Below are 112951 nucleotides of genomic sequence, written 5' to 3'. Positions count from 1 at the left end.
ACCTCCACGTCGTCCATGCCTCCATGCTTGCACGCGGATTCGCGCGGTGCACCCGGCACCCGGGTTGATCGCCGGTTTAGCAATCCGAAACTATCCACAGTTTCCACAGGTCTATCCACAGGCCGACAGCTGCGCCGGGCCCGCACAACCTGGTTTAGCTGTGCACATGCTGATCAACAATGTGGATAACCCTGTGTTCGTGTGGCGGTCAATCAACAGCCGCCTGGCGTTCGAGCGAATGAATTGTCGGGCCGCCCGGGTGGTTGCGAAGCAGCGCGTGATCGAGCGCCTCGGCCGGGCTCGCGCGGGCGGTTGGAATCAGCCTGATTCATCGCCGAACTGCCGTCGCCACAGCCGCGCCGGCGGCCGCGGTGTCACAGCGCCCGGCTCCGTCGCGATTGGTGGGTTGACCTGGCATACCTCACGAACCGGGCCGTGACCCGGGTTTGCCGTCGGCATCGGTCGATTTTTGCCTGACAGTTCCAGGGTCTATGATCGGCGTCACACCAGCTCTTGTGACAGAACTCACTGGGGGCAAACATTGATCGTGCAGGTCAGGAGCGTCTGATGGCGTCACATCCGATGGGGCCCGGGGGGCCGTACCGCATTCCGAGTGGCACACATCCGGCTATCTGCATACGCGCAATCAGCTGGTCGCCTTCGTCCGCGCGGGTGCCATCGCGCTGATCCTGCTCGGCATCCTGGCACTGATCGTCTGGATCTGACTTCCGAGGCATCAGGTATAGGTGTGGGGGGCACCACACGTCGTTGCGATGAACCTTGTGATGAAGCAAGGTGGACGGCGATCTTGTGGACGCCTTACTTGATCGATCAACCTGAGGAAGGAATCACGTGGCTGAATACACTCTGCCCGACCTGGATTACGACTACGGCGCGCTCGAGCCGCACATCTCCGGACAGATCAATGAGCTACACCACAGCAAACATCACGCGGCCTACGTCAAGGGTGTCAACGACGCAGTGGCCAAGCTTGAGGAAGCCCGCGCCAACGGCGATCACGCCGCCATCTTCCTCAACGAGAAGAACCTGGCTTTCCACCTCGGTGGCCACGTCAACCACTCGATCTGGTGGAAGAACCTGTCGCCGAACGGTGGCGACAAGCCGACCGGCGACCTCGCGGCGGCCATCGACGACCAGTTCGGATCGTTCGACAAGTTCCAGGCTCAGTTCACCGCGGCGGCCAACGGCCTGCAGGGCTCGGGCTGGGCGGTGCTGGGCTACGACAGCCTCGGCGACCGGCTGCTGACCTTCCAGCTCTACGACCAGCAGGCCAACGTGCCGCTCGGCATCATCCCGCTGCTGCAGGTGGACATGTGGGAGCACGCCTTCTACCTCCAGTACAAGAACGTCAAGGCCGACTACGTGAAGGCGTTCTGGAACGTCGTCAACTGGGAGGACGTCCAGAACCGGTACGCAGCCGCGACCTCGAAGTCCAACGGTCTGATCTTCGGCTGATCCGGCCGGCCCGAGGATCGATCCGATCTGCTAGAACGGGGCGTCGCGCAGTTTGCGCGACGCCCCGTTCTCGTATTGAGACCTGGCCGGCTCCGTTTCCCCTTGCACGACCCACGTACCTGTCGCATGCTGAAATGACCGCGTAGCGAACAGAAAGGTGCCGGCGCCCAACTCCTATGTCCGGGAGGCGAAATGGATTCGGGATCTTCTCGGGCGATCGAGATCGCCCCGTTTCATTCCGGTGGGTCACTCAAGGGATTCGTGGTGTCCGGCCGTTGGCCTGACACGACCAAGGAGTGGGCACAGCTGCTCATCGTCACGGTGCGCATCGCGTCGGTGCCCGGGTTACTCTCCACCACAACGATTTTCGGGGTTCGCGAGGAACTTCCCGACCAGCCTCAGCCCGGCACGGTCGGGCTGGTGATCGCCGAGGGACCCGTCGTGGGCGAGTCCGCGCTGCCGCCAGGCTATTTCGCCGAGCATCAACCGCCGGCACTGCTGATGCTGCATCCCCCTTCGGAGACCACGCCGTCGCTGCCCGAGTGCACGGGTGCCGCCTCAGGCTGCGTACTGCTGCCCGGGCTGCCGTACCTGGGCCTCGATCACCGCGCCGCATGGGTCGAGGCGGAGGCCGACGGCACAGTCACGTCGATGGTGAGCCGCGTCGGCGTCGACCCGATCAGCCATCCGGATACCGCGATCTTGGCGATGCTGCTCGCTGCATGATCGGGACACCCGTCCCAGTATCCGGAAGGGTGGTTCTCACTTGCGCAGAATCCGAAGGATCAATATCGATAGCAGGTCTAGCGAACCACGCATTGCAACGCTAGGGTATTGACGTCAGCGAAGAGAGTAGCCCTCAATCGCCGGGTCGCCCGCCGACCGACCGCGATGACACAGCCCGGTCGTCCGGTTCAGCAACGCGGGTCGCCCAGCGCTTCGAGCGGATGCCAGCGCCACCCGAATCGTCGCCGGAATCCACCCGAGCCGCTCGTGGCTATCGAATGACGCCTCCCCGAGAGGCTCTCGAGAGCGCCGCCGGCCGCGTGCATCACGTGCTGCCCGCCAGCACTGCCGCGCGGCCGTACAGTGGTTGGCGCCCACATTCCAGCAAATGCGTGTTTCCGCGGTTTACACGAAGCCCCTAGTTGCCCACAGGAAACTTGGAGGAGCCGGTACGGAACCGTGCCAGCAGCTCACCCCCGGCAATACAACGCAACCGTCACTATTTGCCTTGTCACGCGGTGCAATCCCGCCGTTCACCCGTGGCGAAGGCTCCGGTTTGCGCGGCCAAGGTGGTAAAAACGGTAAGCTGGGTTAACTTTTACGCGGTTTGCACTTGGTAGTTGACACAGATCTCGCTACGATGGTCAGCAAATACGCCGCCTTTTCGTTACCGCTCAAGATGCATGTGGAGGTCAATTCGATGAGCAAGACGTTCGCCGCCCGTCTCAACCGGCTGTTCGACACGGTTTATCCCCCAGGGCGCGGACCCCACACATCGGCCGAGGTGATTGCTGCGCTGAAGTCCGAAGGCGTCACCATGTCGGCTCCGTACCTCTCGCAGCTTCGGTCGGGCAACCGCACCAACCCGTCGGTGGCCACCATGGCCGCCCTTGCCAACTTCTTCCGCATCAAGCCGGCGTACTTCACCGACGACGAGTACTACGAGAAGCTCGACAAGGAACTGACCTGGCTCGCGAGCATGCGCGATGAAGGGGTTCGCCGTATCGCCGCCCGTACCGTCGGGCTCTCGGCGGAGGCTCAGCAGGACCTCGTCCAGAAGGTCGATGAGCTGCGCCGCCTCGAGCGCCTCGACGACTGATCTGGCGGCCTCCGGCCGATCTTCGCAAGACAGCACCCAGACAAGCACCGGCGCTGCCGGTGTTTGTCTGGGTTTTTTCGTTCCGGGCCGGTCTGATCGCGTTCAGCGACCGGACCGCTGCAGGTCGCGGTACTCCCGCGCGAGCGCCAGAATCCATTCGCGGTCGGAGTAGGACTCCGGCTGGCGCAGCCAGGTCAGCCCAGGGAAGGCCGACGCGGCACCGGCAGCGCTGTCGCGGGTCTCGTAGATCCACTGCGCCACGGCACGCGCCTGTTCGTCGGGCGTCACCGCATCTGGGCCGGATGAGCGGTCGCCGCCGCCTGCCGTTCCCTGCGGTCCGACGGCCTCGCGCTGATGTGCTGCGGCAGTCGCCTCCAGGTACAACGAGTCCGATATCAGCGACATGCGCTCGGCCACCCGGAACACCAGCGGGCCGCGCGGACGCACGCCGATACCGACGTCAGGATGCCTGCGACCGAGTTCGGTGAGCAGCGGACCGATGACCCGCAGTTCCTGCCGGGCCCCGAACCAGTCCTCGACGCTCGGCAGCAGCGAGCCGGCAGCAACGACCACCATGGCGCAGCCCAGCAGGGTGGCGGCCGACCCGACGCCGACCAGTTGTGTGTGCCCGACTGCCCGCAGGAGGAAGAACGCGCTGGCCGCGACGATCAACGCGATCCCGAGGCTGAAGACGAACAGGGCCCGGCCACGGCGGCTTCGGTTCGAGTACCGCAGGCCGGCCCAGACCACGAGCGTGAGCGCGAGCAGCACGTACAGCAACGGCAGCAGCCAGGTGGTGGCACTGCTGACGAGGTCCCGCCTGAGGTATTCCTCAGGGGCCATCTCGGGTTGCCGGGGCGACCGGAAGAACAGCACCAGGCTGACCACTGCGACGACCGCCGCCACGCCGTATTGCGCCAGGGCAAGGCGACGGGTGATTGCCGGTGAATGGTCCGACGCCGCAGTGGTGATCATGACGCAACTGCCTGCGGCGCAAGCGATCAGGGCGACCTGACTGAGCGCCACGGCCACATTGGGGAGCCGCACGACGGTGTCGATGAGCAGTGCCAGCGGCTGCCAGTTAAGCGCCGCCACGACGCCGAGACTGCCGAGCGCGACGATCATCGCCGCGCTCACCAGAGATTGCTTGTTGACCAGTGCCCACCCGATGCGCAGCCCAGTGGCCATGCCCAGCAAGCCGGCGATCACCCAGATGATCAACCAAACGCCTCTCCGAGGCGAACCTGCACGATCGACGATCGGTCGGACGGCAACCGGCCCAGCCGGTAGAGGAGCAATGCCGCGAAGTCCTCGGCCTCCTGCTCGATGTCCTCACCGTTGGGGCCCATGCATCCGGTCCGCTGGTTGAGCATGTAGGCGATCAGATCGGAGCTGGCCAGCTCGACCGATTCCTCGGCGGCTTCGACGATCGATATGCCCTCGTGCCCGAGCACCAGGTGGCCAAGCTCGTGGGCCAGGGTCCGGTCCCAGGTCGGCAGCCCCTGCTGGATCAGGAACACGTCCCGATCGCTGTACTGCCGCCATTGACCGCACACCCCCGGCGGAAGCTCTTCCATCGTCAGCTCGATCGGTCTGCCCCGATCCTCGCTGACCGCCGCGACCAGGCGGGTCAGTGTCACTTCACCGCGCCGCGGCGCGAGATCGAGCACCGCGTTGACAGCGCGTGTGACGGTGCGACTGGCTGACATACCTCCCCCTTTCGACCGTTCGCCTCGTCAGTCGACGAACCGTGCGACGTTGGTCCGCACCGTGTGCCCGGCTCTGGCCTGCCGGTAGCCCACGATGCCCCCTGCCCCCGTCAGCGCCATGATCCCGACCGTGCCCGGCACGGCCAGCGCGGCCAGCTCCGTCGTCCCCGCCGTCCGCAGATAGTCGGCGTAGCCCACGCGGTAGGACGCGGGGACCGCCGCGTGGTCGTGGCCTGCGGCCGGAGGTGTCCGCACCGATGGTTGCACTTGCTTGAGCGTGGGCTGCGTCGACGGGTGCCGATCCGACGGCGCGCCGGACCCGTCGCCACCGCCCGGGGCGCCGAGCGGCGCGACGACGGGGGGAACGACGAGCGGCGGCACCACGACCGGGATCAGGACCGGCACTGCGGCAGCGGCCGCCAGACCGGGCGGCGGCGCCACGACCGGCTCTGCCACAGCGGCCGGGGACAACTCTTGTGGCGGCAGCTGCATCTCCGGTGGCACGGGACGGCTGAACGCCTGCGGCAGGCCGCCGCTGCCACCGCCGCCTCCGCTGCCGATACCGATCGACGGGATGCTGCCGCCCACCGAACTCGACGTGGTGGTGGTTTCCGATGACGATGTGGTCTTCGACGTGGAAGACGGTGTGGTTTCGGTCGTCGGCGACGAAGTGGTGGTCGTCCGGGTCGTCGTTTGAGTCGTCGATGCAGTCGTCGTCGCGGTCGTCGTCGCGGTCGTCGGCGGCGAGGATTCCGTCGTCACGGTCGAAGGTCCCGTCGTCTCGGTTTCCGTCTGGGTCTCGGTCTTCGTCGGCGGAGTCTTCGTCGGCGGCTGCTCACCGGAACTCGGGTCTTGCGTCCCCGACGAACCACTCGGATCGCTCGAGTCGGATGGTTTGCCGGTGTCCACCGGTTTGACGGTCCCGGCGGTCGCGCGGGTCTTGGTCGGGCTACCGGTCTTGGTGGGTTTGTCGGTGTTGGTGGCACCGGTGGCCGGCTTGGTGTTGCCGCCGGAATCGGTCCCGCCCTGGCTGTCGTCGTCGCCGCGGGACCCGCCGCTCGGCCCACGCGGCTTGCCACCGTTGTCGTTTCCCTGCGCGTTGCCGCCCTGGTTCTGGCCGCCACCGGCGGTGCCGGAATTGCCCGATCCGCCGCCGGAATCGCTCCCGCTGTGGTTGGGATCGGCAAATGCCAGTGCACCGCCGAGACCAGCGATGAACAGGCCGGACGTCACCATGACGGTCGAGGCGGCGACGCGCACCCGCGAACGCACTGTGTCACCACCCTTCCGCGCATCGCCCGACGAGTTTATGAAGCAGTGATAATTGTCGCACAGCAGAGCTAGCCGGTTTGCTAGCTGTGATGATTCCCCCACCCGTTCCCGGGGCGTGACGGCAGAGCAAATCCGCTGGACGATACTGTGGGGCAGCAGCAGTGCAGCGGTGACCGCTAATACTCGACGAGATGACCCGGAGGCAGCCGGAATGGGCCTGTTCACGCCACGCAAAAGCAGAGCAACCCGCCGCGCCGAAGCTCGCGCGATCAAGGCCAAGGCCAAGCTGGAGGCGCGGCTCACCGCAAAGAACGAGGCCCGACGTGTCAAAGGGGACCGCAAGGCCGAGAGCAAGGCGCTCAAAGCCCAGCTCAAGGCTCAGCGTGACAGTGACCGCAACGCGCTCAAGGTGGCCGAGGCCCAGCTGCAGGCAGCCCGCGAGGGCAAGCTTCTCTCTCCCACTCGAATCCGCCGACTGCTGACGGTCACGCGTTTGCTGGCACCGGTTCTGGTGCCTCTGGTCTACCGCGGCGCCATGGCTGCGCGCGGCGCCATCGACGAACGCCGGGCCGATCAGCTCGGTGTGCCGCTGAGCCAGCTCGGCCAGTTCTCCGGTCACGGCGCCCAGCTGTCGGCGCGCATTGCCGGTGCCGAGCAGTCCCTGCGCCAGGTCGCCGACAAGGCTCCCAAGGACGCCGAGACCAAACAGTTCGTCGCGGCCATCACCGATCGGCTCAGCGATCTCAGTGCCGCGGTGGCCGCCGCCGAGCACATGCCGACCGCGCGCCGCCGGGGTGCCCATGCGGCCATCGCCGCGCAGCTCGACGGCATCGACGCCGATCTGCTGGCCCGGCTCGGTCTGGTCTGACCCGTGCGATGACCGACGCCCGTACCGATCCCGCGGCCCGGCTGCGCGGTACGTCCGTCGGGGTGCTCACCGCCGCGTTGGCGGTGGCCGCGCACGGTGCAGCGGGCGGCGGATGGCCTGCCGGCGCTGTCACCGCGCAACTCGCACTGCTGGCGGTCACGCTCGGCGCGGTGGCCTCGATCCTGCGTGCCGCGAACCGCGCCACGGTGCTGGTCGGCCTGCTCGGCGCGGGCCAGTTGATCGCCCACGCGCTACTCGCGATCGACGGTCACACCCACGGATCGCATCCGCTGCAGCCCGGGGCACTCATGCTTGCGGCGCACCTGGTGGCCGTCACAGTCGGAGCCCTCCTGATCGCCGGCGGAACCCGGTTCTGCACCGCGCTGTCCCGGGTCCTGCGGGCCGTCGCGCGACGCGTGCCTGCGATCCCGGCGGCGACGGCACAGGTCGCCGGCCGCAGCGCCGATCAGCCGTTGCAGTCCGCACGGTTGTTGGCCACATCGGTGTCCCATCGGGGTCCGCCGGTCAGCACCCTTCGCTGATCCGCCCATCCCGACACCCACGAAAGACACTGATTCACAATGAAATCCCCTCACGGGGCGCGTTGGCGCGCCCTGCCCGCCGCCGCTGCGGCGACCCTTGCGGTCGGGCTGCTGACCGCAGCCCCGGCGTCCGCCCACGTGCACGCCAACGCCGACAACCCCACCCCCGGCAGCACATCGCTGGTCACCTTCCAGGTGCCAGGAGAATCCGACACCGGTGCTCTCACAACACAATTGAGCGTCGCCCTACCCAACGTCGCCTCAGCGCGCGCCGAGGTGATGCCGGGCTGGACGGCCAGGCTCGACCGGGACGCCGCGGCAGGCACCGTCCGCTCGGTCACCTGGACCGCAGCACCTGGCGTCGGCATCTCGCCCGATCAGTTCGCCCTGTTCCGGATCTCGGTGAAGCTGCCCGACACGCCCACGGTGAGTTTCCCTGCCACCCAGACGTATTCGGATGGCAAGGTGGTGCACTGGGATCAGGCTCCGCTGCCCGGTGGCGGTGAGCCCGAATACCCGGCACCGGAACTGAAGCTGTCCGGCACCCCTGCCGGCGACGACCACGACGACGACCACGGGGCCGCACCGAGCGTGACGGCATCACCGCAGCCCGCCGCCGCACCCGCGGCAACCTCGGCCGACAACACGGCGCGCTGGCTGGCCGGCGGAGCATTGACGGTCGCAGCCGTCGCGGTGGTGGCAGCGCTGGCGGCGCGGCGCCGGTCATGAGACGGGTGCTCGCGGCCGTCGTGGCCGGATTCGCCTTGGCGGCATTGTCGTTGGCTGCCGCGGGTACCGCGTCGGCGCATGCGACCAGGATCGCCACCGACCCGGCCGATCATGCCGCGCTCACCGCATCGCCACAGCGGGTCAGTGCCACGTTCAACGAGGCCCTGCAGCGGACCTTCGCCGACATGACGGTCGTCGGTCCCGACGGCAATCTGTGGTCGACCGGCGAAGCCCAGGTGCAGGGCGCGGTCATCGGGATCGACGTGCGGCCACTGGGCCCGGCGGGCACCTACACGGTGAACTACCGGGTCACCTCCGCAGACGGGCACGTGGTGTCCGGATCGTGGTCGTTCGACTTGACCGTCGCGGGTTCGGGAACACCGGGCCCGCCGGTCGGGTCGGCGAGCGGCTCTGACGGCAGCCTGCCGGTGTGGCCGTTCATCGCGGCCGCCGCGGTCATCGTGGGCGGCGGAGCTTGGTGGGCGCTGCGCCGGCGGGCGTGACGGGCAGGGTGGTGGCCGGCGGCGCGCTCATCGTCGCGGCGTCGGCGGCCACCGCCTGGGCGCTCGGGTTTCCGCAGAGCCCGTTGGGCGGCGCCTTGGCGCGCGCCGCGGCCGACAGTGCCGCCGTGGTCGCGGTGGGGCTGGCCGTGGTGCCGATGCTCGACGTGGCGCGCTACCGCGCCGAATTGATCCGGTCCGCAACCGGACCGTTGGTGTGGGCCAGTGTGGTGTGGCTGCTGGCCGAGTTGGTGCGGCTGATCGTCGAAACGGCCCGCGCGGCCGATGTCAGCGTGCTGCACCTCGGCGTGCAGACCAGCGCCGAGTTCGCTTTTTCGACGACGGCAGGCCGGTCCAGCCTGGCCGGGCTCGTCGCGGCACTGGCCCTCGGCGTTGGCACGCTCGCGGTGCCGCGGACCGCGGCGGTCGTGGCCGCGTCGACCGGGATCGCCGCGGCCGGACTCGTCGCGCGAACCTTGTCCGGGCATCTCGCCGAGAGTCCGGTCGGTGGGCTCGCGGTGGCCGCGCATGCGCTGGCCGCGGCACTGTGGTGCGGCACGCTGGCCGCGTTGGTGCTCACGGTGACGCACCGGGGGCAGTGGGCCCGGGTGCTGCCCAGGTTCTCCCAGCTGTCGCTGATCTGTGTGGCAGCGCTCCTGGTCTTCGGCGTGCTCGGCGCGGTCATCCGGCTGGACACTCCGGCTGAACTGTGGGCGACCGGCTACGGCCGGCTGCTGTCGGCCAAGGTCGTGCTGACGGCCGACCTGCTGGCACTGGCCTGGCGGAACAGGGCTGGGTGGCTGCCTGCGGCGCGCTCGCACCGGGCCAGCGCGAGCCTGTCTCGATCCCGTTCGCTGATCGAGCTGGCCGTCATGACCGTCACCATCACCTTTGCCGCGGCGTTGGCCGTGGCGGGTTGACCTCGCGGCCGCCTGGCATGATGGGGACGACTGCCGGCCACCCCGCCCCCGCGTCGGCGCGGAGCACAGACACTGCAAAGGAGCAGCCAGATGGCAGAGCAGCAGGATCCATCCGAGGACAAGCCGGACACTGGTTCCGGATCTCCCGCGGCCGGCCCGTCCGATGCGGCCGCCGATCCTGGTGCTGTGACTCCGCCTGCGAAGAAGGCCCCCGCCAAGAAGGCGCCCGCGAAGAAGGCTCCGGCGAAGAAAGCACCGGCCAAGGCCGCCGCGAAGGCTCCGGCGAAGAAAGCTCCCGCCAAGAAAGCCCCCGCGAAGAAGGCGCCCGCCAAGGCCGCCGAACCCGCCGAACCGGCCAAGAAGGCGGCTCCGCCACCACCCGAGCCGACGGCGGATCTCGCCTCCGCAGCCAAAGAGACTGCAGCACAGGCAAAGTCGGCGGTGGCCGCAGCAGCCAACCCGACGTTGCCCGTCAAGACCGAGCCGTCACGGATGCCTCTGGTGGCGGCGATCGTCGTCGGCGTGCTGGCGGTTGTGCTGGTGTTGCTGACCAGGCGCCGCTCGGGCGGCCAGTGAGTTTTCTGCCTTGACCCTCCCCCGACGTCAGGGTCGATAGTTGGTTTCGTGGACGCCAACACCGACGCCAGGACCGTCGGCGCCGTAGCCACCCTCACCGGGGTTTCCGTACGGACGCTGCATCACTACGACCACATCGGCCTGGTGGTGCCGAGTGTGCGGACCCCCGCCGGGTACCGCGGCTATCTCGATGCCGACATCGAGCGACTGCACATGGTGCTGGTGTACCGAGCGGCCGGGCTGGCCCTCGATGACATCCGTGTGCTGCTCGACGATGCCGAGGCCGACGTGCTCGCCCACCTGCGACGCCAGCATGTGTTGCTGTGCGAGCAGGCCGAACACCTGGAGCAGACGATCAAGGCAGTGGAGGAACTCATGAACGCACATCGCAGCGGGATCCAATTGACCGCCGAGGAGCAGGTGGAGATCTTCGGGACCACCGCGTTCGGCGAGGAGTACGCCCTCGAGTCCGAGGAACGCTGGGGTGACACCGAGGAGTGGCGTCAGTCCCGGCAGCGGGCGGCACAGCTGACCAAGCAGGACTGGATCGAGATCAAGGCCGAGGGTGACGCCCTGGTGCAGGACCTCGCCGCTGCCAAGCGCGCCGGCGTCGCACCGGGTTCGCCGGAAGCCGATGCGCTTGCCGCACGGCATCGCGCATCGATCGAACGCTTCTACGAGTGCGGCGGCGAACTGCACCGCTGCCTGGTGGAGATGTATCTGGCCGACGCCCGATTCACGGCCTACTACGACGATGTGGAGCCCGGCTTGGCCCAGTTCGTCCACGATGTGGTGATCGCTAGCATCATGGCGTGATCATCCAGCCCCGCGCCACCGCCGATCTGGTCGACGAGATCTACCCCGATGTCCGTAGCTGCGATCTGCAGTTGCAGAACTACGGGGCCAAGACGATGTTCGCCGGCCGGATCACCACGGTGCGCTGCTTCCAGGACAACGCTCTGCTCAAGTCGATCCTCTCCACGCCGGGCGACGGCGGGGTGCTGGTGGTCGATGGGGCGGGCTCCCTGCACACGGCGCTGGTCGGCGACATCATCGCCGGGCTGGCCCACGACAACGGCTGGTCCGGGGTGATCGCGCACGGCGCGGTGCGTGACGCGGCGACGCTGCGCACCATCGATGTCGGGATCAAGGCGCTGGGCACAAACCCCCGCAAAGGCACCAAGACCGGTGAGGGTGAACGCGACGTCGAGGTGAGCTTCGGCGGTGTGACGTTCGTGCCGGGCGAGATCGCCTACTGCGACGACGACGGCATCGTGGTCGTTTCCTAGCGCGAGCAGACGCGTAGGCCCCACGCCGGTGTCGAGGGGCCTACGCGTCTGCTCGGCGGAAAACCAAGCGGAAAAACTAGGCCGGCACTGCCACGCGGTGCTTGGTGAAGTGCAGTGACTGCTCGTCGACCTTGCCGTACCGGATGGTCCGCATGTCGAAGAAGTAGTTCTGCTTGAGCTTCCACGGCGCCTCGGAGCCCGACTTGGGCAGGCTGTCCATGGCCCTCCGGAAGTACCCGGGGGTGAAGTCCATGAACGGCAGCTCGTCGACGCTGTCGCCGGGGTGCTGCGCCTCGACGCGGTCAAACCCGTTGGCGTCCATGTAGTTCAGCAGGCGGCAGATGAACTCGGACACCAGGTCGGCCTTGAGGGTCCACGACGCGTTGGTGTAACCGAACGTGATCGCCATGTTCGGCACGCCGGAGAGCATCAGGCCCTTGTAGGTCATGCACTTGGGCAGGTCGATCGGCTCGCCGTTGCGGTAGGCCACCGCGCCGCCGAACAGCTGCATGTTCAAACCCGTTGCGGTGACGATGATGTCGGCCTGCAGCTCCTCACCGGACGTGAGCTTGATGCCGTTCTCGGTGAAGGTCTCGATGGTGTCGGTGACGACGCCCGCCTTGCCCGAGCGGATCGCCTTGAACAGATCGCCGTTGGGCGCCAGGCAGACTCGCTCGTCCCACGGGTTGTAGCGCGGGCTGAAGTGCTTGTCGTAGTCGAAGCCCTCGGGCAACCGGCGCTCGGCCATCTGGCGCAGCGCCTTCTTGAACACGGCCGGGAACTTCCGGGCGAGCTGGTACTGCCCGGTGCTGTAGCCGATCTGCTTCCAGCGGTTGACGAAGTGGGCCAGGTTCTTCGGCAGGTACTTGTTGGCCTTCGCGGCGACCGGATCGACCAGCGGCAGCGCGCCGATGTAGGTGGGCGAGCGCTGCAGCATGGTGACGTGGCCGACACCGCCGTCGACCAGTGACGGGATCAGCGTGACAGCCGTTGCGCCGGAACCGATCACGACGACGTTCTTGCCGGCGTAGTCGAGATTCTCCGGCCAGTGCTGCGGGTGGATGATCTGGCCCTTGAAGTCGGCCGCGCCCGGGAACTCGGGCGAGTAGCCCTCGTCGTAGTTGTAGTAGCCACTGCACACCGACAGGAAGGATGCGGTGATCTGCTTGGTCTCGCCGCCCGTCTCGACCTCGACCGTCCAGCGGTTCTCGGCGTCCGACCAGTCCACTGACAGCACGCGGTGGCCCGTGCGGATGTGCTTGTCGATGCCGTTCTCGACGGCGGCCTCGTTGATGTAGTTCCAGATCGACTGGCCGTCGGCGATCGACTTCGCCGACTCCCATGGCTTGAACCGGAAGCCCAGGGTGAACATGTCGGAGTCGGAGCGGATGCCGGGGTACTTGAACAGGTCCCAGGTGCCACCGATGTTCTCGCGGCGTTCCAGGATCACGTAGCTCTTGCCTGGGCAACGGTCCTGCAGATGCCAGGCCGTGCTGATGCCGGAGATTCCGGCGCCGACGATCACGACGTCGAAGTGTTCATTCATGGGACCGACGGTATCAACATAGTGTTGAGTGGGTCAACACCCTGTCGAAAATTTCGACGCGCTGTTAAACTCCTCATCGTGACCACCGCCCAGACCCGCGCACCACGCGGCCGCCGCGCGACAAGACCGTCGGGCGACGACCGTGAAGCGGCGATCCTGGCGACGGCATCGCGGCTGCTGGAGACCAAGAAGTTCGCCGACGTCTCGGTCGACGATCTGGCCAAAGGCGCCGGCATCTCACGGCCCACCTTCTACTTCTATTTCTCGTCCAAGGAAGCCGTCCTGCTGTCACTGCTCGACCCGCTCATCAAGCGCGCCGACACCGGCTTCGACGGCGCGTTGGAGGACATGCCCGCCGATCCGAGGCGGGCCATCCGCCGCGGTATCGAGATCTTCTTCAGCTCATTCGGGTCACACCCGGCCACCGCGAAGGCCGGCGCCGAGGCCGTCGGGACCATCCCCGAGTTCCGCGAGTTCTGGGCGGGGTTGATGCAGAAGTGGATCAACCTGACCGCCGCGCTGATCGGCGCCGAACGCCAGCGTGGCGCCGCCCCGGACACCATTCCGGCGATGGACCTCGCCACCTCGCTGAACCTGATGAACGAGCGCACCATGATGGCGGCGCTCGGCGGTGAAGAGCCGGGCATCGCCGACGACCGGGTGGTCGACACGTTGGCCCACATCTGGCTGACCAGCATTTACGGCACCGCCGCCTGACGCTTGTCGCCCCAGCGTGCGAACATATGTTCGTGTCGGGCATCCCGAGCGAGGCGGCCATCCTCCACGCCGACCTCGACTCGTTCTACGCGTCGGTGGAGCAACGGGACGACCCTGCGCTGCGCGGCCGGCCGGTGATCGTGGGCGCCGGGGTGGTGTTGGCGGCCAGTTACGAGGCGAAGGCCTTCGGCGTACGGACGGCGATGGGTGGCCATCAGGCCCGTGCGCTCTGCCCGCGGGCCGTCGTCGTGCCACCGCGGATGGCCGCGTACACGCAGGCGAGTCGAGAGGTCTTCAGAGTCTTTGAAGACACCACTCCCCTGGTCGAACCGCTGTCGGTGGACGAGGCGTTTCTCGATGTCTCCGGGCTGGGCCGGGTGTCGGGCACACCGGTGCAGATCGCCGGGCGGCTGCGGGAGCAGGTACGCGACCGGGTCGGTCTCCCGATCACCGTCGGCATCGCCCGCACCAAGTTCCTCGCCAAGGTCGCCAGCCAGGAAGGCAAGCCCGACGGGCTGCTGCTGGTCCCGCCGGACCGCGAACTGGCGTTCCTGCACCCACTCCCGGTGCAGCGGCTGTGGGGTGTCGGAGCCAAGACGGCGGAGAAGCTGCGCGCGCACGGCATCGAGACGGTGGCCGATGTCGCCGAGTTGCCCGAGTCCGCGCTCTCGGCGATGGTCGGCGGAGCCATGGGACGCCAGCTGTTCGCGTTGTCCCGCAACATCGATCGGCGCCGGGTCACCACGGGGGTGCACCGGCATTCGGTCGGGGCCCAGCGTGCGCTGGGTCGCCGCGGCAACACCATGTCGGCGGCCGAGGTCGATGCCGTGGTGATCAACCTCGTCGACCGCATCACCCGCCGGATGCGTGCCTCCGGACGCACCGGCCGCACGGTGGTGCTGCGCCTGCGGTTCGATGACTTCGGTCGCGCCACCCGGTCGCACACCTTGCCCCGCGCCACCGCGTCCACCGAGGAAGTCCTCTGTGCCGCGCGCGCATTGGTCGACGGCGCAGCGCCACTGATCGCGCAGCGGGGACTGACCCTGATCGGGTTCGCGGTGTCCAACATCGACCGCGACGGCAACGAGCAGTTGGAGCTCCCGTTCGACAGCGTTCCGGATCTCGGCGCCGTCGACTCGGCCGTCGACCAGATCCGGGAGCGTTTCGGCACCGCACTGCTCACCCGTGGCGTGCTGGTCGGCCGCGATCCCGGGTGGGAGATGCCTATGCTGCCCGATTAAAAGAATTGCGCCACAACAAAACCCGTCAGCAGCACCGCGAACCCGCCGATCTCCCCGACGATCAGGGCCACCATGCCCGTGTGCAACCCGGGAGCGGGCCGCTCGAACTGGTTGGTGGTGTCGCGTCGCGCACCGTGTCCGATATAGCTGGCGATGGCGACGACAAAGAAGAACACCAGCACCATTGCGGCGGTCAGGTTCAGCCACGTCGGCCACGCGCTGAGTTCGACGAACACCGCCACCAGCAGCGTCGCGAACGAGTACAACAGGGCCGCGCGATGGGCGATGTCGACATAGGGATGGGCGAGATGACTCTCGCTGGTGGCCATCTGCTGGTACTTCCACACCCCGAGAACGAGCGCGAGCAGGAAGATCAGTCCGGCGGCCAGCAGGGTGATGACGGTGTCGATACCCAGATCCACGCGGTGAGTGTACGAAACCTGAGTAATCTCACGGATCTGCGGACGCCGCTGGCTGCGGCAAACTACGAATCATGAACGCAATCAACGACTTGTCGAAGATCACCGCCGCCTTCTTCATCCAGGCCGCGATTGCCTTCGGCGTGAGTTTTCTCGGCGTGCTCGGTGGAATCTATTTCCTGCCACTGGATACCTGGCAGCGTCTGTTCCTGGCGATGTCGGTGCTGTTTCTCGTCACCAGCGCCTTCACGCTGGCGAAAGTGGTCCGCGACCAGCAGGAGGCTGCGACCATCCGGGTGCGGCTGGACGAGGCGCGGCTGGAAAAGCTGCTCGCCGAACATAATCCGTTCAGCTCAGCGTCCTGAGGTCCACTCCAGCAGGTCGTCGGCGGGCCAGGTGTTGACGATGCGCTGCACCGGAACCTCGGAGTCGAGTGCCCGCTGGGCGCCGTAGCCGAGAAAGTCGAGCTGGCCGGGAGCGTGTGAATCGGTGTCGATACTGAACAGGCAGCCGATCTCCAGCGCTTGCTTGAGTAGCCGGGTCGGCGGGTCGCGGCGCTCAGGCCGGGAGTTGATCTCGACGGCCGTACCGTGGTCGCGGCACGCGGTGAACACCTTCTCGGCGTCGAACTTCGACTCCGGCCGGGTGCCGCGGCCGCCGGTGACCAGGCGCCCGGTGCAGTGTCCGAGCACATCGGTGTGCGGATTCGACACGGCCTTGAGCATCCGGCGGGTCATCGCCGCGGCGTCCATCGCGAGCTTGGAGTGCACGCTGGCCACCACCACGTCGAGCCGCTCCAGCAGCTCGGGTTCCTGGTCCAGCGAACCGTCTTCGAGGATGTCGACCTCTATGCCGGTGAGGATCCGCATGGGTGCGACGGTGTCGCGGAGTTCGTCGATCACGTCGAGCTGTTTTCGCAGGCGCTCGGGCGAGAGACCGTTGGCGACTTTCAGCCGCGGTGAGTGATCGGTCAGCGCACAGTATTCGTGGCCCAATTCCTTTGCGGCGAGCATCATCTCCTCGATCGGCGCGGAGCCGTCCGACCAGTTGGAGTGCACGTGCAGGTCGCCGCGCAGTGCAGCACGGATGTCGCCGCCGCCGAGATCGGCCGCAGTCGAGCGCAATTCGACCAGGGCATCCGGCGCACGGCCGGCCCACGCCTGGGCGATCACCGTTGCGGTCTTCGGGCCGACACCCGGCAGCGACTGCCACCCGTTGGACGCGCCCAGGCGTTGCCGCTGTTCGTCGCTCAGCGCCTCGACCACATCGGCGGCCTTGCGGTAGGCCATCACCCGCCGCGGGTCTTCGCGGGCCCGGTCCTTGTAGTACGCGATCTGGCGTAGTGCGGTCACCGGATCCATGGGCTCCAGTGTGCCCGTTTGCACCCCGTCGGGGCACCCGACTATTCTTGATTGCGATTTTCTTCAATCCATCAAGTCATCAGGTCGTATCGTGCCTCATCGCTTCAGCCGGCTGCTGCCCCATCGCGACGATTACGCGGATCTGCCGCGCTCGTGGCGTCGCGACATCCTCGCCGGCGTGACGGTCGGCGTCGTCGCGCTGCCGCTGGCGTTGGCCTTCGGGATCAGCTCCGGTGTCGGGGCCGCGGCGGGCCTGATCACGGCGGTGGTCGCCGGACTGGTCGCGGCCGTGTTCGGCGGTTCGCACGTGCAGGTCTCCGGGCCGACGGGAGCGATGGCGGTGGTCCTCGCACCGATCGTCGCGCAACACGGACTCGGCAGCATCGCCTTGGTCACGGTGGCGGCGGGCCTGCTGGTGTTGGCGGCCGGCGTCACCGGACTGGGCCGGGCCGTGACGTTCATCCCGTGGCCGGTGATCGAGGGCTTTACGCTCGGCATCGCCACCATCATCTTTCTGCAACAGGTCCCCGCGGCGTTCGCGCAGCAGCCCCCTGCCGGTGAACGCACGCTGCCCGCCGCGATCACCGTGGTGGCCCAGGCCGACTGGACGGCGGCGGCGAAAACGCTCGGTGTGGTCACCGTGGTGGCGCTCCTGATGGTCACGCTCCCCCGGTTGCACCGGGCCATCCCCGAATCGCTGACCGCGGTGATCGTTGCCACGGTGCTGGTGAGCGTGCTGCACATCCCGGTCGCGGCCATCGGCGAGTTGCCGTCCCATCTGCCCGCGCCGGTGCTGCCGCACGCCGATCTCGGGGCGATGCGCACGCTGCTCGGTGCCGCGCTGGCCATCGCCGCCCTGGCGGCCATCGAATCGCTGCTCTCGGCTCGGGTCGCGGCAACCATGTCGCCGACCGGACCGTACGCCCCCGACCGGGAACTGGTGGGCCAGGGGCTGGCCTCGGTGGCCTCCGGTGTGTTCGGCGGGATGCCCGCGACCGGTGCGATCGCCCGCACCGCGGTCAACGTGCGGTCCGGCGCCAGGACGCGGGTCGCGGCGATCGTGCACTCCCTGGTTCTGCTCGCGGTGGTCTACCTGGCGACCGGGCCGGTGTCGACCATCCCGCTCGCCGCACTGGCCGGGGTGCTGATGGTGACGTCGTTCCGGATGATCTCGGCTGCGACGGTTCGAAAGATCCTGCGCTCCACCCGATCCGACGCCCTGACCTTCGTGCTGACGGCCGTGGTGACGGTGTGTTTCGATCTGATCGAGGCCGTCGAGATCGGGATTGTGGTTGCGGCGTTCTTCGCGTTGCGGTCGATCGCGCGGCGCAGCAGCGTGGTTCGCGAAGAGCTGCCCGGCCCAGCGCTGCCCGGCGATGACGAGATCGCGCTGCTACGCCTCGACGGCGCGATGTTCTTCGGTGCGGCCGAGCGCATTTCGCAGGCGATCGTCGACGGCGAGCACCCGCACACATCCGTCGTCATCATCCGGATGTCGCAACTGGGCATGCTCGACGCCACGGGCGCGCACACGCTCGCGGAGATCGCCACCGAACTGGAGGCCCGCGGTGTCACGGTGATCATTAAGGGAGTCCGGCCCGAACACGCCGAGTTGCTCGCCAACGTCGGCGTGTTCGAGTCGCTCCGACACGAGAACCACTTGCTCGATTCGCTCGACGACGCGATCGACCACGCGCGCACGCATGTCGCGCATCGCCCGCATTGAGCAGTTCCCGCAAGCGGATCCGTCCGCTAGACGGTGCGGATCAGCTTCTTGTTCACGAACTCGTCGATGCCGTACTTGCCAAGCTCGCGCCCGTACCCGGAACGCTTGATCCCGCCGAACGGCAGCTCGACACCTTCGGCGCCGACGGCGTTGACGAACACCATGCCGGCATCGATCCGGTCGGCGACGCGCTTGGCTTGGTCCGCATCGGTGGTGAAGACGTAGGAGCCCAGGCCGAACGGGGTGTCGTTGGCGACAGCCACCGCCTCGTCCTCCGAACCGACCTTGTACACCACAGCCACCGGGCCGAACAGCTCCTGGCCGTAGATCGGGTTGTCCTCGGTGACCCCGGTGAGCACACCGGGCGGGAAGAACGCGCCATTGCGCTCACCTGCCGAAGTCAGCTTCGCACCGCCCGCGACCGCGGTTTTGACCTGCTGTTCCAGCGTCTCTGCCGCCCGCAGTGAGGACAACGGGGCGACACCGTCGGCTGCGGCGAGGATCTTTTCGGTGAACTTCGTCAGGAAGTCGTCGTAGATGCCCTCGGCGACGATGAACCGCTTGGCCGCGTTACAGGCCTGTCCGGTGTTCTCCATCCGGCCGGCCACGGCGGCTTCGACCGTCGCGTCGAGATCGTCGGTCGAGAGCACCACGAACGGGTCGGAACCGCCGAGCTCCAGGACGCACTTCTTGAGGTGGCGCCCGGCGATCTCGGCGACCGCGGCGCCGGCACGCTCGGAGCCCGTCAGCGACACCGCTGCCACTCGCGGGTCGGCGATGATCTCGGCGACCTGGTCATTGGTGGCCCGGATGTCGATGTAGGCACCCTGCGGGAAGCCGGCTTCCAGGAAGATCAGCTGCAGCAGTTCGGCCGACTCGGGGCACTGCGGTGCATGCTTGAGCAGAATGGTGTTGCCCACCACCAGGTTTGGGCCGGCGAACCGCGCCACCTGGTAGTACGGGTAGTTCCACGGCATGATGCCGAGCAGCACGCCGACGGGCCCGCGCTTGACCACCGCGCTGCCTTCGCCGTCGAGCAGCGTGATCTCCTCGTCGGCGAGGAACTTCTCGGCATTGTCGGCGTAGTACTGGTAGATCGCGGCGCAGAAGTCGACCTCGCCCAGGGATTGGTCCATGGGCTTGCCCATCTCGCGGTTGATGACCGTCGCCAATTGTTCGCGACGCTCTTCGTGCAGCTTGGCGACCTTCCCGAGAAGGGCTGCCCGTTCGGCTACCGTGCTGGTCCGCGACCAGGTGCGAGAGGTCTTGGCTGCCGCGTCGATCGCGGCTTCGATCTCGGCTTGGGTTGCAGTCGGATAAGTGGCGACGACCTCCGCGGTCGCCGGGTTGGTGACTGCATACTCGCTCATGGTTTCACTCCCGGTTTGTTGGGCGCATTTAACGCACCCGCGACACTACCCAGCGGGGCGAGGACTTCGCGGCGAGATGCGCAATCAATTCACAGGTTTCCGGGGGAATGAATCTGTGCGAAGCCAAAGTTGGCATGGGCGTGCGATTCGCCTTCAAAACTTCCCCGCAGAACACAACCTGGGCCGACATGCTCACCGTCTGGCGTGCGGCCGATGCGATCGACGTCTACGAGTCCGGCTGGACCTTCGATCACTTCTATCCGATCTTCTCCGACTCCGCGGGTCCGTGCCTGGAGGGCTGGACCACGCTGACGGCGCTGGCGCAGGCGACCGAACGGTTGCGCGTCGGTGTGCTCGTCACCGGCATCCACTACCGCCATCCCGCGGTCCTGGCCAACATGGCCGCCGCGCTCGACATCATTTCCAACGGACGCCTCGAGCTCGGCATCGGCGCAGGCTGGAACGAGGAAGAGTCCGGTGCGTACGGCATCGAACTGGGCAGCATCAAGGAGCGCTTCGACCGGTTCGAGGAAGCTTGTCAGGTGATCACCGGCCTGCTGACCCAGGAGACGACGACGTTCGACGGCTCCTACTACCAGCTCAAAGATGCCCGCAACGAGCCGAAGGGTCCGCAGCAGCCGCATCCGCCGATCTGTATCGGTGGCAGCGGCGAGAAGCGCACGTTGCGGATCACCGCGAAGTACGCCGACCACTGGAACTTCGTCGGCGGTCCGCCGGAGGAGTTCGCGCGCAAGCGTGACGTGTTGGCCGCGCACTGCGCCGATCTCGGTCGCGATCCGAAAGCGATCACGCTGTCGGCCCACGTCCGGCTGGGCGAAGACCGCGACTACGCCAAGGTGGTCGACGAGGCGGCCGCACTCGGCGCCGAGGGACTAGACCTGGCGATCGTCTACCTGCCGCCGCCGCTCGACAGCGCGGTGCTCGAACCGCTCGCCGAGGCGATCCGGGATTCGGGTCAGCTCACCGCTTGACGCACCGCTTCACGACGACGGCGCCCGGCCGCGCGACCAGCGCGCCGGGCGCCGGTGGTTTCCGAGCACTTTTGCTGGGCAACGCCGATGGAACTCGTTATAACAGGTCAGACACTGACAGATTCAGCGAAGCAAATGCGGCCAGTGGGCCGCGACAACCCGCGGCACAGCGGCGCGTGGACGGCCTAGACTCCGAAGCGAAGTAGCTCGTCGGGGGTCACCAGGCGTTCGTTCTTAGCCGGAAATTCACGGCTCTTCACGGGGTGGCGGAACCATGACCAGGCGATTCGACCCATCCGCGACCGGCTAAGCGGGATGTTGTACACGGTGATCACTCCTGCGACGTCTTGATAGCTGTACCCGTAGCTCTACGTTACCGCAGCTCTCTCATGAAGTCATTAGATACCCGTTCATTGGCAAACAGTGCGAGCCACGCCGCACAAAAAGCCGATGTTTCTGGTGATACTGGTGTGATAGTTGTGGCGTCAAATAACGCACTCCGCGTGGCCTGCATCACGTTGTCGGAGCGATCTCACCCCAACATCACGATGACATAACAAAGCGGGCAAAGATTAAGAAAACTCCGTCAACGCCCCGTCAGCACGGGGCGCGACGACCGGCCCCGGCGGTCAGAACGGCTTGGTCGGCAGGTACTTCCCGTCGAGCGTGATCACCGCGCGCTCCCCGCCTTCGGGGTCGGCGACCTTCTGCACGTCGAGGCGGAAGTTGATGGCGCTGATGATGCCGTCGCCGAACTGTTCGTGGACGAGCGCCTTCAGAGTGGTGCCGTACACCTGCAGCATCTCGTAGAAGCGGTAGATGGTCGGATCGGTGGGAATGCCTCCGGGAATCGATCCGCGGGTCGGAATGGTCTGCAACAGTTGGGCGGCGCTGCTGTCCAATCCGAGGAGATCGGCGACGGCCACCGCAGCCTCCTGCGGCAGCGCGTGCTGGCCGAGCACTGCGGCGGTGACGAAGGCGACCGAGAACCCGGCCGCGTCGGCAATCTGCTGCCAGGTCAGATCTTTGGCGGTCTTGGCAGCGACGGCTTCGGCCGCCAGGATCTCGCGGGCTGTGGGATCGAATTGTGCGTGCACCATGTGACGTCCTCGCGCTTTCGGGTTGTAGTGACCCGTCGAGCGTGCGCGACCGACCTACATAGCGTCCAATACGTGAAATCCATCAGCACGATCGATTCAGCCAATAGTTGAGTCAGCCCGGTTGAACCTCGGCCCTGGCCATCGCCGCGAACGCGTGCGCGGCCGCCGAGTGATAGGCGGCCCCACGCCGGAGCATCTCGACAGTTCGCGTGGGTAGTTCGGGATACAGTGCCACGGCGTGCAGGTCAGGATGGGCCCGAGTGATCGCGTCCGGCAAGACGGTCGCGATGGACCCGCGGCGCACCACTTCGACCAGCGCGCTGATCGAGTTGGCTTCGATCGCGATCTGCGGGGCCACCTCGCACGCGGCGAAATGGGCATCGATGTGCGTGCGGGTGGCGAAGTCGCGGCTGAGCAATGCGAGTGGCTGAGCCGCCAGCCGGCTCACCGTGACCGAGCCGGATTCGGCGGCGAGAGGGTGCGACGATCCGACCACCAGGCCGAGGTATTCGATGAACAACGGCGAATTGTCGATGCCGGCCGCATGGCTGCCACTGAAGGCCAGCCCCAGGTCAAGACGGTCGGCCAGCAGATCGGCCTCGATGCGGTCCTGAGTGGTCTCGGTGATCGTCAGCGTGATCCCCGGGTATGCGGTGCGGTACCGGTGCACCAGGGGCCCGATCAGGTAGGCGGTGAGGCTGGGCGTCATCGCGATGCGCAGATGGCCCCGGGACAGATCCCGGACGTCGTGCACGGCGCGCTCACCGGCATCGAGATCCCGCAACGCGCTGCGGGCGTGGTCGGCGAACGCCTCGCCGGCATCGGTGAGGCGGACCGCGCGCCCGGAGCGGTCCAGCAGCTGTACCCCGAGAGTCCGCTCAAGTTGGCGGATCTGCTGCGACAGCGTCGGCTGCGATATGTGCAGGGTCTCGGCGGCGCGCGTGAAGTTTCCGTGCTCGGCGACGGCAAGCAGATAACGCACGTGGCGCAGCTCCATGCGTCAACGATAGACACCAGTAATCGCCCTGATGGAGAACGCGTCTTTGCCGCTATCGTCACGGCGCTACTGGGCGCCGGCGCGGACCTCTCGATCCGGGACGGCTTCGGGCGTACCGCCCAGCCGCTCATCGAGAAACTCCGGCGGGTAGTCCTCGAGATCCGCTGTCGCCATGGCGATCTCGTCACGCGCGCTCAGCCGCAACCAGCTCGCCGCACCGACCATGAAGCACAGGAACACCAGTGGATACCAGCCGCTCGCGAGCTGGCCGACCCAAAACGCGCGTAGGTCGATGAAATTCCAGTACACGCCGCTGAAGTACATGGTGGTGTGGTTGCGTCCCGGACGGTGCAGCGTCCACATGAACGTCATCGCCACCAGCACGGCGGCCCGGTAGGCCCACCCTCGGGCCCAGTGCCCTCGTGTCGTGCCCGCTTTCGCCACGAGCCAGAAGAATGCCGGTGCGAACCACACCCAGTGCGCGGCCCAACTGAACGGCGACACCGCGCAGCCCATCAAACCGACAAGCACCACGGCCAGCGCCGGCTCTCCGCGCCGCTGAGCCCACGTCGCGACCGCCAGACCGACGGCAACCACCAGCAGGCTCACGGCAATCCACAGCCACTCCGGGCGGGGATGCGGGGCGAAGTACCGGGCGAGAAATCCGTTGATCGACTGGTTCGCCAGATGATCGAGACGGCTGATGTGGCTGGTATCGCCGAGGTGAGTCCAGAACCAGGTGCTGTCGCGCGGCAGCAGCGGCCAGGTGATCAGCGCGGTGGCACCGAATGTCAGTGTGGCAGTAGCTGATGCCCGCCATTGCCGGGTGAGCAGCAGGTACGGCAGGAACACGAGCGGGGTCAGCTTGATACCCGCGGCGATACCCAAACCTATCCCGCGCCAGCGGGATTCGACGGGACGTAACAGATCGAGCAGCACCAGCGCCATGAGCAGGACGTTGATCTGCCCCCACCACAGCGTCGCCTGCACGGGCTCGAGGTCGATGACGATCACCGCGAGCGCACCGCTCACCACGGCCAACCGGGCATCCGCGCGAAAACCGGCCAGGCGCATGATGCGCCATGCGATGAGCGCCAGCACGCCGATCGACAGCGCCAGGAGGGCGTACTTCGCGACATCGAATCCGAGCCAGGCGAATGGCGCGAGGGCCAGGGTCGCGAAGGGCGGGTAGACGAACCACGCCCCGCGCAGCGCAGGCGTGTCGTACAGACCTCGGCCGTCCCACACCTGGTGCACAGCCGCCCGGTAGGTGTCCAGATCGTAGTTGTTCTCGGTCAACCCGAAGAACTGTGTCTGGAACGGCACCAGGTGGTTGTGCACCACCAACGCCAGCACGGCCATGATGACTGCGCCGCAGACAACACGACGGCGCAGTACCATCCCCCCGCCCACCGGGCTGACTACCGCTGCGGCGCGGCGGTCGGCTTGATCGGCACCGGTAGCGCGCTGTGGCCCATCAGGTAACTGTCGACGCCGGCTGCGGCTGCGCGGCCCTCGGCGATCGCCCACACGATCAGAGACTGTCCGCGCCCCATGTCGCCTGCGACGAACACGCCCGGCTCGGTGGTCTGGAAGTTCTTGTCGCGTGCGACGTTTCCGCGGTCGGTCAGCTCCACGCCCAGCTCGGTCAGCAGGCCCTCACGCTCGGGACCGACGAAGCCCATTGCGAGGAACACGATGTCGGCATCCAGCTCGAAGTCGGAGCCGTCGACCTTCTCGAACTTGCCCGCGGTCATGACGACCTCGTGCACCTTGAGCGAGGTGACCCGCCCGTCGGCGCCGACGAACTGCTCGGTGTTCACCGAGAAGACCCGCTCGCCACCCTCTTCGTGCGCCGAGGACACCCGGAACATCAACGGATAGGTCGGCCAAGGGGTCGAATCAGCGCGGGACTCCGGCGGCCGCGGCATGATCTCGAACTGGTGGATGCTGGCCGCGCCCTGCCGGTGGGCGGTGCCCAGGCAGTCCGCGCCGGTGTCGCCGCCGCCGATGATGACGACCTTCTTGCCCTTGGCCGTGATGGGCGGTTCCCCGTCGGGACCCAGCACATCGTCACCGTTTTGCACGCGGTTGGCCCACGGCAGGTACTCCATGGCCTGGTGGATGCCGTCGAGCTCGCGGCCCGGGATCGGCAGGTCGCGCCACGCCGTCGCACCGCCCGCGAGCACCACTGCATCGAAGTCCTCGCGCAGCTGCTCGACGGTGAGGTCCACGCCGACGTTGACGCCCGTGCGGAACTTCGTGCCTTCGGCCTCCATCTGTTCCAGACGGCGGTCGATGTGGCGCTTCTCCATCTTGAACTCGGGGATGCCGTAGCGCAGCAGCCCGCCGATGCGGTCGGCGCGCTCGAACACCGTCACGTCATGCCCGGCACGGGTCAGCTGCTGCGCCGCGGCCAGCCCTGCGGGGCCGGATCCGACGACGGCAACCTTCTTGCCGGTCAACACATCCGGCGGCAGCGGCTTGACCCAGCCCTGCTCGAAGGCGTTGTCGATGATCTCGACCTCGACCTGCTTGATGGTCACCGGATCCTGGTTGATCCCCAGCACGCACGACGCCTCGCAGGGCGCCGGGCAGAGCCGACCGGTGAACTCCGGGAAGTTGTTGGTCGCGTGCAACCGCTCGATGGCGTCGCGCCAGCGGTCGCGGAACACCAGGTCGTTCCACTCGGGAATCAGGTTCCCCAGCGGACACCCGTTGTGGCAGAAGGGGATACCGCAGTCCATGCACCGGGAGGCCTGGACCTGCAGGGTTTCGTGGGAGAAGTCCTCGTAGACCTCTTTCCAGTCCTGTAGGCGCAGCGGCACCGGCCGCCGGGTCGGCAGTTCGCGTTTGGTGTGCTTGAGGAAGCCGCTCGGATCAGCCACGGGCCGCCGCCATGATCGCATCGTTGACGTCGGAACCGGCGGCTTCGGCCTCGGCGATCGCCGTAAGCACCCGCTTGTAATCCCGCGGCATAACCTTAACGAAGTTCTTCATCTCGCCATCCCAATCGGCCAGGATCCGTTGCCCCACGGCCGAATCCGTCGCGTCGACGTGCGCGGTGATGATGCCGTGCAGCCATTCGCGGTCAGCGTCGTCCAGAGCGTCGAGATCGACCATCTCTGCATTCACGTTCCCCGGCAGCGCGCCCGCCGGGTCGTACACATAGGCCACGCCACCGGACATGCCGGCAGCGAAGTTGCGTCCGGTGGCACCGAGGATGACCACCTTGCCGCCGGTCATGTACTCGCAGCCGTGGTCACCCACGCCCTCGACGACGGCGTGTGCACCCGAGTTGCGCACCGCGAACCGCTCGCCCACCACACCGCGCAGGAAGGCCTGGCCGCTGGTGGCGCCGAACAGGATCACGTTGCCGCCGATGATGTTGCTCTCGGCGATGTAATCCGCCGGGGCGTTCTCCGAGGGCCGCACCACGATCCGGCCACCGGACAGGCCCTTGCCGACGTAGTCGTTGGCGTCGCCGTACACCCGCAGCGTGATGCCCTTGGGCACGAACGCACCGAAGCTGTTGCCGGCCGAACCGTCGAACGTGATGTCGATGGTTCCGTCCGGAAGCCCCTGCCCGCCATACACTTTGGTCACTTCATGGCCCAGCATGGTGCCCACGGTGCGGTTGACGTTGGTGATCTTGGTGGAGAACCGGACCTTCGCGCCGCTGTCCAGCGCCTCACGGCTCTGCACGATGAGCTGCTGATCCAGCGCCTTGTCCAGGCCGTGGTCCTGGCGCGAGCTGCAGTACAGGTCCTGGTTCATGAAGGCCGATTCCGGCTCGTGCAGCACCGGCGCGAGGTCGAGCTTGTAGGCCTTCCAGTGCTCGGCGGCCCGGCTGGTGTCCAGCGCGCCGACCTGGCCGACCATCTCGTTGACGGTGCGGAAGCCCAACTGCGCCATGAGTTCCCGAACTTCCTCGGCGATGAACATGAAGAAGTTCTCGACGAACTCGGGCTTGCCGTTGAACCGCTCGCGCAGCACCGGGTTCTGCGTCGCCACGCCCACCGGGCAGGTGTCGAGGTGGCAGACCCGCATCATGATGCAGCCCGAGACCACCAGCGGTGCGGTGGCGAAACCGAATTCCTCGGCACCGAGCAGTGCGGCGACCACCACGTCGCGGCCCGTCTTGAGCTGACCGTCCACCTGCACGACGATCCGGTCGCGAAGCCCGTTGAGCAGCAACGTCTGCTGCGTCTCGGCCAGGCCAAGCTCCCACGGGGCGCCGGCGTGCTTCTGCGAGGTCAGCGGGGTGGCACCGGTACCGCCGTCGTGCCCGGAGATGAGCACCACGTCGGCGTGGGCCTTGGAGACCCCGGCGGCCACGGTTCCGACGCCGTTCTCACTGACCAGCTTGACATGGATACGGGCGGCCGGGTTGGCGTTCTTCAGGTCGTGGATCAGTTGCGCCAGATCCTCGATCGAGTAGATGTCGTGGTGCGGCGGCGGCGAGATCAGCCCGACGCCCGGCGTCGAATGCCGAACCTCGGCCACCCACGGGTACACCTTGTGCCCCGGAAGCTGTCCGCCCTCACCGGGCTTGGCGCCCTGGGCCATCTTGATCTGGATGTCGGTGCAGTTGGTCAGGTAGTGGCTGGTGACACCGAATCGGGCCGAGGCCACCTGCTTGATGGCACTGCGCCGCCAGTCGCCGTTGGCCTCAGGGTCGAAGCGGTCGACGCTCTCGCCGCCCTCACCCGAGTTGGACCGGCCGCCAAGGCGGTTCATCGCGATGGCGAGCGTCTCGTGGGCCTCGGCCGAGATCGAGCCGTAGCTCATCGCACCGGTGGAGAACCGCTTGACGATCTCGCTGGCCGGCTCGACCTCGTCGATCGAAATCGGCTCCCGCACACCTTCTTTGAACTTCAGCAGACCGCGCAGCGAGGCCATCCGCTCGCTCTGGTCGTCGACCAGCTGGGTGTACTCCTTGAACACCGAGTACTGCCCGGTGCGGGTGGAGTGCTGCAGCTTGAACACCGTGTCTGGGTTGAACAGGTGGTATTCACCCTCGCGCCGCCACTGGTATTCGCCGCCGACCTCGAGCTCGCGGTGCGCCCACTCGTCGGGACGGTCGAGGTACGCCAGCTCGTGCCGGGCCGCCACGTCCGCGGCGATGTCGTCGAGATCGATACCGCCCGTGGGGCAGTGCAATCCGGTGAAGTACTCGTCGAGCACCCGCTGGCTGATGCCGATGGCCTGGAACAGCTGGGCACCGGTGTATGAGGCCAGGGTGGAGATGCCCATCTTGGACATCACCTTCAGCACACCCTTGCCTGCGGCCTTCACGTAGTTCGCCTTGGCCTGGTCACTGGTCAGCCCGGTGATGACGCCGCGGTCGATCATGTCCTCGATGGACTCGAAGGCCATGTACGGGTTGATCGCAGCCGCGCCGAATCCGCACAGCATGGCCATGTGGTGCACCTCGCGGGCGTCGCCGGATTCCACGACGAGGCCGACCTGGGTGCGGGTGCGTTCCCGGACCAGGTGATGGTGCACGGCGGCGACGGACAGCAGCGACGGGATCGGCGCGAGCCATTCGTTGGATTCGCGGTCGGAGAGCACGATGATGCGGGCCCCGTTGCGGATGGCCTGTGACACCTTGGTGCGCACGTCCTCCAGGGCCCGACGCAGGCCGGAGCCACCGTCGGCGACCGGATACAGGCAGCTCACGACCGCGGCCCGCATGCCGTGCTTGCGGCCGCGGATCTCGTGGTCGGGGTCGACGTCGATGAGCTTGGACAGCTCGGCGTTGCGCAGGATCGGCTGCGGCAGCACGATCTGGCGACACGAGTTCTCGTCGGGGTTGAGCAGGTCGCCTTCGGGTCCGATGACACCCTGCAGGCTGGTGACCACCTCTTCGCGGATCGCGTCCAGCGGCGGGTTGGTCACCTGCGCGAAGAGCTGCTGGAAGTAGTCGAACAGCATCCGCGGCCGCTCCGACAGCACGGCGATGGGCGTGTCGGTGCCCATCGAGCCCAGCGCCTCGGCGCCGGTGCGGGCCATGGGGGCGATCAGCAGGTTGAGCTCTTCATAGGTGTAGCCGAAGGCCTGCTGGCGCAGCACCACCCGATGGTGCGGCATCTTGACGTACTTGCCCTGGGGCAGTTCATCGATGTGGAAGAGGCCTGCGTCCAACCAGTCCTGGTAGGGGTGCTCGGCGGCCAGCTCGGCCTTGACCTCTTCGTCGGAGACGATGCGGCCCTGCGCGGTGTCCACCAGGAACATGCGGCCGGGCTGCAGACGCATCTTCTGCACGACGGTCGAGGGGTCCAGGTCCAGCACGCCTGCCTCGGATGCCATGACGACCAGGCCGTCTTCGGTCACCCAGATCCGCGACGGGCGCAGGCCGTTGCGGTCGAGCACGGCGCCCACGATGGTGCCGTCGGTGAAGCACACCGAGGCCGGTCCGTCCCACGGCTCCATGAGCGAGCCGTGGTACTGGTAGAACGCCCGGCGGGCCGGGTCCATCTCGGTGTTGCGCTCCCAGGCTTCGGGAATCATCATCAGCACCGCGTGGTGCAGGGGGCGCCCGCCCAGGTGCAGCAGCTCGAGGACCTCGTCGAACCGGGCGGTGTCCGACGCGCCCGGCGTACACACGGGGAAGATCTTGTTCAGGTCGTTGTGGTACCCGAACACGTCGGTGTGGATGAGCGCCTCACGGGCCCGCATCCAGTTCTCGTTGCCGGTGACGGTGTTGATCTCACCGTTGTGCGCGACGCGGCGGAAGGGGTGCGCCAGCGGCCACGACGGGAACGTGTTGGTGGAGAACCGCGAGTGCACGATGCCCAGCGCGCTCTTCAGCCGCTGATCCTGGAGGTCGAGGTAGAACGCGCGCAGCTGCGGCGTGGTCAGCATGCCCTTGTAGACGATCGTCTTGCCCGAAAGGCTGGGGAAGTACACGGTCTCGCGCCCCGGGCCGTCCTGGCCGGGTCCCTTGGTGCCGAGTTCGTGTTCGGCGCGCTTGCGGATGACGTAGGCGCGGCGCTCCAGCTCCATGCCTTCGGCGCCGCCGATGAAGACCTGACGCAGTGTCGGCATGGCGTCGCGGGCCAGTGCGCCCAGCGAGGAATCGTCGTGCGGGACGTCGCGCCAACCCAGCAGTTGCAGACCCTCGGCCTCGACGATCTTCCCGACCGCCTCGCACGCGAGCTTGGCGTCGCGCGAGGACTGCGGCAGGAAGGCGATGCCCGTCGCGTAGCTGCCCTCGGGCGGAAGTTCGAAGCCTTCCTGCTCCTTGCAGACCGCGCGTAGGAACTCGTCGGGCACCTGCAGCAGGATGCCCGCGCCGTCGCCGGTGTTGGGCTCCGCGCCCGCGGCACCGCGGTGCTCAAGATTCAGCAGCGCGGTGATCGCTTTGTCGACGATGTCGCGAGTACGACGGCCGTGCATGTCCGCGATCATCGCGACGCCGCAGGAGCCGTGTTCGTACGCCGAGTTGTACAACCCGATTTGCTTTGGAGCCATTATCACCTAGCCCTCCAACCACGCTCTCTTACGAGCTGGCGTTAGCCACTCGGCGAGGGAGGCCGTTCGTGCACCACTGAACGACGGCTATGTCCAACACGCCATAAGTGACAAAACAATAGGGCAAACACCGTGCGACATGCCAACTTAGCTAAGCCTAACCAGGTAGCCCGCCCCGCCAATTCCGGTCTTGCCGCCACCTTACGGCACTTCTGAAATACGTTGCGCGCCTTGCTATTTCACGTACCTGTCAAACGGCTGTGAATGGCACGCCACGCACATCCGTGGTCGACCACGGCTCACCTTCATTTGCTACACAGACTTAACGCAGGCGTTATACAGCCGTTATATGGCGAGATTCAGTTTGCAGGAAAGCCTAGTCAGATTCTTAGAGTTTGCTCGCGCGACGTTTTGACCGCGGTTTCGGGCCGCAGATCGAGCTTACGCAGCAGCTGTGCGTTGAGTGCGACCACCACCGTCGACACCGACATCAGGACCGCCCCGACCGACATCGGCATCACGAAACCGATCCCGGCCAGCACGCCGGCCGCCAACGGAACCGCTATCAGGTTGTAACCCGCTGCCCACCAGAGGTTTTGCCGCATCTTTCGGTACGACTGGCGGGACAGTTCGATCACCGACAGCACCGACCGCGGGTCGGAGCTCGCCAGGATCACGCCGGCCGATGCGATCGCCACGTCGGTGCCCGCGCCGATCGCGATTCCGACATCGGCCTGGGCCAGCGCCGGCGCATCGTTGACGCCGTCGCCGACCATCGCGACCGGGCGGCCCTCGTGCTGCAGTTCGGCCACCTTGGCCGCCTTGTCCTGTGGCCGCACCCCGGCGTACACGCGATCGATACCGAGATCGGTCGCGACCGCGGCGGCCACCGATTCGGCGTCACCGGTGATCATCACGACGGTTATGCCCTGCTCCCGCAAGGCATCGACGGTCTGGCGCGATTCCGGACGCACCTCGTCGGCCAGCCCCAGCGCGCCGACCACGTTTCCGTCGACCAGTACGTGCAGCACGGTGGCGCCGTGCCAGCGAGCGGTCTGTTCCAGTGCGGCGTCATCGAGGCCCTCCTGCTCCAGCAGCCGCGGGCCGCCGACCTGCACGTGCCGACCGTCGACCGTCGCGCTGACCCCGACCGCGGGCGATGAACTGAATGCGGTCGCCGCGGGCAGCGACAGCTCACGACGCTGCGCAGCCTGGGCGATCGCCCTGGCCAGCGGGTGTTCGGAGCCAGATTCGGCCGCCGCGGCCAGCGTCAGCAGTTCGTTCTCGGTCAGTCCCGAGGCCACCACCGCCGTCACCGCGGGTTCGCCGCGCGTCAGGGTTCCGGTCTTGTCGAAAAGCACCGCGCCGACCGTGCGCATCGTCTCCAGGGCCAGCCGGTCCTTCACCAACACCCCGCCGCGCGCCGCACGTTCGGTGGCGATGGCCACCACCAGCGGGATCGCCAGGCCCAGAGCGTGCGGGCAGGCGATGACCAGCACGGTGATGGTGCGCACCACGGCCTGGTCGGGTTGGCCCAGCAGGGTCCAGACGGTCGCGGTCAGTACCGCCGCCCCCAGCGCGAACCAGAACAACCATCCCGCGGCCCGGTCGGCCAGCCGCTGGGCCCGCGAGGACGAGTTCATCGCGTCGTCGACAAGTCGCTGAATACCGGCCAGCGCGGTGTCGTCGCCGACTGCCGTCACGCTGATCCGCAACCCCGAGTCGGTGGCCACCGTGCCGGCGATGACGTCGTCTCCCACACTGCGGCGTACCGGACGCGATTCGCCGGTCACCATGGATTCGTCCATGTCGGCCGCGCCGTCGACGATGCGGCCGTCGACGGGCACGCTGCCACCGGGCCGGACCAGCACCACGTCGCCCACCCGCAACTCATCCGGGGTGACCGTGACGACGCGCTCGGGATCACCCTCGACGCGTTCGGCTTCGTCGGGCAGCAAGGCGGCCAGTGAATCCAGTGCGGACGTGGTCTGGGCCAGCGATCGCATCTCGATCCAGTGCCCGAGCAGCATGATGACGATCAGCAGCGCCAGCTCCCACCAGAAGTCCAGCTGGTGGTGTACCAACCCGAGGCTGGCTCCCCACGAGGCGACGAACGCGACGGTGATGGCCAGGCCGATGAGCAGCATCATCCCCGGCGCGCGGGAACGGATCTCGCTGACTGCGCCGGTGAGAAACGGTCGCCCGCCCCACAGGTACATCACGGTGCCGAGTACCGGCGACACCCAGCCGACGCCGGGCACGTCCGGAGTCGAGTAGCCCAGCAGCATCGCGAACATCGGCGACAGCACCACGGTCGGTACCGCCAGGGCGAGCATGATCCAGAACAGGCTGCGGAACTGGGCGACGTGATCGCCGTGGCCGCCGTGTCCCTCATGCCCGGATTGGCCGTGCTGTGCGTGATCGGTCATATCCATGCCCGTCATGTCCATACCCACACCATATACCCCCAGGGGGTATATGGCCACGGACGTCGGCGTAACTGTTGATCGCAATGCGATATCCGCCGAATACCCCGTTGGGCCGCTTCCAGATCGAAACGCTGGAAGAAGGCCTCGACCGCTGCGTGGCCTCGATCCCGCTCGCGGGGCTGGTGAACCCGCTGACCGGGGCGCCCACCGTCGGCCCGCTGGCCATGCTGGTCGACCACATCGGCGGCCTGGCCAACCACCTGCGCCGCAATCCCGATGAATGGACGGTCACCAGCGAGTTGACCATCGAATTCACCGGCACTGCGACAACTGTCATCGCGGGTGCGGCCGGGGAGCCGGTGATGGCGTCGGCACGGCCGTTCGGCCCCAAAGGCACGACGTCGATGAGCATCTGCGAACTCACGTGTGGCCGCGTCCCGGTGGCCACCGCCACCGTGCGGTCGTTTCACATCCGCGCGCCCGAACATCTCGCGAAGTGGCCGCCGGCCTGCGGTGACACCGACGCGGCCGACGTGCCACCGACGCTGGCCACCCGCCTGGCGGTCGACGTCGCCGAGGGCGGCGGCGCCAAGGTGCTGCGGCAGCTGCAGGACCCGGCGCTGAACAACCTGATCGGCATCGTGCACGGCGGGATATCGGCCACCGCACTGGAATTGGTGGCTTCTGCTGCCGTCAACGACGGCCGGGCGCAGCATCTCCTGCAGACCGCGTCGCTGCGGGTCAACTATCTGCGCCAGTTCTTGGCCGGCGGCGAATCCCGGTATGAGGCAACGACTTTGCGGGTCGGACGCAGCAGCGGCGTGGCGGACGCGAAAGCCGTCGGCGCCGACGGAGAAGTGGCGCTGCTGGCCCGGCTCACGGCGTACCCGGGAACCGCCTAGGTGAGGTGGTCGAACTCCCCGCTGACCCAGCGGATGTGGGTCTCGGCGGACCGGTGCACCACGTCCTTGGCAGCACTGTCGATCTCGTCGCCGCCGAGGGTGTAGAGCCGGTCGTAGTCGTAGGCGTCGAGCCGCGTCACGATGCGCTGCACCACGGCCGCCGACAACGGGATGTGCTTGGGAAAGCTGCGCTGAAACGACACCCAGTTGCGCGCCAACCCGCCGCTGATGGTGTCCCCCGCCAGCAGCGTGCCGTCCGCGGTCACCGCCACCGCACTACCCCGCATGTGTCCTCCGACGTGCACCAGCCGCACGCCGGGCACCGGCTCGACCTCGTCGCGCCACAGCTCGATCAGCAGATCCTGCTGCGGAAGCCATTCCTGGTCAAGGGCATTCACATACACCGGCACCCGGTCGAATGCCCTGCTCCAGCTCAGCTGCGCGCCGAACATGTGCGGGTGGCTGGCCGCGATCGCCGCGACACCGCCGAGCCGGCGCACCAGTTCCACCACATCGTCGTCGAGATAGCTCGGCGCGTCCCACAACAGATTGCCGCCTGCGGTCTGCACCAGGAACGACCGGTGTCCGATCGCGAACCGCGGCACCCGGCGCAGGCTGTGCACGCCGCGCCCGTGATCGGCATATTCGGTGTGATGCGGTTGTGCGGCAAGGGCTTCCAGCGTCGTCCAGGTTCCGTGCGGCGGCAGGTCACCGCGCTCCTCGATCGAGACCACCTCTGAGGTGAGCACGCAGCTGTTCTCCGGCGGGCGGGCATCGGAATGTGGATGTTCGACACCGCAGCCGGTGCATATCCAGGTAGGCATGCATCCCAGGCTGGCACCTCAACCGTCCTTGAGGTCAACCATCGGCCTAGAGCGCACGCAGATTCGGTATCGCCTGCCGGGCGCCCCGCCGCGGATTGCCCGCCATCCCACTGGCATACAGCAATCGCACGGCCCGGTGTCGGTGCGGCCGTAGCGGTTCCAGCAACTCGACCATGGCGGCATCGTCGATCGGGGTACCCAGCAGGCTCAAACCCACCACCGTGGCCAGGTGGTAGTCCCCGACCGAGAGTGCATCGGCGTCGCCGAACACGCGTTGCACGGTCTCGGCGGCTGTCCACTCCCCCACGCCGGGCAGTGAGCGCAGGCCCGCCACCGCCCGGTCGGCCGTGAGCCGCTCCAGCGCGTCGGCCCGCTGGGCACAACCGACGATGGTGCGGGCCCGGCCCGGATCCACGTTGGCCCGGTGAAACTCCCACGACGGGATGCGTCGCCACACCTCTGCACTGGGCGGCACCCGCATCCCGGTGGGCGCGGGGCCGGGCGCCGGGGCGCCGTACCTGCTCACGAGCGCACGCCACGCGCGCCAGGCATCCATGCCGGAGACCCGCTGTTCGATGATCGCCGGAATCAGTGCCTCCAACACCCGCCCGGTGCGGCCCAACCGCAGATGGGGCGTGCGCCGGTAGGCCTCGGCGATGGTCGGCTCGGCAGGGGCGAAGTCGCTGTCGTCATCGGCCGCGCCGAGCAGTTCGGGCAGCCCGTCGAGGAACTCGGCGGAGCCGTCGCCCCAGGCTTCGCATTCGACGGTGTCGGGCGCCGTCTTGACGATTCGCGCGGTCACCGGGCCGGTGCGCATGAGGCTCGTGCGCCAGATCGCGCCGTCGGCCGCGCTGCGATAACACGGATCGCGCCCGCTGCGTTGCAGCGGTGCCAGGGTCAGGCCAGGACTCGCCGGGCCGTCGAATACCACACTGGCGGTCGCCACCCGACCAGGTTATGCACCGACGATGACATCCGCCTTGTCGGTGTAGAAAGCCACCCGTCCGGTGATCTCGGCGACCGCCGGATAGGCCTCTTCATAGGTCCAGATCGCGTCGTCGACGCCGGCGACGTGAAAGTAATGGGCCTCGCCCTTGAAGGGGCAGTACGTGGTGGTGTCACTGCGGGTCAGCGGCGCCACCACGTCGGCCAACGGGATGTACTGGACCGCGGGGTAGGTCGACTCCTGCAGGGTCAACGCGGTGTCGGTCTGGGCGACCACCTCGCCGTTGATCCGGACGGTGACGCGGCGCCCGGTGGGTTCGATGGTGATGGGATGTGCCGCCGTCGGTTGCAGCACCGGTCGGTCTGTCATAGAGATCACAACGCGGGCAGGCGGGCGTCGAATTCCCCGGTTGCCGGGTTGCGTCAGAACCTGGCAGAACGCGCGGGCGGCGCGTTGACTCGACACCGAAACCCGGTGATCGAGGAAAGGCAACGAACACATGCAGCACGCGAAACTCGGCGACCTCGACGTGGCGCGGATCGGCCTGGGCACCATGGGCATGTCTTTCGCCTACGGCAGCACCGACCGTGATGACGACGAGTCCATCCGGACCATCCACCGCGCCATCGACCTGGGCGTCACGCTGATCGACACCGCCGAGGTGTACGGCCCGTACGTCAACGAAGAGCTGGTCGGGCGGGCGCTGGCCGGGCGGCGCGACAAGGTGGTGCTGGCGACCAAGTTCGGCATGATCTCGCATACCGGCCGCGACGGCCTCGACAGCAGCCCGGCCAGCATCCGCACGGCGGTGGAGGGGTCGCTGAGCCGGCTGGGCACCGACCACATCGACCTGTACTACCAGCACCGGCTCGACCCCGGCACGCCCATCGAGGACACCATCGGGACCCTCGCCGAACTGATCACCGAGGGCAAGATCGGGCACATCGGGCTGTCCGAGGTAGGCGTGGCGGCCATCCGCCGGGCCCACGCCGTGCACCCGATCACCGCGCTGCAGTCGGAGTACTCGCTGTTCACGCGTGACCCGGAGGACGGCATCCTCCAGACGCTGCGCGAACTGGGCATCGGCTTCGTGGCCTATTCCCCGTTGGGCCGTGGCTTTCTCACCGGGCAGATCCGGTCCATCGCCGAGCTGGCCGATGACGACACCCGGCGCGACAACCCCCGGTTCAGTGCCGAGAACTTCGAGCGGAACCTGGCCCTCGCGGACCAGGTGCGCACCATCGCCGAACAGGCCGGCGCCACCCCGGGCCAGGTCGCGTTGGCCTGGCTGCTCGCGCAGGGCAGCGACATCGTTCCGATCCCCGGCACCAAACGTGTTGCGCGACTGGAAGAGAACGTCGCGGCCGATGCCGTCCACCTGACTGCCGAGCAACTGGCCACGCTCGACCGGCTGACCCCACCGGCCGGGGCCCATCACACCGAGGCGCAGATGCAGATGATCGATCGCACCCGCTGACTACGATCGAGCCCATGACAGCTTCCGCGCCGGCCTCGGTGACTGCTTCCGTGTCGATCGGCGCCGATCCCGCAACGGTGTACGCACTCATCACCGACCTGCCGACACTGGCGTCGTTGGCCGAGGAGGCGCAGGAGATGCAGTGGAAGAAGGGCGATTCGGCCACGCCCGGTTCGGTGTTCGTCGGCCAGAACCGCAACGGCTCACGCACGTGGTCCACCACCTGCACGGTCACCGCCGCCGACCCCGGCAAGACGTTCGCGTTCGACGTGAAGTCGCTGGTGTTCCCGGTGGCGCACTGGCGCTATGACATCGCCGCGACCGATACCGGCTGCACCGTCACCGAGTCCACGTGGGACCGGCGCGCGGGGTGGTTCAAGGTCGTCGGCGGACTGGCTACCGGGGTTTCGGACCGGGACGGCGCCAACGCCGAGCACATCAAGCGGACGCTGGAGCGGCTCAAGGAACGCGCCGAACGGTGACCGCTCAGTGCGGTTTGCCGGTGATGACGTCGGCGACCCGCGCGATCGGCGACGTCGACGCCCGGCCGCCGGCCTCATGCCGGTCGGCCAGCTTGTAGGCGATGTAAAGGCCGCGCACGCCGAGCCAGCGCAGCGGTTCGGGTTCCCAGGTGCGTGACTGGTGCCCGACCCACGGCAGCGCGGTGTTGGGGGTGTCGTGGCCGAGCACCAGATCGGCCAGGGTGCGGCCGGCCAGGTTGGTCGCGGTCACACCGTGGCCGACATAGCCACCGGCCCAACCCAATCCGGTGGTTCGATCGAGCGCCAACCCGGCCTGCCAGTCGCGCGGCACGGCCAGCACCCCGCACCAGCCGTGGGCGATCGGGATGTCGCGGACCTGCGGCAGGATCGAGTGCAGCAAGTCGGTCAACTGCCGGATGGTCTTGCCCGGCACCCGGCCGTTCTTGTCGGTGCGCGACGCATAGCGATACGGCACGCTGCGGCCGCCGATGGCGATGCGGTTGTCGACGGTGCGCTGCGCGTAGAAGAATCCGTGCGCGGCGTCACCGACGGTTTCTTTTTCCTCCCAACCGATCTCGTCCCATCGGTCGGCAGGGATCGGCTCGGTGGCGATCATCGAACTGTTCATCGGCAGCCATCTCCTGCGCAGCCCGGGTAGCGCAGGCGTGAATCCTTCGGTGGCGCGCAGCACAATGGGGGCACGCACGGTTCCGCCTGCGGTGACGGCCTTTCCCGCGACGATGTCGGTGACCGGGGACTGTTCGTAGATCATCACGCCGAGCCGTTCGACCGTGTCGGCAAGACCGCGTGCCAGGCGGGCCGGTTGAATCCGGGCACAGTGCGGTGTGTGGTACGCCGACGCCAGCCCTGCTATCCGGATACGTTGTGCTGCTTGTTCTTTGGTCAGTTCGGTGACGTCGTTGCCCCACCGGCGTTCCTCGGCAGCGGCACGGGCCAGGCGGGCGGCCTGCGCCGGGTTGCGGGCGATCTCCAGGTTTCCGCCCTTGACGGCGCCCGCGTCGATGCCTTCCCGGTCGGCGACGGCGATGACTTCGTCGACGGCATCGTTGAGCGCCCGCTGCCATGCCAGGACTTGTTCGCGACCATGGGTTTTCGCCAGTTTGTGCCGGTCGCCGGGGGCCAGGCCCGAGAGCCATCCGCCGTTGCGGCCCGACGCACCGAATCCGGCGAACCGCGCCTCCAGGACCGTGATCCGCAGGGTGGGGTCGGCCTGCTTCAGGTAGTAGGCCGTCCACAACCCGGTGTAGCCGGCGCCGACGATGCACACGTCGGCGTCACGGTCACCGCCGATCGCGGGCCGGTAGGCCGGCAGCTCGTCGAACCAGTGGGAGACGCGGCCGTTCACCGGATTGGAGATCGCGTTGGGCATCGCCAGATTCTGCCAGGACTTGTCGTCGCGCGGGCCCCGAAATCCAGGTGAACATAGTTGTTTCTGCCATTCGCCGGTCAATTTCTGCCAGCGGAATTATCCCTCTGACCACTGTGTTTGGACAGTCAGAACGGCACGGACCATCCGGAGCCGGAGGTAAAGAGGGAGACAGAGATGAAGAAGTTCGGGATTGCCGTCATCACCGCAAGCGCACTGGGCACCGGCCTGCTGGGCTTGGCAGGCCAAACGCAGGCCGCCGTTCCCGCTGCAGCGTCGTCGACGATCATCTCGACCGGTGTCGATCACCTGGGCTGGCTGGATCAGATCCAGCCGAAGGTGAATGTCCCCAGCGTCGACAACACGGTGCGCCACAGCGGCCGCTGACGGTACGCAGTCAGGAGGGGCATCCCGCACGGGGTGCCCCTTTTCTCGTTGTGAATGCCTCAGAACGCGTAGCGGTGATACTGGGCCATGTACCGCAACGCGGGCAGCGTCCCCATCGCTTTCACGGTCCACCGGTAGTACCAGACCACGTGGTCGAACGAGTCGTCGTCGAACGGTGACGCCCAGGCCAGCAGCCGGGTGCCAGGGACAGCCTTGAGGATGTCCTCGGGCTTGTTGATGGCCCAGTGCAGGTGGGCTCCGGCTCGACGCACGACGGCGTTGGTCCAATCACCCTTGATGCCCCACCGGTTGAATGCGTCGAATTGCAGCTCGCCGGAATCGAAGTGGTCCACGACTCTGCGCAGCAGGGCGATGCCGTCCTGCTCGGTGAGGTACATGGTGAGGCCCTCGGCGATCATCAGCGTGGGCCGTCCGGCCGGAATGTCCTGCAGCCATGTGGGATCCGTCACAGATGCGGGGATGACGTGATAGTGCTCGGCGGCCGGGTACAGCTGGGTGCGCAACCGCGCGACGTCGGGATAGTCGATGTCGTACCACTCGACACCAGGGCCGGGAGCCAGCCGGAAGAACCGGCTGTCGAGTCCGCAGCCCAGGTGCAGCACGACCGCCTCGGGATGGGTCGCCAGGAATTGCCGGGCCCACCGGTCGAAGTGTGCGCTGCGGGTGGTCACCGCGGGCGACTTCGTCGCCGTGATGGTGGTCCGACTCCAGTCGTAATCGATGCGGTCGACGATGTCCCTGGCCCAGGTGTCGTGCAGGATCGAGTTGGGCAGGTCGGCGTCGAGCGCCTTGGCGTAGAACGTCGCGAGCATGGTCTGCGGCGCGCCGCGCAGGTCGACCTTGAGCTTGTCGGTCATGCCCGTCAGGCTAGCCCGGTAATACGGTTGCAGCACAAGCCTTTAACGCCTACCGGCGTGGCGTTCAGCCTTGCTTCGCGGCGCGTCTGGCCGCGCGCACACCCACCCAGAACTGAGCCGCCTCCCGCACGGAATCCTCGACCGGTCCTGGGCGCCAACCGAGTTCACGTTCAGCCTTGCCATGGTCGACAGGCGCCTCGGCACGCATCAGCCGCAGCGATGCCAGCGACATCTGCTCTTCGGTGCCCTTGAGCCTGCCTTTGATCGTGCCGATGGTGGCCAGCGCGTAGGTGAGCGGCAACGGGATGGTTTTCGCCGGCGGCGCGACACCGGCGGCGTCGGCGGCGATGCGGGCCACCTCGGCGTTGCTGATCATCTTCGCCGAGATGAGGTAGCGCTCGCCGATGCGCCCCTTCTCCGCAGCCAGGATCAGCGCCCGTGCGGCGTCGTTGACGCCGACGGCTTCCAGCTCGATGCCGCTCATCACGAACGGCAGCTTGCCGAACGCGGCACCCGCGATGATCGCGCCGTGCGGGGTGCGACCCCAGTCGCGGCCGCCGTAGGTGGTGGATACGCACATCGCGACCGCGGGCAGTCCGCGCTCGCGGGCGTACTGCAGCACCAGGTTCTCGGCCTGTACACGGGACCGCACGTACGGGGTGAGGCGTTTGATCTGGTTCGGGCCGATGACGTCGTCTTCGGTGGACACCCGGGCCTGATTTGCTCCTCGCGTCCGCCGGTTACGCCGCCGGTCCACCGTGGCATAGCTGCTCGTGAAGACGAAACATCGTAACCCAGCGGCGATTTCAGGTTCGACGGCGACATCGAGCACGTTGCGGGTGCCCTCGACGTTGGTCCGGAACAGCGGCGCCGGGTCGCGCAGCCAGCCGCGGGTGTCGACGACGCAGTAGTAGATGACGTCGGCGCCGGTCATCGCCTCGCGCAGCACATCGTTGTCCCAGATGTCGCCGAGAAACCGGGTGACGTCGAGATCGTCGATGCCGATCGTGTTGGCGCCGGGCCGCACCATCACCCGGACGTCTTCGCCCGCCTCGACGAGCTGGCGGGTGACGTGCGAGCCCAGGTAGCCGTTGGCGCCGATGACCAGTGCCGTCATGCCTGCCGTCCCATCTTCTCCATCCGCTGCATCCATTGCGCTGCCTCGTCGCTCAGCGTGCCGAGCTCGGCGGCTTTGCGGCACCACTTCATCGAGGCGGACACGAACCGCAGCGGGTTGTAGATGTCCTCCTGGCGGGACCACATCCCGTCGCCGGCGTAGGTGATGATCGAGATGTTGGTGGCACTGATGATGGTGGCGTCGCCGGGGTCGACCATCGGGTTGTCCAGTTCGCAGATGATCCGCCCGGTCGGTTCGTCGATCACGTGCCACAGGGCCGGGAACGCCGTCATGTAGCTGCCCGGGAAGCTCGTCATGGTCTTCCAGATCCAGGACCGCACCTCGTCGCGGCCCGTCATGGTGCCCGCGGCGTGCTCGATGTACTCGACGTCGTGGGTGTAGTGCTCCACCCACACGTCCCAGTCCTTGGTGGTGGCGGCGCGGTCCACGGTTTTTTCGAAGGTCGCGAACGCCGCGGCCAGCTCCTCGCGGCTGAACGTCTTGCTCACCCAAGAACTAGAACACGTTCTACCACTCGACGGCAAGCACTTTCCGGTCCCCCAGCGGCGCGGACAGCGGCACGTCCACGGTGCCACGGACCGCCAGCGCGATACACATTCGTCCCACCGATTCCGGTGGCGTGCCGCCACGCAGATCCACGGTGACGGTCTGGTCGGTCTCCTGCGCGGCGACGTGCACACCGAAGCAGTCGGGGGTGCCAGCGGTGAAATTCACCGCGAGGCCCTCACCGCTGCGCGTCCAGGAGTCGATGCGGGTGACATGCGGGGCGACGATGGCCGGATTGTCGACGAAGACCGTGCGCGCCGCGTCCGGCGCCACCTCCGGCACGGCCGTCGGCTCCGCGGCGGCCCGTCCGGCCCCGGCGGTCAGGAGTAAACCGGCCAGAGCTGCGGTTACAGCTATGCGCATGGGTCCCACCGTAGCGCCGGAGCACAATGGGACCCACCGGCCCGACAGACCCTCTTGAAGGAGCGAGCGCAATGAGCAACTACTCCACGGCAATCCTCGCGGGCGGCTGCTTCTGGGGCATGCAGGATCTGATCCGCAAGCAGCCGGGCGTGGTGTCGACGCGGGTGGGCTATACCGGTGGGCGCAACGATCACCCCACCTACCGCAACCATCCGGGCCACGCCGAGGCCGTCGAGATCGTCTACGACCCCGCCAAGACCGACTATCGGGCCTTGCTGGAGTTCTTCTTCCAGATTCACGATCCGAGCACCAAGGACCGGCAGGGCAACGACGTCGGCACCAGCTACCGGTCGGCGATTTTCTACCTCGACGACGAGCAGAAGCGCGTCGCGCTGGACACCATCGCCGACGTTGACGCGTCGGGGTTGTGGCCGGGCAAGGTGGTCACCGAGGTCACGCCCGCGGTCGATTTCTGGGAGGCCGAGCCCGAGCACCAGGACTACCTGCAGCACTTCCCCAATGGCTACACCTGCCACTTCCCGCGGCCGGGCTGGAAGCTGCCGAAGCGGCAGACCGCCAGCCAGTAACCGCTACTGCCCCAACGCAGTGGCGCGCCGGTGCACGACGACCCGGCCGCCCGACTTCGGGGTGTAGGCCACCCCGCGCGAGTGCACCTTCTCGCCGGGTGCGGTGGTGGTTTCGATGACGAAGTGCCGCAACACCGTTCGCAGCACGACATCCATCTCGACGTTGGCGAACGCCGCGCCAACGCACCGCCGGGTGCCGCCGCCGAACGGTATCCAGCCCAGGCCGGGACGGCTGCCGACGAACCGCTGCGGGTCGAACCGGTCCGGGTCGGGGAACTCGTCGGGGCGTTCCTGGATCGCGGCGAGCGCGACGATCACCGAGTAGCCGCGCGGGATCGCCCAGTCGCCGAGTTCGAATGCGGGCGCGTAGACGTGGCGACCGGCGAAATCGATGACGGTGCGGACTCGCTGGATCTCCAGGATGGTCGCCTGGCGGTACTCGTTGCCGTCGGTCGCGGCTTCGGCGACCAGTTCGGCGAGCACGTCGGGGTGACGGCTGATGCGTTCGAACGCCCACCCCAGCGTGGATGCGGTGGTTTCGTGGCCGGCGGCAAGCAGCGTCAGCAGCTCGTCACCGATGTCCTTGCGGGACATGGCCGAACCGTCCTCGTAGGTGCTGCGCAGCAGCAGCGCGAGGATGTCGTCGCGGTGCTCGAAATCGGGGTCGGATTCGATCCGTTCGATCAGCTGGTCGATCACCGCGTCGTACTGGCTGCGGTATCTGGCGAGCCGCGCCCATGGGCTGAACCGGCCGTAGTCGCGCGTCGGGTTGGGCAGCACCGCGAGCCGTGATCCGAGGGTCACCCAGGGCGGGATGATGCGCCGCAGTTCGTCGAGTTGTTCGCCGTCGGCGCCGAACACCGCCCGCAGGATGGCGTTGAGCGTGATGCGCATCATCGGTTCGAGGGTTTCGAATTCTCTGCCCTCCGGCCAGTTCGCCGACTCGCGCAGGGTTTCCTCTTCGAAGATGGCCTCATAGTTGCGGATGCTCTTGCCGTGGAACGGCGGCGTCAGCAGCTTGCGGCGGCGCCGGTGGTCGGTGCCGTCGAGCGCGAAGACCGAACCGGAGCCGAGGATGCGGCTCAGGTTGGGCTGGACGTTGCCGACGTCCTCGGTGTTGGCCTGGAACAGCTGCTTGGCCAGTTGCGGCTCGGCGACGATGACCGTGCGGCCGAACATCGGCAGCCGCAGGGTGAAGATGTCGCCATAGCGCCGGGAGATCCGCTTGACCATCCACCGCCGGGCGAGCGCGTACCCCGCGCCCTGCAGCACGACGGGAATCCGGGGACCCGGCGGAATACGCGCCTCGGTGATTTCGGGTTGTACGACGGTCACTGTTTCGGTCATGCCATCTCCAGCCACATGTTGGTACTGCGGTGTACCACTAACGTGTGTAGTACGGTACTCGCAGGTACCAAGAGACGCAAGGGTGGTGACATGACTGCTGCACTCGCGGGTTCCGGGCCTCCCGCCGGGACGGACGCCTTCCGGCTGCGACTGCTCGACGGGCTCGCGGCAGCGATCACCGACAAGGGCTATCGCGAAACCACGGTGGCCGACGTCGTCCGGCACGCGCGCACCTCCAAGCGCACCTTCTACAACCAGTTCTCCAGCAAGGAAGCGTGTTTCATCGAGCTGCTGCGGCTCAACAACGCGCGGCTGGTCGGCGAGATCCGGACCGCCGTCGACGCCGACGCGCCCTGGCAGGACCAGATCGCACAAGCCGTCGGCGCCTACGTCGACCACATCGAATCCGCCCCCGCCGTCACCTTGAGCTGGATCCGGGAACTGCCCGCGCTGGGCGCCGAGGCGCGGCCGCTGCAGCGCGAAGCCATGCGTGAACTCACCGATCTGCTCATCGATCTCAGTGCGAACGCCGGCTTCCGGCATGCCGAACTACCCGAGTTGACCCGCCCGATGGCGATCATCCTGCTCGGCGGGCTGCGTGAGCTGACCGCGATGATCGTCGAAGACGGCCGAGAGATCCGCGAGATCTACGGTCCCGCCATGGCCGCGTCACAGGCCATCCTCGGCCCACGCGCCGATTCAGCCGAGCATCAGTCGCGCTGATTTCTCCAGTCGCCGCGCGATCGCCGGGTACGCCTCGTAACCCATTCCGGCCCGCACGAGCGCCCCGGAGTAGAGCAGCTCCAGCGATTCGATGACGTCGGGGTCGGTGTCCGGGCCCAGCGCGGCGGCGAGCCGACCACGGATGTCGGCACCGATGCGCTGGCGCAGGACCTCGACATCGGGATCCCTGCCGAGCAGGGCATTGGTCACCGCACCGGCGAATTCCGGCTCGTCGGCCACCAGCGATGCGATGTGCTGCAGCACCTCCACCACCCGGGTCGCGGGGTCCGGCGAGGTGTGCGGCGCGGGCGGTGCGCCGGCGAGCCTGCGCCAGAACACCTCGGCGACAAGGTGTTCCTTGGAGGAGAAGTACGTATAGGCGGTCGCCGATCCGACGCCCGCCTCAGCCGCCACCCGGCGCACGGTCAACCCGGCGAAACCTTCTCGGCTGATGAGCTCGACCGCGGCGCGGCCCAGACGTTCGACGGTGTCGGCTTGCCGTGCGGTCAGCCGACGGCGAGTCGACTCCAAGGCCGGATCGGACACGTGTCCGGACGCTACTACAACGCCCTGAGACCAGCAACGTAGATTGTGTTCTCATGAGCTCCGCCGAGACTGTGTCATCTCCGCTGTCGCCCCGCGCCGAGCGGCTTTTCGCGCTGGCCGAGCAGGTCACCGGTTTCATGCCGGCCGATGAGGGACGTGCCCTCTACGACACCGCGATCCGCTACCTCGATGGCGGGGTCGGTGTGGAGATCGGGACGTACTGCGGCAAGTCGACAGTGTTGCTCGGCGCGGCCGCGCAGGAGACCGGTGCGGTGGTGTACACCGTCGATCATCACCACGGTTCCGAAGAGCACCAGCCGGGCTGGGAATACCATGACACGTCGCTGGTCGATCCCGTCACCGGACTGTTCGACACGTTGCCGACCATGCGCCACACACTGGACGCCGCCGAGCTCGACGACCACGTCGTGGCGGTGGTCGGAAAGTCGCCCGTGGTGGCCCGCGGCTGGCGAATGCCGTTGCGGCTGTTGTTCATCGACGGCGGCCACACCGAGGAGGCCGCACAGCGGGATTTCGACGGCTGGGCCCGTTGGGTCGAGGTCGGCGGTGCGCTGATCATCCACGACGTGTTCCCGAACCCCGCTGACGGCGGCCAGGCTCCGTTCCACATCTACCAGCGGGCGCTCGACACGGGGGCGTTCCGCGAGGTGGCCGTGGCCGGTTCCATGCGGGTGCTGCAACGCATCTCAGGTGACCCAGGACAACTCAGCGGTCGCTGACGACGCACTCGCAGTCGAATTCGCCTTCCAGGCCCCGCGGTAGGCCCTCGCCCCGGAAGATTCCACTGGCAGGCGTGGTCGACGACAGCGCGTCGGCAGCCAGGATCATCGCCGCGCCCGTCCAGGTGGTGCGTTCCTCGGGCCAGCGTTTGCCGTCGGCGAAAACCAGTCCGGTCCAATAGGATCCGTCAGCCTCCCGCAGGTGCTGCATGGCCGTGAACTGCTGGTGCGCGCGCCGGGTGTCACCGATGGCGTCCAGTGCCATCACCAGTTCGCACGTCTCGGCGCCGGTGACCCACGGCCGGTGATCCACGCACCGGATGCCCAGCCCTGCCACCACGAAGTCGTTCCAGCGTTCCTCGATACGAGCCAGGGCGGCCGCTCCCTGCAGTGCACCGCCCAGCACCGGGTAGTACCACTCCATGGCGTGGGTGTCCTTGGCGGAGAAGGCTTCCGGATGCGCGACGATGGTGTGGCCGAGTCGCCCCAGCGCCACCTCCCATTCCGGCTGAGGATCGTCGAGGTAGTCGGCGAGTGCCAATCCGCACCGGATGCTGTGATAGATGCTCGCGCAGCCCGTCAGCAGCGCCTCACGCACCGGGCCCGAGGGCGTACTGGCCCAGTAGATCTCGCCACCGGAGGCTTGCAATCCGAGGACGAAGTCGATGGCCGCGGTCACCACGGGCCACATCGTCTCGGCGAACCGGCGGTCCCGGGTGACCAGCACGTGATGCCAGACCCCGGTCGCCACGTAGGCGCAGAAGTTGCTGTCGCTGTTGGCGTCCTCGATGACGCCGGAGCGCAATTGGATCGGCCACGAGCCGTCCGGCCGCTGCCCGGTGCGGCACCAGTCGAACGCGGCCCTCGCCGGTTCGATGAGCCCGGCTGCGGTGAGCGCCATGGCATTCTCGACGTGATCCCACGGGTCGGTGTGCCCGCCGTCGAACCACGGCAGGGCGCCTGAGGTCTCCTGGGTCGCCGCGATCGACTCTGCTGTCTGGCGGCACGCGGCAGGCGTCAGGACACCCGCCACTCCGGGAGCTTCAGGCAGTCGCAACGTTCACCGCCGGTTTGGTGAAATACATCGCGACGCTCTTACCGATCACCGGGTTGAGCAGCGACTCGGCCGTCCTGGTCAGCAACGGCCTGCCCATCATGTCCCACACCAGCAGTTGGTGATACGCCTTGACGGCCGGATGATCGTTCTTATCGGTCCCCACAAGGCATTTCAGCCACCAGTACGGCGAGTGCAGGGCGTGGGCGTGATGGGTATGGGTCAGCTCCAGACCGTGCGCCAGCACCTTGTCGCGCAACGCATCGGCGCGATAGATCCGGATGTGTCCGCCCTCGTTGGCGTGGTATTCATCGGACAGCAGCCAGCACACCTTCTCCGGTAGCCAGCGTGGCACCGTGATGGCCAGTGCACCACCGGGTTTGAGCACCCGCACCAGTTCGGCGATGGCGCGGTCGTCCTCGGGCACGTGTTCGAGGATCTCCGAGGCGATCACGCAGTCGAAACTTTCGTCGGCATACGGAAGGTCGAGCGCGTCGCCCTTGACGGCCTCCCCCTTGGCCGAGAGTGGAACATGCCCCTCGTCGCGCATGGCGCGCAGCATCGTCTCGACGTCGTTGAGGTCCGACACGCTCTGGTCGAAGCCGATCACGTCGGCACCGCGCCAGTAGGCCTCGAAGGTGTGCCGGCCGGCACCGCAGCCGACATCGATCACCGATGTGCCCGGCCCGATCCCGAGCCGGTCGAAATCAACGGTCAGCACTTTTCCCCCTTACCCCAACCCGCTCGCGCGCCATCTCATACACCGAAACAGTCTGTGCAGCAACTGATTCCCAACTGAATACGTCGACCGCCCGTTGCCGGCCCGCCGCGCCGAGCCGGCGCCGCTCCAACGGCGAATCGAGTAGCTGGCCGAGCACCGCGGTGAGCTCGTCGACGTCGGCGGGCCGGACCAACCGGGCGCACTCACCGTCGTTGCCGACCACCTCGGGCAGGGCACCCGCTCGGCTCGCGACGATGGGCGTACCGCTGGCCATCGCCTCCACCGCGGGCAGCGAAAACCCTTCGTAGAGCGAAGGGATGCAGGCGACCTCGGCGGAAGCCAGCAGTTCGGCCAGTTCTGCGTCGGAGAGCCCGCTGGAGCTGTGGACGATGTCGGAGATCCCGAGCTCGGCGATGAGTTTCTCGGTGGGGCCGTTGGGTTCCAGCTTGGACACCAGCTGGACGTCCAGGTTGCGCTCCACGCGCAGCCGGGCGACCGCATGCAGCAGGTGACTGATGCCCTTGAGCGGCACATCGGCGCTGGCGATCGCGATGATCCGGCCGCTGACCTGCCGTGCCGAGGGCTTGAACAGCTCGGTGTTCACGCCGAGCGGAACCACGTGCAGCTGTCCCGGTGCCACCCCGAAGTCCTCGGCGATATCAGCCGCGGAGGACGACGACACCGTCAGCAGTTCCGGTATCCGCCGGGCCACCCGCTTCTGCATCTCGGCGAAGCCATACCACCTGCGCACCAACGGTTTACGCCACCACGTGGCAGCGGCGACCTCGACCAGCCGGTCCCGGGTGATGGGGTGGTGCACGGTGGCGACGACCGGAAGCCCCAGATCGGCGATCTTCAGCAGCCCGGTGCCCAGACTCTGATTGTCGTGCACGACGTCGAACTCGTCACGGCGTCGGGCCAGCATCCGCGCGGCCCTCATGGTGAACGTGCGGGGTTCCGGGAAACCCGCGGTCCACATCGTCAGCAGTTCGAGCGCATCGATGTGGTCGCGCATCTCGCCGAGTCGCGGCACCCGGAACGGGTCGGGCTCGCGGTACAGGTCGAGGCTGGGCACCTCGGTCAGCTTGATCCTGGGGTCCAAGATCTCCGGATAGGGCTGCCCGGAGAACACCTCGACCTGATGGCCCAATTCGGCCAGCCCGGCGCTGAGATGACGGACATAAACGCCCTGACCGCCGCAGTGGGTCTTGCTCCGATAGGACAGCAACGCGATACGCATAGTCAGCTCACTCGTCGGCGGAAACGGTGCTGAACAGGGCAGACGGACTCACGCAGCGACTCCGAACCCTCTGGACATGTGTCCAGACTATAGTTTGACGTGCTAGCAGACGCAACGCATCCGATTTGACACCTCAACCGCCCAGTGGCCAGTTGTGACCCGCGATCGCGGCAATTTCGTGCGTCAACTGGCCACTCGCCACCGCAGACCGCTGAGCAGTCGACTAGCAGATTTCGACTCTGCGGTGTGGGCGCAATACTGCGAGATGCCTCCGCCGTCAGCGCAGACTCAACTCCCGGAACCCGGCGCCACGCCCGGCGTCACTCCGGAGGGAACCCGCCCGTGGCCACGGGGCCCCACCGTCGCGGCGTCAGCCGGATGAGGCACTTGCCCTGGTCGACCATCGCTCGCCGGTACTCGTCCCAGTCCGGATGTTCACCGGCGATCGAGCGGTAGTAGTCGACGAGCGGTTCGACGGCGTCGGGCAGAGCGATGACTTCGGCGTCGCCGTCGACCTGAACATAGGGTCCGTTGAACTCATCGGAGAGCACCGTCACGCTCGCAAGCGGTGTCCGGCGGATGTTGGCCGACTTGGCGCGCTGCGGATAACTCGAGACGATGATCCTGCCCTGTGCATCCACCCCACCCGTCACGGGCGAGCTCTGCAGGGTGCCGTCGGCGCGGAATGTCGTGAGCACCATGCGATGTCGAGGGCGAACGAAGTCGAGCAGGGCAGTGCGATCCACGGCGTCCGCCGTCGCATACTTTCGGGCCATGGGTTTCTCCTATGTCAAGCCGCTGCCGGTTGGCATGGCTGTTGTCGGGTTTGGTGGTCGGTGTGGAGGTGGCCGAAGACCACCCGGGCGAGGCGGCGTTTGAGGCAGCGCAGCGCTTCGGTGGTGGAATCGCCGGCGGCCAGCCGCTTTCGGTAGTAGGCCTGGCCGAGGCCGTCCAGACGGATCTGGGTGATTGCGATGCGGTGTAGGGCGGCGTTGAGTTGACGGTTGCCTGAGCGGGTCATCCGGACCCGGCCGGCAGTGTTGCCTGACCAGACCGGGATCGGTGCCACGCCGCTGTGGCGGGCGAAGGCTGCTTCGCTTTTGAATCTGGTGACGCCGGCTGTTTCGCCGATGATCTTGGCTGCGGTCAGCTCTCCACAGCCCGGCATCGCCAGCAGCACCGGGGCAACATCGCGCACGCGTTCAGTGATGCGCTTGGCCAAGACGTTGATCTGCTCGGTGAGTCGGGTGATGTCGGACAGCTCGTCGCGGGCCAGCTCGGCGACGAGGCCGTCCAGGGTGCCTAGCCAATCGCTGAGAAGCTTGCGGTGTTTGGCACGATCCAACGACGCCGGTTTCGGAGCCCGATCGGGATCCAATTCATGAACCCGCCACAGCAACCGATTGATAGTCGCCGTCCGTTGCGCCACAAGGTCTTCGCGTCGGTCTACCAACAATTTCAACTCGCGCGAGATTTCGTCGTGAGAGGCCACTGGCAAGTCCGGTTCACGCAAGTAAGCTCGTGCAACTGCCAGCGCGTCGATCGGATCAGACTTGCCGCGCGTACGCGCTGACGCCCGGGCATGGGCCATCATTTTCGGCGGTACCCGCACCACCTTTTGATCGGCCGTCAACAAATCGCGTTCCAACCGCGCCGACAAGTGTCGGCAATCCTCGATCGCCCACACCAACTCCGTACCGAACTGGTTCCGGGCCCACTGCACCGCCTGACGATGCCCCTGCGTCGTGGCCTTGACGACTTTCTCGCCGAGTCTGCGTCCGACCGCGTCAACGGCGACGAAGGTATGCGTGCGCTTGTGCACATCGGCTCCAACAACAACCATGGTGGTTGCCTCCATTCACTGTGAGGTGACGGTTGGGCCGGTCGGCGGACACATCTCAGTGGGGGCGACGCCACGCTCCTATCAAGTCACGCCGGCCGGTCCTTCACACCTGATGCCGACAAAACCCATGGATGCCAACCCAAAGGCGGCAGCGACGCTACGAGCCAGACACCAGGTGATCAGGATCCAACCACCGCAACAAGCGGCAACCTCACCCTGACACTGACTTCGACGCTACTCACCGACTCAGGCGCGGCAGGACGAACGCGAACGGCCGGGGAAATCCGAGCCCGGTGAGACGTGCTTCGCGGATCGCCGCGATGTCGACGGGCACCACCATTCCCGATGACGGCTCGTAACACTGCAGCACGTTGCCGGCCGCCGCCACGATCAGCACCCAGTGCCGTGGGATTCCGTGACCACCGACCAGTATGGCGACCGGACGCCCGGTATCGAGCGCAGCCAGGACATCGGCCAAACCATCTTGATTCCCGCGAAAAGGCCGCCACCGGTAGGCGACTCCGGCGCTGTGGCGGGTCAGCGCCTGCGCCATGCCTGCCGGTGTCGCCCCGAGCCGGCGGGGCCATAGGAGGTTGATCTCGTCGTGGACCCGATGCTGCTCGGCGGAGAACCACTCCCGACCTCCGGGCCCGAGCAAGGTCGCGCGGTATGCCGGATCCATCAGCACGCCCGCCACCACCGCGACGGTCGGGCCGCAGGTGACACCGTCACGTTGCCGCAATCCCAGCGCGGCCAGCTGTGCCGGTGTCACCGCCCGCAGCCTACCGCCGCCGCCAAAGCGTGCGCCGGGCCACTTGTGGCAGCATCGATCAGGTGGCCAACAGCCCCGACGTGCAACGACTGCGCGACCTCGCGCTGCTGCGCCGTGTGCGCGATCGGATGGACCGTGACTACGCCCAGCCCCTCGACGTGGAAGCGCTCGCACGTGGGGTGAACATGTCGGCGGGGCATCTGTCCCGACAGTTCAAGCTGGCCTACGGGGAGTCGCCGTACAGCTACCTGATGACCAGGCGTATCGAGCGCGCCATGTCGCTACTTCGGGTCGGCGATCTGACGGTGACGGAAGTGTGCTTCGCAGTCGGGTTCTCGTCGCTGGGCACATTCAGTACCCGCTTCACCGAACTCGTCGGCATCCCGCCAAGCACCTACCGCCAGCAGATGGCCGACTCGGCCGAGGGTATTCCGTCGTGCGTCGCCAAGCAGGTGACCAGACCGATCAGGAATCGAGAAGCGTCGACCCCCAACCCGCAATTAGCGTGACGGACATGGACATCACCATCAGCTCAAGCTTCCTCCCGCAGAACGACCCGGAGGCCGCCAGGACCTTCTACCGCGACATCCTCGGTTTCGAAATCCGCAAGGACGTCGGCTACAACGGCATGCATTGGATCACGGTCGGACCGGCAGACCAGCCCGATGTCTCCATCGTGTTGTTCCCGCCGGCGGCCACGCCTGGTATCACCGACGAAGAGCAACGCGTCATCGCCGAGATGATGGCCAAGGGCACCTTCGCGAGCCTGCTCCTGGCCACCAAGGACCTCGACAGCACCTTCGAGAGACTGCAGGCGACGGACGCGGAGATCATCCAGGAACCGACCGATCAGCCGTACGGCATCCGCGACTGTGCGTTGCGTGACCCGGCCGGCAACCTCATCCGCCTGCAGGAGATCCGCTGAATGGCAGTGACCAAGGGAGCCAAGACGACCCAGCTCCACCCGGCTGACACCCACGACCTCATCCGCGTGCACGGCGCACGCGTGAACAACCTCAAAGACATCAGCGTGGAGCTGCCCAAGCGGCGCCTGACGGTGTTCACCGGGGTGTCCGGCTCGGGGAAGAGTTCGCTGGTGTTCAGCACGATTGCCGCCGAGTCGCAGCGGCTGATCAACGAGACGTACAGCTCGTTCGTCCAGGGTTTCATGCCGAACCTGGCCCGGCCCGAGGTTGATGTGCTCGACGGCCTGACCACGGCGATCATCGTCGACCAGCAGCGGATGGGTACCGATCCACGCTCCACGGTCGGTACGGCCACCGACACCGGGGCACTGCTGCGCATCCTGTTCAGCCGGATCGGCAAGCCCTATATCGGTTCACCGCAGGCATTTTCCTTCAATGTGGCATCGATCAGCGGCGCGGGCGCGGTCACCGTCTCCAAGGGCGGCCGCACCACCAAGGAACGCCGCAGCTTCAGCATCACCGGTGGGATGTGTCCGCGTTGCGAGGGCCGGGGCTCTGTCAGCGACATCGACCTGACCGCGTTGTACGACGACAGCAAGTCGCTCAACGAGAACGCCCTGACCATCCCCGGCTACAGCATGGACGGCTGGTACGGCCGGATCTACCGGGGCTGCGGCTATTTCGACCCGGACAAGCCGATCCGCAAGTTCACCAAGAAGGAACTCGACGCGCTGCTGTACAAGGAGCCCACCCGCATCAAGGTCGACGGCGTCAACCTGACCTACGCGGGGCTGATACCGCAGATCCAGAAGTCGTTCCTGGCCAAGGACGTCGACGCCATGCAGCCGCACATCCGCGCGTTCGTCGAGCGGGCCGTGACGTTCGCCGTCTGCCCCGACTGTGACGGCACCAGACTCACCGCGGCGGCCCGTTCGTCGAAGATCAAGGGGCACAACATCGCCGAGGTGTGCGCCATGCAGATCAGCGATCTCGCCGACTGGATCAACGGCATCGACGACAAATCGGTGGCGCCGCTGCTGGCGTCGTTGCGCCACACGCTGGACTCTTTCGTCACGATCTGGCTGGGGTACCTGTCGCTGGACCGTCCATCGGGCACGCTGTCGGGCGGAGAGGCCCAGCGCACCAAGATGATCCGGCATCTCGGATCGTCGCTCACCGACGTCACCTATGTATTCGACGAACCCACCATCGGGCTGCACCCGCATGACATCGCCCGGATGAACGAGCTGCTGCTCGCATTGCGGGACAAGGGCAACACGGTACTGGTCGTCGAACACAAGCCCGAGGCCATCGCGATCGCCGATCATGTCGTCGACCTCGGGCCCGGCGCGGGCACCGCGGGCGGCACCGTCTGCTTCGAGGGCACCGTCGAAGAGCTGCGAGCCAGCGACACCGTCACCGGACGGCATCTCGACGACCGGGCCGCGCTGAAACCGGAGGTCCGAAAGGCCGACGGCGCACTGCAGATCCGCGGCGCCGGCACGCACAATCTGCGCGACGTCGACGTGGACATCCCGCTCGGGGTGCTGGTCGTTGTCACCGGGGTGGCCGGATCGGGCAAGAGTTCGTTGATCGACGGATCGGTCTCGGGACGCGACGGCGTGGTGACGGTCGACCAGGCCCCGATCAGGGGTTCGCGGCGCAGCAACCCCGCCACCTACACGGGACTGCTGGAGCCCATCCGCAAGGCGTTCGCGAAGGCCAACGGCGTGAAACCTGCGCTGTTCAGCGCCAATTCGGAGGGTGCCTGCCCGTCGTGCAACGGCGCCGGGCTCATCTACACCGACCTCGGGGTGATGGCCACGGTCGAGTCGCCGTGCGAGGTGTGTGAAGGGCGCCGGTTCGACGCGTCGGTACTGGATTACACCTTCGGCGGTCGCGACATCAGCGAGGTGCTCGCGATGCCGGTCGCCGAGGCAACCGAGTTCTTCGCCAGCGGTGAGGCGAAAGTGCCTGCAGCGCACAAGATCCTGGAGCGGCTGGGCGATGTCGGCCTGGGCTATCTGAGCCTCGGCCAGCCGCTGACCACACTGTCCGGTGGTGAGCGGCAACGGCTCAAGCTGGCCACCCACATGGGCGACGCCGGCAATGTGCTGATCCTCGACGAGCCCACCACCGGCCTGCATCTGGCCGACGTCGACCAACTGCTTGCTCTGCTCGACCGATTGGTGGATGCGGGGCAGTCGGTGATCGTGATCGAACACCACCAGGCCGTCATGGCACACGCCGACTGGATCATCGATCTGGGCCCCGGCGCGGGCCACGACGGTGGCCAGGTGGTCTTCGAGGGCACCCCGGCCGATCTGGTCGCAGCTCGGGCCACGCTGACCGGGAAACACCTCGCGGATTACGTCGGTACCTGACAGTTCTCGGCCAACCGGCCGATAATGGACGGCATGGCCGCCAAGGTGTCCAACCTACTGGCAGAACATCTGAACTCGCTTCGCTATCAACCGACGGCGAAGCGAATCCGTGCCTGCATGGGCGGTGAACCGGTCGCCGACACCTGCGAGGCCGTGCTGGTGTGGGAACCGCGCCGGGTCCTGCCGACCTACGCGGTGCCCCGCACGGCACTCACTGCGGGGCTGGTTCCCGCCGGCGCCGCAGGCAACGACGATGAGATCCCCGGATTTCTCGACCCCTCCGTGCCGTTCACCACCCACAGTTGCCCGGGCACCACCTACGACGTCATCGCGGGTGAGGAAACCGGCGCTGCCGCTGCCTATCAGCCCGACGATCCGGACCTGGACGGGTACTTGATCCTCGACTTCGCCGCCTTCGAGTGGCGCGAGGAAGACGAACCGATCGTCGCCCACCCGCGCGACCCGTTCCACCGCATCGACGTCCTGCGCAGCAGCCGGCACATCCGCATCGAACTCGACGGCCGCTTACTGGCCGAATCCGACCATCCCACATTGCTTTTCGAGACACTGCTGCCGACACGCTTCTACCTTCCCCGCCAGGACGTGGCGGTGCCGCTCGCCGACAGCAACACGATCAGCTTCTGCGCGTACAAGGGCCGGGCAAGCTACTACTCACTACCGGACGGTCCTGCCGATGTGGCGTGGAGCTACCACGACCCGTTGCAGGACGCCGGCCCCGTGCGAGGGCTGATCTGCTTTTTCGACGAACGAGTCGACGTCACACTCGACGACGTGCCGCGTGAACGCCCGGTGACCCCGTGGAGTACCCGCTGACTGCTGATTCGGTAGGTCTGGTTTTGACCTGACCAGTTCTGGCAACATCACCACTGACCAAAGTCATCCGGACATAGTCAGTGGGTGGGGATCATGATGGGTTCACCGGAGGTCTCAATCCAGGCAGTTTCGCATTGGGCTGCGGCCGGCACCGAGGGCGGCGGCGCAGCTCTCGATCAGGTGATCGGCATGTCAGCTGCCGCATTGGTGGTCAGCGTTGCCTTGCTGTGGGTGGGATACCTGCACCGGATGCGCCGCATCACGTGGCTGAGCAGCTTCGCAGAACGTCTGGGCCGCAAGTTCCATCGCCCACCCTGGGTCGCGTTGCAGGTGTTCCTGTTCACCGCAACCATCATCTGTGCGTTGTTCGGGTTCATCTGGGATGTCAGCCTGCACATCGGCAAAGGCCGCGATCCCGGTCCGCTGGCGAACCCCGCGCACTATTTCATCCTGGTCGGACTCTTCCTGCTGTTCATTGCCGGATCGATGGCCATCGTGCTGCCCTATGACAAGCCCGGGCCGGCCGCGATCAGGATCACGCGCACCTGGTACGCCCCGGTGGGCGGGGTCCTGATGGCGTTGTGCGGTCTGTACGCACTGATCGGCTTCCCGCTCGACGACATCTGGCATCGCATCTTCGGTCAAGACGTAACATTGTGGGGCCCAACGCATTTGATGCTGATCGGCGGCGCCGGCCTGTCTTTGATCGCGGTGCTGCTGCTCGAGCACGAGGGCCGGGTGGCCATGGGGCCGGATGTGCCCGAGGACAGCAAGTTCAACAAGTTCCTGTACTTCCTGTCCTTCGGCGGCCTGTTCATCGGGCTGTCGGTGTTCCAGATCGAGTACGACTTCGGCGTCGAACAGTTCCGTCTCGTGCTGCAGCCGATGATGATCGCGGGCGCGGCCGCCCTGGCCGCCGTCGCGGCGCGGCTCGTGCTCGGCCCGGGTGCGGCGCTCATCGCGGCCGCCTTCGCCGTCGCGCTGCGCGGTGCCGTCGCCTTCATCGTCGGCCCCATCCTCGGCGCACCGATCAGCTGGTTCGCGCTGTATCTCGGCCCTGCGCTGGTGGTCGAACTGCTGGCGCTGACCCCACTTGTAAAGCGGCCCATCATCTTCGGTGCGGTCGGCGGACTCGGCGTTGCCACCGTGGGGCTGTGGCTGGAATCGTTGTGGATCGGCGCGGTCTACCACTATCCGTGGCCACAAAGCATGTGGGGCGAGGCCCTGGCGATGGCGATTCCCGTCGCCATCGCCATGGGTGTGTGCGGCGCGTTGCTGGCCCTCGTGCTGACCGGGCAACGTCTCCCCCGCCCCGCGATCGGCATCTCGATCATCGTCGTGACGGTCCTGGTGCTCGGCGGCGCGGTGGCCAACGGCCTACGCACCGAGGTACCGCAAAATGCCGGCGCCACGATCAGTTTGACCGAGCTGTCGAACACCGGCGGGCAGCGGATGGTGGCCGCCGACGTGCAGATCACGCCGCCTGGCCTGGTCAGTGACAATCCGGAATGGGTGTCGATCCTGTCGTGGCAGGGCGGTCTGGCGCATCACCGCGGGCTCGTGGTGGACCGGCTGGACAAGGTCGGCCCCGGTCACTACCGGTCCACTGAGCCGATCCCGGTGTCGGGCGCCTGGAAGACCCTGCTGCGCGTCCAGGACGGCACCACGATGACCGGGATACCGATCTTCCTGCCTGCCGACCCCGGCATCGGCGCACCCGAGACACCCGCGATGCAGTCCACGACGCGTCCCTTCGTCCAGGAGATCACGATCCTGCAGCGCGAACGGAACCTCAACCACCCGTCCTGGCTCTACAACGTCGCGTCGCTCGTGGTCCTGGTGTGCACGCTGGTGCTGATCGCGGGCCTGACGTGGGGCGCAGGCCGCATCAACGCCAAGGAACTGGAGACCGGCAGCAAGGCCTCCGGCCCCCGACCGGTACAGCCGCAGACGTGACTCAGACATACCTGGCCGATCACACGCTGCTGCTGGCGCTGCCTGCGTTCGTCCCCGCTGTCGTGGTCGTCGGGGTGATCGTCTACATCGCCCGGCGGGACCGCCGCAATCCCGACACCGACGACGAACCGGGCGATGAAGATGAATCGCGGGACACTACAGGCGAAGATGGTTCACCGTGACCACGCGTACAAACAGAGTGATCGTCCTGGCCGCCGCCGCAGCACTCCTGGCGGCCGGATGCAGCGGCTCGGACAAGTCCAAGACCGCCGAGAGCGCCGCCTCCACCACCCCGTCGGTGACCACCGTCGCCCCGTCCGACATGACCAACCAGCAGCAGGCTCCCAACCGCCTGGTGATCGACGTGACGATCAAGGCCGGTGAGGTGACACCGACCAACGCGTCGCTGCAGAGCAAGGTGAAAGAGCCCATCGTGGTACGCGTCAACAGTGACGCGGCCGACGAACTGCACGTGCACTCGACGCCGGACCACACCTTCAAGATCGAGCCGCGCGCCGGTCAGCAGTTCCAGTTCACCGTCGACGTGCCAGGCACCGTCGAGATCGAGCTGCATCATCTGAACCGCACCATCGCCAGCGTGCAAGTGCAGCAGTGACGCCGGAGCCAGAATCCTGATAGCTCCTCACGTCCGCACCGCCGTACTGGCCCACGGCCTGGGCGGTTCTACCGATCTGCCGATCCCGTATACGTATGCGCTGCTCGGGGCCGCGTGGACGTTGACGTTCACGTTCGCCGTCGTCGCGTTCGCCTGGCGCCGGCCGCGGTTCGACCCGGACAAACCGGGCCGGGCCCTGCCGGGCTGGGTGCAGGAGACCGTGGATTCACCGGTCACCCGCTGGGCGGTGCGGTTGATCGCCCTGGGGTTCGCCGGGTGGGTGACCATCGCCTCGTCAATCGGCCCGCAGGACGCCAAGAATCCGCTCCCCGGCGTGTTCTACGTGCTGCTGTGGGTGGGCCTGGTGGCGTTGTCCCTGGCGTTCGGGCCGGTGTGGCGGGTGTTCTCCCCCGTCCGCACGGTCTACCGCGTCGTCTGCCTCGCGGTCCGCCGGCGGCCATGGCACTACCCGGAACGGCTGGGCTACTGGCCCGCGGCCGCCGGGCTGTTCGCGTTCGTCTGGCTGGAACTGGCGAGCCCGGACCCGGCGTCGCTCGCCGCGATCCGCTACTGGCTTCTGGCATATGTCGCGGTGACGTTCGTCGGCGCGATGTGCTGCGGTGAGCCGTGGCTTTCCCGGGCCGATCCGTTCGACGTCTACAGCATGGTGGCGTCGCGATTGTCCCCGCTGCGGCGGCACGACGGGCAGATCGTCATCGGCAATCCGTTCAATCACCTGCCGACGCTTCCGGTGCGCTCGGGGGTCGTCGCGACGCTCGCGGTGCTGCTTGGCTCCACGGCGTTCGACAGCTTCTCGGCGATGCCGCAGTGGCGCAACTTCGTCGACGCGCACTCCGGCTCCCCGGCCACGGCGTCGCTCATCCGCACGGCCGGGCTGCTGGTGTTCGCCACGACAGTGGCCCTCACCTTCAGCGCCGCCGCGCGGGCCACCGGCGGCGTGGACCGGCAGCGCCGCCGCGAACTACCCGGGCTGATGGCGCATTCGCTCATCCCGATCGTCATCGGCTACGTGTTCGCGCACTACCTGTCCTACCTGGTCGAGCGTGGCCAGCAGACCGTGATCCTGCTGCTCGGGCTCGACAACGTCAGCGTGAATTACATTCTGTCGCTTCATCCTTCGGTGCTCGCGAGCCTCAAGGTCGGGTGCGTGCTCGCCGGGCACGTCGCCGGCGTGATCGCGGCTCACGACCGGGCGTTGCAGCTGCTGCCCAAGCGCCACCAGCTCACCGGCCAGCTGTCGATGATGCTGGTGATGGTCGGCTACACGTTCACCGGTTTGTATCTGTTGTTCGGCGGGTGACGCCGCAGCGCACAATGAACACCATGCGCGCACTCATCGTCGTCGACGTCCAGAACGACTTCTGTGAAGGCGGTTCGCTGGCGGTGGCCGGCGGAGCAACCGTCGCTCGGGCGATCACCGAACTGCTCGCAGGCGACCATGGCTACGACCACGTCGTGGCCACCAAGGACTTCCACATCGACCCCGGTGAGCACTTCTCCGAGCACCCCGACTATCAGAACTCGTGGCCGCGGCACTGTGTGGCGGAGACGCCGGGCGCCGCGTTTCACCCCGAGTTCGACGCGAGTGCGGTGGAGGCCGTGTTCACAAAGGGGCACTACTCGGCCGCCTACAGCGGTTTCGAGGGCGCCGACGATTCCGGTACGACGTTGACGGACTGGCTGCGCGGCCACGATGTGGATGCCGTCGACGTGGTGGGCATCGCGACCGATTACTGTGTGGCGGCCACAGCAGCCGACGCGGCCAAAGCCGGTCTGCGGACCCGCGTGCTCACCGGGCTCACCGCCGGAGTCGCCCCGCAGAGCACCGCCGCGGCGATCGCCGAATTGCGTTCGGCGGGCGTCGAAGTCAGTTAGTCGGATCCTGCGGCAAGCCCGTCCAGCGCGGATCCCGACGCTCGACGTGAGCCCGCACGCCCTCGCGCGCATCGTCGTGGGCCATCAGCCGCAGATGGATCTCGGTCTCCCGGGCGCCCACCGCCGTGCGGTCCAGCTCGAGCGAATCCCACAGCAGACGCTTGCTGGCGGCCACCGCCATCGGTGCGGTGTTGGTCGCGATGTCATGAGCGAGTTCGAGCGCGGCGGGCAGCACCTGGTCGGCGGGCAGCACCCGGCTGCCCAGCCCGAGCTCGACGGCCCGGTGGCCATCGAAAGTGCTTCCTGTCAACAGGATTTCGGCCGCGTTGGAGATGCCGGCCAACCGGGGCAGGATCCAGTGCGAGTACGCGTCGCCGATCATGCCGCGCCGGGCCTGCACGACGCCGTAGCGCGCGTCGGCGGCGAAGATGCGGATATCGCACTGCAGCGCCAACGTCAGGCCCAGCCCCACGGCGTGTCCGTTGACCGCGGCGATCACCGGCTTGGCCAGCGTCCACGCCGGCACCGCGACCCCGGCCGCGCTGAAGTCCGGTCCCGGCGCGGTGAACGTGTCCTCGCCCGCCGTGAGATCCGCACCCGCGCAGAACGCCGGCGGCTCGCCGGTGAGCACGATCACGCGGACGGTGTCATCACGGTCGCACCACGTGTACGCGTCGGCCAGTTCCTCGCGCATACCGTCGCCGAAAGCGTTGCGATGCGCCGGACGGTGCAATGTGACGGTCACGACGCCACGGTCAACCACAACCCGCAGCGTGCGGTATTTCGGCAGCTCAGAGCCGGTAAGCACAGTGATTCCCCTTCCATCCGGCAAATGGCGCGCGATCCGTCCGATGGTCACGCAACGCAGCGGACCCGTAAAGTCGGATTGTGAATCCAGCCGAGCGAACCACGGAACCCGAACTCGAAATCTGGCGGGGTAAGGCTTACCCCCTTGGCGCCACCTACGACGGCTCGGGCACCAATTTCGCGCTGTTCAGCGAGGTTGCCGAGCGTGTGGAGCTGTGCCTGTTCGACGCCGACGGCACGGAGACGGCGCGCCTCACGCTGCCCGAGGTCGACGGCTTCATCTGGCACGGGTTCGTCCCCAACATCGAGCCGGGTCAGCGCTACGGCTATCGCGTGACCGGTCCGTACGATCCGTCGGCCGGGCACCGGTGCAACCCCAACAAGCTGCTGCTCGACCCCTATGCCAAGGCCATCGACGGCACGTTCGACTGGAACCAGTCGCTGTTCGGCTACACCTTTGGCGACGAGGACAGCCGCAACGACGACGACTCGGCGGCCAGCATGCCGAAGTCGGTGGTGATCAACCCGTATTTCGACTGGGGCGTCGACCGGCCGCCGAATCACGAGTACGCCGATTCGGTCATCTATGAGGCCCACGTCAAGGGGCTCACCGAGACGCATCCGGACATCCCCGAGCAGATCCGGGGCACGTACTCGGCCGTAGCGCATCCGGTGATCATCGAGCACCTGAAGTCGCTGGGCGTCACGGCGATCGAGTTGATGCCGGTGCACCACTTTGCCAACGACTCGACTCTCATCGAGAAGGGCCTGTCGAACTACTGGGGCTACAACACCATCGGGTTCTTCGCGCCGGACCACAAGTACTCGTCCAGCCCGAATCCGGGCGGGCAGGTGCAGGAGTTCAAGGCCATGGTGCGCGCGCTGCATGAGGCCGACATCGAAGTCATCCTCGACGTGGTCTACAACCACACCGCCGAGGGCAACCACCTGGGCCCCACGGTGTCCATGCGCGGCATCGACAACGCGGCCTACTACCGGCTCGTCGACGACGACAAGCGTTACTACATGGACTACACCGGAACCGGCAACAGCCTCAACGTCGGTCATCCGCATTCGCTGCAGCTGATCATGGACTCGCTGCGGTACTGGGTCACCGAGATGCACGTCGACGGGTTCCGCTTCGACCTGGCCTCGACACTGGCCCGGGAGTTCTACGACGTCGACAAGCTGTCGACGTTCTTCGAACTGGTGCAACAGGATCCGACCGTCAGCCAGGTCAAGCTGATCGCCGAGCCGTGGGACGTCGGGCCCGGCGGGTACCAGGTGGGCAACTTCCCGCCCCAGTGGACCGAGTGGAACGGCAAGTACCGCGACACCGTGCGCGACTTCTGGCGCGGTGAGCCCGCCACGCTCGACGAGTTCGCCTACCGGCTGACCGGGTCCGCGGACCTGTACGAGCACACCGCGCGCCGCCCTGTCGCCTCGATCAACTTCGTCATCGCGCATGACGGCTTCACGCTGCGGGATCTGGTGTCCTACAACGAGAAACACAACGAGGCCAACGGCGAGGGCAACAACGACGGCGAGAGCCACAACCGGTCGTGGAACTGCGGCGTCGAGGGACCTACCGACGACCCGGACATTCTCGCGCTGCGGGCCCGCCAGGAACGCAACTTCCTCACTACATTGCTTCTGTCCCAAGGCGTTCCGATGATCTGCCACGGCGACGAACTCGGCCGCACCCAGGGCGGGAACAACAACGGATACTGCCAGGACAACGAGATCACCTGGATCGACTGGGCCACAGCCGATTCGGAGTTGATGGAGTTCACCCGCACGGTGTCGGCACTACGGGCCGCCCACCCGGTGTTCCGGCGGCGACGCTTTTTCGACGGGCGGCCGGTGCGCCAGCCCGGCGCTCCCAGCGCACCCGACATCGCCTGGCTCGCACCCGACGGCTCCGATATGACGGCCGAGGACTGGGAAACCGGCTACGCCAAGTCGGTGGCCGTCTACCTGAACGGGCACGGCATCCCGGATCTGGACGTGCGCGGTCAGCAGGTGGTCGACGACTCGTTCCTGCTGTGTTTCAACGCCCACTACGAACCGATCGAGTTCGTGTTGCCGCCGAAGGACTTCGCGGCGCAGTGGACGCCGGTGATCAGCACCGCCGCAAACCTCGACGACACGCCTCTGAAGGCCGGAGCGAAGGTGAGCGTGGAATCCCGGGCGGTTTTGGTGTTGCGCGCCGAAAAGGATTGAGCGCCACGGCGAGCGTTGCTCACTGTATCGATACGCCGGTCCGTACCAGGAAGTATGGTACCTTCGGCAAGTAGCAGCCGTGGCCGCCTTGCAGGCACCGAGCTTTCGAGTTCGTGCCACCGGCCGGGCGGGCCGGGGGTAGCAGCCGAAGAGCGGCGGCAACTACCCTGCGGCCACGGCTGCGGCAATCCGGGCACACGCCGACACATTCCGAAACCGTGGATTTTTGGGGCACCCAGACCCCTGCGCTCAGGCTCTGAGGTGTCGGCTGTGATGTCTCAGGACATCACAGACCTGATCGACGGGTTGAGCGATGCCGGGCGAGCGGAGGCCGCGGCGATCGCGCGCCGGTTGGCGCTGATCGGGGAACTCGATGCCCTGGCCGCCACCGTCTGCGCCAACGACGCCCGCGACCACGACCGCCGCGACCGCATCACCGCCGAACGCCGCCACCCTCAACACCGAACAACAACGCCAACACCAAGCCTGGCTCACCACCCAAAACCGACCACCACCCTTCCTAAGCCCCAGCAGCCACGCGACGTCAGCCACCGAACCGGCTGACGTACTCCCCGGGCATCTGCGATACCTCTGTTACAGAGGTATCGTGGACGACGTGGTGGATGCGTACGGAGATCTGATCAGCGACCTGTTCAGTGTCGTCGGCCGATTTCGGCGGCAGCTCCGTCGATCCACCGGCGGCGGGTTCGATGCGGCGGGGCTGACGCAGTCCCAGGCCGAACTCGTACGCCTGGTGGGTCGGCGTCCCGGCATCTCGGTGCGCGAATCTGCCGCCGAACTCAGCCTGGTGCCCAACACCGCATCGACACTGGTGTCGCGGCTGGTCAACGACGGACTGCTGATCCGGACCGTCGATGACGCCGACCGCCGCGTCGGACGCCTGGCGCTCACGGAGTCGGCACAGCGGGTCGCCGATGAATCCCGGGCCGCCCGCCGTGCCGCGCTGTCGGCCGTGTTGACCAAGCTCGAACCCGGCCAAATTGACGCGTTGACAAAAGGATTGGACGTGCTCTCCGAATTGACCCGGCTGCTGCACGAGGATGCCGAGCTGCGAGACACCCCAGAGGCGGTGAAGGCATGACGACCAACGATCTGCTCGCCGTCGACTGCCGCGGCCTGACCCATCGCTACGGGCAGTTCACCGCGGTCGAGGAGGTGAGCCTGCAGGTGCGCCAGGGCGAGACCCTAGGCCTGCTCGGCCCCAACGGCGCGGGAAAGACCACCGTGGTGCGGGTGCTCACCACTCTGACCCCGGTCCAACACGGCGAGGTCCGAATCTTCGGACTCGATACCCGTCACCACACCATGGACATCCGCCACAACATCGGCTACGTGCCGCAACAGCTTTCGATCGAGCCCGCACTCACCGGCAGGCAGAACGTCGAGCTGTTCGCCCGGCTCTACGACGTACCGCGAGTCGAGCTGCGCGAGCGGGTCACCCTCGCACTGGAGGGCATGCACCTGCTCGACGTCGCCGACGAGCCGGCGGGCACCTATTCCGGCGGCATGGTGCGGCGCCTGGAGCTGGCGCAGGCATTGGTCAACCGGCCGCTGCTGCTGATCCTCGACGAACCGACTGTCGGGCTGGATCCCATTGCCCGCGACAGTGTCTGGGAACAGGTGCAGCGCATGCAGGCCGAATTCGGCATGACGGTACTGCTGACCACCCACTACATGGCCGAGGCCGACGCACTGTGCGACCGCGTCGCGTTGATGCACCACGGCCGGCTACAAGCCGTCGACACGCCGGCCGCTCTCAAGGAGTCGGTGTCCGGTCACGGTGACGGCGCGACGCTGGAAGACGTCTTCCGCCACTACGCGGGCTCCGAACTCGGCGAGGACACTCGACGTTCGGGTATCCGCGAGGTCCGCTCGAGCCGAAGGACGGCACGCCGTGTCAGTTGATGCTCCGACTCCGTCGGCCCCGACACATTTGGTCCTCGCGCCACGCGGCTGGCGTCGGGTACGCGGTATGGCCGTGCGCGTCGGAGCATTCGCGCTCGTGGAGTTGCAGAAGCTGCGCTACGACCGCACCGAGTTGTTCACCCGCCTGATCCAGCCCGCGCTGTGGCTCCTGATCTTCGGGCAGACGTTCAGCCGGTTACACGTCGTGAACACCGGCGGCGTGCCCTATCTGACCTTCCTGGCGCCGGGCATCATCGCGCAGTCCGCCCTGTTCATCTCGATTTTCTACGGCATCCAGATCATCTGGGACCGCGACGCGGGCATCCTGGCCAAGCTCATGGTGACACCGACACCGGCCTCGGCGCTGGTGACCGGCAAGGCGTTCGCAGCCGGCGTGCGCTCGGTGGCGCAGGTGGTCGGCGTCGTGGTGCTCGCCTACCTGATGGGCATCTCGATGACGGCCAACCCGCTGCGGATCCTCGCCGCGATGGCCATCGTCGTGCTCGGCGCGGCGTTCTTCGCGTGCCTGTCGATGACCTTGGCCGGTCTCGTCCGCAAGCGCGACCGGTTGATGGGTATCGGCCAGGCCATCACCATGCCGTTGTTCTTCGCGTCCAATGCGCTCTATCCCGTCGACATCATGCCGGGCTGGCTGCGCGCACTGTCGACGATCAATCCGCTGAGCTACGAGGTCAACGCTCTGCGCGGGCTGCTGATCGGCACGCCGACCAACTGGGTCGTCGACGTCACGGTGCTGATCGTCGCCGCGGTGCTCGGTATCGCCGCCTCCTCGGCGCTGTTGCGCCGACTGGTGCGCTGACCGGTCCGCTGAGAACGGCCCCCTGACCTGGCCGTTTCGCTACCCAACCAACCGGTGGTTTAGTGTGCTGTCAGATCCACGGAGCAGGGAGATGGTCATGCAACTGGCGCTCACACCGGAGGAAGCTGCGTTCCGCGACGAACTGCGCACCTTCTACACCACCCAGATTCCCGCCGAGATTCGTGAACGCAACCGGCTGGGTAAGCCACTCGGCAAGGACGGCATCGTCACCGCGCACAAGATCCTCAACGATCACGGCTTGGCGGTCCCCAACTGGCCTGTCGAGTGGGGCGGCAAGGACTGGACGCCCACTCAGCACCAGATCTGGCTCGACGAGATGCAGCTGGCCAGCGTGCCGGAGCCGTTGACGTTCAACGCCCGGATGGTCGGCCCGGTGATCGCCGAGTTCGGCTCCCAGGCCATCAAGGAACGCTTCCTGCCGCCGACCGCGGCGCTCGACATCTGGTGGTGCCAGGGCTTCTCCGAGCCCGAGGCCGGCTCCGACCTGGCCTCGCTGCGCACCACCGCGGTGCGTGACGGGGACAGCTACGTGGTCAACGGCCAGAAGACCTGGACCACGCTGGGCCAGTACGCCGACTGGATCTTCTGCCTGGTCCGCACCGACCCGCAGGCACCCAAGAAGCAGGCGGGCATCTCGTTCCTGCTCATCGACATGAACACGCCGGGTATCACGCTGCGTCCCATCAAGCTCGTCGACGGCAGCTTCGAGGTCAACGAGGTGTTCTTCGAGGACGTCCGGGTGCCCGCCGATCAGCTTGTCGGCGAAGAGAACCAGGGTTGGACCTACGCGAAGTTCCTGCTCGGCAACGAGCGCACCGGCATCGCGCAGGTGGCCCGCACCAAGGTGCGACTGGCCGAGGCCAAGGAGCGGGCCGCCGCCAACGGTCTGCTGTCGGACCCTTTGTTCGCCGCACGCTTGGCTGAGGCCGAGAACGACGTGCTGGCACTGGAACTCACCCAGATGCGGGTCACGTCCGACTCCGCCGACGGCAAACCCAACCCGGCGTCGTCGGTTCTGAAGCTGCGCGGCAGCCAGCTGCAGCAGACCGCCACAGAACTTCTGGTCGAGGTCGCAGGCGTCGACGCGTTGCCGTACGAGGCAGGCGACACCATCGCATCGCCCGAGTGGGCCCAAGAGGCCGCACCGCACTACCTGAACTACCGCAAAACCTCGATCTACGGCGGCAGCAACGAGGTTCAGCGCACCATCATCGCGTCCACCATTCTCGGATTGTGAGTTGAATCATGGACTTTCAGCTGACCGAAGAACAGACCCTGCTGGCCGAAACCACACGCGACGTGCTGTCGGGCTACGACACCGAGAAGCGCAACAAGGCCATCGACACCGATCCCGGCTACAGCCCGCAAGTGTGGGCCCAGCTCGCTGAGATCGGCGTTCTCGGACTGGGATTCGAGGAGGACGCCGGCGGCCCGCTGGAGATCATGGTGGTGCAGGCCGAGATCGGGCGCAGGCTGGCGCCCGAGCCGGTGCTGCACGCCGCGCTGGTGCCCGGGTCGATCATCGCCGAGGCCGGCACCGACGCCCAGCGGCAACTGCTCGACGAGGTCGCCGCCGGGCAGCGCCTGCTGGCCTTCGCCCATGCCGAGCCCGGCATGCGATCGTCCGGCACCGTCGCGACAACGGCTGTCCGACAAGGTGATTCGTGGGCGCTCACCGGCCGCAAGAACCCCGTGCTGGCCGGCGACAATGCCGACACCCTGATCGTCAGCGCGGCCCTGCCCGACGGGGGGACGGGGCTGTTCCTCGTCGACGCTGCCGCGGTCACCCGGGAGAGCTACCGCACGTTCGACGGGCAGCGGGGCGCCCAGATCGACCTGGCCGATACGCCCGCCGAGCCTCTCGGCGACGCGGTCGACGCCGGCGCCACCATCACCCGCGCCTTGATCCGCGCGTCGGCGGGGCTGTGCGCCGAGGCAGTCGGTGCCATGGAGGAGTCGCTGCGGCTGACCACCGATTACCTCAAGGCGCGCAAGCAGTTCGGCGTCACACTGAGCAAGTTCCAGACCCTGACCCAGCGCGCCGCCGACATGTACGTGTCGCTGGAGCTGGCCCGCAGCATGGGCCTCTATGCGTCGATGTCGATCACCGACGGCGACTTCGACCCTGTGATCGCGGCCCGCACCAAGCTGCAGATCGGCCGCTCGGGCAGGCACATCTCGCAGGAATCCATCCAGCTGCACGGCGGCATCGGCATCACCGCGGAGTACCCCGTCGGGCATTACGCGGCCCGGCTCACCGCGATCGAGCACACCCTCGGATCGTCGCAGGACCAGCTGCACACCCTGATGGGCGGGCTGGCCGACTACCAGATCGTCACGCTGTAGCCAGTTCCTGGGCGAGGCTTCCCCCTGGGCGAGAGTTCCCTCGGCGAGCAGACACTGGGGTACGCCAAACGCGGCGTGTCGCGGACCCGCGTGTCTGTTCGCGGGGAGAACCGCACAGGGAGAACCGCGCGAGGAGAACTCAGCGCAGGAGCCGGTCGATCGATCCCATCGGGATGGACAACCAATCCGGCCGGTGCCTGGCCTCGTAGGCCGCCTCGTACACCGCCTTGTCCAACTCGTAGGCGGCCAGCAGATCCGCGGAATCGCGTGGATCAGCTCCGGATTCAGCGGCGTACCCGTCGCAGAACGCCGCCACGTTACGGTCCGCCCAGGCTTGGGCGGCAACTCCGGGCCGTTGATAGGCGGCGTAATCGAACGACCGCATCATGCCTGCGACGTCACGCACGGCGGAGTCGGGACGACGCCTCTGCGGCAACGGTTTTCCCGGCTCACCTTCGAAATCGATGAGCAGCCAGCGCTGCGGGGTGCGCAGCACCTGGCCGAGGTGCAGATCGCCGTGCACGCGCTGCACCGTGATCTGCCGACCGGACAGGTCCCGGTAGCGCTGCTTGATACGCGGGGCGTAGTCGTAGAGCTCGGGCACTGCTTGCGTGGCCGTCGTCAGCCGGTCCACCATCACGTCGACCGGGAACTGGACACTGTCCGTGCCGAGCACGTCGGCCAGGCACGTGTGCACGGAGGCCACGGCCGCACCGAGCAGGCGGGATTCGTCGGTGAAGTCCGAGTCGCCGGTGGTGGCCATATGCCAGCCCTCGACGGAATCGGCGGCGAACTCCGACACCACGCCCAGCGCGCACGGCTCGCCGCCCCACCGGGTTTCGATCGAGCCCAGCAGCCGCGCGACATGTTCGTTGCCCGCCCGCGCCAGCGCCCGGTTGAGTTCGATGTCGGGATGCACACCTGCGGTGACCCTGCGGAACACCTTGAGCATCGCGTCGCGCCCGAACACCACACTGGTGTTGCTCTGTTCGGCCGTCGAGACCCGTGGCGGGGCATCCAACGGGAGCCGCGCTCCGGGTTCCTTCGCGAATTCCACCGGCCCGACCGTCGTCGCGTCATCGATGAGCTGCAGCAGATAGCGTGCCGCATCCGCGTCGAACAAGCCGTCGTACGCGGTCCGACCGTCGTAGGAACTGATGGCGGCGCCGGCATGACCCGGATGCTGGCCGACGCCCATGATCACCTGGTAGCGCTCCACGGTGCCGTCGATGTACGTCGCGTCCAACAGCACCAGGTACAAGTCGTCCCGCAAGGGGACGGTGAGCACCGGTTTGGCGGCACTGAGCGTGCGGCCGCGACCCGCGTACCACCGCTGCCGCGGTAGCCACGCGTCGAACGGGATGTCCAGAACCTGCAGGGCTGCTCCGTCGATGTCCTCCATCAGTCTTCAAACGTACCCACTGAAGGCCCCGATGAACCGCCGTCTGATGTCACGATTCGCTGTGTCTCTGCCGATCCCAGCCGCCAGCAACGTGATTCGCTGACACGCGCGAGTTTGCGGGAAAACTAACGGTTGAATAAGAGCCCAGGACGGGTTACGTTTTCCCCGAATTTGATCTTGTCCGTGGCGGTCTGCCGGAGAGATCGCCCCAACAATTCGATTGAGGGATGGCCCTGTGGGTGAGTCGGCGCCTAACGATGGCGAAGCACCGGTAATCGTCGGTTTGTCTGATGCGGCGATGCACATGTATTCCGCCGCGATCGACGCACTGCCGCCCGTCAGCGATCCGGAGTTCCCCGAACGGGCCTCGGTTGTGCTGAGCGGGCTGCGCAAGCTGCAGAGTTCGCTGTCCGAGGCGGCTGCTCGCAGCCGGGTGACACCGTCGGTCATCGTCGCGCTCAGCGGCGTCCGCAGTCGCTACGACGAGCTCATGACCGCCGCCGCCGAGGGGCCGAGCGCCACGCTCGGGCAGCGGCTCTACGTCGCGCGCGGCCGCGCCAAGCTGTCCACCCGGGAAGCCGCCAACGGCGTCGGCCTGCGCAAGGACCTCATCGAAGCTGTCGAGGCCGAAGAACCGGCGACCGAAGCCGAGACCGCGCAGATCAAGGATCTGATCGCCGCGCTGGGCGGTTGATCCTCTGACGCGAGATCATGGCGACCCGGGCGACGCCCCGTCGGTCCCGCCACCGCTGACCCCGCCCGCCGCGGCCACCCGGCGGTCGGCGGCCGAGGAAGCCCGCACCGTCGCCGCGTCGACCAACACCGGCACGCTGGCCACCCTCACCGCCACCGGTGACCCGTGGGCATCGTTCGTCACCTACGGGTTGCTCGACGGGGCACCGGTCTTGTGCGTGTCGAACATGGCCGAGCACGGCCGCAATCTCGCAGGCGACCAGCGGGCGAGCATCGCGATCGTGGCGCCCGGAGCCGACGCGGACCCACTGGCCAGCGCGCGCGTCACGCTTGCCGGTGTCGCCGAACGCCCCTCGGGCGCCGAGGCCGCTGCAGCCCGCGAGGCGCACCTCGCGGCGGTGGCAGCGGCGAAGTACTACATCGACTACAGCGACTTCACGCTGTGGGTGCTGCGGGTCCGTCGCGTGCGCTGGGTCGGCGGCTACGGGCGGATGGATTCAGCTGCCGGCGAGGACTACACCGCAGCCGAACCCGACCCGGTGTCGCCGCGCGCAGCCGGCGCCGTCGAACATCTCAACGCCGATCACGCCGCGTCATTGCTCGCGATGGCCCGCACCCTCGGGGGCTATCCCGACACCAGCACCGCGGTGTGCACCGGCGCCGACCGCTACGGCCTCGATCTGCGGGTCACCACCGATCGCGGGGTCGCCTACACTCGCGTCGGCTATGCCGCCCCCATCGCCTCATTCGATGAATTGCGGGCTGCCACAGTCGAGTTGGCCAGCCGCGCCCAGGCGGGATAGGCCCACGCGAGCAGGTGCAATACGATCGCCGTTATGCCTGATGCCACCGAGCGCCCGGACACCTGGCAAGCTGCCTTCGAGCTGATCCGCACGCGCGGCTACGAGCACCGCGAGGAACCGTTCCGGCTCGCCAGCGGTCAGCTCAGCCACGATTACATCGACGGCAAGTACGCCATCGACACGGGCGAGCGGATGACGATCGTCAGCCGCGCGGTCGCCGACCTCGCCGCCGCTCGCGGCATCGAGTTCGACGCGGTCGGCGGCCTGACCATGGGTGCCGATCCGCTGGCGCACGGCGTCGCGATGGTAACCGGCAAGGCCTGGTTCTCGGTGCGCAAAGAGCAGAAGAGCCGCGGTCGCGAACAGTGGATCGAAGGCACTCGCCTGCAGCCCGGCATGAAGGTCCTACTGGTCGACGATGTGATCAGCACCGGCGGATCCACCGAGATCGCCTATGAGCGCATCGTCCCACTCGGTGTGGTGGTGACCGGCGTGATCCCGATGGTCGACCGCGGCGACGTCGCGACCGGGCGATTCGCCAAGCGCGGCGTACCGTTCGCGGCGCTGGTGACCTACCGCGATCTCGGAATCGAACCGGTCAAGGACGTCTGAGCCCCCGGTTCAGATCACCAGGACCGGCGCGGGCTGTACGCCGACGCGCACCGGGTCTCCCGCGCTGAACTCCGCCGCGGCCGAGCTCGCCAACTGGGCGTGCAACACCGCGCCGTCGGGCATCGCGACATAGACCCGGGAGATCGGTCCCAGAAACGCCACCGAACTGACCCGCGCAACGCCCTCGGTGTCGGCAGTCACCGTGATGGACTCGGGCCGTACCAATGCCGTTCCGCCGCCCGACCCGACCGAACCGGCCAGCGTCGGGACCGAGGTACCCAACAGGTGCGCGCGGCCCTGCGAAACCTCCGCCGGTACTTGATTGTTCAGTCCGACGAACTCCGCGACGAACGGTGTCGCGGGGTTCGCGTACAGATCCGCCGGGGCGGCAAGCTGTTCGAGTTTGCCCTGGCTCATCACACCGACCCGGTCGGCAACAGCGAGCGCCTCTTCCTGATCGTGGGTGACGAACAACGTCGTAGTGCCGACTTCGAGCTGAACCCGGCGAATCTCGTCACGCAACTGCACCCGCACCTTCGCATCGAGCGCCGACAGCGGCTCGTCGAGCAGCAGCACGCCCGGCCGGATCGCGAGCGCGCGGGCCAGCGCGACACGCTGCTGCTGGCCGCCCGACAACTCGTCGGCGTACTTGTCCTTGTGCGCGCCCAGGCCCACCAGGTCGAGCATGTCCGCGGCCCGAGACATCCTGTCGGCCTTGGCTTTACCTCGCATCTTCAACCCGAAGGCGACGTTGTCCAACACCGTCAGATGCGGGAACAAGCTGTAGGCCTGGAACACCATGCCCATGTCGCGCTTGTTGGCGGGCACCGAACTCACGTCACGGCCACCGACCAGCACAGTGCCCGACGTGGCCTCGTCGAGTCCCGCCAGGATGCGCAACGCGGTGGTCTTGCCGCAGCCCGAGGGTCCGAGCAGGGCCACCAGTTCGCCGGGTTCGATGTGCAGGGTGAGCCCGTCGAGCGCTTTGACATTGCCGTAAACCCGCGTGAGGTCGTTGAGTTCTACCGCGGTGCCCATATTGCTCCTCACTTCCGCGGCCGCCGGCCACGGGTGACGACCGCCAGAGCCAGCAACAACACGAAACCCAAGAGCAACACCGCCAGCGAGGCCGCCACCGACGTCGGACCGTTGCTCTTCCCGATCGCGACGATCTGCACCTGCAGCGTCTGATACCCGCTCAGCGACGCGATGGTGTATTCCCCGAGCACCACTGCAATGGAAATGAAGGCGGCGGAAAGGATTCCGGGCCAGATGTTCGGCACGATCACCCGGGTGATCGTGGCGGCCCAGCCGGCACCGAGCGAGCGCGCCGCCTCCGACAGGGTCCGCAGGTCGATCGCCGCCAGCGCGGCGTCGAGGGACCGGTAGGCAAACGGCAGCACCAACACGACGTAGACGAACGTCAGCGTCAGCGCCGACTCACCCAGAAAGTAGGTGACCCAGAGGTAGACGTTGCGCAACCCGACCACGATCACCAGCGCCGGAATCGTCAAGGGCAGCAGGCACAGGAACTCGATCGCCCGTCGCGCCCACGGCGCTCGCAACCGCACCCAGATCATCGTCGGAACCAGCAGCACCAACATCGCGACCACGGTGAAGACAGCCAGCAGCACCGATACCACGATCGCCTGGTAGAGCGCCTCGTCGGCCACCAGGTTGTGCCATGCCGCCAGGGTGCGCCCGCCCTCGATCAGGTTGCGGGTCGAGAAGTCGGCCATCGCATATAGCGGGAACAAGAAGAACAGTCCGAACAGCAGCCACAGCACGACGCGCAGTGCCGTTCTCGCCCGGGTCATTTCAGCCACCGTGCGGTGCGCCGCACCAGTGCGTTGTAGGCGAGCATCACCGCTGCCACCACGACGATCATCTCCAGCGCCAACGCGTAGGCGAACCCGGACTGGCCGAGCACCACCTCACTGGTCAACGCGGCGCGGATCAGCAGCGGCACGATCGGGCTGCCCTGACTCACCAGCGCCGCGGCGGTCGCGTACGCGGCAAAGGCGTTGGCGAACAACAACAATGCCGATCCGAGGAAGGCCGGCGTCAGCAACGGCACCGCCACCTCACGCCAGTACTGCCACGTGGACGCGCCCAGGCTGACCGCGGCTTCCCGCCACTGCTCGCGAAGGCCTTCCAGGGCAGGCAGGAACACGATCACCATCAGCGGAATCTGAAAGTAGGTGTACACCAGGATCAACCCGGGCAGCCCGTAGAGCCAGCCTGATCCCGCCAGGTCCCAGCCCAGATGTTCGCGGGCCCAGACCGTCAGCACACCGTTGAGCCCGATCGTGGCCAGGAATGCGAAAGCCAAAGCGACACCGCCGAACTGGGCCAGCACACTGCACAGCGCCAGCACCGAACGCCGGACCATCGACGATGGTGGACTGCTCACGATGAGCCAGGCCAACACGGCACCGAGCACCGCCCCGATCAGAGCGGTGCTACCGGAGAGCAGCACGCTCTTGGCCAGGGCGGCCAGTGCCGTCGGCGAGAACAGCGCAGTGATCCGGGCGAGCGAGAATGACCCGTCGGCGAAGAACGCCATGACGACGACCGTCACCGTCGGCACGATCAGAAACACGGTGACCACCGCGAGAAACGGCAGCAGTGGCAGACTTTCGCGGACCCGCCGCATCACCACGGCACCCGGCATCGGTCGCTCAGCCGATCGCCTTGGCCCAGTTGTCCGCCAGATACTTGGTGGCCGCCTCGGTTTGGGCGGGAGTCGGGATGACCACCTGCCCGTCGATCGACGGCAGCTTGGAGAACGCCGCCTTGTCGACGGTGCCCGCGACGGCCATCTGGTCGGCCCGGACCGGGCGAACACCACCCACCATGAACATGTTCTGGCCTTCGTCGCTGAACAGGAACTCCTGCCAGAGCCGCGCCGCGGCCGGGTGCGGGGCCTCCTTGTTGATGGCCTGGAAGTAGTAGCCTGCGACGGCATGGTCCGGCGGCACCACGACCTGCCAACTCGGCAGCTTCCGGGTTTCTGCGGCATTGGTGTAGTTCCAGTCGATCACCACGGGAGTCTGACCCGACTCGATGGTGGCCGGGGTGGGATCAACCGGCAGGAAATTGCCTGCCTGGTGGAGCTTTCCGAAGAAGTCGACGCCGGGCGCGATGTTGTCGGCCGACCCGCCCTGAGCCAGCGCCGCCATCACCACTCCGGAGAATGCGGCACCGGCTTGGGTGGGATCGCCGTTGAGAGCGACCTTTCCGTGGTATTCGGGTTTGAGTAGGTCGTCGACGTTGGTGATGGCAGGCACTTTGGCCGAATCGAACCCGATGGACATGTAACCGCCATAGCCGTTGACCCAAACTCCGTTCGGATCCTTGAACTTCGCCGGGATGGTGTCGAACGTCGCCACCTTGTACGGCGCGAACATCGAGGTGTTCGCCAGTGCCACAGCCTGTCCGAGGTCGAACACGTCGGGCGCCGCGCTCTTGCCCTTCTGCTGGTTGGCGGCGTTGATCTCTTCCTGACTGGACGCGTCCGGCTGCGCCGAGTTGACCTTGATGCCGTACTTGTCGGAGAAGGCCTTGATGATCGCGCCGTAGTTGGCCCAATCCGGGGGCAGCGCAATGACGTTGAGTTCGCCCTCGGCCTTGGCGGCGGTAACCAGGCCGTCCATGCCGCCGAACGCCTCGGCGGAGGTGGCCTCGGCCGCCTTGACCCCCGATTGGGTCTGCGCGCCACCATTGTCTTTCTGCGGTGGCGCGCATGCCACCACACCGGTGGCGACCAAGGCCGTGATGGCGGCCAGGATGCCTGGAATCAGTTTGGGCTGCGAGGTTCTGGTGGACGCTGTTCTGGAAAGCATTGCCAACCTTCCGATGATCAGAAAGCGCAGCAATGGCGCCGCGGTTACCGACACTGGTCGCTGCGGTGAATGGCTCCGGCGGGACGTCCGAACCCTACCGTGGCCGACCACCGACCGGGGCCCATTCCGTCATCGCCGGGTTTCGCCGTCGTGTCGACATTGCAATCATCACGCGTTCATGCAGGTCGTGCCGCTAGCATCAGAACGTGGCTGAACCTGAGGCAGCTGGTCGCTTCGACTACCTCTGGGCCGACGCTGCGCCGGAGACGCCCGGCGAGGACGCACCCGGACCCGGCGGCGCGGCCGAACCAGAGGCGGACGGCTTCGATGCGTTCGACGCCACGACCTGGAATTTCAAACCCGCGCCCGTGCCGTGGTACCGCACTCGCAGGGCCGCGGTGGCACTCGGCGCCGCTGCGCTGGCCACCGCCGCGATCGTGGTATCGCTGGTGCTGTTGATCGTTCGCAATCCGTCGTCCACCGTCGACCGGACCCCCTCGTCGGCGACGACGACCGCGTCGAGTCCTACCGCGCCCCCCACCGCCCCCGTTGCGGGCCGGCCTCTCGCCAGCTCCACCTCCCCCCGCCGCCACCACCGCCTGCCGCTCCGCCGCCGAGCCAGGCGCCTGCCTATCGGCCGACGTATCAGCAGACACCCACCAAGCGGCCCGAGATCAACGTCACCCGAACCCCGTACAGCGTGGCGCCGCAGCCCAGACACACCCGCTGACGCAGCCGTTGCTCCTACGCTGAACGCATGGCCGAGTTCGAGGTAATCGAGCAGTTCGCCCGCACGCCCACCGCGGTCCTGGCGACCCTGGGACCCGACGGCGCCCCGCACCTCGTCCCGGTGGTGTTCGCGGTGCATCGCGGGACCGACGGCGTCACCATCTACACCGCCGTCGACGCGAAACGAAAGTCCACGCAGAAGCTACGCAGGCTGGCCAACATCGAAGGCGACCCGCGGGTGAGCCTGCTCGCCGACCACTACGACGACGACTGGTCGCACCTGTGGTGGGTCCGGGCCGACGGGCAGGCAGCGACCCACTACAGCGGCGACGAGATGGCGACCGGATATGCCCTCCTGCGTGCCAAATACCGTCAGTACGAACGGATCGCGCTCGACGGACCGGTCGTCACGATCGAGGTCACGCGCTGGTCGTCCTGGCAGGCCTGAACACCCGCTACCCAGCCCTTGTGCTGCAGGTCACATCGGGGAATGGTGGAAAGGGATCTCAGGAGGACATGCCATGGCGGACAGGACGGCCTCTGCGGCCGGCAACGGGGCCCTACCTACCGCGGAACGCCCGGAGGCGATCCGCAACATCGCATTGGTCGGGCCGTCGGGTGCCGGTAAGACCACGCTCGTAGATGCCTTGCTGATGGCCGGCGGCGTGCTGACCCGCGTCGGCTCGGTGCTCGACGGCTCGACGGTGTGCGACTTCGACGACGCCGAGATCGCCCAGCAGCGGTCGGTCGGGCTGGCGCTGGCGTCGTTGCAGCACAACGGGATCAAGGTGAACCTCATCGACACCCCCGGGTACGCCGACTTCGTCGGAGAGCTGCGCGCCGGGCTGCGGGCAGCGGACTGCGCGCTGTTCGTCGTCGCGGCGAACGAGACCGTGGATGAGCCGACCAAGGCGTTGTGGCAGGAGTGCAGCGCGGTCGGGATGCCGCGCGCCGTGGCGATCACCAAACTCGACCATGCCCGGGCCAACTACGCCAACGCACTGGCCACCGCACAGCAGGCGTTCGGCGACAAGGTGCTGCCCCTGTATTTTCCGGCAGATGAAGGCGTCATCGGGTTGATCACCAAGACCCAGTACGACTACTCCGACGGCAAGCACTCGTCGCACGCGCCTGCCGAGTCCTACTCCGACGAGATCGCCGAGCTGCGTGGCTCGCTCATCGAGGGAATCATCGAGGAGTCCGAGGACGAGACGCTGATGGAGCGCTACCTCGGCGGTGAGGACATCGACCAGAACGCGCTCATCGAAGACCTTGAGAAGGCCGTCGCGCGCGGTTCGTTCTTCCCGGTGATCCCGGTGTGCAGCGGATCGGGCATCGGCACGCTGGAGCTGCTCGAGGTCGCCACCCGCGGCTTCCCGGCTCCGCCGCACCACCGCCTGCCCGAGGTGTTCACCCCTGCGGGCGCTCCCCGCAAGGCCTTGGCGTGCGACCCGTCCGGACCGCTGCTGGCCGAGGTGGTGAAGACCACCTCGGATCCCTATGTCGGCAGGGTCAGCCTGGTCCGGATGTTCTCCGGCACCATCAGGCCCGACGCGACAGTGCACGTGTCGGGCCATTTTTCGGCCTTCGTACCGAACGGCGGCGGTGCGGGTGCCGAGGCGAGCGCGCATGCCACGACCGGACACGCCGACCACGACGAGGACGAGCGCATCGGCACGCTCTCCTTCCCGCTGGGCAAGCAGCAGCGTCCGGCACCGGTGGTGGTGGCCGGCGACATCTGTGCGATCGGCAAGCTCAGCCGCGCCGAGACCGGGGACACACTGAGCGACAAGGCCGACCCGCTGGTGCTGCGACCGTGGACCATGCCCGACCCGCTGTTGCCCGTGGCCGTGCAACCGCGCGCGAAGTCCGACGAGGACAAGCTCTCGGTCGGACTGCAGCGCCTGGCCGCCGAGGATCCGACGCTGCGCATCGAGCAGAACCCGGAGACCCACCAGATCGTGCTGTGGTGCATGGGTGAGGCGCATGCCGGGGTCGTGCTCGACGCACTGTCCCGGCGCTACGGCGTATCGGTGGACACTGTCGCGCTGCGGGTCCCGCTACGAGAAACGTTCGGCGGCAAGGCAAAAGGCCATGGCCGCCATGTCAAGCAGTCCGGTGGGCACGGCCAGTACGCGGTGTGCGATATCGAGGTGGAGCCGTTGCCGGAAGGCTCCGGCTTCGAGTTCGTCGACAAGGTGGTGGGCGGGGCCGTGCCACGCCAGTTCATCCCGAGCGTCGAGAAGGGCGTGCGCGCTCAGATGGAGAAGGGGGTCGGTTCCGAACTCGGTTATCCCGTCGTCGACATCCGGGTGACCCTGGTCGACGGCAAGGCGCACAGCGTCGACTCATCGGATTTCGCCTTCCAGATGGCGGGCGGCCTGGCGCTGCGGGAGGCTGCCGCCAGCACCCGGGTGAACCTGCTGGAGCCGGTCGATGACGTGACGGTGGTGGTGCCCGACGACCTCGTCGGCTCGATCATGAGCGATCTGTCCAGCCGCCGCGGCCGCGTCGTCGGTACCGACAAGGTCGGCGAGGACCACACCGCGGTGAAGGCTGAGATCCCCGAGATCGAACTGACCCGGTACGCCATCGATCTGCGTTCGTTGTCTCATGGCTCGGGGTCGTTCACGCGGACGTTCGCCCGGTACGAGCCGATGCCGGAAACGGCCGCGGCCCGGGTCCGCAGCGCGGAGTGACCGGCCGTTCAGCTGCCCATCTCGGTGTACAGCTCTTCGTTGCCGGCATCGGCTTCGAGCTGGACGTCGAAAGTGTTGAGCGCCAAGGCGAGTGTGCCGTAGCCGCCGACGGTGAACATCAGATCCATGCGTTGCTGATCGTCGAGCCGTTCGCCCAGAGCGGTCCAGGTGGCCGGACAGATGCGCGAACCGGAATGCAGTTCATCGACTGCGTGGAGTACGACCTGGTCGAATTCGTCTGCGGCGAAACCGCTTTGGGCCGCGATGAGGTCCTCATCGGCGAGACCCAGCCGGCGCGCGATGACGGCGTGGTGGCCCCACTCGTAGCCGCAGCCGTGGTGGTGCGCGGTGCGCAGGATCACCAGTTCCCTGATGCGTCCGGGCAGCCGCGAGGACTTCTGCAGATAGGTGTTGAAAGGCAGGAATCGACCGGCCAACTCGGGATGTCTGACCAGGGTCGCCAACGCGTTGCCCACGTCGTCGGCGTTTCGACGCTCCAGTGGCACCGTGCCTGCCAGTGCCTCACGCGCATGGTCGTCCCAGTCTTCAGCCGGTAGTGGCGTCAGCATTGTTGATCCCTTCTGCGACCGCATCACCGCGCGGCGACCGATCTCCCCGACCGATCACAATATAGATGAGCTAAATATACACGCGACGCCCATCGCGCGGGGCCGTTTCGATCACGTGACCGCCGTCTCGTTGCCCCGGTGGCTTTGATATCCGCCGCAATCGGCCCGAATCAGTTGCTTTTATCTCTCCTCATTTGAGAAAGTTTGACCAGCTTAACTTTTGGCTGCGTCAATAATCGGAGGTTTGCGCGTGGCCTCATCCTCGGCCGGAAGCGGCTTGGAACAGCGGTTCAGGCATTGGCGCTATGACCCGCCGTACAAGACGACTTTCTTCATCTTCGCCACGGCCATTGTGGTGATCCTGGCCCTGACATGGATGCAGTTCCGCGGCGCATTCGAGCCGAAGACGCAGCTGACGGTGATGGCCGGCCGGGCCGGATTGTCGATGGACCCGGGTTCGAAGGTCACCTACAACGGCGTGCCGATCGGCCGGCTGGCCTCGGTCGACGTGGTGGACGTCGGGGATAACCCCGAAGCCAGATTGCTACTGGATGTCGATCCGAAATACCTGCGTCTCATTCCGGAAAATGTGCATGCCGAATTGCGGGCCACCACGGTGTTCGGCAACAAATACATATCGTTCGTCTCGCCGGACAACCCGTCGACGCAGCGGTTGTCGGCCGACACCCCGATTCAGGCCCAAGGCGTGACCACAGAGTTCAACACGCTGTTCGAGACCATTACCGCGATCTCCGAACAAGTCGACCCGATCAAGCTCAACGAAACTCTCACTGCCGCCGCGCAGGCCCTCGACGGCCTCGGCGACAAATTCGGCCGATCGGTGGTCAACGGCAACACCATCCTGGCGGATCTGAACCCCCGCATGCCCCAGATCCGCCACGACATCACCGCCCTGGCCGATCTCAGCGACGTCTACGCCACCGCCTCACCGGATCTCTGGGACGGGCTGAGCAACGCCGTCACCACCGCGCACACCCTCAACGATCAACGCGGCGACCTCGACCAAGCCCTCGTCGCCGCGGTCGGCTTCGGCAACACCGGCGGCGACATCTTCGAACGCGGCGGCCCCTACCTGGTCCGCGGAGCCCAGGACCTGCTGCCGGTCAGCGCGATGTTCGACCGCAACAGCCCTGCCCTGTACTGCATGATCCACAACTACTACGAGGCCGCACCCGCGTTCGCGCAGCAGACCCGCAACGGCTACTCGTTCCTGCTGCACGACTCGCTCGTCGGCGCGGGCAACCCGTACGTGTACCCGGACAACCTGCCGCGGGTGAACGCCAAGGGCGGCCCCGAAGGACGGCCCGGTTGCTGGCAGCCCATCACCCGGGACCTGTGGCCCGCGCCGTATCTGGTATTCGACACCGGTGCGTCGATCGCGCCGTACAACCACTTCGAGCTCGGTCAACCACTGACGTCGGAATACGTCTGGGGCCGCCAGATCGGCGAGCACACCATCAATCCGTGACGGTGCTCACCGACCGCCGGCCCACCTCGGCTTCGAGTTTCTCCTCGTAAGCGCCCTCGTCACGGCCCAGCGCGATGGTCGCGGCGGCCATCGCGCAGATGGCCAGTGACAGCGCGATGGGCTCCAATCCGGTGATCGACATGTGCTCGCCGAGCACGACCGAGCCGAGCACCACCGCGACCACGGGTTCGAGCACCAGCATGGTCGGCACCGAGGTCTGCAGGGACCCGGCATGAAAGGCCGACTGCTGCAACAGTGTTGCCACCACGCCGAGCATCAGCACCAGGTAGAGGGCAGGTGTGGTGAACACCGCCAGTGCGCTGCCCTCGGCGACCAGATGCATCACGATCTTGGTGAGCACGGCAACCACGCCGAACATCACGCCGACCGCGACGGCCAGCAGCACGGCGCGACGCCAATTGGTGCTGCGGGTCGCGGCCAGGACGAACAGCGTCACCCCGGCGGCACACACCACCGCGACGATCAGCGTGGTGGACACCGGCACCTGGTACGAGCCGGTGCTCGCCCTGGCGAGAACGACGAACACCGTCAACGCGGCCGTCAGCAACAGGGCCCACAGCCACTCGGCCCGGCTGACCCGCCGTCCCGCCAGCCGGGCGCTCAGGGGCAGTGCGAACAGCAACGCCGATACCAGCACCGGCTGCACCAACAGCAACGATCCGAAGCCGAGCGCCAGCGCCTGGAACGCGTATCCGGCTACCGCCGACGCCGTGCCGAGCCACCACAGCCTGCGGCGCAGCAGGGTGCGCAGCATGACCGTGCTGACACCCTTCTCCGCCGGGACATCCATGGTGGCGCGTTGCCGGACCACGATGCCGACCGCGGCGAAAACCGCTGCGCACAACGCGAACAGCACCGCCAGACCGTTGCCGAGCAAGCCTCGTCAACCCCTTTCGGGCCGGTCGGCCCCTGAACGCCAGTCACCTTCAACCGTAGAGTGCCTGACGCCCTCGCGCCGGTCCGGGTCTATCCGACTTCCAGATGTTGCTGCTCAGGCTGCTGCGGTGGCGCAGCGTCTGCCGCAGAATCCGGTTTGGGCGCGGTCGCGGGCTCCGGCTTGGCCTCGAGCCGGGTCTCGGGGGCGATCTTGTCGTTCACTGTGGCGACCGCGGAGTCGACGCGGTTCACCGCGTTGTCGCACATGTCGCGGACCCGGCCGCTGGCCGTCTCCACGTCGTCGGCCGCGCTGCGCAGGTACGCCCTGACGTTGATCCGCAGCCGTTCGCCGGCACTGCGGGCGCGACGCCGCAAGCGATCGTCGACCTCGACGGTGACGTATGGCAATAGCCGAAATCTCATCTGCCCCGCTCCCATCGCCGGAATGTCATTGCTCACAGTAGCGCCGTAAGGCCAGGCTGGGGAGCCGGACGTGACCGGCGCCGCAGCCCGCGATCGGTGCTGTGCGCGTCACATTTCGAGTACCCATTGAGCACCCGCTACGCACGTCACACGGCGTGTCGGGGTTCTTGGCTCAACCGAGTTCCTGCGGATGCGGTTTCGTGACCGGGCGGCCGTAGCGTTCGGGACCCGTACGGTTCCGCCCGCCACCAGGAGTTGACGATGTCGGTAAGCCGATGGCTTGCAGCGCTCCTGGCTGGGGTGCTGGTGACAGCACTGACGTCTCCGCCGGCCGGTGCCGCCAGTCAGTACGGTCCGCAGCTGCCGGACAACCCCTTCGACGGTCCCACGGGCACCGCGTCCATGCACGGCGACAGCGGCGCCTCCGACACCACTGCGCTGCCCGGCCCCGGCACCCGTCGGGTCGTGGCTCAACCCATCGGCCTGGCCGCGGCCTGCCCGACGATTCTGATCGGCGCCGACGGTTTACCCGTGGCACTGTGCACCCAGATCCTCGGCCGAACGCCGCGCGTGTACCTGCTGGACAAGTCCTCCGGAACGCCCCTGACCAGCATGGCCGTGGCGGCGGGCAGTCTCCTGGGTGGCGTCTACGCCTATCTCGACCACAACGACCGGCTGGTGCTCGTCGACGGCGACGCCAACCTGATCCGCGTCGCGCACATCCGCAACAAGCTCGGGTTGTGGAGCCTGTCCATCGTCGAGTCGACGCCGCTGGGCGCCGGTCTGCCGTCCGGCGACTCGGTCACGAGCCTCGCACCCGCCTACAACGGCAAGGTCTGGTACGCAACTGCCGGCGGCACGGTCGGCATCATCGACACGACCGCCCGGAAGGTCACGTCCGTCGCGCTGCCCGACGGCGAGCGGGTCGCCAACAGCATCGCGACCGCACCCCAGGGCACCGCGGTGGTCACCACGCATGCGCTGTACCTGTTGACCGAGGATTCGACGGGCAATCCGGTAGTCAAGTACCGGGTCCGCTACGACCGCGGTTCGGCCCGCAAGCCGGGGCAACTGAGCTGGGGCAGCGGCTCGACGCCGACGTTCTTCGGCCCGGTGACCGGCGGCGAGTACCTGACGCTCATCGACAACGCCGACAACCAGGTTCATGTGCTGGTGGTCAGCACGGCCTCCGGCGCGGTGCTGTGCACCACCCCGGTGCTCACGTCGGGCGGCCCCGGCTCGGAGAACTCGCCGATCGGCGCCGGACGCACGGTGATCGCGGCCAGCACCTACGGCTATCCCTACCCCGCCGTGCCGGACGATGCCGGTCCCGCCGTGCCTGCCACTGCCCCTTTTATCGGAGGCATGACGCGGGTCGACGTCCGGCCCGACAACTCCGGTTGCGATGTGGCGTGGACCAACACGGTGCGTTCGGCAGCCGTGCCGAAGCTCTCGGTGGCCGACGGCACGATCGTGACCGTCACGCGGCACAACCCGGTGAACGATCAGTTGGGCACCACGCCCGCCGACAAGTTCTTCTACGCCGCGGTCGATCCCGGCACCGGCGCTGTGTTGACCGAACAACTCATCGGCGCCACCACCGCGTCGGATCCGATCCAGACCGCGGGGACCACCGCACCGGGCGGGACGATCTACCAGGGCACGGTCACAGGCATTCAGCGCATCACGCCGCTGACTTGACGCCGTTCCAGTCGACCAATCGCCAACCGTTGGTCGGATTACCGGCAACCACAACGTAATCCGTGTTGTTCAGCGGATGCGCCACCAGCAGTCCCGGGTCGGAGTTGGTGACGTTCATCGCGACCCACAGCATGATCGCGCCGCCGTGCGAGTAGACGACGGGTACGACGTCACCGCTGTCGTAGATCTGCTGCACCGCGTCGTCGAACCGCGCATCGAATTCGTTGCCGTCGACCGAACCGGGAATCCGCGCGGACCGGTCGCCGCGCAGCCACTGCTGCGGCGCCGCGAAGTAGGTGCCGACGGCATCTGCTTCGGGTTGGCCTTCGTAGTCTCCGGCCTCGATCTCCCGCAGCCCGGGCAGTACGGTGACGGGTTCGTGCAGGGCGTCGGCCATCGGTTGGGCGGTCTGCTGGGTGCGGATCATCGTCGAAGCGAAGATGCCGTCGTAGTGGTTGCCCGCCAGCCGCTGCGCACTGGCAACGGCCTGGGCGCGGCCGAGTTCGGTCAGCGCCGGACCCGGGGTCGATGTGTCGATGAGCCCCGTTGCGTTGCCCTCGGATTGCGCATGCCGGACGAACGTCAGAGTGATGGTGCGATAGCCGCCCGCCGCGGCGATCGGGGTGACGACGACACACCATCCGGCCAACACTGCGGTGACCACGAGGCACATGAACCGTGCAGTTACGGAGCGGACCATCCACATCCCATCGGGCGTAGTTTCGTTAGCATGACTACCCTCCACGATGTCACAGTCGCCGCGGCCCTGGACCGCATGTACGCCGCGTCCGACGAACAGTTCGCCAAACTGCGTGAGGGCAGAGGCGGCCGATTCGCCGACCTCACCGGTGCGACCTCACAGGAACGCGCCGACGCCCTCAGCGACATCTACATGCCGGTGACGCCGGAAGCCGGCCGGCTGCTCTACTCCCTGGTGCGGGCCACCAAGCCGCACATCGTCGTCGAGTTCGGCATGTCGTTCGGGCTGTCCGCACTGCATCTGGCTTCTGCGGTGCGCGACAACGGTTTCGGCCACGTCTTCACCACCGAGCTCAGCGCGGCCAAGGTCGAGGCCGCCACCAAGACATTCGCCGAGACGGGACTGGACGACGTCATCACAGTGCTGGCCGGTGACGCCCTGGAAACCCTCAAGACCGTCGAGGGCGAGATCGGGCTGGTTCTGCTCGACGGCTGGAAGGAGCTGTACCTGCCGGTCGTCAAACTGCTTGAGCCACAGCTCACGACGGGCGCGTTGCTGGTCGCGGACAACACGTCGATGGCAGACACCCAGCCGTACCTCGACTACGTCCGCGACAATGACAACGGTTACGTCAGCGTGAACTTCCTCGCCCGCGACAGCGACAGCATGGAGATCAGCTGCCGCGTATAGCTCGGTGAGCGCCGACGGCTCCGCTACGGTGCTGAAATGGTGAACTTCGCGCTGCGGTCCTGCGGCCTGCGCGGCCACGCCACGTTCGCTCCCGACGAGCCCGAGCTGCGCGAGCGCCTCCGCGCCGACACCCCGGTAGGAGAGGCGTGGCGGTGTCTGCGATGTGAGACATTCGTCGTCGGCCCGCCGAAAGGGCACGGGCCCGCCGACACCGCTCCCGAAGTTCCGCGGGGGCGGATGCTGCGCGACCGCACGATCATGCGCGTGCTGGCCGTCGAACGCCTGATCCGCGCAGTGGTTTTCGTGGCACTGGCGATCGGGGTGCTGAAAGTCCGCTCGACGCGGTCGCAGCTGCAGGACGCGTTCCAGAAGGACGTGCCCCTCATGCGTCCGCTGGCCGACCAAATCGGTTGGAACATGGACGATTCCAGGATCATCCGGACCATCGATCACGCCTTCTCGCTGTCGGCGACAACGCTCATGTGGATCGCCGTCGGCTTGGCGATCTACGCCCTGATCGAACTGATCGAAGCGGTCGGGCTGTGGCTCACGCAGCGCTGGGGTGAGTACTTCGCGGTGATCGCCACCAGCGTGTTCCTGCCGTTGGAGGTCTACGAACTCACCGAGAAGGTGACCGTGCTGCGGCTGGGGGCCTTCCTCATCAACGTCGCCGCGGTGATCTGGCTGCTGTGGAGCAAGCGGCTCTTCGGGATCAACGGCGGCGGCGCGGCCTACCGCGCCGAACATCACACAGAAAGCCTCCTCAGCGTCGAACGGGCCGGGCTCGCGTCGAGCTAGTGCTCGTCGCGGGCACGCGCCCGGTAGGCCGACGGTGTTTCTCCGCAGAACTGGTTGAAAGACCGGGTGAATGAGCTCAGGCTCTCGAATCCGACAGCGGTCGCGGTCGCCTGCACGGACTGGTCGGGCGCCGCCAACAGGGCCATCGCCCGCAGCATACGGGCATGCAAAAGGTATGTCCGCCAAGAAATTCCGAGCGTTTCGGAGAACAGCCGTCGCAGTGTGCGTTCGGAGACCGATACCGCACGGCTGACCTCCTCGGCTGTCGCCGAGGCCAGATGCTCCTTCGTGTAGGCCAGCGCGGCCGCCACGATCGGATGGTCGGAGGTCGGCAGGCTCAGTGGCGCTTCGTGATCGAGCGCCTCGCCGACCAGATGCGCGAGCGTCGCGAAGAACGTGTCGGAGGTGTCGTCACCGTGGGCCCGGTCGATCGGCCAGCGCAGCCCGTAGATCATCATCTCCCGGATCAGCGGAGAGACTGCGATGATCCGCGCGCGATCACCCGGTTCCGCGATGAGCTGCGCATCGAACATCACCGCAATGGTCTTCACGTCGGGATTCATCACCGCCTGGTGCTCCAGACCCGCGGGGATCCATGCGGCCTGCTGGGGCGGTAGCAGATAGTGGGCGGCGTCGGTCTCCACTTCCACCACGCCGTGCAGCGCATATTCGATCTGGTGGACCTCGTGGGAGTGCCAGCCGGTGATCAGCCCTTCGCCCTGGTAGAGGTAGCTTCCGGCCAACGCCCGGCCGCCACGGCGCAGCTCGATGACCGGCCTGGAGATCTTGGCCGATTCGGCTAAATCTCTGTCCGAAGCTGCAGAGACGGTCACGTTGTCCGACGGTACTACTTGGATATGAAAACCGACGACCTGATCCTGGTGAGCATCGACGACCACGTCGTCGAACCGCCCGACATGTTCCTGCGCCACGTGCCCGCCAAGTACAAAGACGAGGCGCCCATCGTGGTGACCGACGACAAGGGCGTCGATCAATGGATGTATCAGGGCCGTCCGCAGGGCGTCAGCGGGCTCAACGCGGTGGTGTCCTGGCCCGCCGAGGAATGGGGCCGTGATCCGGCCGGCTTCGCCGAGATGCGCCCGGGTGTGTACGACGTGCACGAGCGTGTCCGCGACATGAACCGCAACGGGATCCTCGCCTCGATGTGCTTTCCGACTTTCACCGGGTTCTCCGCACGGCACCTCAACATGCACCGCGAAGAGGCGACGCTGGTGATGGTGTCGGCCTACAACGATTGGCACATCGACGAGTGGGCCGGCTCGTACCCGGACCGCTTCATCCCGATCGCGATCCTGCCGACGTGGAACCCCGAGGCCATGTGCGCCGAGATCAGGCGCGTCGCCGCCAAGGGGTGCCGTGCCGTCACCATGCCGGAACTCCCCCACCTGGAAGGACTTCCGAGCTACCACGACGACGAATACTGGGGTCCGGTGTTCCGCACGCTCTCCGAGGAGAACGTCGTGATGTGCCTGCACATCGGCACCGGGTTCGGGGCCATCAGCATGGCTCCCAACGCGCCGATCGACAACCTGATCATCCTCGCCACCCAGGTCTCGGCGATGTGCGCGCAGGACCTGCTGTGGGGGCCCGCGATGCGCAACTACCCTGACCTCAAGTTTGCGTTCTCCGAAGGCGGAATCGGTTGGATTCCCTTCTATCTGGACCGCAGCGACCGGCACTACACCAACCAGAAGTGGCTGCGCCGCGACTTCGGCGACAAGCTGCCGTCCGACGTGTTCCGCGAGCACTCCCTGGCCTGCTACGTGACCGACAAGACCTCGCTGAAACTGCGCCACGAGATCGGCATCGACATCATCGCGTGGGAGTGCGACTACCCGCACTCGGACTGCTTCTGGCCCGACGCACCCGAGCACGTGCTGGCTGAGCTCAATGCCGCGGGCGCAAGCGATTCCGACATCAACAAGATCACCTGGGAGAACTCCTGCCGGTTCTTCGGCTGGGACCCGTTCGCCCGCACGCCGAAAGACCAAGCCACGGTGAAAGCGTTGCGCGCCAAGGGCGCTGACGTCGACGTGTCCATCCGACCACGGGCCGAGTGGGCGCGGCTCTACGAGCAGAAGCAACTCGCCAGGGCCTGATCACCTCCCCACGCGAGCAGACACTGCGGTACCTCAAACACGGCGTGTCGGGTGCCCCAGTGTCTGTTCGCCGGTACGGCCGAGCTCAGTGCACGATCTCCCATTCGGCCGCGGCATGCTGCTGGCGCCAGAACTCGGCGAACCGGCCACCCGCGCTGAGCAGTTCGTCGACGCTGCCGTCCTCGACGATGCGGCCGCCGTCGAGGAACAGCACCCTGTCGGCGTGCCGGATGCTGGCCAGCCGATGCGCCACGATCACGCGGGTGCGTGGCTGCAGGTCAACCGTCAGTGCGTCCACGACGGCGGCTTCGTTCTCGGTATCCAGTGCGCTGGTCGCCTCATCCACCAGCAGGATCGGGGCAGGTTTGACGAGAGCCCGGGCAATGCTGACCCGTTGGCGTTCGCCGCCGGACAACGCCGTGCCCGCCTCACCGACCGTGGTGGCGTCGCCGTCGGCCATCCGCCCGGTCAGCTCGTCGACCCGGGCCAGTCGCATGGCCGCGGCGAGCCGGTCTGCGTCGGCGGCGGGGTCACCCACCGCAACGTTGTCGCGAATGGACCCGTCGAACAGATACGGGTGCTGGAATACCACACTCGTTGCGGCCCGCCGGGTTTCGGCGTCCAGTGTGGACGCGTCGACGCCGTCGATCAGCACGCGGCCGGCCGTTGGCTGGTGAAGGCCTGCGATCAGGGACAGGATGGTGCTCTTGCCCGATCCGGACGGGCCGACGATGGCCGTCGTGCCGCCTGGTTCGAGCACGAAGCTGACCTTGTCGAGCACCGGGTTATCGCCATAGCCGAAGCTCACCTCGTCGAACTCGACGCGGGGCACGGAGTTCGGTTGCACCACAATGGTTCCGGTGGTGAGCGTTGGCGCGGACAGCACCCTGCCGATCCGCTGCAGGGTGGCGCGGGTCGACTCGATGGCCGGCGCCAGCTCGCTCAGCGCCGTGAAAGGCTCCAGATAGCGGGCGATGACGACGATCAGTGCGATCGCCTCGGGCACACTCAACGCCCCGCGCATGGTGAGCACCGTGGCCATGCCCGCCAACGCGATCACCGCCACCTGGCTGGCCAGGCTGAACAGCAGCTGCCCGGGGATCTGCATGCCCAGTAGCCGCACACTCGCGCCGTGCTGAGCGGCCAGCGCATCACCGACCAGGCTGCGGGCGGGTTCCGTCCGTCGCGCGGCCCGCAAAGCCTGTTGGGTGCGGGCGAATTCGATGATCCGCTCGGTGAATGCGCGGTTGGTTTCGTCGGCGACCGCGTCGGCCTTGCGGCTGCACCGGCCCGACGCCCACAGTGCTCCCAGCAGGACGACCACGCCGGCCAGCGCGGCGAGCCCCAGCGGCGGTGAGACCGCGATCAGTGCGAGCGCGATGGCCGCAGGCAGCAGGACCGCCCCGATGAGCGGCGTGAGCAGATTGACCACGAGGCCGACCAACTCGGGCCCGGTCGCCGCGATTGCTTGGCGGGTGTTGGCGGTGTTGTCGCCGGACAGCCAGTCGAGCCTGATGTTCGGCAGCCGGTTGGCGACATCGTGCTGAGTGTGGTCCAGCACCGCGAAGCCGAGGTCGAATCCGAGCCGAGATGTGACGGTATCGGTCACCCAACCCACGAGCGTCGCGGCGGTCAGCCAGCCCAGCCACGGTACGGCGCCGCCTGGGTTGTCGCTGAAGAGCGCCGCGACCAGTGGCACGAGCAGCACTGTGCCCGAGGCCCGGACCACCACCGATATCAATGTCAGCGCGGCGTAGACGCCGAGCTTGCCGCGCTGGTCGGCGGGGATCAGGGCGATCAGCGTGCGGATCATCGGGCGCCCTCCCCGGCGGTCACGGTGTCGCGGTGTCCGGTCTCCCATAGTTGGTGATAGCGGCCGCCTGCGGCGAGCAGCTCGTCGTGCGTACCGGTTTCGACGATTCGGCCTGCATCGAGCACGACGATTTGATCGGCATGGGTGATGGTGTGCAGCCGGTGCGCGATGACGAGCACCGTCCGGTCGCGGGTCAATCTGTTGAGTGCCTGCTGCACAAGGTATTCCGACTCCGGGTCGGCGAACGCGGTGGCCTCGTCGAGGATCAGTATCTCGGTGTCGGCCAGGATCGCCCGCGCGATGGTCAGCCGTTGCCGTTCCCCACCGGAAAGGGCCGGCGCCGCGCTCAGCGCCGTGTCGTAGCCCTCGGGCAGGCGCAGCACGCGGTCGTGGATCTGCGCGTCGCGTGCCGCGTCCTGCACCCGCTCGATGCCCGCTTCCGGATCGGCGAGCGCAATGTTCTCCGCGACGGTACCCGCAACCAGTTGCGGGTCCTGCAGCACGAAGCCGACACGGCGGTACAGGTCGTCAGCGCTCAGCGTGCGAATATCCCTGCCGCTCAACCGGATCGACCCTTCGCCCACGTCATGGAAACGCGCCAACAGCGCGGCCAGAGTCGACTTGCCTGAGCCGGACGGCCCGACCAGCGCCGTGACGGTTCCGGGCCGCAGCGTCAGCGAGACGTCTTCGATCACCGGAATACCCGTGCGGTACGCGAACGTCACGTGGTCGAACTCCACCACACCCGAATCATTCTGAGGTGCCACCGGATCCGCGATCGCCAGATCCGGCTCGTCCAGTGCGTTCTGGATGCGCCGGGCGGCGGTCATGCCGCCGCGGATCCCGCCCAGGCCATAGCCGATGCCCAGCAGCCGCACACCGAATGTGGTGCCCAGCAACAGGAACGGCAGTAGATCCACCGGGTCCAGCCAGCCGTTGACGATCATCGGGGTGCCGACGGCCACGATCAACCACAGGAACGTGGCCGGCCTGGTGACCAGGTCCATCAGCGACTTCTTGCCGGTGAACGGCCGTTGCCAGGCGACCAGGAATCCGATGTACTCGTCGAGCCGGCGCCGGAAGCTCGAGGCTGCCGCACCACCGAACACCCGCACCACCGGCTGGCCTTCGAGGTAGGCACCGGCCTCGGCGTTCATCCGTTCGGCCCAGCGCTGCGCCTGCGCGATGCGGGGCCCGGATTGGATCGTCATCACCGACATCAACACGAGATAGACCAGCACCGGCACGAACAGCACCGCGGCCAGCCGCCAGTCCACGCTGAACAGATAGATCAACACCGCCAGTGGTGCGATCACCGCGGCGACGGCGTCGGGGATGGCATGCGTGACCAGGTAGTGCAGCGAGAGCGTGTCGTCTTGCACCAGTTGTTTGATCGAGCCCGATCCGCGGGCGGTGAACCAGCCCAGTGGCAACCGGGACATCTTGGCCAGCAACCGGGTACGCAGGTCACGAGCGAAGTTCGCGTCGATCCAGTGCAGCCACAACGTGAGCACCGCAGCGAGGAAGGTGCCCGTGCCGAGCAGTCCGACGGCCGTGAGCCCCAAGGTCCACAGGCGATCCCGGTCGGCTCCGGTCAGCAGGAGCCGAGCCAGTTCGACGAGCAGCAGGTAGGGCGCCAACTGAACCAGCGTGATCATGGCCTGCAGCACGCCGGAGACGATCAGCGGAGTGCGCAGTGGGCCCAGCAGGCGGCCCGCGGCCTGCGCCCGCCAGTTCCCCCGGGGCGCGCTCGGTTTCGGTTCCGGTTGGCTGTCGGTTTGTGCAGCAACGTCTTTGGCGTCGACTGCCGGCGCGTCGCCGCGCTTGGTCCCCATGGCCCGACCCTCGGTCCAGTACGCCTGCGCATGGATCTCCGTCTTGGGAAAGCCGAATTCGTCGCGCAACCGGACCCGTAGATGCTTGAGCGACCCGGCCTCGGGAGTCACCCAGCAGTACCAGTCCGACCAGTCCCTGGCCTCCAACGCTGCCGCGAGTGAAGTCGAGTCGGTGCGGGTGATCCACCGCACGGCCATCCTGGGATGTTCTGCGATCGGGATCAGCAGGTCGGACTCGTCGTGCTGCTCGAGGTAGACCTCGATCGGGATATCGTGCGGGACGGCTTCGATGATGCCGTTGATCGCGGGCGTCGCTGCGGCGTCGCCGATCAGCAGGTAGCCGGCCGGGGGCTCCTCGGGCACACTGAAGCCCGCCGAGCCCAGCGTCGTCACCGGCACGGTCGCGCCCGGTATCGCACCCCTGGCCCATTGCGACGCCGGGCCGGAGGGCTCGTGCAGGACGACGTCGATGGCGAAGTGCCCGGTGCTGACATCGGCGTCGACGATCGTGTAGCCGCGCTGGAATTCGGTCTTGGACCCCTCCGGATCCGGGAACCAGAAGCGCAACCAGGACGTCGGCTCGGCGACCGCATCCTCGAACAGTGTGGGCGAAACCATGTGGACACGCAGGAGATTCGGTGTTCGCCATTCGGTTCCGACGACGGTGGCCTGGTGATCGCGGGCGCCGAAGCTCCGCATGATCGCGCCCTGGAATCCGCGTGCCATCGACGGTCCCCTCCCGGTTGGTCCTGACCACGATATCCCACAAAGTATGGGTAGCCTTACCTACTGTCAACATGACGGTGCCGACACCTCTGTGGTTACAGAGCAACTGCTCTGTTACTGTGGCGTCATGCCGCGCCCACGTGTCCACGATCCGGATACGGTGCTCGATGCCGTCGAATCGTTGGCGGTGACTTCGGGCCTCTCCTCGGTGACCATCCGTGCGGTGAGCTCGGCCGTCGGCGTCTCCAATGGCGCGCTCTACCACCAGTTCGGATCCCGCGGCGGCCTGCTGGCACGCGCGTGGGTGCGGGCGGGTCGCAGGTTCCTGGATCTGCAACGTGAATTGGTGGACGCGGCGTCCAGCGGTACCGACGCCATCGTCGCCGCCGCCCAGACACCCGCCGTATTCGCCGAGGACCACCCGGCGTCGGCCCGGCTCGTGCTGCTGTTCCCGCCGCACGAGATCGCCGCCGTCGGGTTACCCGACGAGCTTGCCGAAGAGCTCGACTCGCTTCAAAAACACTTGCTGACACTGATGATCGAGCTGGCCGAAGCCGCGTGGGGCCGACGCGACCGCGCCGCCGTGGACACCGTCACCACCTGCATCGTCGATCTACCCACCGCTGTGCTGTTGCACCGCGACCGACTCGGCGATCCCACAGCACTGCGTCACCTGCGTGCCGCCGTGCAGGCCGTGCTCGAAATCGGCCCCAGCCCACTCGTCCGACGCAATAGCCCCACCGCAACGAAAGGTGCACCATGACAACCACTCTGGACTTCGACGGCGAGATCGCGGTTCTCGATCTCGGGGATGACGAGAACCGGTTCTCCCCGGAATTCCTCGACGAGGTCGACGCTCAGCTCGACCATGTGCTCGCCAAGGGAGCGCACGGCCTCGTGACGACGGCCGACAGCAAGTTCTACTCCAACGGCCTCGATCTGGATTGGCTTGGCGCACATAGTGATCAGGGCGCGTGGTATGTCGGGCGCGTCCAGGGCCTGTTGGCCCGGATGCTGACGTTCCCGCTGCCGACTGCAGCAGCGGTGGTCGGTCACGCCTTCGGGGCCGGAGCGATGCTGGCCATCGCACACGACTTCCGCGTCATGCGCGCCGACCGCGGCTTCTTCTGCTTCCCGGAAGTCGACATCCGGATCCCGTTCACGCCCGGGATGGCGGCGTTGATCCAAGCAAAGCTGACGCCACAGGCCGCCGTCGCGTCGATGACAACGGGTCGCCGCTTCGGTGGCCAGGATGCGCGGACACACGGACTGGTGGACGCCACCGCACCGGAAGGCGGGGTCACCGTGGCGGCCACCGATCTGTTGCGCCCGTTGCACGGTAAGGACCCCGGCACCCTCGGTGCCATCAAGGACGTCATGTTCGGCCCCGCCGCGCAGGCACTGAAAGCCGACAGCTGACCGGAGCCGAGCCGGTCAGCACATCGCCGGGTGGGGTCTAGTTACCCCACCCGCGTTGGCCGTCCCAGCCTCCGCAGATGCCGTTGAGGCAGCCATGGCCCCAGCCGCCCTGACCAGGGTTCCAGCCACCGCAGCCCTGCCAGCCGGGGCCGCTGTCGCAACCGCCCCCGCCACCGGCGTCACCCCCACCGACCGGGTCGGCAAGCACTACTTGATTCGTTCCGCTCGGGTCGGTCAATGAGGCCGGCGCATCAGCGAGGAGCATGGCCGTCGGTGCGGCGGCAATGGCCGCTGCGGCTCCCGCTACGAATACCGTTCCCGCGAGTTTTCGTATGGTTAGCATGACTCCATAGTCCTCCCCTGTGAGCTCGCTGCCAAGGAATCTGTGAGCACAGACACCCGCGTTGCGGCGAAAGCACAGGTCAGGAGCGTGGACTGAGAAAAACTTTTCAGGCTGGCGGGACAGCCCCCGGGGCCCGGACCACCATGGGAACGGCCGGGAAGTACGACGCCATCTCCGAGCGCGATTTGCGCAGCGCCGCAGTGCCATACCCGCGCTTACGGAAATCGGGGTGAATCCAAATCCGGACGTTCACCTCGCCCCCGCTGAGTTCGCCGAAGACCATTCCGACCTTCTCCGCGCCTTCGATCGCCACGAACCATGCGGCTTCGTCGGCATCCACCCGGGCCAGCGCCGACCGGATCTCGTCGTCGATATCGGCGGCAGGCGCGCCGGACCCGTCTCCGGAAGCCCCGACGTCGGCAGTGCGCGCCTCGAAGATGTCCCGGTCGGTAGCTGCAGAGAAGGACCTGAGCACAAGGGTCTCGCCGGAGCTCGCCGGACGTTCCTGTGCGGTGAACGTCAGCTGACTGTTCAGATCATCGAGTTCCGCGGCGATCTGTCGCCGCGATTCCTTGGTGATCCGGTCGAAGGACAACCCGACGACGGCATCGGCGGCGGTATGCGATGTGTTGAGCAATGTCGCAACAGCGTCGACCGCGGTCTTGCGGTCGTCGGCCTCCACGATCACATCAAGCAGTTCGTGTCGGCGGTTGAGTGCGTTGAGCAGAGCGTCAGCAATCTCACGCCGCGCGGCGGCCTTGTCGTGATCGGTCATGCAGGAAAGCCTAGAGCAGCTCAGTCCGGGCTGCGATGAGTTCACCGCGCCGCGACAAGGTGGGCGGGAACCTCACCGGTTGAAAACGACCGAACTGCATGTCATTCGGTTTGTTTGTATCCGGAAAGTTGTCTGCGGAAATTCATGGGTGATCCATTTCCCGCGACAACAGGGCAGACTCGAAATAGATGCGCCTCGACGCGCGGCCACGCGACTCATGGCGGGCATGATCGTGGCTGTCACGGGGCGGGTGTTCCGCCGGCCGTTCATGGAGCAGGTCGTTCATCATTTCCGCTGGTCGGTACGGAATCGTGAGGATCATGGCTACCCCCCTTCGCTGGCACTGTGTCGGGCAACTCCGCCGTGGCGTCACACTCGCCGGAGGATCATCAGAAAACCACCCCGAATATTCTTAGAGCATCGACCAAATGGATGATTTCGCATAGGATTTTCGGCAGCGCTGAAGAATTGATGACGAACGATGTCGGCTTCGCTGCACGAACGGGAACCCGCACCATGGTCACGCTCGAGGATTTCTCGCGACTCGTAGCGGGCATCTACGCCGCGGCCGCCGCTCCCGAGCGCTGGCAGTCCGCCATCGGCGACATTCACCGGACCATTGGTGGTAACGGCGGGGCGCTGGTGACCGCCGAGAACGCGATCTGGATCATCCAGAACGCCGTTCTCCCGGTCGGCGCCGTAGCAAGTTACACCGAGTACTACAGCCGGCTGGACTACCCGCTGACCGCGGTCGCGAACGGCCCCGTCGGGGTCATTCGCACCGGGGCGGAACTCATTACAGTTCAACGCCATTCAGAGTTCTATACCGACTGGATGCATCCCAACGGTCTGGAAGACGGTCTGCTGGTGCGGCTCAGCGCGGGCGCGCGGCCAAGCTGCTTCATATTGCACACCTCTGTGGTTTCCGAGCCCTTCGACAGTGTCGAGCGGGTTCAGGTTTTCGGCGGTCTCATCCGGCATCTGCAACAAGCGCTGCGCACCCAGCACCACATCGATGGCTTGACGCATACCGGCGCAGATCTGTCCGCCGCATTGGACACCGTGGGAAACGGCATCCTGGTGATCGGAGCCGACCGCCGGGTGCTGAGCCTCAACGGCGCCGCCGAACAGATCGTGCGGGTTGGTGACGGGCTGTCCCTCATCCAGGGACACCTCACCGCCGCCAGCCGTCACGCCGAACAGGCGTTGGGGCTTGCGCTCTACGCCGCGCTCGACGGCGACGCCAACGGTATCCGGCACGGAAACTCATTGATCTGCGAGCGCCCGTCAGGAGCAAGGTCTTTCGTCATTCACGTGCTACCACTGCACACTCTGGAAGAGCCGGGACGGCCACGGGCGATGGTCGTGCTCATCAATCCCGCCCGCGAACCGGAACCCAGCGCCGCGCTTCTTCAGCAACTGTTCCACCTCACCCGAACCGAGGCAGACATCGCGTTGCGAGTGTCGCGCGGCGCCGACCCCAAAACGGTCGCAGAGGAGCTTGCCGTCTCCCTGCCGACTGTGCGGACTCATCTCCGTCGGGTCTTCGACAAGACCGGGACACACCGGCAGGCAGACCTGGTGCGACTGATACTCACGCTGCACCCGTTCACCTCCGTGCCCGAGTCGTGATGGGCAGGCTACTGTCGGAACAGTGTTCGACCAGTACGAGCTGATCGCCGCCGAGTACGCGCAACACTTCACCGACGAGTTCGACGTCAGACCGTTCGACCGCTGCCTGGTGCAGTCGTTCGCCGAACTGGTACTGCGATCGGGCGGCCAAACCGCGCTGGACGTGGGTTGCGGTCCGGGCCAAGCCGCCGCCGAACTCACCCGATTGGGCCTCAGTACCGAGGGTATCGACGGGTCACCTGCCATGATTTCCATTGCCCGCGAGCGGTATCCGCAAGGTCGGTTCCAGGTGGCTGACATGCGCGAGTTGCCGTATCCCGACGGTACTTTCTCTGCGGTGTCTGCGTGGTATTCGATCATTCATACCCCAGCCGATGAGCTTGCGGACCTATTCGCGGAGTTCCGCCGGGTCGTCACCGACCCGGGCTGGTTACTTCTTGGATTCCAAACCGGCTCCCCTCCTTTGTCTTTCGACGAGGCGTTCGGGCATGCGGTCTCGATGACCTTCCTACGGCACGACACAGCCGTCGTGCGCGACGCATTGGCCGCCGCCGGGTTCACCGGGTATGCCACAGCCACCCGTGAGCGCCAACCGCAGCTCAAGGAGACAGCCGACCAGGCATTCGTCATCGCCGCGGTCACTGCCTGATCACGTTCCCGGACAGTCTGTTTCGTCGTCGTCTTGGTTGTCGGTGAAGTAGTGCTGGGGGTGGTGGTAGGTGTTGATGCGGGATTGGCCGGTGTCGAGCAGGGCCGGTGGGATCCATTCGCAGCGGCCGTTGGTGTTGATGTGGGTGGTCCATTTGCCGGGGCCGACGAGGCGTTGATGGGGCCCGCAGCCCAGGGTGAGGTCGGTGATGTCGGTCAGGCCGCCGTGGGCGAAGTCTTGGGTGGCGTGGTGGGCCTGGCTGCGGTTGCCCGCGGCGGTGCAGCCCGGGCAGGTGCAGCCACGGTCGCGGGCGAACAGCATCAACCGTTGCCCTGGTGTGGCGAGGCGTTTGGTGCGGCCCAGGTAGAGCGGCACGTTGGCATGTGTGTCGAACACGGCCAGGTAGTGATGGGCATGCGCCGCGAGCCGGATGAGGTCGCCGATGGGCAGTTTGGTGCCGGTGGCGGTGACCGCTATCCCGGCGCCGGCTTGGAGTTCCTGCAGGGTGGTGGTGACCACGATGGACACCGGTAGCCCGTTGTGCTGACCGAGTTCGCCGGACATCAATGCGTGGCGGCCCAGGGTGAGCAGGGCGTCGTGGGTGCGTTGCCGGGCGGTGCGGGTGTCGGTGTCGATCTGTTCTTGGCTGGGGGTGCCAGAGGTACACGGGGTCGGGTCGTCGGGGTTGCACATGCCTGGGGCGGCCCATTTGCCGGTGATGGCATCGAGGGTGGCGCCCAGCTCGGCGGTGACCCGGCCGCGGATGGTGCGGGTGCCGTCGGGTTCCTGCGGGCCCAGCACGATGCCGCGGGAGCGGGCGGCCAGGTCCTCGATGGGTTCCTCGCCGTCCTGGTTGAGCAGGTACAACGCTTCGGCGATGGCGTGGTGCAGCACATCGGGGCAGTTGCTCGCGGCGACGGCGACCAGTTTTTCCTCCATCTGCTGCCGGCGCTGGGCATCGACCCAGCCGGGGCAGTGGGCGAAGAACGTCTCCAATTCCTCGATGTGGTCCTGGGTCAGCCAGCCGCCGGCTTGGGCGGCGGCGGTGGCGGCTCGGCGTGCCGGGACGGGTTCGCCGGTCAGGGTGTGGCGTGGTCCGAGGTTGATCGCGTCGCGGAAGCGGCGGCGGGCCTCCTTGTGGGAGATGCGTAGCCGGATGCGCAGGGCTTCGGGCCAGGATTTCGTCCCGATCTGCGCGGGGGTGGTCTGCTCGGCCAGGGCGGTGATGGCGGCGTGTTCGGCGGTGGGCAGCAGGTTGTGTGCATCCTGGATTCCCGAGCACACGTCGAGAAGCTCGGCCGGTGACAGTGACCCGAACGGCAGCTCCCGCACCCCCTCGACCGCGGTGCGTAACGCGGCGAGCGCGGCGGCGACCTGCTCCTCCATGCTTCGAACATACATTCGACCCCCGACAAGAACCCACGCGTTGTGACCCCTGGGGCCACATTGACCAAAGTTGTTGGCGCTCAATCGATGGCAGTCGGTCGCTAGGGCCAAGGATCCCGTCGCCATGGGCCAAAAGACCCTATCCGGCCTGCTTCGCCGTCGATAACTTTTCACCAGCCCGCCGCCCGATCCGAAGGGACCCGATCGTGAGCACCATGACCCCCACCTCGCTGCTGTCACCGGCGAGCCTCGACGTGGTGCGGGCGACCGCACCCGTCGTCGCGGCGCATGCCGATGCCATCACCGCACGCTTCTACCCGCGCATGTTCGCCGCCCACCCCGAGCTGCTGCGGGTGTTCAACCAAGGCAACCAGGCCACCGGGGAGCAGAGCAAGGCGCTGGCCGGGTCGGTCGTCGCGTACGCGGTGCAGTTGATCGATCCTGATGCCCCGCCCTTCGACCATGTCATTCGCCGAATCGCCTACAAGCATGTCTCACTCGGGATTCGTCCCGAGCAGTACACGATCGTCGGGGAACACCTACTCGCTGCCGTCGGCGAGGTCCTCGGCGACGCCGTCACCCCGGAAATCGCCGCCGCCTGGAGCGAGGTGTACTGGCTGTTCGCCCTCCAGTTGGTCGCCGAGGAAGCCCGGCTGTACCAGGAGGCCGACATCGACCCGCGCCGGCCGACCCGCCAGTACCGGGTGGTCCGCCGGATCGAGGAGACCGCCGACGTCATCTCCCTCGTGCTGGAGCCGGTCGATGGCGGGAAACTACCCGACATCGCCCCCGGCCAGTACGTCTCGGTGTTCGTCGACCTGCCCGATGGCTCTCGCCAACCTCGTCAGTACACGGTCTCATCCACAGCTGTGCACACCCGGCTGCAGATCACCATCCGGCGGGTTCGGGGCACCAACGGCGCACCCGACGGCATGGTTTCCAGCTATCTGCACGACCAGGTGAAGGTCGGCGATGTCCTGGAGCTCAGCGCACCCGCGGGCGATTTCGTCGTCACCCCCACCGACGGGCCTCTGCTGTTGGCGAGCGCCGGTGCGGGTATCACCACGGTGCTGCCGATCGTCGAGCACATCGCTCGCAACCAGCCGCAGCGCAAGGTGGTCGTCGCGCACGCCGACCGCCGCGCCCAGGACCACGCGCTGCGGGACACCGTGCTGCACCTGGGCCGCGAGCTCGACGATTTCACCGCGTACGCGTGGTACGAGACCGTCGATGACGGTGACACTCGGTCACGGCAGGGGTACATGGACTTGACCGACGTGCCGCTGCCGAACGACGTGCAGGTGTTCACCTGCGGTCCGCTGCCGTTCATGCGGCACGTCAGGACGACGCTGCTGGAGCGTGGCGTACCTGCGACGCGGATCCGCTACGAAGTCTTCGGTCCGGATCTGTGGGCTGCGCAGAGCGCATCCGACGCCTCATCGGATACGACAGCCGGCGGTCCGTACGCTGGCGACCGTGGTTGATCTGCATCCCGACATCGCGGCCTTGGCTCCGCTGCTGGGCACCTGGTCGGGGCCAGGTGCCGGCGAGTACCCGACCATCGAGTCGTTCGACTACGCCGAGGAGATCACCTTCGGCCACGTCGGTAAGCCGTTCCTGGCCTACGGGCAACGCACCAAGGCACGTGCCGATGGCCGTCCACTGCACGCCGAGACCGGCTACCTCCGCGTCCCGTCACCCGGTCGGGTGGAATGGATCCTCGCGCACCCCACGGGCATCACCGAGATCCAGGAAGGATCGCTGACGGTCATCGGTGACATCATCGAGATGGAATTGACCGCTACCCACATCGGGCTCAGCTCCAGCGCCAAAAGTGTTACGGCACTGTCACGTTCGATCAGGGCATCCAGAGAAGAGCTCACCTATACCCTGCAGATGGGGGCCGTGGGCCAACCGCTGCAGCATCACTTGTCGGCGACGTTGAAGAGGGCCCAAACGTGAGCGCAGACGGAAGAATCGCCGTCCCCGGCGACCTCGACGCGGTCACCGACGTCGCGGACGAGGACCACTCGGAGATCGACCCGCAGGCCGTCGAGCGGATCTGGCAATCGGTGCAGTACTGGTACCGCGCGGGCATGCACCCCGCGATCCAGGTGTGCCTGCGGCGCAACGGCAAAGTGATCCTGAACCGCGCGATCGGACACGGCTGGGGCAACGGTCCCGACGACCTGCCCGATGCCGAGAAGATCCCCGTCCGCACCGACACCCCGTTCTGCGTGTACTCGGCGGCCAAGGCCATCAGCACGACAGTCGTGCACATGCTGGTCGAACGCGGGTGCTTCTCCCTCGACGACCGGGTCTGCGACTATCTGCCGAGCTACACCAGCCACGGCAAGGACCGGACCACCATCCGGCACGTCATCACCCACAGTGCAGGCGTCCCGATCCACACGGGTCCGCGTCCTGACGTCACGAGGGTCAACGACAGCGAATACACCCGTGAGCAACTGGGGAACCTCAAGCCGGTGTACCGGCCGGGGCTGGTGCACATCTATCACGGACTGACGTGGGGTCCACTGGTCCGCGAGATCGTCCAGGCGGCCACCGGCCGCAACATCCGCGACATTCTGGCCGAGGAGATCCTCGATCCCCTCGGCTTCCGCTGGACCAATTACGGTGTTGCGCCCGAGGAGGTTTCGCTGGTGGCGCCGAGCCATCCCACCGGCAAGCCGCTCCCGCCGCCGATCGCCGCGGCATTCCGGGCCGCGGTCGGCGGCACGCTGGACCGGATCATCCCGCTGAGCAACACGCCGCTGTTCCTCACCAGCGTCGTGCCGTCCTCCAGCACCGTCTCCAACGCCGACGAGCTCTCCCGCTTCGCCGAGATCCTGCGTCGCGGAGGCGAACTCGACGGGGTACGAATCATGCGGCCCGAAACGCTGCGCGCCGCAACCAAACCGGCCCGGCGGATGCGACCGGACGTGGCGACCGGTCTCAAGCCGATGCGCTGGGGCACCGGCTACATGCTCGGCGGCAAACGGTTCGGGCCGTTCGGGAAGAACACCGAGTCGGCGTTCGGGCACACCGGCCTTGTCGACATCGCGGTGTGGGCGGACCCGGCGCGTGCGCTGTCCGCGGCGATCGTCAGCAGCGGCAAGCCCGGCGGCCATCGCGAGGCCAACCGCTATCCGGCCGTGCTCGACCGCATCGCCGCCGAGATCAGCTGAGTCAGCGCAGCTGCTGGCCGTACACCTTCTCCACGGACAGCGCCATCAGAATGCGCTGATCCGACACCATGGCGGCGCGGTATTCATCCCAGTCGGGGTGCTCACCCGCCGCTGCGCGGTAGTAGTCGACAAGCGCCTGAACCTCGGGGCCGTGCGGATCGGAACCGGGGCCGGTCAGGGTCACCGAGCCTTCCGCGGTTGCCCAGGCCCACCGGTCGTCGCGGGTGACCTCGACGACCGCGCGGGGATCGCGCCGCAGGTTGGCGGTCTTGGCCAGCCCCGCCCTGATCGACACATAGACCACGTCCGCGTCACGGTCGTAATACGGCGTCACCGGAGACAGCTGCGGCATGCCGTTGGCTTTAATGGTGGCGAGTACACCCAGCCGGGCCTCGGCCAACAGGTCGCGTGGATCGAACACAGTATCGGTCACAACGATGGGCAACCCGTGACCCGATGCCCATATTCCAGGGGAGACGAGAAATGTCCGACGAATCGCTGCACGACGACCTTGCCGAACTGCTGCGCCGCCGGGCACTGACCCAGGACGCCGCGCGCCCCGACGCGGTGGCCCGTCGTCACGACGGCGGTGCGCGCACTGCGCGGGAGAACATCGACGACCTCGTCGACCCTGGATCATTCGTCGAGTACGGCCGCTTCGCGATCGCCGCGCAGCGTCAGCGTCGCGATCTCGACGACCTCATCGCCCGTACCCCGGCTGACGGGTTGGTCGCCGGGACTGCCCGCATCGACGGCGCCGCGTGCGCGGTGCTGTCCTACGACTACACCGTGCTGGCCGGAACCCAGGGCGCACTCGGGCACCGCAAGAAGGACCGGCTGTTCGATCTCATCGAGCGGATGCAGTTGCCGACGGTGTTCTTCGCCGAAGGTGGCGGCGGCAGGCCCGGTGACACCGACTATCCGACGGTGTCCTCCCTGGAAGTCAAGGCCTTCGCGCTGTGGGCCGCACTGTCCGGCATGGTGCCGCGGATCGCGGTGGTCAATGGCCGATGCTTCGCGGGTAACGCGGTGATCGCCGGGGCCGCCGATCTGATCGTCGCCACCGAGAACAGCTCGATCGGGATGGGTGGGCCGGCGATGATCGCCGGTGGTGGCCTGGGCGACGTCGCGCCCGACGACGTAGGGCCGGTCTCGGTGCAGGCGCCCAACGGCGTCGTCGATGTCGTGGTGTCCGACGAGGCACACGCCGTCGCCGTCACCCGCACGCTCCTGGGTTACTTCACCGGCCCGGCCTCTCCCTGCGCCGTCGCGGACCAAAATGCCCTGCGCACAATGGTTCCCGAGCGGGCCCGGCGCGCCTATCCGATCGGCCCGATCATCCAGACGCTCGCCGATTCCGGCACAGTCACCTTCCTGCGGGAGAAGTTCGCCCCGGAGATGGTGACGGCACTGGCCCGCATCGACGGCAGACCGGTGGGCATCATCGCGAACAACACCATGGTGAAGGCCGGTGCGATCACGGCCGCTGCGTCGGACAAAGCGGCGCGATTTCTGCAGTTGTGCAACGCATTCGGGATTCCGGTGGTGTCACTCGTGGACTGCCCGGGGTACATGGTCGGCCCGGCCGCGGAGGCCGAAGCCCTGGTGCGGCGCGGCTCCCGGCTGCTGGTGGCCGGGGCGGCACTGACGGTACCGCTGGTGGCTGTGATCCTGCGCCGGGGTTACGGCCTTGGCGCACAAGCGATGTGCGGCGGCAGTCTGCACGAGCCGCTACTGACCGTGGCATGGCCGGGCGCACATCTGGGTCCGATGGGACTGGAGGGCGCGGTCCGGCTCGGCCTGCGCAAGGAGTTGGAAGCCATCGCCGACGAGCACGAACGAGAGCAAGCGGTCCGCGCGGCGACCGCCGCAGCCGAGCGAAATGCACGGGCGCTCAACTCGGCGTCGATGTTCGAGATCGACGATGTCATCGACCCGGCGGAGACCCGCACGCTGATCGCCGCGACGTTGGCGGCGGCCGCTGCGCACCCGCGTCCCGCGGCCACCAGAAGGTTCGTCGACACCTGGTAATCGTTGACTACACGCTGTAGTAGACGTAGCGTCCGAAGTGTGAAGCAATGGAGCTTTGCACAGTGGGGATTGTTGGTGATCGCCCTGTTCCACGTGGTCCAGGCGGTCGTCGGATTCATTGCCGAGCCGAGTTTCGCCACCGGCCCCGGTGCCCCCACCGTGCAGATCATGGGGATGGATTACAACGGTTGGCATGCCGTCGCCGGGCTCGCCCTGTTCGGCCCGGGCCTGGTGTTCTGCCTGCGGAAGTCATGGTCGGTGCTGTACCTGTTGCTGGCGGCGGTCGCCGGTGCCCTGCCGGGCATCTGGGCGTTCTTCTCCAATCAGGTGGCCTTCGTGTTCAGCTTCCCGAACAACACCACCGACGCGGTCGTGCACATGGTCACCGCGGCCATCATGCTCGCCGTGGCCGCCGTGCAGATCCGGCTCGACGGCGGCCTCCGCAACTCATTGGCCGACCTGCGGCAGAAGCCGTGATTAGGTGCTCAATGTCCGTGCGGGTCAGCGTTGTTGAGCGTGGCAACCACCTGGTCGTAATCGCCGCGGGCCTCGCCGTACCGGAGGAACTTCACCCGCTCGACCTGAATCTCCTTGGCATCAGGCTGGGTTTCCAGTAGGACGACGACCTCGCTGACGAATTCGTCGAGCGGCATCGCGAACCGGCTTTCGCGCTGGCCCGGCAGCAGGTCGGTGGCCACCGAGGGCGGCACGAGTTCGACGAGTTTGACGCTGGTGTCGGACAACTGCAGCCGCACCGACTCGGTGAGCATGTGCACAGCCGCCTTGGACGCGTTGTAGCTCGGCGTCGCGCGCAGCGGGGCGAACGCGAGGCCCGAGGACACCGTGACGATCGTCGCGTCCCGCTGGGCCTGCAGATGTTCGATGAACGCGGCGATAAGCCGGATGGGCCCAAGCACATTCGTGGTGATCACGCGTTCGGCTGAGGCCAGGAACAAGTCGGGATCGCGCCAGTCCTCGACGGCCATGACACCGGCCATGGCGATGACGACATTGAGTTCCGGGTGCTTGCCCACCACGGTCGCGGCGGCGGCCCGGACGCTCTCCGGGTCGGTCGTGTCGATCTGCACGGTGTCGAGTTCGGGGTGCTCGGTGGCGATCTCGTCGAGCAGTTCGGTGCGCCTGCCGCCCACGATGACGGTGTTGCCCTTGGCCTGCAAGGCTGTTGCCAATGCCAGGCCGATGCCGCTCGTCGAGCCGGGGATGAAGATGGTGTTGCCGGAAATCTGCATGTGACTGCCTTCCTGTCTTGACTGCCAGCGTTGCAGCACGCCAGCAATAAGTCACATGCATCTTTACGATGCTCAATATGCACACGACGCATATAGGGCGGGCGGATCTCAACCTCATTCCCCCGCTGGTGGCGCTGCTGGAGGAACGGCAGGTGTCCCGAGCGGCCACGCGTGTCGGTTTGAGCCAGCCCGCCATGAGTCGTGCCCTGCACCGGCTGCGGCGTCTGCTCGACGATCCGCTGTTGATCCGCGACACCGCCGGCTACCGGCTGACCTCGCGTGCCGAGGCCATCCAGGCCCAACTCGACGTGGTGCTCCCTGCGCTCGAAGCCCTTTTCGCACCCGATCAGTTCGATCCCGCAAGCTCGTCGCGACCGGTGACTCTTGTCGGCACCGACTATGCCGTGCAGGCGTTCGGCTCTGCGATCTGCCGGGAGATAGCGCGCCAGGCGCCCCGAGCTCCGGTGCGTTTCCACAGCTGGCGCGAAGGGGTGACAGAGCAGATCCGCAACTCGACGATCGATCTGGGCCTCTACGGCGGCCAGACGACCGACGAGATGCGCTCCGAGCAATTGTTCGTCGAGCGCTTCGTGTGCGTGGTTGCTGCCGACCACCCATTGGCCGATGCAGGCGGAATCACACTGCGCGACTACCGGGATGCCCGCCACGTCATCGTCGACGTACACGACGGCGGACAACCCGATGTCGACCTTCCGCTCGCGAAGCTGGGCGTGGTCCGCGATCCAGCCGTCACGGTTGCCTACCACGCTGCGGCCTCGCAGTTCCTGCCCGGCACCGATCTGGTCGCCACGCTGCCGAGACAGCTCACCGGCGCCTTCGCGACGCCGGACGCGCTCGTGGTGCTGGATGCGCCGGACGAGATCGCGACGATGCCGTACTGCATGGTCTGGCACCCGGCCTTCGATGACGATCGGCGGCACCGTTGGCTACGCACGTCGGTGCGTTCTGCTGTCCGCCAGACCGTGGGGTGATGCCCACAGCGTGAGTTTGCTGTCATACCGTCTATCTAGTCGGCACGACGTCAAGGGAGACGCGAATGGCGAACCGGTTACAGGCCGTGCGGGAGAGAGCGATGTCCGGCTGGGCAGCGGCGCGCACCCGCAAGACCAGCCCGTCACCGCTCGAACCACCGTGGACACCGAAACCTGCGAGCTACGGCGTCGGGGTACATCACAACGTCGCGGTCACCGTGCGCGACGGCACCGTGCTCCGGGCCGACATCCACTACCCGACCATCCCCGAGACCGGCGAAGCCGCCCCGGGCCCGTTCCCGGTTCTGCTGTCCATCACGCCCTACGGCAAGAAGGCTCCGCCACCGGCCGCGCAGATCGGCGGCGGCGCAACCCGGTATCTGATCCGGCGCGGCTACATCGAGGTGATGGCCGACGTCCGCGGCACCGGGGTGTCGGGCGGATCGTTCGAGATGCTCGGTGCCGAGCAGGTCACCGACGGCGTGGACCTGGTCAACTGGGCCGCCCAGTTGCCGAATTCAAACGGACGCGTCGGCATGTTCGGCATTTCCTATCTGGCGATCAACCAGTTGCTGACCGCCGCCGCGGTCGGCCCGGGTTCACCGCTCAAGGCGATCTTCCCGGTGATGGCCGCCAACGACTTCTATCGCGACGTGGTCACCATGGGCGGCGTGCCGCACATGCGCACGGTGCAGGCCTATGGCGCGGTGTATTCGCTGCTCAATGTGGTCAACTCGACGCTGGAGTTCGCCAATCGCGGGCCGCACGAACGTCCGCGGGCAGGCGGACTGGCCGGGGTGCGCCAGCGCGGACGCGATCAGCGACAGTACTTCAAGACGATGACCGCCGACGCGACGGCCGGCGGGGACACCGCGTTCGACGGCCCGTTCTGGGACGGCATGCGAGCCAGCGACGTCTTGCCGAAGATCGTCGAGAACGACGTGGCCGTGTTCCTCGTCGGCGGCTGGCACGACGCGTTCCAGCGCGGTGCCCCACTCAATTACGCCGCTCTGCAGAACGCCTTCGCGGGCCGGCCCGCCGACGCGCCCATGCAGCCGGGACAGCCGACCTCCGAGCGCATCCAGCTGATGATGGGCCCCTGGTACCACGTGTCGGACCTGGACGGTCTGCATCTGCACGCCCTACAGCTGCGTTGGTTCGACCGGTGGCTCAAGGACTCCGACGATGCCGCGGTGACGGGTACGCCGTTGCGGTTCCAGGCGATAGGCGGCTCGCAGTGGTTCCACACCAGCGAATACCCGTTCCCCGAGGCCACACCCACGCCGTTCTTCCTCGCCGACGGCGGTGTGCTGCAGGCCGACGCCGATCCCGACGTGACCGAGGCGACGCTCCGCTACACCGCACGTGGGCCGATCTCCGGGCGCAGCCTGGAGCAGTGGAGCCTCGGGATGGGCAGCTTCATGGTGTCCCAGACCGGCAGGCGCATCCGCTACGACCTCGACAACAGCAAACCTCATCGGGAGGCGCTGACCTACACCACGACGGCGTTCGAGACCCCGCAGTTGGTGGCGGGGCCGGTAGCGCTGACCGTGTACGCACGGGCCAGCACGTCAGAGACACTGTGGGTGGCCTATCTGGACGACGTGTCCCCCGACGGCGTGAGTCGGCCACTGACCGAGGGCGCTCTGCTGGGTTCCCACCGCACGCTCGATCCCGACAAGACGTGGTATCTGCCCGACGGCACGGTGCTGCGGCCCCACCACTTCAGCACCCGGGCTGCCGCCGTTCCGGTGGTGCCCGGGGAACTGACGCGCTACGACCTCGAGGTGTTCCCCACCGCCGCGCTGATCGAGCCCGGACATCGGTTGCGGCTGACCCTGACCACCTACGACTTTCCGCATCTGGTGCCGACCAGACCGGCCCGGCGCGCCCTGACCGGCGGGGTCTATCAGGTCCGCCAGGGCGGGGAGTCGCCGTCGCGGATCGTGATCCCGCTGGCAGATCCGGCGGTGTTCGGCTGAGGTTCCGACCCCCAATGGCCAGTTACTGCACGACTTTTCGCGAAATGCGGGCAACAACTGGCCAGTCGGCGACGACTCAGCCCCGCACGCCGCGATAGATGCCGCGTCGCACGATCCACGGCTGCACGATGTGCCGCACCGACCAGGCCGGGAACCGGAAGGCGTGGCCGGTCGGGGCGAACACTTCCAGTCCGTCGGGCTGTGCGCCGAGCACCGAACCCCACCGGGTCTGCGGCGGCCGGTACTCCCGCAGGGGGCGAGAGGCGAACTCGGCGAGGATGTTTCGGGCCAACAAGCCGTCGGCGCGGTTACGCGCCGACGATCGCAGCGGATCGGTGGCGGCGACGTCACCGATCGCGAACACCCCGCGATGCCCGGGTACCCGCAGGTCCGCGGTGACGCGGACGAAGCCATGCGCATCGAGCAACTCGGCGGGCAGCCAATCGGTGTTCGGCCGCACCGCACCGATCGCCCAGAGCACTGCGTCGGCGGGCACCGCGGGCTGACCGGTGGTGAACGTAACTGGGCCGCTGGTGATCTCGTCGTAGCCGGCAGGCACGACAGCGCGGTGGCCCGGGTGCAGCGCCACCCCGGCATCGGCAAGACGACGCCGTACGCGCGCCCAGGCCCGTCGGTGGTGTCCGGGCAACGCCCGCGGACCCGGGAAGTACAACGCGACGCGCTTGTCCGGCCACGCTCGGGCGACATTGGCGGCCGCGCTCACCGCGGCAGCCCCGCCACCGACCACGACGACCGATTCCGACGCCGCGAGCCGCTCGTGGGCGGCCCGCAGCTCGGCGCCTATCTCACCGGTCGACTGCAGTGTCGGTCGACGCCAGAAACCGTTGCTGACACCGGTCGCGATGACCAGCGCGTCGTACGACTCGCGGCTCAGCACCCCGTTGGCCCGCGCCACTTCGACGGTTCGGCCGGCGAGATCCATCCCGGTCAGCGTGCCGTGCACGGTGCGCACCCGGTCGAGACCGCGAAACCGGTCGAACCCGATCCAGTAGTCGCGCGCCCAGTCGTCCGGCCGGGCCAGCCGTGCCCCGAGTTCCTGCCCGCTGACCAACCCCGGCTTGACCGATACCCCGACCACGTCGGCCTGATGTGCCAGCCGGATCGCCGTGAGAACCCCGGTGTCGCCGAGCCCGGCGATGACGACCCTTTTGCGGCCCATGCCAGCCACGCTATCCGTAGGGTTGGGCCCATGAGTATCCGTACAGGTGCAGTGTTCAGACCGGATTTCCCGCCCGCGAGCCTGCGCACGGTCGCCGCCGCGGCCGATGCGGCCGGTACTGACGAATTGTGGCTGTGGGAGGACTGCTTTCAGCAGGGCGGTGTCGCTCAGGCCGCCGTCGCACTGTCGGCGTCGGAACGCCTTGTGGTCGGTGTGGGATTGATCCCGGCCCCACTGCGCAACGTGGTGAGCACGGCGATGGAGTTCGCCACCCTCGAGGCGATGTTCCCGGGGCGCATCAGGATCGGCGTCGGGCACGGCATCCAGGACTGGATGCGGCAGGCCGGTGCCGCGGTCGCATCCCCGATGACCCTGCTCCGCGAATACGTGCTGGCGTTGCGGGCACTGTTCGCCGGGGAGACCGTCACGGTGACCGGGCGTTATGTTCAGCTGTCGGAGGTTGCGCTGGATTACGCACCACCACAACGACTTCCGGTGCTGATCGGCGGAACGGGAGTGAAGACGCTGCGGTTGGCCGGCGAGATCGCCGACGGCGTGATCCTCGACAGCGGCTACACCCGCACGTCGGTGGGCGCCGCGCTGGCGCATGTGGCCGCGGGGCGTGCCGGCCGCAGCGACCCGTTCGACACCGTGGGATTCATCGCGTGCGCGCCGGGTGAGGACGCCGCTGCTCAGCTGGCCCAGAAGGCTGCCGCATCAGGGTTGGCACCCGAAGACGGTTTCGGGGTGGGCGGCACGGCGACGGATATCGCGACGGGCCTCAAGCCGTATCTCGACGCCGGGTTGAGCACGCCCGTTCTGCAGCCCCTCGGGGCCGTCGACACCATGACAGAGTTCGTCGCGGTGTGCGGGGAAGTCGCTTCGCGGATCGATTCGGTGGTAGACCAAGGGATTTGAGCGCGGCGTCCGTCACTCATCACCGTGCTTGACGTGCGGCACCGGGGTGCCCTCCTCCGCCAGCGTCTCTTCCTCGATCCTCATGGTCATCGGTTGCCGGAAGCCACGGGTCAGGTACACGAGCAGGATGAGGCCGATGGCGAACCAGATGGCGCCGTATTCGAGCGCCTGGATGTGCAGCTTCGACCACAGCACCAAGGTCATGCACATGCCGATGAACGGCAGCACGATGTTGATGAAGATCTCTTTCGGTGTCCGTCGCTGCTTGAGCCGGAACGCGAAGTAGACGATCACCGTGAGGTTGACGAATGTGAAGGCGATGAGCGCGCCGAAATTGATCATTGCCGAGGCGAATTCGAGGGTGAACTTGATGGCCAGCAATGACACGATGCCGACGATGACGACGGCGTGGGCCGGGGTCAGGAAGGTCGGGTGGATATAGGCCAGGTACTTCGAGATCCGGCCTTTGCCGTTGCGGGCCATGACGTAGACCATGCGCGACACGCTCGCGTGCGACGACAGGCTCGACGCGACCATGGCGGCCAGCGCGGCCGAGGTGAACAGGATCTTGAAGAACTGGCCACCCACCTTCAGCGCCATCTCGGGCAGCGTGTCGTCGGTGACCTCGAAACCGTCCAGGTTGGGGAAGACCGACTGGCTGAACCACGCCGCCACGAAGAAGATGGCACCGCCGATCAACAGGGCCAGGACGATCGCCTTCGGCACGGTGTTCGGGGTCTTGGCTTCCTCGCTGTACATCGTGATCGCGTCGAACCCGATGAAGGAGAAGCACACCACCGTGGCTCCGGTGATGACAGCCGACATGTCGACACCCGCGTGGTAGAGCGGATCGAGCGTCAGCGCCGTGCCCGCGCCCATGCCGTGTCGTAGCGACAGCCACGCCAACACGATGAAGACGCCGATCAGCACGGTTTGGAACACCACGAGGATGCCGTTGACGCGCGAGGTGCCCTTGATGCTCCACAGGTTGAACGCCGTGATCACGCCGACGTAGACCACGACGAACACCCAGGACGGCGCGTCCGGGAAGAACGATTCGAAGTAGATGCGGCCGATGACCGCGTTGACCATGGGCAGCAGCAGGTAGTCGAGCAGCGACGACCAGCCGACCAGGAATCCGGCGTTCGGGTGGATGACTTCGGAGGTATAGGTGAACGCCGAACCCGCCGACGGGTAGACGCGGGTCATCCGGCCGTAGCTGATGGCCGTGAACACCATGGCCACCAGCGCCACCAGGTAGGCGAGCGGGACCACGGAGTTCGTCGCCTCCGAGACGAGGCCGAACGTGTCGAACACCGTCATCGGGGTCATGTAGCCAAGCCCGAGACCGACGATCGCCCACATGCCTAGCGAACGAGACAGGTGTGGCGATCCGACTCCTGTAGTCAACTGTTCGCTTTGCGCCACAGTGATCACCTTCCACCCAGCCGATGTGGTTTCCGCCCGGCCGGCGCATTCGACGCGTCGGCGAAGCTCCGCGGTGGGCCTGTCGTGTCCACCAGGTGTGGCGAGTATTGCACTGCCAGGCTCGCCGAACTGCCGTATCAGTCAACTCCCCCGCGCAACGCGCGAACAGTTTTGGCAACTTCACAGCAACTATTCAGATTCGGCGCGGTGGCGTCATTCGCCGCCGGATCGGCCGCCCGGAATCTGTGCTTCGGAAACGGCGTTGGAAGAGGAATCCCGGCAAGAGAGGGACCCCGATGACCACAATTCACGCGCTGCTGCGCCGGAAAGCACTCCCTGCCGCTTCCCGTTCTCGGCGTCGTTACCCGTCGCGTTTCAGCTATCTGGACCGCGCGGAGATGCAACGCGAGATGTTGCGGCTGTAGGGCTTGCACAGCTCGCCGGTAAGCATCGACATCGAAACGCCTTGATAACAGCCGGGTTACGCCGGGCGCGG

114 protein-coding genes (1 of these 114 cut by a window edge) are annotated in these 112951 nt (G+C 67.0%); 63 read left to right on the top strand and 51 right to left on the bottom strand.

The genetic code is table 11. The features are described from left to right. Window positions 1-17, bottom strand: the beginning of a protein-coding gene (locus BTO20_RS02105) for a rhodanese-like domain-containing protein (protein ID WP_087072963.1). The gene continues 325 nt to the left of window position 1, outside the view; 17 of the gene's 342 nt are visible here — the first part of the coding sequence; it begins with the start codon at window positions 15-17; its stop codon lies off the left edge, out of view. A gap of 149 nt (window positions 18-166) precedes the next feature. Between BTO20_RS02105 and BTO20_RS39130 the strand changes: the two genes are divergently transcribed. From BTO20_RS39130 to BTO20_RS02085, 4 genes are all read left to right on the top strand, one after another. Then, window positions 167-439 carry a hypothetical protein gene (locus BTO20_RS39130; RefSeq protein ID WP_157680116.1) on the top strand — a complete coding sequence of 91 codons (273 nt, stop codon included), beginning with the start codon at window positions 167-169 and terminating at the stop codon, window positions 437-439. Window positions 440-852: 413 nt separating this feature from the next. Continuing rightward, complete coding sequence (locus BTO20_RS02095) at window positions 853-1476, top strand: superoxide dismutase (RefSeq protein WP_083171001.1); 624 nt, start codon at window positions 853-855, stop codon at window positions 1474-1476. A 192-nt stretch (window positions 1477-1668) separates the two neighbouring features. After that, on the top strand, window positions 1669-2202 hold the full coding sequence (locus BTO20_RS02090; RefSeq protein ID WP_087072961.1) for a peptidase: 534 nt from the start codon (window positions 1669-1671) through the stop codon (window positions 2200-2202). A 700-nt stretch (window positions 2203-2902) separates the two neighbouring features. Beyond that, complete coding sequence (locus tag BTO20_RS02085; protein ID WP_087081485.1) at window positions 2903-3301, top strand: helix-turn-helix transcriptional regulator; 399 nt, start codon at window positions 2903-2905, stop codon at window positions 3299-3301. Between the two features lie 102 nt (window positions 3302-3403). Here BTO20_RS02085 and BTO20_RS02080 read toward each other — a convergent pair whose 3' ends face one another. The 3 genes from BTO20_RS02080 to BTO20_RS40180 are packed head-to-tail and all read right to left on the bottom strand — an operon-like array spanning window position 3404 to window position 6282. Continuing rightward, window positions 3404-4522, bottom strand: a complete 1119-nt coding sequence (locus tag BTO20_RS02080) for a hypothetical protein (protein WP_087072959.1) — start codon at window positions 4520-4522, stop codon at window positions 3404-3406. Further along, on the bottom strand, window positions 4519-5010 hold the full coding sequence (locus BTO20_RS02075) for an ImmA/IrrE family metallo-endopeptidase (RefSeq protein WP_029371863.1): 492 nt from the start codon (window positions 5008-5010) through the stop codon (window positions 4519-4521). The genes BTO20_RS02080 and BTO20_RS02075 overlap by 4 nt, the downstream gene beginning before the upstream one ends. A 27-nt stretch (window positions 5011-5037) precedes the next feature. Then, entirely contained in the window at window positions 5038-6282 is a 1245-nt protein-coding gene (locus tag BTO20_RS40180; protein ID WP_232491013.1) for a hypothetical protein, read from the bottom strand. A gap of 211 nt (window positions 6283-6493) precedes the next feature. On the opposite strand from BTO20_RS40180, the gene BTO20_RS02065 reads away from it, so the two are divergent. From BTO20_RS02065 to rraA, 8 genes are all read left to right on the top strand, one after another. Then, window positions 6494-7150 (top strand): DUF6474 family protein, encoded by a 657-nt coding sequence (locus BTO20_RS02065; protein ID WP_087072958.1) that lies wholly within the window; start codon window positions 6494-6496, stop codon window positions 7148-7150. 8 nt (window positions 7151-7158) lie between these two features. Further along, complete coding sequence (locus BTO20_RS02060) at window positions 7159-7692, top strand: hypothetical protein (protein ID WP_087072956.1); 534 nt, start codon at window positions 7159-7161, stop codon at window positions 7690-7692. Window positions 7693-7731: 39 nt separating this feature from the next. After that, the gene (locus BTO20_RS02055; protein ID WP_087072954.1) at window positions 7732-8421 is read left to right on the top strand and encodes a YcnI family copper-binding membrane protein; all 690 of its coding nucleotides are present in this window, start codon (window positions 7732-7734) and stop codon (window positions 8419-8421) included. Continuing rightward, window positions 8418-8924 (top strand): copper resistance CopC family protein, encoded by a 507-nt coding sequence (locus BTO20_RS02050; protein ID WP_087072952.1) that lies wholly within the window; start codon window positions 8418-8420, stop codon window positions 8922-8924. The genes BTO20_RS02055 and BTO20_RS02050 overlap by 4 nt, the downstream gene beginning before the upstream one ends. Further along, window positions 8900-9841: a CopD family protein gene (locus tag BTO20_RS02045; RefSeq protein ID WP_087072950.1), complete on the top strand. Its 942-nt coding sequence runs from the start codon at window positions 8900-8902 to the stop codon at window positions 9839-9841. The genes BTO20_RS02050 and BTO20_RS02045 overlap by 25 nt, the downstream gene beginning before the upstream one ends. Window positions 9842-9931: 90 nt before the next feature. Next, window positions 9932-10417, top strand: a complete 486-nt coding sequence (locus tag BTO20_RS39125; protein ID WP_157680115.1) for a hypothetical protein — start codon at window positions 9932-9934, stop codon at window positions 10415-10417. Window positions 10418-10465: 48 nt separating this feature from the next. Next, entirely contained in the window at window positions 10466-11233 is a 768-nt protein-coding gene (locus BTO20_RS02035) for a MerR family transcriptional regulator (RefSeq protein WP_087072948.1), read from the top strand. Next, complete coding sequence (gene rraA, locus BTO20_RS02030; protein WP_087072945.1) at window positions 11230-11706, top strand: ribonuclease E activity regulator RraA; 477 nt, start codon at window positions 11230-11232, stop codon at window positions 11704-11706. Before BTO20_RS02035 ends, rraA begins: the two co-directional genes overlap by 4 nt. Window positions 11707-11782: 76 nt before the next feature. On the opposite strand, the gene BTO20_RS02025 is transcribed toward rraA, so the two are convergent. Continuing rightward, window positions 11783-13252 (bottom strand): flavin-containing monooxygenase, encoded by a 1470-nt coding sequence (locus BTO20_RS02025; RefSeq protein WP_087072943.1) that lies wholly within the window; start codon window positions 13250-13252, stop codon window positions 11783-11785. A 75-nt stretch (window positions 13253-13327) separates the two neighbouring features. Here BTO20_RS02025 and BTO20_RS02020 point away from each other — a divergent pair, with 75 nt between their 5' ends. Further along, complete coding sequence (locus BTO20_RS02020) at window positions 13328-13969, top strand: TetR/AcrR family transcriptional regulator (RefSeq protein ID WP_087081481.1); 642 nt, start codon at window positions 13328-13330, stop codon at window positions 13967-13969. A 26-nt stretch (window positions 13970-13995) separates the two neighbouring features. Beyond that, window positions 13996-15210 carry a DNA polymerase IV gene (dinB, locus tag BTO20_RS02015; RefSeq protein ID WP_087072941.1) on the top strand — a complete coding sequence of 405 codons (1215 nt, stop codon included), beginning with the start codon at window positions 13996-13998 and terminating at the stop codon, window positions 15208-15210. On the opposite strand, the gene BTO20_RS02010 is transcribed toward dinB, so the two are convergent. Then, window positions 15207-15632: a hypothetical protein gene (locus BTO20_RS02010; RefSeq protein WP_087072939.1), complete on the bottom strand. Its 426-nt coding sequence runs from the start codon at window positions 15630-15632 to the stop codon at window positions 15207-15209. The genes dinB and BTO20_RS02010 overlap by 4 nt on opposite strands. A gap of 71 nt (window positions 15633-15703) precedes the next feature. Between BTO20_RS02010 and BTO20_RS02005 the strand changes: the two genes are divergently transcribed. Next, window positions 15704-15994, top strand: a complete 291-nt coding sequence (locus tag BTO20_RS02005; protein ID WP_087072937.1) for a YiaA/YiaB family inner membrane protein — start codon at window positions 15704-15706, stop codon at window positions 15992-15994. On the opposite strand, the gene BTO20_RS02000 is transcribed toward BTO20_RS02005, so the two are convergent. Next, window positions 15983-16990: a PHP domain-containing protein gene (locus BTO20_RS02000; protein ID WP_087072935.1), complete on the bottom strand. Its 1008-nt coding sequence runs from the start codon at window positions 16988-16990 to the stop codon at window positions 15983-15985. The genes BTO20_RS02005 and BTO20_RS02000 overlap by 12 nt on opposite strands. A gap of 91 nt (window positions 16991-17081) precedes the next feature. On the opposite strand from BTO20_RS02000, the gene BTO20_RS01995 reads away from it, so the two are divergent. After that, window positions 17082-18716 (top strand): SulP family inorganic anion transporter, encoded by a 1635-nt coding sequence (locus BTO20_RS01995; RefSeq protein WP_087072933.1) that lies wholly within the window; start codon window positions 17082-17084, stop codon window positions 18714-18716. A gap of 26 nt (window positions 18717-18742) precedes the next feature. Here BTO20_RS01995 and BTO20_RS01990 read toward each other — a convergent pair whose 3' ends face one another. Then, window positions 18743-20086: an NAD-dependent succinate-semialdehyde dehydrogenase gene (locus BTO20_RS01990; RefSeq protein ID WP_087072931.1), complete on the bottom strand. Its 1344-nt coding sequence runs from the start codon at window positions 20084-20086 to the stop codon at window positions 18743-18745. A 140-nt stretch (window positions 20087-20226) separates the two neighbouring features. On the opposite strand from BTO20_RS01990, the gene BTO20_RS01985 reads away from it, so the two are divergent. Further along, window positions 20227-21078 (top strand): LLM class F420-dependent oxidoreductase, encoded by an 852-nt coding sequence (locus tag BTO20_RS01985; protein WP_087081479.1) that lies wholly within the window; start codon window positions 20227-20229, stop codon window positions 21076-21078. A 629-nt stretch (window positions 21079-21707) separates the two neighbouring features. Here BTO20_RS01985 and cynS read toward each other — a convergent pair. The 6 genes from cynS to BTO20_RS01950 form a co-directional block, all read right to left on the bottom strand. Beyond that, a complete protein-coding gene (gene cynS, locus BTO20_RS01975; RefSeq protein WP_087072929.1) occupies window positions 21708-22178 on the bottom strand; it encodes a cyanase in 471 nt (156 codons plus the stop codon). Between the two features lie 112 nt (window positions 22179-22290). Beyond that, the gene (gene cynR / locus BTO20_RS01970; RefSeq protein WP_087072927.1) at window positions 22291-23175 is read right to left on the bottom strand and encodes a transcriptional regulator CynR; all 885 of its coding nucleotides are present in this window, start codon (window positions 23173-23175) and stop codon (window positions 22291-22293) included. Between the two features lie 66 nt (window positions 23176-23241). Further along, window positions 23242-24576, bottom strand: coding sequence for a glycosyltransferase 87 family protein (locus BTO20_RS01965; protein WP_087072925.1), 1335 nt, complete (start codon window positions 24574-24576; stop codon window positions 23242-23244). 20 nt (window positions 24577-24596) lie between these two features. Continuing rightward, the gene (locus BTO20_RS01960) at window positions 24597-26063 is read right to left on the bottom strand and encodes a glutamate synthase subunit beta (protein ID WP_087072923.1); all 1467 of its coding nucleotides are present in this window, start codon (window positions 26061-26063) and stop codon (window positions 24597-24599) included. Then, window positions 26056-30651, bottom strand: coding sequence for a glutamate synthase large subunit (gene gltB, locus BTO20_RS01955; RefSeq protein ID WP_087072921.1), 4596 nt, complete (start codon window positions 30649-30651; stop codon window positions 26056-26058). Before gltB ends, BTO20_RS01960 begins: the two co-directional genes overlap by 8 nt. 380 nt (window positions 30652-31031) lie before the next feature. After that, complete coding sequence (locus tag BTO20_RS01950) at window positions 31032-33101, bottom strand: heavy metal translocating P-type ATPase (protein WP_232491012.1); 2070 nt, start codon at window positions 33099-33101, stop codon at window positions 31032-31034. 62 nt (window positions 33102-33163) lie between these two features. On the opposite strand from BTO20_RS01950, the gene BTO20_RS01945 reads away from it, so the two are divergent. Then, window positions 33164-33982, top strand: a complete 819-nt coding sequence (locus tag BTO20_RS01945) for a PaaI family thioesterase (RefSeq protein WP_087072919.1) — start codon at window positions 33164-33166, stop codon at window positions 33980-33982. On the opposite strand, the gene BTO20_RS01940 is transcribed toward BTO20_RS01945, so the two are convergent. From BTO20_RS01940 to BTO20_RS01930, 3 genes are read right to left on the bottom strand one after another with little or no spacing between them, the layout of a single operon-like run. Then, a complete protein-coding gene (locus tag BTO20_RS01940) occupies window positions 33979-34806 on the bottom strand; it encodes an MBL fold metallo-hydrolase (protein ID WP_198344224.1) in 828 nt (275 codons plus the stop codon). The two genes, BTO20_RS01945 and BTO20_RS01940, sit on opposite strands and share 4 nt — an antisense overlap. A 46-nt stretch (window positions 34807-34852) precedes the next feature. Beyond that, entirely contained in the window at window positions 34853-35752 is a 900-nt protein-coding gene (locus tag BTO20_RS01935) for a DNA-3-methyladenine glycosylase family protein (protein WP_198344223.1), read from the bottom strand. A 9-nt stretch (window positions 35753-35761) separates the two neighbouring features. After that, window positions 35762-36121, bottom strand: coding sequence for a DUF427 domain-containing protein (locus BTO20_RS01930; protein ID WP_087072917.1), 360 nt, complete (start codon window positions 36119-36121; stop codon window positions 35762-35764). A gap of 130 nt (window positions 36122-36251) precedes the next feature. Between BTO20_RS01930 and BTO20_RS01925 the strand changes: the two genes are divergently transcribed. After that, window positions 36252-37229, top strand: a complete 978-nt coding sequence (locus BTO20_RS01925) for an aldo/keto reductase (protein ID WP_087072914.1) — start codon at window positions 36252-36254, stop codon at window positions 37227-37229. 14 nt (window positions 37230-37243) lie between these two features. Further along, the gene (locus tag BTO20_RS01920; RefSeq protein ID WP_087072912.1) at window positions 37244-37711 is read left to right on the top strand and encodes an SRPBCC family protein; all 468 of its coding nucleotides are present in this window, start codon (window positions 37244-37246) and stop codon (window positions 37709-37711) included. A 4-nt stretch (window positions 37712-37715) separates the two neighbouring features. Here the strand turns inward: BTO20_RS01920 and BTO20_RS01915 are convergent, their stop codons facing one another. Beyond that, complete coding sequence (locus BTO20_RS01915; RefSeq protein WP_087072910.1) at window positions 37716-39101, bottom strand: NAD(P)/FAD-dependent oxidoreductase; 1386 nt, start codon at window positions 39099-39101, stop codon at window positions 37716-37718. Window positions 39102-39275: 174 nt separating this feature from the next. Between BTO20_RS01915 and BTO20_RS01910 the strand changes: the two genes are divergently transcribed. Continuing rightward, window positions 39276-39485: a hypothetical protein gene (locus BTO20_RS01910; protein WP_087072908.1), complete on the top strand. Its 210-nt coding sequence runs from the start codon at window positions 39276-39278 to the stop codon at window positions 39483-39485. 59 nt (window positions 39486-39544) lie between these two features. Here the strand turns inward: BTO20_RS01910 and BTO20_RS01905 are convergent, their stop codons facing one another. From BTO20_RS01905 to BTO20_RS01890, 4 genes are all read right to left on the bottom strand, one after another. Continuing rightward, window positions 39545-40363, bottom strand: a complete 819-nt coding sequence (locus BTO20_RS01905) for a class I SAM-dependent methyltransferase (protein ID WP_087072906.1) — start codon at window positions 40361-40363, stop codon at window positions 39545-39547. A gap of 64 nt (window positions 40364-40427) precedes the next feature. Beyond that, entirely contained in the window at window positions 40428-41480 is a 1053-nt protein-coding gene (locus tag BTO20_RS01900) for an NAD-dependent epimerase/dehydratase family protein (RefSeq protein WP_087072904.1), read from the bottom strand. Further along, entirely contained in the window at window positions 41477-41989 is a 513-nt protein-coding gene (locus BTO20_RS01895; RefSeq protein WP_087072902.1) for a nuclear transport factor 2 family protein, read from the bottom strand. The genes BTO20_RS01900 and BTO20_RS01895 overlap by 4 nt, the downstream gene beginning before the upstream one ends. Window positions 41990-42008: 19 nt before the next feature. Beyond that, window positions 42009-42410 (bottom strand): hypothetical protein, encoded by a 402-nt coding sequence (locus BTO20_RS01890; protein ID WP_232491011.1) that lies wholly within the window; start codon window positions 42408-42410, stop codon window positions 42009-42011. A gap of 71 nt (window positions 42411-42481) precedes the next feature. Here BTO20_RS01890 and msrA point away from each other — a divergent pair, with 71 nt between their 5' ends. After that, on the top strand, window positions 42482-42997 hold the full coding sequence (msrA, locus tag BTO20_RS01885; protein ID WP_064943378.1) for a peptide-methionine (S)-S-oxide reductase MsrA: 516 nt from the start codon (window positions 42482-42484) through the stop codon (window positions 42995-42997). 3 nt (window positions 42998-43000) lie between these two features. Here msrA and BTO20_RS01880 read toward each other — a convergent pair whose 3' ends face one another. Further along, window positions 43001-44344 carry a cytochrome P450 gene (locus BTO20_RS01880; protein ID WP_087072900.1) on the bottom strand — a complete coding sequence of 448 codons (1344 nt, stop codon included), beginning with the start codon at window positions 44342-44344 and terminating at the stop codon, window positions 43001-43003. Between the two features lie 90 nt (window positions 44345-44434). On the opposite strand from BTO20_RS01880, the gene BTO20_RS01875 reads away from it, so the two are divergent. Further along, the gene (locus tag BTO20_RS01875) at window positions 44435-45067 is read left to right on the top strand and encodes a TetR/AcrR family transcriptional regulator (protein ID WP_087072898.1); all 633 of its coding nucleotides are present in this window, start codon (window positions 44435-44437) and stop codon (window positions 45065-45067) included. On the opposite strand, the gene BTO20_RS01870 is transcribed toward BTO20_RS01875, so the two are convergent. Beyond that, complete coding sequence (locus BTO20_RS01870) at window positions 45044-45613, bottom strand: TetR/AcrR family transcriptional regulator (RefSeq protein ID WP_087072896.1); 570 nt, start codon at window positions 45611-45613, stop codon at window positions 45044-45046. The genes BTO20_RS01875 and BTO20_RS01870 overlap by 24 nt on opposite strands. A 53-nt stretch (window positions 45614-45666) precedes the next feature. On the opposite strand from BTO20_RS01870, the gene BTO20_RS01865 reads away from it, so the two are divergent. Further along, window positions 45667-46353, top strand: a complete 687-nt coding sequence (locus BTO20_RS01865; RefSeq protein WP_087072894.1) for a class I SAM-dependent methyltransferase — start codon at window positions 45667-45669, stop codon at window positions 46351-46353. Here the strand turns inward: BTO20_RS01865 and BTO20_RS01860 are convergent. The 6 genes from BTO20_RS01860 to BTO20_RS01835 form a co-directional block, all read right to left on the bottom strand. Further along, entirely contained in the window at window positions 46340-47386 is a 1047-nt protein-coding gene (locus tag BTO20_RS01860; RefSeq protein ID WP_087072892.1) for a prenyltransferase, read from the bottom strand. The genes BTO20_RS01865 and BTO20_RS01860 overlap by 14 nt on opposite strands. A gap of 10 nt (window positions 47387-47396) precedes the next feature. Further along, complete coding sequence (locus BTO20_RS01855) at window positions 47397-48128, bottom strand: class I SAM-dependent methyltransferase (protein WP_087072890.1); 732 nt, start codon at window positions 48126-48128, stop codon at window positions 47397-47399. Beyond that, a complete protein-coding gene (locus BTO20_RS01850; RefSeq protein ID WP_087072888.1) occupies window positions 48115-49368 on the bottom strand; it encodes a glycosyltransferase family 4 protein in 1254 nt (417 codons plus the stop codon). Before BTO20_RS01850 ends, BTO20_RS01855 begins: the two co-directional genes overlap by 14 nt. 320 nt (window positions 49369-49688) lie before the next feature. Further along, on the bottom strand, window positions 49689-50144 hold the full coding sequence (locus BTO20_RS01845; RefSeq protein ID WP_087072886.1) for a PPOX class F420-dependent oxidoreductase: 456 nt from the start codon (window positions 50142-50144) through the stop codon (window positions 49689-49691). 14 nt (window positions 50145-50158) lie between these two features. Continuing rightward, window positions 50159-51226, bottom strand: a complete 1068-nt coding sequence (locus BTO20_RS01840) for an IS110 family RNA-guided transposase (RefSeq protein WP_428833525.1) — start codon at window positions 51224-51226, stop codon at window positions 50159-50161. Window positions 51227-51449: 223 nt separating this feature from the next. After that, the gene (locus tag BTO20_RS01835) at window positions 51450-51983 is read right to left on the bottom strand and encodes a cysteine peptidase family C39 domain-containing protein (protein WP_087072884.1); all 534 of its coding nucleotides are present in this window, start codon (window positions 51981-51983) and stop codon (window positions 51450-51452) included. A 128-nt stretch (window positions 51984-52111) separates the two neighbouring features. On the opposite strand from BTO20_RS01835, the gene BTO20_RS01830 reads away from it, so the two are divergent. The 9 genes from BTO20_RS01830 to BTO20_RS01790 all read left to right on the top strand — a co-directional run bounded on the left by BTO20_RS01830 (window position 52112) and on the right by BTO20_RS01790 (window position 60595). Further along, window positions 52112-52492 carry a helix-turn-helix transcriptional regulator gene (locus tag BTO20_RS01830; protein ID WP_408632226.1) on the top strand — a complete coding sequence of 127 codons (381 nt, stop codon included), beginning with the start codon at window positions 52112-52114 and terminating at the stop codon, window positions 52490-52492. A gap of 5 nt (window positions 52493-52497) precedes the next feature. Further along, the gene (locus BTO20_RS01825) at window positions 52498-52908 is read left to right on the top strand and encodes a VOC family protein (RefSeq protein WP_087072880.1); all 411 of its coding nucleotides are present in this window, start codon (window positions 52498-52500) and stop codon (window positions 52906-52908) included. Beyond that, window positions 52909-55293, top strand: coding sequence for an ATP-binding cassette domain-containing protein (locus BTO20_RS01820; RefSeq protein WP_087072878.1), 2385 nt, complete (start codon window positions 52909-52911; stop codon window positions 55291-55293). A gap of 33 nt (window positions 55294-55326) precedes the next feature. Further along, window positions 55327-56127: a DUF427 domain-containing protein gene (locus BTO20_RS01815; protein WP_087081465.1), complete on the top strand. Its 801-nt coding sequence runs from the start codon at window positions 55327-55329 to the stop codon at window positions 56125-56127. A gap of 93 nt (window positions 56128-56220) precedes the next feature. Next, complete coding sequence (locus BTO20_RS01810; protein WP_087081463.1) at window positions 56221-58083, top strand: hypothetical protein; 1863 nt, start codon at window positions 56221-56223, stop codon at window positions 58081-58083. Further along, window positions 58080-58265, top strand: a complete 186-nt coding sequence (locus BTO20_RS01805) for a hypothetical protein (RefSeq protein WP_087072876.1) — start codon at window positions 58080-58082, stop codon at window positions 58263-58265. Before BTO20_RS01810 ends, BTO20_RS01805 begins: the two co-directional genes overlap by 4 nt. Next, a complete protein-coding gene (locus BTO20_RS01800) occupies window positions 58262-58699 on the top strand; it encodes a hypothetical protein (RefSeq protein WP_087072874.1) in 438 nt (145 codons plus the stop codon). Before BTO20_RS01805 ends, BTO20_RS01800 begins: the two co-directional genes overlap by 4 nt. 19 nt (window positions 58700-58718) lie before the next feature. Then, window positions 58719-60020, top strand: a complete 1302-nt coding sequence (locus tag BTO20_RS01795; protein ID WP_087072872.1) for a hypothetical protein — start codon at window positions 58719-58721, stop codon at window positions 60018-60020. 23 nt (window positions 60021-60043) lie between these two features. Then, entirely contained in the window at window positions 60044-60595 is a 552-nt protein-coding gene (locus tag BTO20_RS01790; protein ID WP_087081461.1) for an isochorismatase family protein, read from the top strand. Here the strand turns inward: BTO20_RS01790 and BTO20_RS01785 are convergent. Then, the gene (locus tag BTO20_RS01785) at window positions 60588-61403 is read right to left on the bottom strand and encodes an enoyl-CoA hydratase/isomerase family protein (protein ID WP_087081459.1); all 816 of its coding nucleotides are present in this window, start codon (window positions 61401-61403) and stop codon (window positions 60588-60590) included. The two genes, BTO20_RS01790 and BTO20_RS01785, sit on opposite strands and share 8 nt — an antisense overlap. Window positions 61404-61483: 80 nt before the next feature. Here BTO20_RS01785 and glgX point away from each other — a divergent pair, with 80 nt between their 5' ends. The 7 genes from glgX to BTO20_RS01755 all read left to right on the top strand — a co-directional run bounded on the left by glgX (window position 61484) and on the right by BTO20_RS01755 (window position 68738). Further along, window positions 61484-63625 carry a glycogen debranching protein GlgX gene (glgX, locus tag BTO20_RS01780; protein ID WP_087072870.1) on the top strand — a complete coding sequence of 714 codons (2142 nt, stop codon included), beginning with the start codon at window positions 61484-61486 and terminating at the stop codon, window positions 63623-63625. 273 nt (window positions 63626-63898) lie between these two features. After that, window positions 63899-64189 carry a hypothetical protein gene (locus BTO20_RS39830; protein ID WP_198344222.1) on the top strand — a complete coding sequence of 97 codons (291 nt, stop codon included), beginning with the start codon at window positions 63899-63901 and terminating at the stop codon, window positions 64187-64189. 52 nt (window positions 64190-64241) lie between these two features. Beyond that, window positions 64242-64727 carry a MarR family winged helix-turn-helix transcriptional regulator gene (locus BTO20_RS01775; RefSeq protein WP_232491317.1) on the top strand — a complete coding sequence of 162 codons (486 nt, stop codon included), beginning with the start codon at window positions 64242-64244 and terminating at the stop codon, window positions 64725-64727. After that, entirely contained in the window at window positions 64724-65551 is an 828-nt protein-coding gene (locus tag BTO20_RS01770; protein WP_087072868.1) for an ATP-binding cassette domain-containing protein, read from the top strand. The genes BTO20_RS01775 and BTO20_RS01770 overlap by 4 nt, the downstream gene beginning before the upstream one ends. Before the next feature lie 67 nt (window positions 65552-65618). Beyond that, window positions 65619-66371: an ABC transporter permease gene (locus BTO20_RS01765; protein WP_087072866.1), complete on the top strand. Its 753-nt coding sequence runs from the start codon at window positions 65619-65621 to the stop codon at window positions 66369-66371. 97 nt (window positions 66372-66468) lie between these two features. Continuing rightward, window positions 66469-67629: an acyl-CoA dehydrogenase family protein gene (locus tag BTO20_RS01760; RefSeq protein WP_087081455.1), complete on the top strand. Its 1161-nt coding sequence runs from the start codon at window positions 66469-66471 to the stop codon at window positions 67627-67629. An 8-nt stretch (window positions 67630-67637) separates the two neighbouring features. Continuing rightward, window positions 67638-68738, top strand: a complete 1101-nt coding sequence (locus BTO20_RS01755; protein ID WP_087072864.1) for an acyl-CoA dehydrogenase family protein — start codon at window positions 67638-67640, stop codon at window positions 68736-68738. A 139-nt stretch (window positions 68739-68877) separates the two neighbouring features. Here the strand turns inward: BTO20_RS01755 and BTO20_RS01750 are convergent, their stop codons facing one another. Then, entirely contained in the window at window positions 68878-70107 is a 1230-nt protein-coding gene (locus BTO20_RS01750) for a maltokinase N-terminal cap-like domain-containing protein (protein WP_198344444.1), read from the bottom strand. Between the two features lie 337 nt (window positions 70108-70444). On the opposite strand from BTO20_RS01750, the gene BTO20_RS01745 reads away from it, so the two are divergent. Genes BTO20_RS01745 through BTO20_RS01735 form a run of 3 tightly spaced genes read left to right on the top strand, consistent with a single transcriptional unit; the run spans window position 70445 to window position 72248 of the window. After that, entirely contained in the window at window positions 70445-70834 is a 390-nt protein-coding gene (locus BTO20_RS01745; protein ID WP_087081453.1) for a hypothetical protein, read from the top strand. Window positions 70835-70838: 4 nt separating this feature from the next. Beyond that, window positions 70839-71636: a DUF2470 domain-containing protein gene (locus BTO20_RS01740; protein WP_087072860.1), complete on the top strand. Its 798-nt coding sequence runs from the start codon at window positions 70839-70841 to the stop codon at window positions 71634-71636. A gap of 33 nt (window positions 71637-71669) precedes the next feature. Beyond that, the gene (locus BTO20_RS01735; RefSeq protein ID WP_087072859.1) at window positions 71670-72248 is read left to right on the top strand and encodes an orotate phosphoribosyltransferase; all 579 of its coding nucleotides are present in this window, start codon (window positions 71670-71672) and stop codon (window positions 72246-72248) included. A 9-nt stretch (window positions 72249-72257) separates the two neighbouring features. On the opposite strand, the gene BTO20_RS01730 is transcribed toward BTO20_RS01735, so the two are convergent. From BTO20_RS01730 to BTO20_RS39120, 5 genes are all read right to left on the bottom strand, one after another. Next, window positions 72258-73286, bottom strand: a complete 1029-nt coding sequence (locus BTO20_RS01730; RefSeq protein WP_087072857.1) for an ABC transporter ATP-binding protein — start codon at window positions 73284-73286, stop codon at window positions 72258-72260. Window positions 73287-73294: 8 nt separating this feature from the next. Further along, window positions 73295-74065 carry an ABC transporter permease gene (locus BTO20_RS01725; protein ID WP_087072855.1) on the bottom strand — a complete coding sequence of 257 codons (771 nt, stop codon included), beginning with the start codon at window positions 74063-74065 and terminating at the stop codon, window positions 73295-73297. After that, on the bottom strand, window positions 74062-74922 hold the full coding sequence (locus tag BTO20_RS01720; RefSeq protein WP_087072853.1) for an ABC transporter permease: 861 nt from the start codon (window positions 74920-74922) through the stop codon (window positions 74062-74064). The genes BTO20_RS01725 and BTO20_RS01720 overlap by 4 nt, the downstream gene beginning before the upstream one ends. A 7-nt stretch (window positions 74923-74929) precedes the next feature. Beyond that, the gene (locus tag BTO20_RS01715; RefSeq protein ID WP_408632225.1) at window positions 74930-76000 is read right to left on the bottom strand and encodes an ABC transporter substrate-binding protein; all 1071 of its coding nucleotides are present in this window, start codon (window positions 75998-76000) and stop codon (window positions 74930-74932) included. Window positions 76001-76331: 331 nt separating this feature from the next. Further along, window positions 76332-76670, bottom strand: coding sequence for a hypothetical protein (locus BTO20_RS39120; protein ID WP_157680114.1), 339 nt, complete (start codon window positions 76668-76670; stop codon window positions 76332-76334). 180 nt (window positions 76671-76850) lie between these two features. Here BTO20_RS39120 and BTO20_RS01705 point away from each other — a divergent pair, with 180 nt between their 5' ends. Continuing rightward, window positions 76851-77270, top strand: a complete 420-nt coding sequence (locus BTO20_RS01705) for a TIGR03668 family PPOX class F420-dependent oxidoreductase (protein ID WP_087072851.1) — start codon at window positions 76851-76853, stop codon at window positions 77268-77270. A gap of 73 nt (window positions 77271-77343) precedes the next feature. Further along, on the top strand, window positions 77344-79521 hold the full coding sequence (locus BTO20_RS01700) for an elongation factor G-like protein EF-G2 (RefSeq protein WP_087072849.1): 2178 nt from the start codon (window positions 77344-77346) through the stop codon (window positions 79519-79521). A gap of 8 nt (window positions 79522-79529) precedes the next feature. On the opposite strand, the gene BTO20_RS01695 is transcribed toward BTO20_RS01700, so the two are convergent. Beyond that, entirely contained in the window at window positions 79530-80090 is a 561-nt protein-coding gene (locus tag BTO20_RS01695) for a carboxymuconolactone decarboxylase family protein (RefSeq protein WP_087072847.1), read from the bottom strand. Between the two features lie 250 nt (window positions 80091-80340). On the opposite strand from BTO20_RS01695, the gene BTO20_RS01690 reads away from it, so the two are divergent. Then, window positions 80341-81579, top strand: coding sequence for an MCE family protein (locus tag BTO20_RS01690; RefSeq protein WP_087072845.1), 1239 nt, complete (start codon window positions 80341-80343; stop codon window positions 81577-81579). Here BTO20_RS01690 and BTO20_RS01685 read toward each other — a convergent pair. Beyond that, complete coding sequence (locus BTO20_RS01685) at window positions 81569-82477, bottom strand: DMT family transporter (protein WP_087072843.1); 909 nt, start codon at window positions 82475-82477, stop codon at window positions 81569-81571. The genes BTO20_RS01690 and BTO20_RS01685 overlap by 11 nt on opposite strands. A gap of 89 nt (window positions 82478-82566) precedes the next feature. Next, window positions 82567-82935, bottom strand: a complete 369-nt coding sequence (locus BTO20_RS01680) for a hypothetical protein (protein WP_408632148.1) — start codon at window positions 82933-82935, stop codon at window positions 82567-82569. Between the two features lie 225 nt (window positions 82936-83160). Between BTO20_RS01680 and BTO20_RS01675 the strand changes: the two genes are divergently transcribed. After that, window positions 83161-84600 carry an NHL repeat-containing protein gene (locus tag BTO20_RS01675; RefSeq protein WP_087072839.1) on the top strand — a complete coding sequence of 480 codons (1440 nt, stop codon included), beginning with the start codon at window positions 83161-83163 and terminating at the stop codon, window positions 84598-84600. Here the strand turns inward: BTO20_RS01675 and BTO20_RS01670 are convergent. Next, on the bottom strand, window positions 84584-85273 hold the full coding sequence (locus BTO20_RS01670; RefSeq protein WP_408632224.1) for a histidine phosphatase family protein: 690 nt from the start codon (window positions 85271-85273) through the stop codon (window positions 84584-84586). The two genes, BTO20_RS01675 and BTO20_RS01670, sit on opposite strands and share 17 nt — an antisense overlap. 57 nt (window positions 85274-85330) lie before the next feature. Between BTO20_RS01670 and BTO20_RS01665 the strand changes: the two genes are divergently transcribed. Together BTO20_RS01665 and BTO20_RS01660 are read left to right on the top strand one after the other, a co-directional pair. Beyond that, the gene (locus tag BTO20_RS01665) at window positions 85331-85990 is read left to right on the top strand and encodes an O-methyltransferase (protein ID WP_198344221.1); all 660 of its coding nucleotides are present in this window, start codon (window positions 85331-85333) and stop codon (window positions 85988-85990) included. A 36-nt stretch (window positions 85991-86026) separates the two neighbouring features. Beyond that, window positions 86027-86788 (top strand): DUF2127 domain-containing protein, encoded by a 762-nt coding sequence (locus BTO20_RS01660; protein ID WP_087072835.1) that lies wholly within the window; start codon window positions 86027-86029, stop codon window positions 86786-86788. On the opposite strand, the gene BTO20_RS01655 is transcribed toward BTO20_RS01660, so the two are convergent. Beyond that, a complete protein-coding gene (locus tag BTO20_RS01655; protein WP_087072833.1) occupies window positions 86785-87621 on the bottom strand; it encodes an AraC family transcriptional regulator in 837 nt (278 codons plus the stop codon). The genes BTO20_RS01660 and BTO20_RS01655 overlap by 4 nt on opposite strands. Window positions 87622-87645: 24 nt before the next feature. Between BTO20_RS01655 and BTO20_RS01650 the strand changes: the two genes are divergently transcribed. Beyond that, window positions 87646-88908 carry an amidohydrolase family protein gene (locus tag BTO20_RS01650; protein ID WP_087072831.1) on the top strand — a complete coding sequence of 421 codons (1263 nt, stop codon included), beginning with the start codon at window positions 87646-87648 and terminating at the stop codon, window positions 88906-88908. An 85-nt stretch (window positions 88909-88993) separates the two neighbouring features. Here BTO20_RS01650 and BTO20_RS01645 read toward each other — a convergent pair whose 3' ends face one another. Both BTO20_RS01645 and BTO20_RS01640 read right to left on the bottom strand, forming a co-directional pair. Continuing rightward, the gene (locus BTO20_RS01645) at window positions 88994-90721 is read right to left on the bottom strand and encodes an ABC transporter ATP-binding protein (protein WP_087072829.1); all 1728 of its coding nucleotides are present in this window, start codon (window positions 90719-90721) and stop codon (window positions 88994-88996) included. Next, complete coding sequence (locus tag BTO20_RS01640) at window positions 90718-93282, bottom strand: ABC transporter ATP-binding protein/permease (protein ID WP_087072827.1); 2565 nt, start codon at window positions 93280-93282, stop codon at window positions 90718-90720. The genes BTO20_RS01645 and BTO20_RS01640 overlap by 4 nt, the downstream gene beginning before the upstream one ends. Before the next feature lie 127 nt (window positions 93283-93409). Here BTO20_RS01640 and BTO20_RS01635 point away from each other — a divergent pair, with 127 nt between their 5' ends. Both BTO20_RS01635 and BTO20_RS01630 read left to right on the top strand, forming a co-directional pair. Beyond that, window positions 93410-94045 (top strand): TetR/AcrR family transcriptional regulator, encoded by a 636-nt coding sequence (locus BTO20_RS01635; RefSeq protein WP_087072825.1) that lies wholly within the window; start codon window positions 93410-93412, stop codon window positions 94043-94045. Next, window positions 94042-94701, top strand: a complete 660-nt coding sequence (locus BTO20_RS01630; protein WP_087072824.1) for an enoyl-CoA hydratase-related protein — start codon at window positions 94042-94044, stop codon at window positions 94699-94701. Before BTO20_RS01635 ends, BTO20_RS01630 begins: the two co-directional genes overlap by 4 nt. A gap of 37 nt (window positions 94702-94738) precedes the next feature. Here the strand turns inward: BTO20_RS01630 and BTO20_RS01625 are convergent, their stop codons facing one another. After that, window positions 94739-95044: a hypothetical protein gene (locus tag BTO20_RS01625; RefSeq protein ID WP_087072822.1), complete on the bottom strand. Its 306-nt coding sequence runs from the start codon at window positions 95042-95044 to the stop codon at window positions 94739-94741. Window positions 95045-95150: 106 nt separating this feature from the next. Next, window positions 95151-95819, bottom strand: a complete 669-nt coding sequence (locus BTO20_RS01620) for a GNAT family N-acetyltransferase (protein ID WP_087072820.1) — start codon at window positions 95817-95819, stop codon at window positions 95151-95153. A gap of 471 nt (window positions 95820-96290) precedes the next feature. On the opposite strand from BTO20_RS01620, the gene BTO20_RS01615 reads away from it, so the two are divergent. Both BTO20_RS01615 and BTO20_RS01610 read left to right on the top strand, forming a co-directional pair. Then, a complete protein-coding gene (locus tag BTO20_RS01615; RefSeq protein WP_232491010.1) occupies window positions 96291-97451 on the top strand; it encodes a helix-turn-helix transcriptional regulator in 1161 nt (386 codons plus the stop codon). 22 nt (window positions 97452-97473) lie between these two features. Then, on the top strand, window positions 97474-98100 hold the full coding sequence (locus tag BTO20_RS01610; RefSeq protein WP_087072818.1) for a class I SAM-dependent DNA methyltransferase: 627 nt from the start codon (window positions 97474-97476) through the stop codon (window positions 98098-98100). Here BTO20_RS01610 and BTO20_RS01605 read toward each other — a convergent pair whose 3' ends face one another. Then, window positions 98101-99486: an HNH endonuclease signature motif containing protein gene (locus BTO20_RS01605; RefSeq protein ID WP_087072816.1), complete on the bottom strand. Its 1386-nt coding sequence runs from the start codon at window positions 99484-99486 to the stop codon at window positions 98101-98103. It lies immediately after the preceding gene. 215 nt (window positions 99487-99701) lie between these two features. On the opposite strand from BTO20_RS01605, the gene BTO20_RS01600 reads away from it, so the two are divergent. From BTO20_RS01600 to lipE, 3 genes are read left to right on the top strand one after another with little or no spacing between them, the layout of a single operon-like run. Then, on the top strand, window positions 99702-100970 hold the full coding sequence (locus BTO20_RS01600) for a globin domain-containing protein (protein WP_087081445.1): 1269 nt from the start codon (window positions 99702-99704) through the stop codon (window positions 100968-100970). Beyond that, window positions 100963-101448, top strand: coding sequence for a peroxynitrite isomerase (locus BTO20_RS01595; RefSeq protein ID WP_087072814.1), 486 nt, complete (start codon window positions 100963-100965; stop codon window positions 101446-101448). Before BTO20_RS01600 ends, BTO20_RS01595 begins: the two co-directional genes overlap by 8 nt. Further along, window positions 101445-102674 carry a lipase LipE gene (gene lipE, locus BTO20_RS01590; protein WP_087072812.1) on the top strand — a complete coding sequence of 410 codons (1230 nt, stop codon included), beginning with the start codon at window positions 101445-101447 and terminating at the stop codon, window positions 102672-102674. The genes BTO20_RS01595 and lipE overlap by 4 nt, the downstream gene beginning before the upstream one ends. A 1-nt stretch (window position 102675) precedes the next feature. Here the strand turns inward: lipE and BTO20_RS01585 are convergent, their stop codons facing one another. Next, complete coding sequence (locus BTO20_RS01585; RefSeq protein ID WP_087072810.1) at window positions 102676-103107, bottom strand: PPOX class F420-dependent oxidoreductase; 432 nt, start codon at window positions 103105-103107, stop codon at window positions 102676-102678. 50 nt (window positions 103108-103157) lie between these two features. Here BTO20_RS01585 and BTO20_RS01580 point away from each other — a divergent pair, with 50 nt between their 5' ends. Together BTO20_RS01580 and BTO20_RS01575 are read left to right on the top strand one after the other, a co-directional pair. Further along, the gene (locus tag BTO20_RS01580) at window positions 103158-104705 is read left to right on the top strand and encodes an acyl-CoA carboxylase subunit beta (RefSeq protein ID WP_087072808.1); all 1548 of its coding nucleotides are present in this window, start codon (window positions 103158-103160) and stop codon (window positions 104703-104705) included. Between the two features lie 39 nt (window positions 104706-104744). Next, a complete protein-coding gene (locus tag BTO20_RS01575; RefSeq protein ID WP_087072805.1) occupies window positions 104745-105182 on the top strand; it encodes a DUF4383 domain-containing protein in 438 nt (145 codons plus the stop codon). 8 nt (window positions 105183-105190) lie between these two features. Here the strand turns inward: BTO20_RS01575 and BTO20_RS01570 are convergent, their stop codons facing one another. Then, window positions 105191-105955, bottom strand: coding sequence for an SDR family oxidoreductase (locus BTO20_RS01570; RefSeq protein WP_087072803.1), 765 nt, complete (start codon window positions 105953-105955; stop codon window positions 105191-105193). 77 nt (window positions 105956-106032) lie between these two features. Here BTO20_RS01570 and BTO20_RS01565 point away from each other — a divergent pair, with 77 nt between their 5' ends. Beyond that, window positions 106033-106947: a LysR family transcriptional regulator gene (locus BTO20_RS01565; protein WP_198344220.1), complete on the top strand. Its 915-nt coding sequence runs from the start codon at window positions 106033-106035 to the stop codon at window positions 106945-106947. A gap of 65 nt (window positions 106948-107012) precedes the next feature. Beyond that, the gene (locus tag BTO20_RS01560) at window positions 107013-108929 is read left to right on the top strand and encodes a CocE/NonD family hydrolase (RefSeq protein WP_087072798.1); all 1917 of its coding nucleotides are present in this window, start codon (window positions 107013-107015) and stop codon (window positions 108927-108929) included. A 76-nt stretch (window positions 108930-109005) separates the two neighbouring features. Here BTO20_RS01560 and BTO20_RS01555 read toward each other — a convergent pair whose 3' ends face one another. Next, window positions 109006-110109, bottom strand: a complete 1104-nt coding sequence (locus BTO20_RS01555; RefSeq protein ID WP_087072796.1) for an FAD-dependent oxidoreductase — start codon at window positions 110107-110109, stop codon at window positions 109006-109008. 30 nt (window positions 110110-110139) lie between these two features. Here BTO20_RS01555 and BTO20_RS01550 point away from each other — a divergent pair, with 30 nt between their 5' ends. Beyond that, complete coding sequence (locus tag BTO20_RS01550; protein WP_157680113.1) at window positions 110140-111027, top strand: LLM class flavin-dependent oxidoreductase; 888 nt, start codon at window positions 110140-110142, stop codon at window positions 111025-111027. A 12-nt stretch (window positions 111028-111039) separates the two neighbouring features. Here BTO20_RS01550 and BTO20_RS01545 read toward each other — a convergent pair whose 3' ends face one another. Next, on the bottom strand, window positions 111040-112392 hold the full coding sequence (locus tag BTO20_RS01545) for an APC family permease (protein WP_087072794.1): 1353 nt from the start codon (window positions 112390-112392) through the stop codon (window positions 111040-111042). Between the two features lie 359 nt (window positions 112393-112751). Between BTO20_RS01545 and BTO20_RS41045 the strand changes: the two genes are divergently transcribed. After that, window positions 112752-112880 carry a hypothetical protein gene (locus tag BTO20_RS41045; RefSeq protein ID WP_269770320.1) on the top strand — a complete coding sequence of 43 codons (129 nt, stop codon included), beginning with the start codon at window positions 112752-112754 and terminating at the stop codon, window positions 112878-112880. The last annotated feature ends 71 nt before the right edge of the window (window positions 112881-112951 follow it).

It is taken from the genome of Mycobacterium dioxanotrophicus, assembly GCF_002157835.1.
In the GTDB taxonomy this organism is placed as follows: domain Bacteria; phylum Actinomycetota; class Actinomycetes; order Mycobacteriales; family Mycobacteriaceae; genus Mycobacterium; species Mycobacterium dioxanotrophicus.
Note: the sequence above shows the minus strand (reverse complement) of the source record. Positions and strands in the feature narration are given on the sequence as shown.

What these genes read in the sequence shown, in the direction of transcription:
- BTO20_RS01705 (WP_087072851.1), top strand. Translation starts at nt 76,851, where the DNA reads ATGGCCGAGTTCGAGGTAATCGAGCAGTTCGCCCGCACGCCCACCGCG.
- BTO20_RS39830 (WP_198344222.1), top strand. Translation starts at nt 63,899, where the DNA reads ATGTCTCAGGACATCACAGACCTGATCGACGGGTTGAGCGATGCCGGG.
- BTO20_RS01875 (WP_087072898.1), top strand. Translation starts at nt 44,435, where the DNA reads ATGACTGCTGCACTCGCGGGTTCCGGGCCTCCCGCCGGGACGGACGCC.
- BTO20_RS01745 (WP_087081453.1), top strand. Translation starts at nt 70,445, where the DNA reads ATGTATTCCGCCGCGATCGACGCACTGCCGCCCGTCAGCGATCCGGAG.
- BTO20_RS41045 (WP_269770320.1), top strand. Translation starts at nt 112,752, where the DNA reads ATGACCACAATTCACGCGCTGCTGCGCCGGAAAGCACTCCCTGCCGCT.
- BTO20_RS01675 (WP_087072839.1), top strand. Translation starts at nt 83,161, where the DNA reads ATGTCGGTAAGCCGATGGCTTGCAGCGCTCCTGGCTGGGGTGCTGGTG.
- BTO20_RS01635 (WP_087072825.1), top strand. Translation starts at nt 93,410, where the DNA reads ATGCCGCGCCCACGTGTCCACGATCCGGATACGGTGCTCGATGCCGTC.
- BTO20_RS01790 (WP_087081461.1), top strand. Translation starts at nt 60,044, where the DNA reads ATGCGCGCACTCATCGTCGTCGACGTCCAGAACGACTTCTGTGAAGGC.
- BTO20_RS02005 (WP_087072937.1), top strand. Translation starts at nt 15,704, where the DNA reads ATGAACGCAATCAACGACTTGTCGAAGATCACCGCCGCCTTCTTCATC.
- BTO20_RS01660 (WP_087072835.1), top strand. Translation starts at nt 86,027, where the DNA reads ATGGTGAACTTCGCGCTGCGGTCCTGCGGCCTGCGCGGCCACGCCACG.
- BTO20_RS01810 (WP_087081463.1), top strand. Translation starts at nt 56,221, where the DNA reads ATGATGGGTTCACCGGAGGTCTCAATCCAGGCAGTTTCGCATTGGGCT.
- BTO20_RS02025 (WP_087072943.1), bottom strand. Translation starts at nt 13,252, where the DNA reads ATGAATGAACACTTCGACGTCGTGATCGTCGGCGCCGGAATCTCCGGC.
- BTO20_RS01605 (WP_087072816.1), bottom strand. Translation starts at nt 99,486, where the DNA reads ATGGAGGAGCAGGTCGCCGCCGCGCTCGCCGCGTTACGCACCGCGGTC.
- BTO20_RS01625 (WP_087072822.1), bottom strand. Translation starts at nt 95,044, where the DNA reads ATGCTAACCATACGAAAACTCGCGGGAACGGTATTCGTAGCGGGAGCC.
- BTO20_RS02055 (WP_087072954.1), top strand. Translation starts at nt 7,732, where the DNA reads ATGAAATCCCCTCACGGGGCGCGTTGGCGCGCCCTGCCCGCCGCCGCT.
- BTO20_RS01905 (WP_087072906.1), bottom strand. Translation starts at nt 40,363, where the DNA reads ATGACCGACAAGCTCAAGGTCGACCTGCGCGGCGCGCCGCAGACCATG.
- dinB (WP_087072941.1), top strand. Translation starts at nt 13,996, where the DNA reads ATGTTCGTGTCGGGCATCCCGAGCGAGGCGGCCATCCTCCACGCCGAC.
- BTO20_RS01550 (WP_157680113.1), top strand. Translation starts at nt 110,140, where the DNA reads ATGAGTATCCGTACAGGTGCAGTGTTCAGACCGGATTTCCCGCCCGCG.
- BTO20_RS01830 (WP_408632226.1), top strand. Translation starts at nt 52,112, where the DNA reads ATGGACCGTGACTACGCCCAGCCCCTCGACGTGGAAGCGCTCGCACGT.
- BTO20_RS01950 (WP_232491012.1), bottom strand. Translation starts at nt 33,101, where the DNA reads ATGGACATGACGGGCATGGATATGACCGATCACGCACAGCACGGCCAA.
- BTO20_RS01940 (WP_198344224.1), bottom strand. Translation starts at nt 34,806, where the DNA reads ATGCCTACCTGGATATGCACCGGCTGCGGTGTCGAACATCCACATTCC.
- BTO20_RS01820 (WP_087072878.1), top strand. Translation starts at nt 52,909, where the DNA reads ATGGCAGTGACCAAGGGAGCCAAGACGACCCAGCTCCACCCGGCTGAC.
- BTO20_RS02065 (WP_087072958.1), top strand. Translation starts at nt 6,494, where the DNA reads ATGGGCCTGTTCACGCCACGCAAAAGCAGAGCAACCCGCCGCGCCGAA.
- BTO20_RS01850 (WP_087072888.1), bottom strand. Translation starts at nt 49,368, where the DNA reads ATGCGTATCGCGTTGCTGTCCTATCGGAGCAAGACCCACTGCGGCGGT.
- BTO20_RS01580 (WP_087072808.1), top strand. Translation starts at nt 103,158, where the DNA reads ATGTCCGACGAATCGCTGCACGACGACCTTGCCGAACTGCTGCGCCGC.
- BTO20_RS01545 (WP_087072794.1), bottom strand. Translation starts at nt 112,392, where the DNA reads ATGTGGGCGATCGTCGGTCTCGGGCTTGGCTACATGACCCCGATGACG.
- gltB (WP_087072921.1), bottom strand. Translation starts at nt 30,651, where the DNA reads ATGGCTCCAAAGCAAATCGGGTTGTACAACTCGGCGTACGAACACGGC.
- BTO20_RS01725 (WP_087072855.1), bottom strand. Translation starts at nt 74,065, where the DNA reads ATGACCCGGGCGAGAACGGCACTGCGCGTCGTGCTGTGGCTGCTGTTC.
- BTO20_RS01600 (WP_087081445.1), top strand. Translation starts at nt 99,702, where the DNA reads ATGACCCCCACCTCGCTGCTGTCACCGGCGAGCCTCGACGTGGTGCGG.
- BTO20_RS01880 (WP_087072900.1), bottom strand. Translation starts at nt 44,344, where the DNA reads ATGACCGAAACAGTGACCGTCGTACAACCCGAAATCACCGAGGCGCGT.
- BTO20_RS01815 (WP_087081465.1), top strand. Translation starts at nt 55,327, where the DNA reads ATGGCCGCCAAGGTGTCCAACCTACTGGCAGAACATCTGAACTCGCTT.
- BTO20_RS39125 (WP_157680115.1), top strand. Translation starts at nt 9,932, where the DNA reads ATGGCAGAGCAGCAGGATCCATCCGAGGACAAGCCGGACACTGGTTCC.
- BTO20_RS01670 (WP_408632224.1), bottom strand. Translation starts at nt 85,273, where the DNA reads ATGTGCCTCGTGGTCACCGCAGTGTTGGCCGGATGGTGTGTCGTCGTC.
- cynS (WP_087072929.1), bottom strand. Translation starts at nt 22,178, where the DNA reads ATGGTGCACGCACAATTCGATCCCACAGCCCGCGAGATCCTGGCGGCC.
- BTO20_RS01665 (WP_198344221.1), top strand. Translation starts at nt 85,331, where the DNA reads ATGACTACCCTCCACGATGTCACAGTCGCCGCGGCCCTGGACCGCATG.
- BTO20_RS01645 (WP_087072829.1), bottom strand. Translation starts at nt 90,721, where the DNA reads ATGATCCGCACGCTGATCGCCCTGATCCCCGCCGACCAGCGCGGCAAG.
- BTO20_RS01695 (WP_087072847.1), bottom strand. Translation starts at nt 80,090, where the DNA reads ATGCTGACGCCACTACCGGCTGAAGACTGGGACGACCATGCGCGTGAG.
- BTO20_RS01620 (WP_087072820.1), bottom strand. Translation starts at nt 95,819, where the DNA reads ATGACCGATCACGACAAGGCCGCCGCGCGGCGTGAGATTGCTGACGCT.
- BTO20_RS01700 (WP_087072849.1), top strand. Translation starts at nt 77,344, where the DNA reads ATGGCGGACAGGACGGCCTCTGCGGCCGGCAACGGGGCCCTACCTACC.
- BTO20_RS01865 (WP_087072894.1), top strand. Translation starts at nt 45,667, where the DNA reads ATGAGCTCCGCCGAGACTGTGTCATCTCCGCTGTCGCCCCGCGCCGAG.
- BTO20_RS01900 (WP_087072904.1), bottom strand. Translation starts at nt 41,480, where the DNA reads ATGACGGCACTGGTCATCGGCGCCAACGGCTACCTGGGCTCGCACGTC.
- msrA (WP_064943378.1), top strand. Translation starts at nt 42,482, where the DNA reads ATGAGCAACTACTCCACGGCAATCCTCGCGGGCGGCTGCTTCTGGGGC.
- BTO20_RS01570 (WP_087072803.1), bottom strand. Translation starts at nt 105,955, where the DNA reads ATGCAGATTTCCGGCAACACCATCTTCATCCCCGGCTCGACGAGCGGC.
- BTO20_RS01945 (WP_087072919.1), top strand. Translation starts at nt 33,164, where the DNA reads ATGCGATATCCGCCGAATACCCCGTTGGGCCGCTTCCAGATCGAAACG.
- BTO20_RS01615 (WP_232491010.1), top strand. Translation starts at nt 96,291, where the DNA reads ATGACGAACGATGTCGGCTTCGCTGCACGAACGGGAACCCGCACCATG.
- BTO20_RS01915 (WP_087072910.1), bottom strand. Translation starts at nt 39,101, where the DNA reads ATGCCCAACGCGATCTCCAATCCGGTGAACGGCCGCGTCTCCCACTGG.
- BTO20_RS01650 (WP_087072831.1), top strand. Translation starts at nt 87,646, where the DNA reads ATGAAAACCGACGACCTGATCCTGGTGAGCATCGACGACCACGTCGTC.
- BTO20_RS01560 (WP_087072798.1), top strand. Translation starts at nt 107,013, where the DNA reads ATGGCGAACCGGTTACAGGCCGTGCGGGAGAGAGCGATGTCCGGCTGG.
- BTO20_RS01565 (WP_198344220.1), top strand. Translation starts at nt 106,033, where the DNA reads ATGCACACGACGCATATAGGGCGGGCGGATCTCAACCTCATTCCCCCG.
- BTO20_RS01760 (WP_087081455.1), top strand. Translation starts at nt 66,469, where the DNA reads ATGCAACTGGCGCTCACACCGGAGGAAGCTGCGTTCCGCGACGAACTG.
- BTO20_RS02090 (WP_087072961.1), top strand. Translation starts at nt 1,669, where the DNA reads ATGGATTCGGGATCTTCTCGGGCGATCGAGATCGCCCCGTTTCATTCC.
- BTO20_RS01890 (WP_232491011.1), bottom strand. Translation starts at nt 42,410, where the DNA reads ATGCGCATAGCTGTAACCGCAGCTCTGGCCGGTTTACTCCTGACCGCC.
- BTO20_RS02000 (WP_087072935.1), bottom strand. Translation starts at nt 16,990, where the DNA reads ATGGATCCGGTGACCGCACTACGCCAGATCGCGTACTACAAGGACCGG.
- BTO20_RS01770 (WP_087072868.1), top strand. Translation starts at nt 64,724, where the DNA reads ATGACGACCAACGATCTGCTCGCCGTCGACTGCCGCGGCCTGACCCAT.
- BTO20_RS01720 (WP_087072853.1), bottom strand. Translation starts at nt 74,922, where the DNA reads ATGCCGGGTGCCGTGGTGATGCGGCGGGTCCGCGAAAGTCTGCCACTG.
- BTO20_RS01840 (WP_428833525.1), bottom strand. Translation starts at nt 51,226, where the DNA reads ATGGAGGCAACCACCATGGTTGTTGTTGGAGCCGATGTGCACAAGCGC.
- BTO20_RS01755 (WP_087072864.1), top strand. Translation starts at nt 67,638, where the DNA reads ATGGACTTTCAGCTGACCGAAGAACAGACCCTGCTGGCCGAAACCACA.
- BTO20_RS02050 (WP_087072952.1), top strand. Translation starts at nt 8,418, where the DNA reads ATGAGACGGGTGCTCGCGGCCGTCGTGGCCGGATTCGCCTTGGCGGCA.
- BTO20_RS01845 (WP_087072886.1), bottom strand. Translation starts at nt 50,144, where the DNA reads ATGGCCCGAAAGTATGCGACGGCGGACGCCGTGGATCGCACTGCCCTG.
- BTO20_RS01640 (WP_087072827.1), bottom strand. Translation starts at nt 93,282, where the DNA reads ATGGCACGCGGATTCCAGGGCGCGATCATGCGGAGCTTCGGCGCCCGC.
- BTO20_RS01735 (WP_087072859.1), top strand. Translation starts at nt 71,670, where the DNA reads ATGCCTGATGCCACCGAGCGCCCGGACACCTGGCAAGCTGCCTTCGAG.
- BTO20_RS02085 (WP_087081485.1), top strand. Translation starts at nt 2,903, where the DNA reads ATGAGCAAGACGTTCGCCGCCCGTCTCAACCGGCTGTTCGACACGGTT.
- BTO20_RS01555 (WP_087072796.1), bottom strand. Translation starts at nt 110,109, where the DNA reads ATGGGCCGCAAAAGGGTCGTCATCGCCGGGCTCGGCGACACCGGGGTT.
- BTO20_RS01765 (WP_087072866.1), top strand. Translation starts at nt 65,619, where the DNA reads ATGGCCGTGCGCGTCGGAGCATTCGCGCTCGTGGAGTTGCAGAAGCTG.
- BTO20_RS01920 (WP_087072912.1), top strand. Translation starts at nt 37,244, where the DNA reads ATGACAGCTTCCGCGCCGGCCTCGGTGACTGCTTCCGTGTCGATCGGC.
- BTO20_RS01630 (WP_087072824.1), top strand. Translation starts at nt 94,042, where the DNA reads ATGACAACCACTCTGGACTTCGACGGCGAGATCGCGGTTCTCGATCTC.
- BTO20_RS01730 (WP_087072857.1), bottom strand. Translation starts at nt 73,286, where the DNA reads ATGGGCACCGCGGTAGAACTCAACGACCTCACGCGGGTTTACGGCAAT.
- cynR (WP_087072927.1), bottom strand. Translation starts at nt 23,175, where the DNA reads ATGGAGCTGCGCCACGTGCGTTATCTGCTTGCCGTCGCCGAGCACGGA.
- BTO20_RS01910 (WP_087072908.1), top strand. Translation starts at nt 39,276, where the DNA reads ATGAAGAAGTTCGGGATTGCCGTCATCACCGCAAGCGCACTGGGCACC.
- BTO20_RS02075 (WP_029371863.1), bottom strand. Translation starts at nt 5,010, where the DNA reads ATGTCAGCCAGTCGCACCGTCACACGCGCTGTCAACGCGGTGCTCGAT.
- BTO20_RS01965 (WP_087072925.1), bottom strand. Translation starts at nt 24,576, where the DNA reads ATGGTACTGCGCCGTCGTGTTGTCTGCGGCGCAGTCATCATGGCCGTG.
- BTO20_RS01930 (WP_087072917.1), bottom strand. Translation starts at nt 36,121, where the DNA reads ATGACAGACCGACCGGTGCTGCAACCGACGGCGGCACATCCCATCACC.
- BTO20_RS02060 (WP_087072956.1), top strand. Translation starts at nt 7,159, where the DNA reads ATGACCGACGCCCGTACCGATCCCGCGGCCCGGCTGCGCGGTACGTCC.
- BTO20_RS01990 (WP_087072931.1), bottom strand. Translation starts at nt 20,086, where the DNA reads ATGAGCGAGTATGCAGTCACCAACCCGGCGACCGCGGAGGTCGTCGCC.
- BTO20_RS01825 (WP_087072880.1), top strand. Translation starts at nt 52,498, where the DNA reads ATGGACATCACCATCAGCTCAAGCTTCCTCCCGCAGAACGACCCGGAG.
- BTO20_RS39130 (WP_157680116.1), top strand. Translation starts at nt 167, where the DNA reads ATGCTGATCAACAATGTGGATAACCCTGTGTTCGTGTGGCGGTCAATC.
- BTO20_RS01925 (WP_087072914.1), top strand. Translation starts at nt 36,252, where the DNA reads ATGCAGCACGCGAAACTCGGCGACCTCGACGTGGCGCGGATCGGCCTG.